Genomic DNA, 112,733 nt, shown 5'->3' on the forward strand with positions numbered 1-112,733 from the left:
GCATGGTACAAAACCAAGCAAGGCTTTTCTTCGTTTGCTTCCGCCAACAACCTCATTTCCATGTTCATCTTCTTCTACAACTTTGTCCGTCCCCATTCCGCCTTGAACGGCCTTACTCCAGCTCAGTGTGCCGGTCTTAAACTGTCCAAAAAGCGCAAACGGGAGCTTTTGCTCGTTGCGTAGAGATATTGGCTGATTTTTGGGTCCTAACTTTTCATGTTTACTTTACAGTGCCCCTAAAATTACAGTTTAAATATATCATTTTTGCCCAATAAGATCAACATAAGATCGTGAAATATGGCGTTTTTGCCATTCGTATCGGCGGGAGGAATGTGGTAAGGTTACAGGGAACGATACAGGAGGTGAGGCGGCATGCACGCACCTGTCCGGGGGCGCTTTGCCCCCAGCCCCAGCGGAAGAATGCACCTGGGCAATCTGTTTTCCGCCCTGTTGGCGTGGCTTTCGGTGCGCGCGAAGGGGGGCGTCATGGTCCTGCGGATGGAGGATCTGGATCCGGACCGCTGTCGGGAGGAATACGCGCTCCAGCTGGCGGACGATCTGCGCTGGCTGGGTCTGGACTGGGACGAGGGCTATGGAGCGGGCGGTCCCCATGGCCCGTACCGGCAGAGGGAACGCACCGAGCGGTATGCCGGGGCCTTTCAGGCGCTGGAAGCGCAGGGGCTGGTCTATCCCTGCTTCTGCACCCGGGCCGAGCGTCTCGCGGCCAGCGCGCCCCACCGCTCGGACGGCTCGGCGGTCTATCCGGGGACCTGCCGGACGCTGACGCAGGCGGAACGGGAGCAGCGCGCCCGTACCCGCAGCCCGGCCTGGCGGCTGATGGTCCCCGACCGGACGGCGGGCTTTACCGACGGCCTCCAGGGGAGCTATGCGGAAAACCTGGGCCGGGACTGTGGGGATTTCATCCTCCGCCGGTCCGACGGGGTGTATGCCTACCAGCTGGCGGTGGCGGTGGATGACGGCGGCATGGAGATCAGCGAGGTGGTGCGGGGCCGGGATCTGCTGGACTCCACGCCGCGGCAGCAGTACCTGCTGGAACTGCTGGGCCTTCCCAGTCCGGAGTATTACCATGTCCCGCTGCTGCTGGCGCCCGACGGGCGGCGGCTGTCCAAACGGGAGCGGGATCTGGACATGGGGGTGCTGCGGCGGCGCTATACCCCGGAGGAGCTGACGGGCCTGCTGGCCCATCTGGCGGGCCTGCTGGAACGAAGCACGCCGGTGCGGGCGGGGGAGCTGGTCTCCCGTTTCGACTGGGCGCGCGTGCGTTCGGCGGATGTGATTGTGGACGATACGATTCTGAGAGGGTGAGGTCCTATGTATCTTGCAGACCTGCATATTCACTCCAAGTACTCCCGGGCCACCAGCCGCGACCTGGAGCCGGAGCGGCTCTCCGACTGGGCGCGGCGGAAGGGGATCGGTCTGGTGGGCACCGGAGACTTTACCCATCCGGCCTGGAGGGCGGAGCTGAAGGAAACGCTGACCGAGGCGGAGGAAGGGCTTTACCGGCTCAGGGACGGCCCGGCGGATGCGCCCCGCTTTGTGGTCACCGGAGAGATCAGCACCATTTACAAAAAGGACGGCAAGGTGCGCAAGGTCCACTCCCTGATCCTTCTGCCCCACCTGGAGGCGGCGGAAAACCTGTCCCGGCGGCTGGAGGCCATTGGAAACATCCGCTCCGACGGACGGCCCATCCTGGGTCTGGACTGCCGGGACCTGCTGGAGCTCACTTTGGAGACCTGCCCGGACGCGGTCTTCCTCCCGGCCCACATCTGGACGCCTCACTTCTCCCTGTTCGGCGCTTTTTCCGGCTTTGATACCATCGAGGCGTGCTTTGGGGACCTGAGCGGGCATATTCATGCCCTGGAGACCGGCCTCTCCTCCGATCCGCCTATGAACTGGCGGCTTTCCGCCCTGGACGGTTATACCCTGGTTTCCAATTCCGACGCCCACTCTCCCGCGAAACTGGGGCGGGAGGCCAACCTGCTGGAGACCGGACGGTCCTATCCGGAGCTGGCCCATGCCATCCAGACCGGGGAGGGCTTTTATGGCACCATCGAATTCTTCCCGGAAGAGGGCAAATATCATTTCGACGGCCACCGCCCCTGCGCGCAGTGCCTCTCGCCGGCGCAGGCCCAGGCGGCGGGAGGAAGGTGCCCGGTCTGCGGCAAGCGGCTTACCACCGGCGTACTGCATCGGGTAGAACAGCTTTCCGACCGGCCCGAGGGCTTTCGCCCCGCGGCCGCCAGGGCGTTTGAGTCTCTGGCGCCGCTGCCGGAGGTCATCGCCGCCTCGGAGGGCGGCTCCGCGTCGGGCAAACGGACGGCGGCCAAATATGAAGATATGCTGGAACGGCTGGGGCCGGAGTTTACCATCCTCCGGGAGACGCCCATCGAGGACATCCGGCATGCGGCGGGCCCCTGTGTGGCCGAGGGGATCCGCCGCCTTCGGGCCGGCGAGGTGGAGCGTCAGCCGGGTTACGATGGGGTATACGGCATGATCGGACTGCTCACGCCCGCCGAGCGGGAGACGTTCCGGGGCCAGGTGAGCCTCTTTGGGAGTCCGGCGCCCCGGCGCGGACCGGCCGCCCCCGACGGAGGAGCGCCGGCCCCAAAGAAGCGGACAAACGAACGGGAGCTCCCCCAGACGGAGGAAGCGCTCAACCCGGACCAGCGCGCGGCGGTGGAGGCGCAAGCGCCCACCGTGGCGGTGGTGGCGGGACCGGGGGCGGGCAAGACCAAGACCCTGGTGTCCCGCATCGCCTGGCTGGTGGAGCAGGGCGCCCGGCCCGGCACGATCACGGCGGTGACGTTCACCAACAAGGCTGCCGCCGAACTGCGGGAGCGGCTGGAGGCCCGCCTGGGCAAGCGCCGGGCCCGGGCCATGACCATCGGTACGTTCCATTCCATCTGCCTGACGCTGCTCCGGGGAGAATTGGGCGTCCGCCGGCTGGCCGACCCCTATGAGCAGCGGGCGCTGGCCGCGTCCGTGCTGGCCGGGCTGGGGCGGAAGGACAGTCCGGGGAAACTGCTCCAGACGGTCTCCCGGGCAAAAACCAGCGGCCGGCCGACTGAGGAAGCGGCGGTAGAGCGGTATCAGGAACGGTTGACCGGCGCGGGCCTGCTGGACTTTGACGATCTGCTGCTGGAGACCCTCTCCCGCTGGGAAGGGGGGCGGACGGACGCGCGCTTCACCCACCTGCTGGTGGATGAATTTCAGGATATCGATCCGCTGCAATACCGCCTGATCGCCGCCTGGCGGAGGGACGGAGGGAGCTTGTTTGTCATCGGGGACCCGGATCAGTCCATCTACAGCTTTCGGGGGGCGGACGCGGCTTGCTTCGACCGCCTGCGCTCCGACTGTCCCCAGACGCGCACGATCACGCTGACCCGGAATTACCGCTCCACCCCGGAGATCCTGTCCTGCGCCCTGCAGGTAGTGGAGGAAAACGGCGGGGCCGGGCGGCGTCTGACGGCGGCGCGCCCCTCCGGCGCCGCCGTGCGCCTGCTCCACGCGGAGAGCGAGCGGGCGGAGGCCGTTTTTACCGCAAAGGAGATCGCCCGCAGGATGGGCGGCATAGACATGCTGGAGGCCGGCGCGCTGGAAGCCGGGCGGAGCGGGCGCTCCTTCGACGATTTTGCGGTGCTCTGCCGCACCCGCCGCCAGCTGGAGGTACTGGAGGACTGCCTGACTCACGACGGCCTCCCGTGCCGTGTGGTGGGGCGGTCGGATTTTTTGGAGGACCCGGCGGTGCGCGGCGCCCTGGACTGGTTCCGCGCCCATCCCGGCGCGGAAGCCCCGGAACGGCAGGTGGAGCGGTGGATGACAGGCAGGGGACCTTCCCAGGCGCTGGAGCGGCTGCGGAATATGGCGGTCTTTTTTCCCACCATGACGGACTTTCTGCAGAACCTGACGCTTGGACAGGAGGGGGACCTGCTGCGCCGGGCCGGGGCGGGCTATGCCGCCGGAGCGGTGACCCTGTCCACGCTTCACGGCGCCAAGGGGCTGGAGTGGCCGGTGGTCTTTTTATGCGGCGTGAGCCGGGGTCTCATCCCGCTGGAACGGGAGGGGGCGCAGACCGATGCGGCGGAGGAGCGGCGGCTTCTGTACGTGGGCATGACCCGTGCGCGGGACGAATTGGTGATGCTCCATGCCGGTGAACCGTCGCCGTTTTTAAAGGCCGTTCCGGAGGGAGGACTGGAGCGGGGGGAGGCCCTGCCGCCCCGGCCGAGATCCCAGGGCGTACAGATGCGTCTGTTTTAAAGGGCCGCGTTGGAGTGCGGGAGGATCCATAGCCTGGAACGCCCGGCCCCAGAGCAACCGCACGCACAAAACGGCGGCGCAGGATCCTGCGCCGCCGTTTTGCTGTGTGCTATCGAACGATCCTTTGGTCATAGACGTCGTTATAATGCTTTGTCTGCGCCGCAGCCGCGCCGATCACCCGCAGCACGGGGAGGCTTGCCAGGCCCTGCACGATATGGTACTGGGTGGGCATGTCCCTCCACTCCGGCGTATGCCATTCCAGACCGCCGGAGCACAGTGTGCGCTCCGGCGGAGGAAGGGCGGGAAGGCCGGGAGGGGGAGAAAAGACCTTCGGCGTCAGAGTCACATAGGCTGCGTCAGCCTGTGAAAAGCCGTCTCCGGTGCGGGGGATGTACTTATAGTGGAGCAGTCCCTCGTTTTCCGGGTCGGAGAGCAGCGCTTCCAGCAAAGGCGCATCCTCCGGAGGGCGATTCCGGTCAAAGCGCAGCTCCAGGAAACGAAAGCCCCAGGAGGACAGCGCGGCGGAGGCGACGCCCTGAAAGGCATGCAGATCCTCGATCTCGGCGTAAAGCTTGGAATACCCCAGCTGCTCCCGTCCGCACAGGATGGGGTCGGCATGGCTCTCCCAAATGGCCAGCTGATACTGTCCCCGTACGGTCTCCCGGGTCCCGGTATAAGTCACGGGCACGTTGCAGGTGACCACATTATATCCGCGCCCGGCCAGCCAGGGCAGATTGCGGTGCATTTTATGGGTGAAGAAGAGGTACGGGCGGCGCAGGGAAAAGCCTTCAGGCAAAAAACGCTCCACCGCGGCGCCCTCGGTCTGGCAGACCAGGGTGTGCAGCGCGCTCTCCTGGGGACCGTAAGAACAAAAGCGTTTCCCCTCCGGGTCCTGACGGGGCGTGCAGCAGGGACCGAAATGTACGGGCATCTGGTACATGCGCCCTTCTTCGAACCGGAACATCAAACAGACCTCCTTTCCACCGCTACAGCTCCATCTCCAGCAGCGCGGAACTGAGGGACTTCCCGTGCTTGTCCATGGCCAGGCTGCGCAGCACGCCGCCGCCCAGGGCCTGCTCCATGACGAAGTTCAGGGCGCAGATGCCGTCCGCCTCGTATCGGGTGACCTTGCCCAGGCAGATCTCGGAAAAGTATTCCTTGACCCGCTGCGCGGTGACCTGCTCCTTGAGCATGGGATAGTCCGCCTCGTTCCAGGGGATCAGGGAGATGTTGGAGATGTCTCCCTTGTCGCCGGTGCGGGAGTGGCAGATTTCTTTCAGTTTCATGTCAGAGCACCTCGCATTCGACCTGGGCGCGGACTGCATCCCGTGGGATAAAGAAGGAAAAGACCGAGATGATCTCGGAGATACGCATGGTGGCGCCGCCGCCGCCGGTGGGACCGTTGGTATAGATGGAGTCGCCCTCGTTGGAGACCATGACGGCGTTCTCCCGGTCATCGGTGCGCACCGCCACATGCAGGCGGATCTCGGCAGCGGGGCTGGGACTGAGGCAGGCGGCCAGCTTATCCCGGTACAGGGAGTTGTAGCCGATGTAATCCACCCGCGTCTCGGTGTAGGCCACGCCCAGGCGGTCCAGCCGCTTGAGGAACATATCGCCGGCCAGCCTGGCCCGCTCCAGAGCGTTGCAGCCGCCGTAGCTGATCTCGCAGTCGGTGATGAAGGAGTCCCGGTAACAGACGTTGACCTTCAGCTGCCCGGGCAGTCCGTGGCTGGTGGCGCCCCAGGCGGACACGCGGTCTTTGCCCTCCTGGGTGAAGCGCACATGGGAGAAATCCGCGATGGCGTCCGGAGTCAGATAGGCGGCCGGATTATGGATTTCGTAGAGCATCTGCTCTTTGCAGGTATCCACGCTGACCAGGCCGCCGGTGCCCGCCACCTTGGTCAGCGTAAAGCGCCCGGTCTCGTCGAACTCCACCAGCGGGAAGCCCAGGTTGTCCAGGTCGGGGACCTCTTTATAGCCCGGGTCGGCGTAGTAGCCGCCGGTGACCTGCCCGCCGCACTCCAGCAGATGTCCGGCCAGGACGCACTGGCCGATCGGACCGGCGTCGTCGATGGTCCAGCCGTACTCATAGCGCAGGGGGGCCAGGGTCAGGGTGGGGTCGGCCACCCGGCCGGTGATGACCACGTCCGCGCCGTCCTTCAAGGCCTGGATGATCCCCTCGGCTCCCATGTAGGCGTTGGCGGAGACCAGCCTCTCCGTCCACTGGCCCACCGTGCCGTCAAACTCCAGAATGGGCGCGTCGGAATACTGCTCCAGCTGGCTGAATACGTCGTCGCCGGTAACGGCGGCGAACTTCAGGCCGGTGATGCCCTGGGCGCGGGCGATCTCCATCGCCTTGGCCACCGCGGCCCGGGGATTTACGGCGCCCATATTGGTGATGATCTTGACGCCGTGCTGCTTTGCCGGCTTGAGTACTTGGGAGAGCCGGTATTCCAGCAGGCGGCTGTAGCCCTTGGAAGGGTCGTGCAGCATTTCCTGCCGGGCCAGGCCGATGGTGCGCTCGGCCAGACACTCGAAGATGATGTAGTCCAGTTCCCCGTGCTCGATCAGGGTGAGCGCGGGATCGACCCGGTCGCCGGCGAAGCCTGCGCCGCTGCCGATACGAATTTTTTTCATGGTATCAGAGTCCTTTCCTCCGGGGTAGCGTTTTATAGGATCAGGCCGAAGACAGTCAGCAGAATGAGCAGGACGATGGACAGGGGCCAGACGAATTTGATGGTATAGCGTTGGTGCTCGCCCAGATCCAGATCGCACATGCCGGTCATCAGCAGGGTGGCGGGGGTCAGCGGAGTGATGGCCCAGCCCAGAGTCAGCTGCCCCACCAGCGCGGCATAGCAGATCCCCGCGCCGGACAGGCCCATGGCGGTGGCGCTCTGGGTGAGCACGGGCAGGATGCCGTAATAGAACGTATCCGCGTCAAAGACCAGGGACAAGGGCGTGGCGAAGACGCCCACCAGGATAGGGACAAACTTGGTCATGGAGGCGGGGATCAGGCTGACCAGGGTATTGGCCATGGCGGCGGCCATGCCGGACTCGGTGAGCACGCCCATCAGCACGCCGGCGCCGTACAGGGCGCTGACCACGAAGACCACGTTGGCGCCGTGGAGGCGGATGATCTTCTGCTGGTCGGCCAGCTTGCGGTAATTGAGCAGCCAGGCCAGGGCGGTGCCGGTCAGGAAGGCGGCGCCGGGCGTGAGGATGCCGGAGATCATCAGACCGACGACCAGTACGATGAGGATCAGGTTGATCACGGTCAGCTTGGGCCGCAGCAGGGAGCGCTCTTCCTCACTCAGCTCTTCCGCATGATGCTCGGTGGAGACGCCGGCGTAATCAAAGCCCTCCGCCTTGAGCCGTTTGGTCTCGGACAGGCCCAGCAGCACCACGGGGATCAGGCCGACGGCGATGGTGATGAGGATCGGCACCAGCATGGGCTGAAAGAACTCGGTCAGATCGGCCTCCATAACGGTGGCCGCCCGGAGCGTGGGGCCGCCCCAGGGAGAGATGTTCATCAGGCCCGCGGCCATGGCCAGGATGGCGGCCAGATTGCGCAGGCGCATATGCATTTTTTGATAGATGGGGATCATTGCGCCGCAGACCAGCAGTACGGTGGTGGTGGCGGAACCGTCGAGATGCCCCACGATGGAGAGCACGTAGGTGCCGATGCACACATACAGCGGGTTGCCCCGGCAGCATTTGATGATAAACTTTACGATGGGGTCGAAGGCGCCCGCCGTCATCATGGTGCCGAAGAAGAGGATGGCGAACACGAACATGACGCCGTTGACGGCCACCTTGCTGATCCCGGCGGCCAGATAGGCCGGGATGCTGGTAAATTGCCCGACCAAGATGGCGCCGATCAGGGGAATGACCGACAGGGCCACCATGGTGGAGAGCTTTTTGGTCATGATGGATACGATGATGCCGATGACGACTAGGAATCCGACGATGCTTAACCAGAGTTCCATAACAGTTCCTCCCTAACACGATTTTACACGCTTTCGCACAGGTTGCAAGGCGGGGATTTGCTTGTTTTCACTCCTTTCCGGGGAAGATTCCCGCCATTGTCGTAAAGCAAACGCCGTGCCAAAGGGAAGAAGCGGGAAAAAGCCTTGCGTTCCCGGCCCTTTTGTGTTACCCTGTTTGGGAAGTGAAATGTCTCAATTTTGAAACTATGGATCAAATCTGAGACGAAAGTGTCACTAAAATGAGACTTGGAGGGAGCGCGATGGGACTCCAGACGCTGATCGAGAAATACCCGGAGCAGTTTGCACGCTACGCGGAAAAGGTATTGGACAGCTATTTCGGCAATATTTTCGTCACCTGGCGCAACGAGCGCATCCTTTACGTCAACGCCCGCATGGCGGCCTCGGTGCGCATGACCAAGGAGGAGCTCACCGGCATGACCCTGGAGCAGCTGCGGGAAAAGAAGCTGTGGCTGCGCTCGGTTTCCCGGGAGATGTACGATGGGAAAAAGTCCCCCTTTAACGCCTATAACGTCAGCAAGTACGGGGACGAGCTGTTTACCCATATCGAGCCGATCTGCGATGAAAAGGGCGAAGTCATCATGAGCGCCCAATTTTCCATTCCCAAGCGGATGCTTGCGGAATTCTCCGATTATATTACCCAGGAAAAATCCAGCTTCCGGAACTATAAGGATATCGCCGATTATCTGGAGGCCCGCAAGGAGGCATCCGAGGTCATCATCAGCAACAGCCCCGCGGCCCGGCTGGCCTTTGACGACGCCCGCTACCTCAGCAGCATGGATTCCACCGTGCTGCTCTGTGGAGAGACGGGCACCGGCAAGGATGTGCTGGCCAATTATATTTATCACAACAGCAAGCGCGCCTCGCAGCCCTTTGTCCCGGTCAACTGCTCGGCCATCCCGGCGGAGCTGGTGGAGTCGGAATTTTTCGGCTATGAGCGGGGGGCCTTTACCGGGGCCCGCAGCTCCGGCAAGCCGGGGCTCTTTGAGATGGCAGACCACGGCACCCTCTTTCTGGACGAGGTGGGGGAGCTGCCCCCGGCCATGCAGGCCAAGCTGCTGCGGGTGCTGGAGACCGGAGAGGTGATGCGGGTGGGCGGTACCCGCATCGTCAAGACGGACGTGCGCCTGATCGCGGCCACCAACCGGGATCTGCGGCGTATGGCGGCGGAGGGACGCTTCCGGGAGGATCTGTATTACCGCCTCAACGTCATGCCGCTGTTCCTGCCGCCCCTGCGGGAGCGGCGGGAAGATATCCTGCCGCTGGCCGAGCTGTTTTTGGCCAAAAACAACCGGAAATACGGGCTCAGCCGCGCCCTGACCCAGGAGATGCGCCGGGGCCTGCTTGCCTACGGCTGGCCGGGCAATATCCGGGAGCTGCGCAATGTGATCGAGCGCTATGCGATCTCCGGCCGGATGGATATCCAGAGCCCCGCCGCGGCGGCGCCCGCTGTGCCGGCAGGGGCCGGGCGGGAGCCGGAAATGGCGGAAGAGACGCCGCTCCACGAGGCCTGCGCCCGGTTCGAGCAGGCTTATATCCAAAAGGCGCTGGACGCATGCGGGGGATCGGTGTCCAAAGCCGCCCGGCGTTTGGGCATCCACCGCTCTCTGCTTTATAAAAAGTTGAAGAAATCAGAGCCTGTGGTACAATAGTGCAGAGCGAAGGCCCAGCCTGGATCGGGAAGGCGCTTTGGAGGGCTTGAAGCGCGGCGGCGCTTGGTGCGGAGACGGCGCGCCTGCCGGGGGACGTTGCCCGGGATGCGAGCGGCCGGGCAAAACTGTAAACCGTTGGAACGAACGTTTTGGAGAAGGAAGAGGGGGAGAAGCGATGCTCAAGCTTTTGCTGGGCCGGGCGGGAAGCGGGAAGACCGAAACGCTGCTGCGCACCATGGCGGAGCGGGGGCCGGAGCGGCCGCAGCTGCTGATCGTCCCGGAGCAGCACTCCCATGACATGGAACGCCGCCTGTGCGAGGTGGGAGGCAGCCGGGTCAGCCAATACGCAGAGGTGCTCTCCTTCACCCGGCTGGCCAATCGGGTCTTTTCCGTCTGCGGCGGGCTGGCGGAGCCGGCCCTGGATCCCGGCGGGCGGCTGCTGCTCATGTGCGCCGCGCTCAAGGGGGTGGCCGACCGCCTGAAGGTCTATGGGCGCCCCTCCCGCAGGCCGGAATTCCTTTCGGGACTGATCGCCACGGTGGATGAGCTGAAGACCTGCGCCGTTACTCCCGAGCACTTGTGGACGGCGGGTGAGGAGGCCGGAGGAGCTGAGGGTGACAAGCTTTTAGACTTGTCGTTGATCTACGGAGCCTATGAGGCGCTGACGGCCCGGCAGGGGGCCGACCCACGGGACCGCCTGACCCGTTTGGCCGCGGTGCTGGAGCGGTGCGCCTGGGCCGGAGGGCGGGAGCTTTATGTGGACGGCTTTACCGACTTTACGCCCCAGGAGCGGCAGGTGCTCCGCCCGTTGCTGCGCCAGGCGGGTTGCGTGACCGTGGCTCTTACCTGCGACCATCTGGAGGAGGACGAGGGCGGCGCGGGGGTCTTTTCGCCCGCCCGGCGGACCGCGGGACAGCTGCTCCGCCTGGCAAAAGAGGTGGGGGTCCCCTGGCAGAGCCAGGTGCTGCCGGTTCGGCTGGATGGGAAAGTAAAACCACTTGTCTACCTCGAGGAGCAGCTGTTTGCAAGCCGTCCGGCCCCCTACGCCGGGGCGGCGGAAGAAGCCGTCGTCCGTTTTACCGCGAACACCCCTTATTCCGAGGTGGAGTGGACGGCGGCGGAGATCCTCCGCCTGGTGCGGGAGGAGGGCTACCGTTTTCGGGATCTGTCCGTGTGCGCCCGCAGCATGGAGGGCTTTGACGCGCTGGTGGAGACGGTGTTTGCCCGGTATGGGGTGCCGGTTTTTCTCAGCCGCATGAGCGATATCCTCCAAAAGCCGGTGATGGCCCTGCTGACCGCCGCTCTGGATACGGCGGCGGGCGGCTACCGGTACGACGACGTCTTCCGGTATCTGAAGACCGGCCTGACCGAAGTGGCGCCGGAGGACGTGGACCTGCTGGAGAACTATGTGCTCAAGTGGAACCTGGAGGGGAGCGCCTGGACAGGGCGGCGGGACTGGACGAACCACCCCAAGGGCTACGGCCTGCCCTTTTCCGAGGGGGACCGGGCCCTGCTGGAGCGGCTGAACGCCCTGCGGCGGCAGATTGCGGCCCCTCTGGAGGAGCTGCGGCGGAACCGGAGCAAGACGGGAAGGGCGCAAGCGATTGCCCTTTACCGTTTTTTGGAGACGATCGGCCTGCCCGCGCGGCTGGAGGAGCGCACCGGGGCGCTGCGGGACAGGGGAGAGGCCGCGCTGGCGGAGGAATACGGCCAGCTCTGGGACATCCTGTGCACCGCGCTGGAGCAGTGCGCACAGATCCTGGGGGAGACCCCCATGGAACTGGACGAGTTCGCCCGGCTGTTTTCCCTGGTGCTCTCCCAGTATGACGTGGGGAGCATCCCCGTGTCGCTGGACCGGGTCAATGCCGGAGAAATGCCTCGCTTGGCCCATAAGCACTGTAAAGTACTTTTCCTGTTGGGCGCGGATGACGACGCAATCCCGCAGGCCGCGCCCTCGCCGGGCCTGCTCAACGACGATGACCGCACGCTGCTGGCCTCTTACGGCCTGGAGCTGGCGCCCCGGCTGGCGGAAAAGCTCGACCGGGAGATGACCATCGTCTATGAGACCTGCGCCCTGCCGTCCCAACGCCTCTATGTAAGCTGGTCCGCTGCCGGCGCGGAGGGGGAGGAGCACCGGCCGGCTTTTCTGTTCCATCAGCTGGGAACGCTGTTTCCCCAAGGACGGCAGGTGCGGGAGCAGGCCCTGGACGGCTCCTTCCGCCTTTCCGCCCCCCGCCCGGCCCTGGAGCTGGCCGGGCGCAGTCCGGCCGCACGGCGGGCGCTGGAGGCGCTGCCGGACTGCCGGAGCCTGGTCGCGCGGATGGAGCGCGCCGCCCGTCTGGAGCGGGGAAGCCTGACCCGGCCGGTGGTGGAGCGGCTCTATGGAAAGCGTGTGCCCATGTCGGCCTCCCGGATGGACAAATACAAGTCCTGCCACTTCTCCTACTTCATGCAGTACGGCCTCAAGGCGGAGCCGCGCCGCGCCGCGGGATTCCAGGCGCCGGAGTACGGCACCTTCGTCCACTTTGTGCTGGAGCATGTGCTGCGTCAGGCAAAGGAGCTCGGCGGCGTCAGGCAGCTGGAGCCGGGACAGCTGCGCGCCCTGACCCGGCAGGCCGTGGAGCGCTACGTGGACGAGGAGCTGGGGGGATTGGAGAAGGAGACGCCCCGGTTTCAGTATCTGTTCCGCCGGCTGCTCTCCTCGGTCTGCGCCGTGGTGGAGAACGTGGCGGAGGAGCTCTCCGCCTCGGAATTCCAGCCCATCTCCTTTGAACTGGGCTTCGGGCGGGGCGGCGAGCTGCCGCCGGTAGAACTCACCGTGGACGGCGTGACCGTCAGCATTTCCGGCTTTGTGGACCGGGTGGACGGCTGGGTCCACGACGGGCGGCTCTATCTGAGGGTGGTGGACTACAAGACCGGCCGGAAATCCTTTGACCTGACCGATATCTGGAACGGTATGGGGCTTCAGATGCTGCTTTACCTCTTTACACTGGAGGAGGCGGGGAAGGCGCTTTACGGAGCGGAGATCGTGCCCGCCGGAGTGCTCTATCTGCCCGCCCGGGACGCGGTGGTGGCGGGCAGCCGCTCCATGACCGAGGCGGAGCGGCGCAAAAAGGCGGACGCCGAGCTGCGCCGCCGGGGCCTGGTGCTGGACGAGCCGGAGGTGCTGGCAGCCATGGAGCGGACGGACGGGGAGGGTATGCGCTTTTTGCCCGTGCGTCTCAACCGTGCGGGGGCCGTCACCGGGGAGGCGCTGGTCTCCGCCGAGCGGCTGGGAAAGCTGGCAAAGCATACCGGAAGGATCCTGCGGGAGATCGGCACGGAGCTGGCGGCGGGCAACATCGCCGCCGACCCCTTCTGGCGGGGGCCGGAGCACAACGCCTGCCAGTGGTGCGCGTACGCGGCCGCCTGTCACTTCGAGGAGGGAAAGGGCGGCGACCGGAAGCGCTGGCTGCCCGCGGTTAAGGGCGAGGCGTTTTGGGAAGCGGTTGCGCAAGAGCAAGGATGAGCTGCGCGCCCATACGCAGGCCGTGGAGGAAGGATTCCTCCGGCTCGATGGACGACAGCTTGGCGTTCTCTTCCCAGAAGCCGTCAAAAAACGCCCTTGAAGTCAGGTCCGGGATGGTTTGGAGAGAGGGATCGACAACGGCAAGCTGCTTCTTGTATTCGGGAGACGGATTGGATGGAAGAAACGGCTCTAATTCCAGTAAATCAAACATAAAAACACTCCCTTGATGTGGAATTTAACGCTACAATTGGTAGAGTGAGATGAACGCACCTTGTCAAGAGAGGAAGGATAAAATGGCGTCGTTTGAAGAGCGGCTTTCGGCTGTGCGGGAAGAAAGACAGGCTTTTCAGCAGACCATTGGAGCAATGCTTGGGGTAACGCGCTGGTCTGCCCATAATTATGAGGCGGGAAAAAACCGGCCTGATTCTGATGGATTGATCGCATTGACCGACTACTTTAACGTGTCCCTGGATTATCTGGTGGGACGGTCCGAGGTCCGGGAGATCGCGCGGTAACGGCCGTTGCGGCGCATGGACCGGAAGCAATCGAAAAAGAGGTGATCCCTATGGCCTTTTCCCTGACAAAGGAACAGCAGGCGGTGGTGGACGACCGGGGCGGAGCCCTGCTGGTGTCCGCCGCCGCCGGGTCGGGCAAGACCCGCGTGCTGGTGGAGCGGCTTCTGGCCCGTGTGACGGGAGAGGGACTGGACATCGACCGCTTTCTGATCATCACTTACACCAAAGCCGCCGCCGCCGAGCTGCGCTCGCGCATTGTGGAGGAGCTCTCCGCCCGGCTGGCAGAGGCTCCCGCCGACCGCCGCCTGCGCCGCCAGTCCACGCTGGTCTACAAGGCGAATATCTCCACCGTCCACGCCTTCTGCGCCCAGTTTCTGCGGGAGTGCGGCCATTCCATCGACCTGGACCCGGATTTCAAGCTCTGCGACGAGGGGGAGGCGGGGGTGCTGATGCTGCGCGCCCTCAACGACGTGCTGGAGCAGCGCTACGAGGGCCTGGCCGAGGGCAGCGATTTTGCCCGGCTGGTGGATACCATGTCCGCCGGGCGGGATGACAGCCGCCTCATGCAGATCGTGCTGGACATCCGGGGCCGGGTCCAGGCCCATCCGGACCCGGCGGCCTGGCTGGACGCACAGGAGCGCGCCTTTGCCCTGGAGGGGGTGGAGGAGGCGGGCGAGACCCCCTGGGGGAGACTGCTGCTCGCCGACGCCCGCCGTCAGGCGGACTACTGGGCGGGGCGCGTGGCCCGTGCGCTGGAGCTGTGCGCGCTGGACGGGGGGCTGGACGGCAACTACGGCCCCACGCTCTCCGCCACGCTGGAGGGGCTGCGGGCGTTTGCGGCGGGCGCGCAGCGGGGCTGGGACGCGGCCCGCGCCGCGCTGCCCATCCCGTTCCCCGCGGCGGGGCGAAAAAAGATGGGCGGCTGCCCGGAGACGCTGGTCCGGCAGGTCAAGGACATCCGGAGCAAGTGCAAAAAGCGCATGGAAAAGCTGGCGGACTGGTTCGGGGACGAGAGCGCCGGACTGCTCTGCGATCTGCGGGCGGTCTACCCGGCCGTGCGGGGCCTGTTTGCGCTGGTAAAGGACTTTGAGGCCCGCTATACCGCCGAAAAGGCCCGGCGGGGCGTGCTGGACTTTTCGGACCTGGAGCATCTGGCGGTGCGTCTGCTGGTGGGGGAGGACGGCGGCCCCACCGCCCTGGCCCGGCAGTGGGCCGGACGGTTCGACGAGATCATGGTGGACGAGTATCAGGACACCAACCAGGTCCAGAACGCCATTTTTCAAGCCCTGTCCCGGCAGGGGCGCAATCTGTTTCTGGTCGGGGACGTGAAGCAGTCCATCTACCGCTTCCGTCTGGCCGATCCCACCATCTTTTTGGGCAAATACCGCTCCTTCAAGCCCTATACCGAGGCCGCGGAGGGGGAGGAGCGGCGGATCATTTTGTCCAAAAACTTCCGCTCCCGCCCCCAGGTGCTGGAGGGGGCCAACTACCTCTTCCGGGCCCTCCTGTCGGAGGAGTTCGGCGAGATGGACTATACCGACGAGGACGCCCTGTACCCCGGCGCGGACTATCCGGAGGCGGAGGAGGAGGGCGGCGCTCTCTACGCGCTGGAGCTGGATGCGCTGGACTGCGCGGCGGAGGAAGACGATGAGGAGGAGGGGCCCGGCAAAGCCCCGCGGGATCTGCTGGAGGCCCGCTTTGTGGCCGGGCGGATCTGCCGGCTGCTGGAGGAGGGCTTTCCGGTTTCCGACGGAGCGGGGGGCCTGCGTCCCGTCCGGGCCTCGGACATCGTGGTGCTGCTGCGCTCGCCCGGGACCGTGCTCCACCACTACGCCCGCGCCCTGGGGGAGCGGGACGTCCCCTGGGAGGCGGAGGGCGGCGGGGACTTCTTTTCTGCCACCGAGGTGTCGGTGGCGCTGTCGCTGCTGCAGATCGTGGACAATCCCCGGCAGGATGTGCCGCTCATCTCGGTGCTGCGCTCCCCAGTGTATGCCTTTTCCGCCGACCGGCTGGCCCAGATCCGTTCCGCCGCGCCGGAGGGGGATTTTTACGCCGCGCTGCAGGCCGACGGCGGCGCGGACTGCGCGGCCGTTTTGGCTGAGCTGGCCGAGCTGCGCTTCGGCGCCGCAGATCGAAGCTGCCACCAGCTGCTCTGGCATCTCTACGACCGGACCAATCTGCTGGGCGTCTTCGGCGCGATGGACGAGGGGGAGACCCGGCAGTCCAACCTGCTCGCGCTGGCCGAACTGGCCCGCCGCTTTGAGGGCGCGGGCCACAAGGGCCTGTTCGGCTTTTTGTCCTATCTGACCCGCCTGCGGGAGAACGGGGCCAAGCTGGCGCTGCCCGCCCCCGGCCGGACGGGGGGCGGCGTGCGCCTGATGAGCATCCACAAGTCCAAGGGGCTGGAATTTCCGGTGGTCTTCCTGTGCGGGCTCATGCGCAGGCTCAACCGGGAGGACATGAGCCGCCCCATCCTCTTCCACCCCCGGCTGGGGGTGGGGCCCAAGCGGCTGGATCTGGAGCGGGGCGTGGAGTACCCCACGCTGGCGCGCAGCGCCGTGGCCCGGCAGCTGGAGTATGAAATGATGGCCGAGGAGCTGCGGCTTTTGTATGTGGCCATGACCCGGGCCAAGGAGAAGCTGATCCTCTCCTGCGCCCTGTCCCAGGGCGGGCGGGAGCTGGAGCGGCTGGCCGGCGACGCGGGCTGCCCGGTGGAGCCCCAGGTGCTGCTGGGCTGCCAGAGCGTCGGCCAGTGGGTGCTGCTGGCCGCCCTGGCCCGGCCGGATGGAGCGCCCCTCCGGCGGGCCGCGGAGCGGGAGGTGGAAACGCCGGACGTACCGTTCGGACCGGCGTGGGACGTGCGCGTCGTGGACGCAGGAGAATTCCGCGCCGCCCCGGCGCCAGCGCCCCGGCGGCCGGAACGGAACGCAGAGGAGGAGACGGATGCGGAAGCGCTGGCGGCGCGGCTGCGCTGGCGCTATCCCCACGCGGGGGACGTCTCCATCCCCTCCAAGCTCACCGCCACCCAGCTCAAGGGCCGGGCTCTGGACGAGGAGGCCGCCGAACAGGCACCACACCCCCCCCGCCCGCGGCCCCTGCAGCGCCCCCGGTTCGCCGCCGAGGAATTTGGGCTTACTCCGGCCCAGAAGGGAACGGCCCTGCATCTGGTGATGCAGTACATCGACTTTGCCCGAACCGATACCGCGGCGGCGGTGGAGGCGGAGATCCGCCGCCTGGTGGAGGGGGCCTATCTGACGCCCCAGCAGGGACAGGCCGTCCGGCCGGAGAAGATCACCGCCTTTTTTGCCTCTCCGCTGGGCCGGGCGGTACGGGGGAGCGCCGCCCTGCACCGGGAGTTCAAATTTTCGCTCCTGGCCGACGCCGGGGACTATTACCCGGATGCGGGCGCCGGGGAGCGGGTGCTTCTCCAGGGCGTGGTGGACTGTTATTTTGAAACGGCGCAGGGCATTACGGTGGTGGATTTCAAGACGGACCGCGTGACGGAGCAAACCGCGGCGGCCCGGGCGGAGGAATACCGGGGACAGCTGGCCGCCTACAGCCGGGCCCTTGCCGAGATCACCGGCCGCCCCGTGACGCGGCGGGTTTTGTGGTTCTTCGCCCTGGACCGGGCGGTGGACCTGTGAGACGGCCGAAAAAAGAGAAAAAAGTAGTTGCATTTTTGCCCGGGACATGTTATTATATCAAATGCGTTTGCGGGTACTTTCTACCCACATGCCCATATCCAGGAAGAGAAAGAGGTGAACACACAATGAAGGAAGGCATCCATCCCAACTACGAACAGACCACCATCAAATGCGCCTGCGGTAACGTGATCGAAACCGGGTCTACCAAGAAGGACATTCGAGTTGAAGTCTGCTCTAAGTGTCACCCCTTCTTCACCGGCAAGCAGAAGATGGTGGATACTGGCGGACGCGTCAGCCGCTTCAACAAGAAGTTTGGTCTGGACAAGAAGTAAGTTGGTATTTCAGGGAGCCCGTACCGGTTTCGGTACGGGCTCTTTTGCACAAATCCTGTGTCTGCGGCCCCGGAGCTCCCCCGGGGGGGGGAAGCCTGGCGGCGGGACAACGGGAAAAACGGTCCGTTCTGAGCGTATGCGCCTTCGGACGGATGCTTCTCACGGCAGCTGGAGGGACCCTCTCCTGGGGAATTGAGCCGCGGCCGCCGTGCAGAACGTGATCCCAAAGTCCGAATGGCTTTTTTGACGGGTCTACTGCATATACTGTAGCCGACGAAGCGTAAAAGGGAGGCAGCACGATGTTTGAGAAGATCGACCCCAAGACCCTGAAGGAAAACGTCTTTTCCCTGATCGGGGATCAGTGGATGCTGATCACCGCAGGTACACCGGAACACTGCAACACCATGACCGCCAGCTGGGGCGGCCTGGGGGTGCTGTGGGGCAAGAACGTGGCGACCATCTATATCCGCCCCCAGCGCTACACCTATGAATTTGTGGAGCGCAGCGATTTCTTTACCCTGGCCTTTTTCGGCCGCGAGTACCACAAGGCCCTCGCGCTGTGCGGCGCCAAGAGCGGCCGGGAGGTCGACAAGGCGAAGGCGTGCGGCTTCACCGTGGCGGCGGGCGAGGGGAAGGCCCCTTATTTTGAACAGGCCGAGCTGGTGCTGGTCTGTAAGAAAGCCTACTGGCAGGATCTTGATCCGGCCCATTTTCTGGATGCGGAGATCGACGGGGCCTGCTATCCCGGAAAGGATTACCACCGCATGTATATCGGAGAGATCGTGGAGGTCCTGAAGCGGACCTGACACGGGGAGGTTTTATGACGCAGTATACCGAAGACAAGCGCGACCGGGCGGTGCTGGTGGGCCTGAGCGCCCACAGCCTGCCCCGGGAGGAGTGCGCCACGGAGGCGTCCATGGAGGAGCTGGAAGCCCTGCTGGAGACGGCGGGGGGCGTTTGCGTGGGCATGGCGCTGCAGAACCGGGACGCCCCGGAAGCGCGCACCTTTATCGGAGAAGGCAAGACCGCCGAGGTAAAGGAGCTGGTCCGGAACGCGGGGGCGGACCTGGTCATCTTTGACAATGCCCTTTCCCCCTCCCAGCAGCGGGTATTGTCCGAGGAATTGGGGGTCCAGGTGCTGGACCGTGCGGCCCTCATTCTGGACATCTTTGCCCAGCGGGCCCGCACACGGGAGGGCCGGCTGCAGGTGGAGCTGGCCCAGTACCAATACCTGCTGCCCCGGCTGACGGGCATGTGGGGCCACCTGGTGCGGCAGACCGCCTCCGGCGGAAAGAGCCCCATCGGTACCCGCGGCCCCGGTGAGACCCAGCTGGAGACCGACCGGCGGCACATCCGCCGGAAGATCGCCAAGCTTCAGGAGGAACTGGAGCAGGTGCGGCGGGTGCGCGCCACCCAGCGGCAGCTGCGGGAGAAGAACGAGGTGCCGGTGGTGGCTCTGGTGGGCTATACCAACGCGGGCAAGTCCACCCTTCTGAACGCCCTCACCGGCGCGGAGATCCCGGCCAACGACCGTCTGTTCGACACGCTGGACACCACCACACGCACCCTGGAGATCAGCGATACCTGTACGGTGCTGCTCAGCGACACCGTGGGCTTTATCCGCAAGCTCCCCCACCACCTGGTGGAGGCCTTCAAGGCTACTTTGGAGGAGCTGTCCTACGCGGATCTGCTGCTCCACGTCATCGACGCCTCCAACCCCGAATGGCGGGAGCAGGCCGAGGTGGTGGAGCATCTGGTCGATGAGCTGGGCTCCGCCGGGACGCCCCGGATCGATGTGTTCAACAAGGCGGACTGCTATACCGGCGATATCCTGCCCCACGGGGCGGACATCGTCTCGCTCTCCGCGAAAACGGGGCAGGGGCTGGACAAGCTGCTGGAGATGATCGGAACGCGTCTGGACACCGGGGCACGACGGGTGGTGCTGCAGATCCCCTACGACCAGGGGGGGCTGGTGGATCTGCTCCACCGCCAGGCAAAGGTGGAGCGGGTGGACTACGGAGAGGCCATCGAGGTCACCGCCGTGTGCACCCCGGTGCAGTTGGGCCGTCTGCGGGGCTATATCGTCTCCGGCTGGACGCCGCCCAGGGAGTTTTGGGAAGAATAAAGACGGCCTTTGCCCGGGGAGAGGAAGGTGACGGATATGCTTTATCTGCGCGGCCTGGAGCAGCTGGACGAGGCGGCGGACGAGGCGGACTACACGCGGCGCATTCCGGCAGTGGCGGCGCTGAAACGGCTGGAGTTCCGCTGCCCGGTCACCTTCTTCGTGGGGGAGAACGGGAGCGGGAAATCCACGCTGCTGGAGGCCATCGCCGTGGCTTGGGGCTTTAATCCGGAGGGCGGCTCCCGGAATTTCCGGTTTTCCAGCCGGGACACCCACTCCGGCTTGTACCGCAGGCTGCGCCTGGTGCGGGGGAGCTGCATTGCGCAGGACGGCTATTTTCTCCGCTCCGAGAGCTTGTACAACATGGCCAGCTATGTGGACGAGCTGGCTGGGGGCGACCGGGGCTTTCTGCGGCAGTTCGGCGGGCGTTCCCTGCACGGCCGATCCCATGGGGAGAGCCTGCTCGCCTTGGCCCAGAACCGTTTCCGGAGACAGGGCCTTTATTTGCTGGACGAGCCTGAGGCCGCCTTGTCCCCGGTCCGCCAGCTCACCTTTCTGGCGCTGCTGCACCGTCTGGCGTCGGAGGGCTCCCAGCTGATTGTGGCCACCCATTCCCCCATCCTGATGGCCTGCCCCCGGGCGGAGATCCTGCGCTTTGACGGCGCGGCGGGCATCACGCCGGTGGCCTGGCAGGAGACGGAGCACGTTCAGATCACCCGTGATTTTTTGGCCGCGCCGGAGCGGATGATGCGCGTCCTCTTTGCGGAGGGCGGAGAGGAGGAAGCATGAGCCTGTACCTGGAGACGTCCCGTCTGATCCTGCGTCCCTTTGCCGAGGAAGACGCACAGGATCTGTACGCCTATGCCAGCCATCCGGAGGTGGGGCCGCCCGCCGGCTGGAAGCCCCATGAGAGTCTGGCGGAAAGCCTGGAGGTGATCCGCACCATCTTCCAGCCCTCCAACACCCTGGCGGTGGTGCTGCGGAAGACCGGCCGGGTGATCGGCTCGGCCGGATTCGTGGATAAGCACGAGCCGGGGCTGGGTCTGCCCAGCGAGGAGATCGGCTATTCCCTGTGCCGGGATCACTGGGGGCAGGGCCTGATCCCGGAGGCGGTGGAGGCGATCCTCCTGCACGGCTTTACGGCGCTGGGCTATGCGGCCCTTTGGGCGGCCTACTATGACGGCAACGTAAAATCCCGCCGTGTGATGGAAAAGTGCGGTATGACCTACCGCTTTTCCCGGCGGGAGGAGGTAGTGCAGCTGGGGGAAGTACGGCAGGCGCACTATTATGCCATTACCCGGGAGGAGTGGATGCAGTGACGGAATATTTTGTGCCGACGGGCCCTGCCGAGACCGAACTGGTGGAAAAGCGCTCCCGTTTTCTGGGGCAGGTCTTCCCCGTAGAGAGCGAGAAGGAGGCCCGCGCCCGGATCGAGGCAGTCAGAAAGCGGCACTATGACGCCCGGCACAACTGCTGGTGCTACCGGCTTCGCGCGGGGGGCGCGGAGCGCTGCTCCGACGACGGGGAACCCCAAGGTACCGCGGGACAGCCCATGCTGGGCGTGTTCCAGCGGGAGGGCGTGGAAAACGTCTGCTGTGTGGTCACCCGCTACTTCGGCGGCGTGCTGCTTGGGGCCGGCGGGCTCGTGCGGGCCTATACCCAAAGCGCCAAGGACGCGTTGGATGCCGCCGGGATCTCCGTGGTGCGCCGCTGGGTGGAGCTGTCCCTGCCCTGCGCCTACGGGCTTTTTGAGCGGATGAAGCTGGAGGTGGAGCGCCAGGGCGGCGCGCTGGGCGGCGTGGAGTACGCCGAAGACGTGACCATCCGGGCGCTGCTGCCCGAGCAGCGGGTGGAAGACTTTATCGCGGCGGTGACCGAACGGACCGCCGGGGAGGTCCTGCCCCGGGCCTGCGGGGAGGCCTATCGTGCGGTTCCGATCAAATAATATGAATAAATTATGAACTTTCGGAAAAAAGAAGGGTTTTTCCGAAAAAAAGCGTATACAGTTATAGCGGAAGCAGGGGAGGAGGGCATTTCCCTTGACACTGAGAGAACAGACCGAAGCGGCGGAGCGGGCGCAGCTGTCTCCCTTCGCCTGTCTTGCATCGGCCTCGCGGGGGCGGGAGCGTCCCCTGGAGCCGTGTCCCACCCGCACCTGCTTCCAGCGCGACATCGACCGCATCGTCCACTCCAAGGCATTCCGGCGGCTGAAGCACAAAACGCAGGTATTCCTGGAGCCGGAGGGGGACCACTACCGCACCCGTATGACCCACACCATCGAGGTCTCCCGTATCGCCCGTACCATCGCACGGGGGCTGCGCCTCAATGAAGACCTGACGGAGGCCGCCGCCTATGGCCATGATCTGGGCCATACCCCCTTTGGCCACGCCGGGGAGCGGGTCCTCCACGAGATCATGCCCGGCGGGTTTGCCCACAACGAGCAGTCCCTGCGGGTGGTGGACCGGCTGGAGAAGGACGGAGAGGGCCTCAACCTGACGTGGGAGGTGCGCCGGGGCATCCTCTGCCATACGGGAAGCGACCGGGCCGAGACGCTGGAGGGCCAGCTTCTGCGCCTGGCGGATAAGATTGCCTACATCAACCACGATATCGACGACGCCATTCGGGGCAAGATCATCTATCCTATGGATATTCCCCTGAGCGTCTCTCAGATGCTGGGATTCACCCACTCCGAGCGCATCAACACCCTGGTGACGGACATCATCGCAAGCAGCGCCGGGCGCAATGAAATCGTCCAGTCCGCCGCCTGCCGGGACGCCATGCACGAGCTGCGGGAGTTCATGTTTGAGTACGTTTACCGCAATCCGGTGGCCAAGGGCGAGGAGGGCAAGGCGCAGGACATGCTGCGCCGCCTCTTTGAATACTATAGAGCAGACCCGGACAAGCTGCCCCCGGAATTCCAGGAGATCCGTATGGAGGAGAGCCCGGAGCGCGCCGTCTGCGACTACATTTCCGGTATGACGGACAAATTTGCGGTGGAGCAGTTCGGCGAAGCCTTCATCCCAAAGGCGTGGAGCGTGAAATAGACGCGGACGCGCGCAAGCGCGCCAAGCGTTTTGCCGCAGGTAAAACCTTGCCGCAGGGCGAATTCAGTTCGCCCGAGGAAGTTGAAACGGGGTCCCCGCGCGGCTGTGCCGCGTGGGGCAGGAAATGACGGGGCGCGGGTATGAAACCGGCAGATCACGGCAAAAATAGTCGGAAGGAGGGCGGCCATGGCCATTCCGGAGCAATTTATCGACGAACTGGTGGCCCGGAGCGAGATCTCCGATGTGGTGTCCTCCTACGTATCCCTGAAAAAGAAGGGCGCCAATCTGTGGGGCCTGTGTCCCTTTCACAGTGAAAAGACGCCCTCCTTTTCCGTGTCTCAGGAGAAGCAGATCTACCACTGCTTTGGCTGCGGAAAGGGGGGCGGGGTGATCTCCTTTCTTATGGAGATCGAGAACCTGCCGTTTGTGGATGCGGTACGCCTGCTGGCCCAGCGGGCGGGGATGGAGGTCCCGGACGCTTCGGCCGACGACGAAAGCCGGAAAAAGCGCGCCCGTGCCCTGGCGGCCAACCGGGATGCGGCCCGGTTCTACCACGAATACCTCAAAAGCCCCGGCGGGGCGCGGGTGCGGGACTATATCGCCCAGCGGCAGATTACCCCCCGCACAGCCACCCGCTTCGGTTTGGGGGCCGCCCCGGACCAGTGGGACGGCTTGATCCGCGCCTTGTCGGAACAGGGGTATACCAAGCTGGAGCTGATCGAAGCAGGCCTTGCCGTGGCGGGTAAAAACGGCGGCGTCTACGATAAGTTCCGCTCCCGGCTCATGCTCCCCGTGATCGACGTGCGGGGGGAAGTGACCGGCTTTACCAGCCGCATCCTGCCGGGAGAAGAGGGGGCGAAGTACCTCAACACCCCTGAGACGGCCGTGTTCAAAAAGGGGCGGCTCATCTACGCCCTGAATTTTGCCAAGAGCACCAAGCGGCCCAACCTGGTGCTGGTCGAGGGCAATATCGACGTGATCACCCTGCATCAGGCGGGCTTTGACAACGTAGTGGCCACGATGGGCACCGCGCTTACCGAGGAGCATGCCCGGATCCTCGCCCGGTATACCCGGGAACTGGTGCTCTGCTACGACAACGACCCGGCGGGGAAAAAATCCACCGACCGGGTACTGGGCATCCTGAGAAACGCCGACCTGAACGTACGGGTGCTGCAGCTGCCCAATGCGTACGACGCCGCGGGGAACCCGCTCAAACAGGACCCGGATGACTTTGTAAAAAAATTCGGCCCCGCCGCTTTTGAAAAGTGCCTGAGCGGCAGCGCGGGGCAGAACGACTACAAGCTGGATACCCTGCAGCAGCGGCACGATCTGTCCGACGAGGAGGGGCGGCTGGCTTTTCTGCGGGAAGCGGTGGAGACGGTAGCCTCCCTGCGCAGCCCCATCGAACGGGAGATCTACGGCAACAAGGCCGCCGCCGCCGCGGGCGTCTCCGCCGAGGCCATGGCCCAGGAGGTCAAGCGGGAGCTGGCCCGCCGCATGAAGCAGGCCAAAAAGAAACAGGAGCGCCGTGACCTGACCCCAGCCGTCCAGCTCCAGCCGAAGGAGCGGGAGCTGCGCTACGCCAACCTGCGCTCTGCCCGTGCGGAGGAGGGGGTGCTCCGGCTGCTGCTGCTGGAGAGCGCACTGTTTCAAGAGACGGCCGGGCTCAAGCCGGAGCAGTTTTCCGCTCCGGCGCTGGCAAAAATCTACGGCCTGCTGCTGCGCCGCCACCGCGAGGGGCGCTCCACGCAGCTGGCGGCTCTGGCCGGGGAGCTTTCCCCGGAGGAAATGAATCATTTGGTAAGCGTGATGGATCAGCCGGAGTCTCTGGCCCACAGCCAACAGGCCCTGCGCGATTACATAGAGATCATAGAGACCGAGGCCCTCAAGCGGTCGGGGACGGATCAGGTGGACCCCCTGCTGGCGGCGCGGGAGAAATTCAGAGAGAAAAAAGGCTATGGAGGATGACCGCATGAGTGAAAAGAACACCGCCGGCAAAAAGGTACACACATTGACCCTGGAAGCGCAGAAGAAGCCCAGCGTCAGCAATGAACAGAAGATGGAGCAGGGCAAGATCGAGATCATGAAGGTGGTCGAGGGCGTTCAGGGTGCGGAAAAGCTGGCCGAGCTCATCGAGCGGGGCAAAAAGAAGGGCAACCTCTCGTCCAGCGAGCTGATGGACGTGCTGGAGAACCTGGACCTGAGTTCCGAGCAGATGGATAAGATTTACGACACGCTGGAGAATCTGGGGATCGACACGGTGGGGGAGGATTACCTGCCCGAGCTGGCCGACGATCTCGTGCCCCCTGCCGAGGAGCTGGAGGAGATCCCCGAGGAGGAGATCGTGGATCCCAACACCCTGGTGGATTCGTTTGGGATCGACGACCCGGTGCGCATGTACCTGAAGGAGATCGGCAAGGTAAATCTGCTCACCCCGGAGGAGGAGATCGAGCTGGCCCAGGATATGGGCGCCGGCGACGCCGCCAAGGAGCAGATGGAGGAGATGGAACGCGCGCGCAGGGAGGGCGAGGAGATCGAACTCAGCGCCGAGGACGAGGCCGAGCTCAAGCGGCTGGTGAAGCGCGGCGAGGCCGCCAAGCAGCGCCTGGCCGAGGCCAACCTGCGTCTGGTGGTCTCCATCGCAAAGCGGTATGTGGGCCGGGGCATGCTTTTCCTGGATCTGATCCAGGAGGGCAACCTGGGGCTGATCAAGGCGGTGGAGAAGTTCGATTACACCAAGGGCTATAAGTTCTCCACCTATGCCACCTGGTGGATCCGCCAGGCTATTACCCGGGCCATTGCAGACCAGGCCCGCACGATCCGGATCCCCGTCCATATGGTGGAGACCATCAACAAGGTCATTCGAGTCTCCCGGCAGCTGCTCCAGGAGCTGGGCCACGACCCCACGCCCGAGGAGATCGCAGAGGAGATGTCCATGCCGGTGGATAAGGTGCGGGAGATCCTGAAGATCGCCCAGGAGCCGGTCAGCTTGGAGACTCCCATCGGTGAGGAGGAGGATTCCCATCTGGGGGATTTCATCCCCGACGAGGACGCCTCCGAGCCCTCGGAGGCCGCCAGCTTCACCCTGCTCAAGGAGCAGCTGGTGGATGTGCTGAGTACGCTTACGCCCCGTGAGGAGAAGGTGCTCAAGCTCCGCTTTGGAATTGAGGACGGCCGCACCCGCACGCTGGAGGAAGTGGGCAAGGAATTTAACGTGACCCGTGAACGGATCCGCCAGATCGAGGCCAAGGCTCTGAGAAAACTGCGCCATCCCAGCCGGAGCAAGAAGCTGAAGGACTTTCTGAACTAAGGGGCGGAAGCGTTGCACAGCCAAGGGGCAGCGGCGTGCCTCCCGGCTGGAGCAAGAAGCGAAAGCCTGTTTGAACTGCGGAAACACCCCCCAGGCAGGAGGCGAGCGGCTCCTGCCTGGGGGGTGTTTGTATGCGGCCGATGAAAGTGGCCTCCGCAGGGCATACTGCTCGGGTAGGAGGGACTGCCATGAACAACATTCAAAAGGCGGCCATTGTAGGCTGCGGCTTTGTGGGCTCCAGCATCGCCTTTACGCTGCTGCAAAGCGGTATTTTTTCCGAACTGATCCTCCTGGACGTCAACCGGGACCGGGCGGAGGGGGAGGCGATGGACCTCTCGCACGGACTGCCCTTTGCCCATCCCATGCAGATCCGGGCAGGGAGCTACGGCGATCTTGCCGACTGCGCGCTGATCATCATTACCGCCGGCGCGGGCCAGAAACCGGGGGAAACACGCCTGGAGTTGGTCCACAAAAACGTGGAGATCTACCGCGAGATCATCCCACGGATTGCCCGCCGGAACCGGGAGGCCATCCTTCTGGTGGTATCCAATCCGGTGGACGTGCTGACCTATGCGGCCTGGCGGCTGTCGGGCTACCCGGCGGAGCGGGTGCTGGGTTCCGGTACCGTCCTGGATACGGCGCGGCTGAAATATCTGCTGGGAGAACACCTTCAGTTGGACAGCCGCAGCGTCCACGCCGTCATCATCGGCGAGCATGGGGACAGCGAGCTGGCGGTGTGGAGCGGCGCCAATATCTCCGGCGTACCGTTGGAGCATTTTTGTGAGCTGCGCGGCCACTACGATCACGCAGCCGCCGACGCATGGCTGCGCCGGGAGGTACGGGAAAGCGCCTATGAGATCATCCGGAGGAAGGGAGCCACCTATTACGGCGTGGCCATGGCGGTGGGCCGCATCGCCCTGGCCATCGTCCGGGACGAGCATTCAGTGCTGCCGGTGTCCAATCTGCTTCGGGGTCAGTATGGCATCCGTGAGCTGTGCATGAGCGTCCCGGCCATCGTGGGCCGCACCGGGGTGGAGACCACCCTGGAGATCCCGCTTTCCGGCGAGGAGCAGACGGCGCTGAATCTTTCCGCTGCCACGCTGCGCGCGGTGGTAGACGCGCTGGAACTTCCGCACTGAACGGCGGTAGGCCCCGGACCGTCAGGTCCGGGGCCTACCGCCGTTCAGACGGGTTTATTCTCCGTCGTTGTCCGAACGCTCCTGAGGACCGCCATGGATCTCCGTGATCTCGGCGCTGCGGGCATCCGCCTCTGCGCATTCGGCGGCCTGGCGGTCCAGCTCGTCCAGCTGGTCCAGGCGGCGGCGCAGCGCTTCACGCTCCTGGGCGCTCATGGCGGACAGCCGTCCGTCCATGCGCTCGTCCCGGCGGCGCTGGGCGTCCTCCTGGCATTTGCGCTGCAGCTCCTCGCTGTACTTGCCCATCTGTTCCACGGCCGCCTCGCCGCGCTCCACCAGGACCTTGCCCGCCTTGCCGGCCTGTTCGGCCACCAGGGAAACGGCCCCCACACCGGCATACACCACGTTCATCAGGGTCTTGCTCAGATCGTCCAACATAGGAATGCTCCTTTACCTCTTTATTTTTGGATTCTGACTTTATTATACGCAATGCAGCGCCCATTGTCTTTCAATTTCTATGAACGGCGGATTAAAAAATGATAAAAGACGGTCTGGAGCCGGAAACAGCGGCGTGAGGCGCCGCCGCTTTCTGTTTCTTTGGGCTTGTGGAGCGGGCGGACGCGTAGTATAATAAAATCCATACTGGCAAGAGAGGCGTCAAAGAATGGACGATATGCAAATGCGTACTTGGGCAGAGGTCGATCTGTCCGATTTGGAACATAACTACCGTGCGCTTCGGGGACTGCTGCCGCGGGATTGCCGCTTTTTGGGCGTGGTGAAGGCCAACGCCTATGGCCACGGAGCCGTTCCGGTGGCAATGCGGCTGGAGGCGCTGGGCGCGGAGTACCTGGCGGTAGCGTGCCTGGAGGAGGCGGGGGAGCTGCGCAGTGCCGGGATCCAAACCCCGATCCTGATCCTGGGCGCAACCCCGGCTGCCGATGCGCCCCGGCTGCTGGAATTGGAGGTCACACAGGCCGTGGGGGACCTGGAGACGGCGCAGGCCCTCTCCCGGGCGGCCCAGGCGGCGGGAAAGCGCCTGAAGGTTCACCTGAAGGCGGACACCGGCATGTCCCGGCTGGGCTTCCTCTGCGACGAGACGCATTTGTCCCGCGCAGCGGAGGAGATGGCCCGGGCGGCGGTGCTGCCGGGGCTGGAGGCGGAGGGGATCTTTACCCACTTTGCCGATGCCGACGGGGACGAGGCCTATACCATGCGCCAATTTACCCGTTTTCTGGACCTGCTGGGCGTGCTGGAGCGGCGTGGCGTGCGCTTCGCGCTCCGCCACTGTGCCAACAGCGCTGCCGTGCTGCGCTATCCCTGCACCCACCTGGACATGGTGCGTCCCGGCGTGGCCCTGTACGGCCACTATCCCGATCCCTCCTGCGTGGGGCTGGACGGACCCGGTCTGCGCCCGGTGATGACCTTGAAGAGCCGGGTGACCGCGGTGCGCACCCTGCCTGCGGGTACCTGCGTCAGCTATGGCTGTACCGCCACCCTGGAATCGGAGCGTACCCTCGCGGTGGTCCCCATCGGTTATGCCGACGGCTTCCCGCGGCTGCTGTCCAACCGGTCCGCTGTGCTGCTGCACGGCGCGCGCTGTCCCATCGTCGGCCGGGTCTGCATGGATATGTGCATGGTGGATGTGACCGGCCGAAATGTGCAGCCCGGGGACGTGGCCGAGGTGTTCGGCGCTGCGCTGCCCGTGGAAGAGCACGCGGCGGCGGCGGACACCATCCAGTATGAGCTGCTCTGTGCCGTCTCTCCCCGCGTACCCCGGCTTTACCTGGGCTGAACGCACGTCCGCAGGCTGCGCCGCATAGAATGGGCCGGGGAGGAACCGTCCGGAATGGCGGCGGGGTGCGGGAAGGGGCGTTTTTTTCCCGCACTGTGTATAAATCCCGCCGCCCTGTGGGAGAATCATAGTGACCGCGTTACATAGGCCCCGCGCCTGGTGACGCTGGTGACTTTCTTCCGGCGGAGTGTGAGCATACGTGGACAACAGCGTAAAACGCGGAGACATTTTTTATGCCGACCTGAGCCCTGTAGTGGGCAGCGAGCAGGGAGGGGTACGGCCGGTGCTGATCGTGCAGAACGATACCGGAAACCGGCATAGCCCCACCGTGATTGCCGCCGCTATTACGTCCCAGACCGGCAAGGCCCGTCTGCCCACCCATATCGAGCTCTCAGCAAAGACCTACGGATTGCCCAAGGATTCTGTGGTGCTGCTGGAACAGATCCGCACCCTGGACAAAAAGCGGCTGCGGGAGCACATGGGACGGCTGGACGAAACGCAGATGCAGCGGGTGGACAACGCCATCGCGGTCAGCTTCGGCCTGCATACGGATACCATGATTTGAAGGAAAAAAGGCGGGGACGCCTGTGGGGCGGCCCCGCCTCCCAAACGGAGGTCGTACATATGAACCAATCCAAATGGCCCGTCCGACTGGCGTCCGGCGCGCTGGTATGCCTGACCCTGGCGGGCGTAGCGCTGGCCGCCGGACAGCAGGGGACCCAGGCGGACCCGCTGGTGAGCCTGAGCTATCTGAACCAACAGGCCACCCCCTCCATCCTGGCCCAGGTGGACGCCAAGATCGCCCAGCGGGAGGCCGAGCTGCAGAGCCGGCTGGCCGCCGTAGTGGACGGCTACGTAAAAGAGGTGGAGGACAAGTTGCGCACCGGCGGCAGTTCCACCGCTCCGGCCGCTGCCGGTGCAGCGTATCAGGTGGTTACCCTCAGCGCCGGACAGACCATCACCGGCGGTGCGGCCTGTGAGTTCCTGCTCCGTTCGGGCACGGCGGTCTGCGTGTCCAGTTCCGCACCGGGATTGGTGGATATGACCGGCGCTGCCACGCTGGCAAACGGCGGGGCGCTGGCGGCGAACCACCTGTACCTGGCCACGGTGGAGGGCAGGGGCGTGAAGGCGTCGACTGCCGTGACGCTTATGGTGCGCGGGAGCTACACCATAAGCGGATAAGAGGCGGTATGCCCCGGTGGGACGGCGGGGTGTCCTGGGACGCTTTTTCCGTTCCCCAAAAAGCATCCGGGTTGCCCTTTGACCGCGGAAGGGCGCCGGTGGGACCCTTCAATCAGAAGAAAACAGGAGCGCCGCACAACGTGCGGCGCTCCTGTTTTCGAGATCAGAACAGATATGCGCTGACTGTGACCACCAGGCCGGAGAAGACGATGGAGACGGTGGAGCAGAGCTTGATGAGGATGTTCAGAGAGGGGCCGGAAGTATCCTTGAAGGGATCGCCGACCGTGTCGCCGATGACGGCGGCCTTGTGGCAGTCGGAACCCTTGCCGCCATGATGGCCGGCCTCGATATACTTTTTGGCGTTGTCCCAGGCGCCGCCGGCGTTGGACATGAACACGGCCACCACGAAACCGGTAACGGTAACGCCGCCCAGCAGGCCCACAACGGCCTCAGGCCCGAGGATCAGGCCGGTGACCACGGGCACTACAATGGCCAGCAGGGAGGGGACGACCATCTCATGGAGCGCACCCTTGGTACAAAGGTCTACGCAGGAGGCGTAGTCGGGATCGGCCTTGCCCTCCATGATGCCGGTGATCTCACGGAACTGGCGGCGGACCTCCACCACGATGGACTGGGCGGCGCGCTGCACGCCGCTCATGGTCAGGGCGGCGAAGATGAAGGTGAGCATAGCGCCCACAAACAGGCCCACCAGCACGGCGGGGTTCGTGATGGACAGATCCAGCTCATAGGCGACCTTGGTCTTGACCACGTCCACATAAGAAACCAGGAGCGCCAGGGCGGTCAGAGCGGCAGAACCGATGGCGAAGCCCTTGCCGGTGGCGGCAGTGGTGTTGCCCAGGGAGTCCAGCGCGTCGGTGCGGTTGCGGACTTCTTCGCCCAGGCCGCTCATCTCAGCGATACCGCCGGCGTTGTCGGCCACAGGACCGTAAGCGTCGGTGGCCAGGGTAATGCCCAGCGTGGAGAGCATGCCGACGGCGGCGATGCCGATGCCGTACAGACCCTTGGAAAAGAGCTCGGTGTAATTTGCGGCGCCGGTGGACAGGGAGCCGCCCGCGGCCAGGAAGGAGACGACGATGGCCACGCCGATGATCACGATGGGGGCGGCGGTGGAGAGCATGCCCAGAGAGATGCCGCCGATGATCGTGGTGGCGGCGCCGGTCTCAGTGGAGTCGGCCAGGCCCTGGGTGGGCTTATAGGTGTCGGAAGTATAGTATTCCGTGAAATAGCCGATGGCGCAGCCGGCTACCAGACCGGCCAGGATGGCGATGTAGGGACCCCAGGAACCCATGATAAAGTAAGTCACCGGGGCGGCTATGATCGCGGCCAGCACCGCGGCGGTATAGGTTCCCTTGCGCAGGGTAGCCAGCAGGGACTTCTGGGTGGCATCCTCCTTGGTGCGGATCAGGAAGGTACCCAGCACGGAGCAGACCACGCCCACCACGGCGATGACCAGAGGCAGCAGCATGGCGTTCCAGGTCATACCGGAAGCAGAATAGGCCGTGGCGCCCAGCGCGAAGGTGGCCAGGATAGAACCCACATAGGACTCGTACAGGTCGGCGCCCATGCCGGCCACGTCGCCCACGTTGTCGCCCACGTTGTCGGCGATGGTGGCGGGGTTGCGGGGGTCGTCCTCGGGAATGCCGGCCTCGACCTTGCCCACCAGGTCGGCTCCCACGTCGGCGGCCTTGGTGAAGATGCCGCCGCCCACGCGGCCGAACAGGGCCATAAAGGATGCGCCCATGCCGAACATGACCATGGTCTGGGCGATCTTCTCAGCGGGGAAACCGGCGATGTACTTGAGGATGTGGAACCAGATGGACACGTCCAGCAGGCCCAGGCCCACCACAGTAAAGCCCATGACCGCGCCGGAAGAGAACGCCACGTTGAGGCCGCGGTTGAGGCTCTCGTGGGCGGCGTTGGCGGTGCGGGCGTTGGCGCTGGTGGCGATCTTCATGCCGATGAAGCCCGCCAGGGCGGAATAAATGCCGCCGGTAACGAAAGCAAAGGGGATGAACCAGTTGTCGAGCAGCCCGACCCAGGCCAGAATCAGCAGGATCACGAAGACGACGATAAAGATCTTTGCAACGGTGGTATACTGGCGCTTAAGATAAGCGTTGGCACCTTTACGAATAGATGCAGCTAATTTCTGCATCAGCTCAGTGCCTTCGGAGAACTTTAGCACCTTCTTGGCTTGCACTACGGCGAAGATTAAGGCGATTATACCCCCCACTAAGCCGAGCCAAAAGAGATTTTCCAGCAACGTTCCCAACTCCTTTGTTATTTGGGAAGCCTGATAACTCAGGGCTTCCCGGTTTCACAGACAAGTTAATATTAGCGCAAACTGCCCCCATTTGGCAAGTGCATCTTGAAAATGGAAAGCGCCAAATCCAAGGATTTGGCGCTTTCTACAAACTTGCAAAATGGGTCAAGAACGTTTCCATGCATTTCCGCTAAAGAGAACCAGGATAGGAAGAACCTCCAGGCGGCCGACGATCATACACAGGGAGAGGACGATCTTGGACAGGGGAGAAAAGGCGGCGTAATTCCCCATCGGTCCTACCAATTCCAACCCGGGGCCGATATTTCCGATGCAGGCGACCACGGCGGTGAAGGTGGTCCCAAAGGTGAAATTGTCCACGGCGACGACCAGCGTGGCGCCCAGCGTGATGAACATATAGGCGGCAAAGAAAACATAGACCGAGCGCAGGGCGTCCTCGTCCATGACCCGCCCGTCCAGCCGGACAACGTTCACCGAACGGGGATGGACGATCTGCCGGATCTCACGGAGGATCGACTTCAACAGCAGCAGCACCCGGGAGCATTTGATGCCGCCGCCGGTGGAACCGGCGCAGGCCCCGATGAACATAAGCAGCACCAGCAGCACCCGGGAGAATTCCGGCCACAGATTGAAATCGGTGCTGGCAAAGCCGGTGGTGGAGATGATGGTGCCCACCTGGAAGGCGGCGTGACGGACCGCTTCGCCGGGCGTGGGATACATATGCCGGATGTTGACGGAAATCAACACGATACTGGCAAAGACCACGATCAGGAAAAACCGCAGCTCGTCGCTTTTCAGAACCTGACGCACCTTGCCGCAGAGCACGAGAAAGTAGAGGGCGAAGTTGACCGAGAACAGTAGCATAAACAGGGTGATGATCACTTCGACTGTGGGGCTCTGATAGGCCGCGATGGACAGGTTCCGCACGGAAAAGCCGCCGGTACCGGCCGTAGCGAAGGAATTCACGAGGCTGTCGTAGAGCGGCATGCCCGCCAGACGCAGACAGAGGACCTGGATGAGGGTCATGACGCAATAGATACCGTAGAGGATCTTGGAGGATTGGCTGGTCTTGGGCACCAGCTTGCTCACCACGGGGCCGGGACTCTCCGCCTTCATCAGGTGCAGCGTGCGGGCGCCCAGACTGGGGAGCAGGGCGATGGCCAGGATGAGCACGCCCATACCGCCCAGCCAGTGCATGAAGGAACGCCAGAACAGGATGCCCTTTGGCAGGGGCTCCACGGCGGAGAGAATCGAGGCGCCGGTGGTAGTGAAGCCGGAGACCGACTCAAAGAAACAGTCGATGTAGGAGCGGAACAGGCCAAGCTCCGGATAGAGCCGTCCCCAGAAAAAAAACGGCAGCGCGCCCAGGGCCCCCACCAAAAGCCAGATCAGGGCAACGGCGAAGAAGCCCTCCCGGGGAAAGAAGTGGTCGTCGCTGCGCAGATGGGCCAGGATCAGCCCTACGGCCGCGATGAGCGGGATGGTGATCAGAAAGGGAAGCGGATTTTCGCGATAAAGCAGGCATACCAGCAGCGGCAGCAGCATGGCGGCGGCCTCCACCAGCAGGGTCTTGCCGGTCAGTTTAAAGACCAGTCGGAAGTTCATTGCACGGCCCCCATATCCAGCAGCGAGTCGTCATAAATGTCATTGATGTCCAAAATCCCGTGATTGCGGGAGACAATGATGACCGTATCGCCCTGACTGAGGATAGAGGAACCGTCGGGAATGATGATGCGGTTCTGGTGGACCAGAACGGCGATCAGGATTCCCTTTTTCAGCCGCAGATCCTTGAGCGGGATGCCCAGATTGCGGGTGGTATCGTTGGCCAGAAACTCCATAGCCTCCGCGTGGCCCCCGGCGATGCGGTACAGGGCGTTCATGACGCTGCCCTTGGAGTTCTGCATGCCGCGCACCACCTGGAGGATCTGGTTTGCAGTAATGAATTTGGGGGAAATCACGCTGTCCAGCCCAACCGCCCGGGCGATGCCGGCATAGTTCTGGCGGTTGGACTTTGCGACTACCTTTTTCAGACCCTGCTGCATGGCGTAGAGGGAGATGATCAGGTTGTCCTCGTCCCGGTCGGTCAGCGCCACAAAGGCGTCGGCGGCAGAGATGTTCTCCTGCTCCAGCAGTTCCTGATCGGTACCGTCGCCGCAGATGACCATGGTGCGGGGAAGCACCTCGGACAGATGACGGCAGCGGTCCATGCTCCGCTCCACGATCTTTACCCGCATGCCCAGGTGTTCCAAGATGGCGGTGAGATAGTGGGCGATCCGCCCGCCGCCCACAAGGAACACATCCTTGAGCCGGGGCGTGTAGCGGCCCAGCAGCTTGAAAAAGTCGGTCAGACCGCTGGGCTGGCCGATGAGATAAAGCCGGTCCTCCGCCTGGGGGACAAAGGAACCGTCCGGGATGGTGACCTCTCCGCACCGCTCCACCGCGCACATGAGCATGGGCAGTTCCTGGAGCTTATGGCTCTGCGCGGACAGGGGGTGACCCACGATGAAATCCCCCTCCTGGACCCGAAAACCGATCAGCTCCACACGGCCGCGATAGAAGGTTTCGATATTGGCGGCGGAGGGAAAGCGAAGCAGGCGGGAGATCTCGACAGCCGTAGCATTTTCCGGGTTGATGACCATGTCGATGCCCAGTTCCTGCTTGAGGGTGGCCAGCTCGGCGGCGTATTCCACGTTGCGCACCCGGGCGATGACGTACTTGGCGCCCAGCCGTTTGGCGGTCAGGCAGCAGACCATGTTCACCTCGTCCATACTGGTGGCGGCAATGACCACGTCCGCCGTATCCGCGCCGGATTCCCGCAGGGCGGAGATGGAAGCGCCGTTCCCCTTGACGCACATCACATCCAGAGACTCCGAGGCACGCCGGAGGGCGTCGTCGTTGGTATCGATGACGGTGACGTCATGCTCCTCCTGGGAGAGGTGCTCCGCCAAAGTGAAGCCTACCTTACCGTCTCCCACGATGATGATCTTCAAACTAAATTCATCCTTTCAGGGAAAACCCCACACACATTCCAGCTTATCATACCCCATCCAATGCCAGGATGCAAGAAGCAAGTCCTATTTTGTACGAAACGCCCTGCAGGGTTCGAAAGAGAGGGAGAAAGCCGCCGCTTCCACAGACGAAAGCCCCGCTGCGGCCGCAGCGGGGCTTTCGTCTGTGGAAGCGGGACAGCCGCCTGACTTGGCAAAGGGGCGCCGGACCATGGCGGTACGTTGTAAAGCGGAGGGAAGAAGGCGCGTTTCCGCCGCCTGCAAACGCTTCAGATGGTCCATTCACTGTGGATCAGGCCCACCAGATACCAGTCGTTTTCCGCCGCCTCGAACACCAGCTTCAAGGAGCACCAGTCGAATCCCTCCATTTTGGGATTCAGGCCGGGAAAGTAATACTCCACAAAGCGTCCATCCGGATAGCCCTCGGCCACATTTTCCAGCGCGTTGCCGCAGGCCTGCACATTGTCGATGCCGATCACAGGGGCCTGCGTATAATCGGTATTGAACACATAGCGCTCGAAATAGTCCGCCGCCGTCAGCTTGATGGGATCGCCCCGGCCGTCCTCCACGCCCCAGACATAGACGTTGTCGTCGGAGGCAAGGCCGGCGATCTGGCTGGCGGTCATCGTGTGGTCGCGGTCAGGGTCCACCGTGGAGTAAGGGGTAAAGGTGACGCCTTTTCCCGGGCTGATCAGAGTGGCCAGGGCGGTGTAATCCTTTTGCTTCAAGGCTTCCAGCACAACGCCCGCCCGTTCGACCAGACGGGTGTTGTCCGTCTCGTCCAGCGGTAGGGACGTAGGGGCGGGCAGGCCGGTGGCCAGCGCGAGATTCATTGTGGCAGGAAGCGGAGAATCGGCAGCGGAAGCCGTGGCGCGCACGAGACCGCCAGTGCCGGACAGAACGCCGCTGCCGCAGAAGATGCCCAGCGCAAAACCGGCCAGCAGGGCGACTACGGTGCAGATCACGGTCTTCTTCAAGCGGAACACTCCCTTCGACCGCGTCATTCAGACAATTTATTTTATGTGCTGCAGGCAAAAAAAGCAACAACAAAAGGTTACAAAATGCGGGCGCGCTTTGTACACCTTGCAAACACAGCGGGTCGGAGGTATAATAAGAGCCAAAAAGGGGGGGTGTGCGCCATGCATGAGCATGCGCTGCAATTCCATATTCAATGCGGCAGGGGAGACATAGGACGCTACTGCATCCTGCCGGGCGATCCGGGCCGCTGTGAGAAGATCGCCGCCTATTTCGACCACCCGGTCAAGGTAGCCTCCAACCGGGAATTCACCACGTATACGGGGACGCTTCTGGGGGAAAGGGTGAGCGTCTGTTCCACCGGGATCGGCGGACCCTCTGCGGTCATCGCCATGGAGGAGCTGCACGCGCTGGGGGCGGATACCTTTGTGCGGGTAGGCACCTGCGGTGGGATCGCTCTGAAGGTGAAAAGCGACGATGTGGTGATCGCCACCGGCGCGGTCCGGCATGAGGGGACCTCCCGGGAGTATGCGCCAATGGAATTTCCCGCCGTGGCCGATTACACGGTGCAGTCCGCCCTGGTGGCCGCGGCCCGGGCGCTGGGCAAGCCATGGCATGCAGGGGTGGTCCAGTGCAAGGACTCTTTTTACGGGCAGCACGACCCGGAGCGCATGCCCGTGTCCTATGAACTCCAGGCCAAGTGGCAAGCGTGGAAGCGGCTGGGCGTGCTGGCCTCGGAGATGGAGTCGGCCGCGCTGTTCTGCTGTGCCGCCGCCCTTGGGGCGCGCTGCGGCTCCTGCTTCCACGTGATCTGGAACCAGGAACGGGAGGCGGCCGGACTGGATCAAACGGAGAGCCACGACCTGTCCGCCGCAATCCAGGTGGGGGTAGAGGGGCTCAAGCATCTGATCCGGACCGACCGGGAAGCGGCCCGATGATCCCAAACAGCCAGGAAGGCAAGGGACACAAAGGAGGAGCAGGACGCTCAGGCCGGGATAGCCGGAATAGGCCAGGAACGGGCCGATTGAAACCGTGAACAGAACGGCCATCCCGAGGCAGAGCCATAAAAGACCGCGAAACCCATATGCCCCGCTGCGGAACCCCACCCAAAACATAAGCACGCCCCCCCTTTATTTCCGGTATATCACAGATCCGGCGGATGTCAACCGGAGGTGATCCTATGGCGGAAGAAGTCGGCATCAGCGGAACACCTCACACAGAAATCGGGCGTGGGAAGGCGGTGCTTTCCCACGCCCGATTTCTGCAAAAAATGGGAAGACACGCAACTGCTGCCTTCCTGCCGGAAGCATGACGGGCCAGCGGCCCGCTGGCCTCCGGTCCCGCTTGCGGAGCAGAGAGGTTATCTGCGCGTCTTCCAGGCGCTGATCCGTTCGATTTCCAGGTCGGTACAGCGCTGTACGCCGTGTCGGTCAACCGCATTTCAGCCAGCGGGGGAGCCTGGATGGGGCCATCACAGCCATCAGACAGAAAAAAACGCCCAGAGCCAGCAAAATGTCTCCGATGCTGGCAAATCCCTGAAAAGGTGGGATGGGGCAGTAAAGAATATCGCCCAAAAACAGCAACCGGGTATGGGCGTCGGCGGCGGCATACATCGGGATTGCGCCGGAGAGCAGCGCGGCGCTCCCCTCATCGCTCATCAGCGCCGCCGCCCAGGCGGCCACCGGCATCCGCCATCCGTTGGCCGCAATGACCGTCAGATTGCACAAGCTGCCCGCGCCCAGGAACAGGGCAGTCTTTTTCAGATGCCGGTTGCACACCAAAAAGACCAGCAGCAGCCCGTAAGAGAGCAGCAGCGTCCAGGGCCGCAGGAAAAAACGCTGCAGCAGCAGTGCGGCCACAGGCAGCGGCAGCAGGCGCAGACCGGCGCCCTCGAAACGGGAGAGCCGGCCGCCGGTGCACCAGCCTGCAGCCAGGGCGCACAATACGGCTAAGATCAACACGGGACCTGTTCCTCATCAAGCCGGGCCGAGTGCTCCAGAAGCCCGTCCTCCGCCAGCTCGGCCAGCGTCACCGCCACCTGGGGATGGAACTGTTTGCCGGCCTCTTCCCGCAGGATGGCGGCCGCCTGGAGCGGGGTGCGGCCTCTGCGGTAGGGCCGGTCGCTGGTGATGGCGTCATAGGCGTCCGCCGCCCCCAGGATATAGGTTTCGATGGGCAGTTCCTCTCCACAGGTGCCGTCGGGATAGCCCCGCCCGTCGTAGAATTCATGGTGATGCAGGACCAGGGGGATGATTGCCTCGTAACCGTCCAGATTTTCCAAGATGCGTACTCCCTTGGCCGGATGGGTCTGGATGACCGCGCGCTCCTCCGGCGTTAAGGCGCCGGGCTTCTGCAGGATGGAATCGGGGATGCCGATCTTTCCGATATCGTGGAAAACGGCGGCGGTGGAGAGCTTTTGCACCCGCTTGGAGGATAGGCCCATCTGTTCGGCCAGCTGAACGGCATACCGGCGCACGCGGGTGGAATGACCCTCGGTATAGGGGTCCTTTGCTTCCAAAGCGGCGGCCAGGGTCTGGATCACGTGGATCTGATGCTTCTGGCTGTCCAGATACAGCTTGAAGGAATAACGCGCCAGCAGCAGAGGCAGCATAAACAGGATCGCCAGCCAGGGGCCGGCATCCAATTTCAGCAGAAAGGCCAGAAAATAGCCGATGGGCGCGGACAGCACGATACTGGGCGCCAGACTGGAAAACATCTGGAAGACGGTGGGGTAGAGCTTGACGTGCTGGCTCAGCATAAAGTAGAGCAGGATGACCACCACATTGGCGATCATGGCCACCACGATGAACAAGACGGCGGGAAGAAGCACATAGGGCAGCGCGATGTCGCCCGGCCGGCCGCCCACCGCGTAATAGGCCAGGCCGCCCACCGCATAGGAGATGCTGTGGTTGCCCAGATTGAACAGCGTCTTGGAAGGCGCGGTATTGAAGATATGCTCCCGGCTCTTGCCGTCGGGGGAGGGGATGACCACAAAGGGAGAGGTGACCAGTTTGATCAGCACCGCGGCCTCCGGCCCTAAGATGAGGATCGTGGCCAGGATGCTGATAAAAGAGAGATCCACGGTGCAGTCCTCACGGAGATAAAGGGGCAGGCAGCAGCTGCCCCAGGCAAACAGGAGCAGCACCAGAAAGACGCCCGTATAGCTGAGGTTCCAGGGGCCGGACAGGACCAGCAGGAAGCGGTAGGCGCAGAATACGCCCGTACAGAGCCCGAGGACGCTGATAAGAGCCATATAGCACTTGGTAGCAGGACGCATCTGACGTTTCCTCCATAGCGGATCGAACTGGTGGAGCAGAACACGGACAGCCGGCAAAGTGGGCTGTCCGTGTTCGGTTGGCCTTAGCGGATATTGAAAAACGCGCCGCCGGCCAGGAGCAGGGAAACGAGGGACGTAAGCGCAGCAACAAACTTCGCCTTATTCATCGAATATAGCCTCCTTGACAGTACTCTGTCATTCGCTAGAGACAGGCCATATCCGCTTCGCTCGCAATCAAACTGTAACTGCCGGGATCAGGAAACTTGTCCGCTCTCCGGAGAAGGGGGGAGCGTGGAAAAACGGCGGTTCACACCGTCCAGGGTGGCCAGAGCCACCGAAAAGTTGGGGTCCTCCCCCTCGTAGCAGGCGCCCAGCAGGGCTTCGGTCTTGCCGCTGCGTTTTAAATGAAGGCCCACCAGAACCGCCTGCCGGTCTCCCATGGGGGTGCGGCGGACATCGTCCAGCACGAACCGGCACTCCGGAGAGAGCAGCAGGTTCAGGGCTTCCACCGTGGCCTGGGCGATGGCCCGCATCCGTCCGGCGGCGGACAGGTCGCAGGCGGAACGGCCGACGTAGGGGCTGCCGTCCAGAGACAAATGGACCACGGCCGCAGAGCCGTCCCGTCCGGCGGAGAGCTCCAGCCGTTCGCACACCAGGCGGCGCTGGCCCTCCCGGCGCAGGCAGGAACCGGGAATCTGCGCCACGCTGATGATCCGGTGATCCAGCTCTACCTGGAATTTGGCCAGCATGGCCGACTGAATGTCCCGGACGATCTGCTTTGGACCGCGGGACTGATCGGAGAGGATGTGGACCTCGCGCACCGCGCCGTTTTCCAGGGCAAACTCGGCGCCGAGCACGCCCGGAAGCCGCTCGATCAAAGCCTTCCAGACGTCGGTCTGCAATACATGATCCAAAAGAGCTCCCTCCTCGCCGAAGTGAAAGAATGGTGACGGCTTCTATTATACAGAAAACGACGGATTTGTGCAATAGGTTACATAATAGTTTTCTGAAATAATTTTCAAGAGAAAAAAGTGAATATATGACTTTTTATGAAGGGCGCATGCAGCCCGTCCGGGTGCATAGAATAAAGAGAGATACCGGAGGGAGGCGGCGGTATGGAGGAGCGGTATGCTCTGGCGGAGGGAAAGGGCAGGCTGACGGTCCGCGCGGCGGAGGGACGGGTGGCCTGTGAGGCAATGCTGCCGGACGACGGCAGGGGGCTGTATAAAGCGTATCTGTCCGGCCCGCAGGGCCGTTTTCCGCTGGGGGCGCTGCTGCCCGAGGGGGGAACGCTTGTCCTGCGCCGCACGCTCTCTGTGGGCGAATTGGAGCGCCGGGGCGTCTGGCCGCCCACGGGGGGCGGAGTAGAACTGGCGTACCCGGCGCAGCGGCATCCGGCAGCCCCGCCGGCGCCGCCGGGCTGGGTACGGGAGGCGCAGCCGGGGCGTCTGATGGGGGAGATCCTGCTGGCGCGCTGTGCCGGCGCGGCGGAAGGCGCCCTGCTGCGCCGGGAGGAGGACGGATTTTCCCTGGCGCTCCCTTTCCGCACGGACCGGCGCTTTCCGCTGACGCCGCTGTTCTGCTTTGCGAAAGTGGAAAACCTGGGGGAGGAGCATTACGCGATTTTTTGCTTCAATCGCTGCGGGTGCCCCAGGCCGCCGCATAAAGGGGAGACGCAGGGATAAACTATGGGGGCAGTCTGAAACAAAGGAGTGAAAGCGTTATGGCAAACCTGACCAACAAGGAACTGGCGGGCCTGTCCGACCAGCTGGATTTTGAAAAGGTGCTCTGCTGCAAGTACCAGGCCGCCGCCCAGGAGTGTACCGAGGCCGATCTGAAGAATTGCTTCCAGCAGTACGCCAGCCAGCATAAGCAGAATTTTGAAACACTGCTGAACTTTTTGAAGTAATAAAGAGGAGGGACGACCATGAACGACCAGGAGCGGATCACAGACCTGATTTTTGCGGAGAAGAAGATGTCCTCCAACTACGATACCTTTGCCTCCGAGTGCGTCAATGTGCAGCTGCGGGACGAGTACCTGAACATTCTCAATCAGGGCCATAAGACCCAGACCGAGCTGTTCAAGACCGCCCAGCAGAAGGGCTGGTATCAGGTGGAACAGGCGCCCGAGAGCAAAGTGAGCACCGCCTACGCCAAGTTCAACAACCAGAAGCCCCAGTGATCGGCCGGGCCGGACTTTTACCGAAGTCCGGCCCTTTTTACATTGCGGAAGCATCCGCTTTATGCTACAATAATGCCTGTTGAATCGGCCGCAATGCAGCGGAATGGCGCGGCGATGGCGCGCCCCCGGTCACCGGTAAAATGGATTCAAAAGAGGAGTTTACAGCGTATGAGTAAAGCGAACAAGGCAAAGGGCGGTAATCGGACGGTCGTGATCGCCGCGATCGGTCTGGCGATCGTGGTGGCGGCGCTGCTGCTGGTCTGGCGGACCATGGGACCGCAGAGCGCGGCGGGCGGAAAGACCGTCACCGTTCAGGTGGTCCACGAGGACGGAAGCAGCAGGGATTTTACCCTGAATACTGACGAGGAGTTTCTGGGCGCCGCCCTGATCGCGGACGGCGTGGTGGAGGATAACCAGAGCGCTTACGGCCTGTATATCCTTACGGCCGACGGCGAGACCGCCGACGAGAGCAAGCAGGAGTGGTGGAAGCTCACCAAGGAGGGGGAGATGGTGAATACCGGCGCCGACGTCACCCCCATTGCGGACGGGGAGCATTATGAACTGACCCTCACCGTGGGTTATGACGGCTTCTGATCGCCCTTCCCGACGCCCGATGCGGGCCAGGGAGATCGTGCTTCTTGGCCTGCTGGGGGCGGTGCTTTTCGTTTCCAAGATGGCGCTGGCCGGGCTGCCCAATATCGAGCCGGTCTCTCTGCTTATTATGGTGTACATGGCGGTCCTGGGCTGGCGGGGACTGTTTCCGGTCTATATCTATGTGTTTCTGGAATATTTGATCTGGGGCGTCAACCTGTGGTCCATTTGCTATCTATATGTGTGGCTGGTGCTGGCGCTGCTGGCCCGTCTGCTGCGTCGGATGGAGTCTGCCTTGGGCTGGGCGGTGCTGTCCGGCGCGTTCGGCCTGTGCTTCGGCGCGCTGTGTGCGCTGACCTATCTGGTGGCCGTGGGCTGGTCTTACGCTCTGAGCTGGTGGATCAGCGGCATCCCCTTCGACCTGGCGCACTGCGCCGGGAATTTTGGGATGGCCTTGGTGCTCTTTCGGCCCTGCCGCAAGGTGCTCGCCCGCCTGGCGGGGAATCTGGCAAGGCCTTGAACGGGTCTGCTTGAACGCCCCCGGCCCTGACGGCCGGGGGCGTTTTGCGTGCGGCGCGGAGAAATTTGCATCCTTTTGGGGAATCGGGTATACTGGAAGCTGATTTGAAACGAGCGGGGGAGAAGCCATGCTGCTTTCTGCGGAGCAAGTGACGAAACTGTATGGGGACCGGATCCTGCTGGACCGGGTATCGTTTTCGCTGGACCGGGGCGATAAAGTGGGAGTCATCGGGGTCAACGGCGCAGGAAAATCCACGCTTCTGCGCCTGTTGGCGGGAGCAGAAGAGCCGGACGGCGGAGCAATCGTCCGGGAATCAAACGTACGCCTGGAGTATCTGATGCAGGACCCGGCCTTCGAGGCGTCCCGCACGGTGCTGGAGCAGGTGCTGCTGGGCCTTTCCGAGAATGCCCGCGCGCTGGCGGAGTATGAGGCGAAGAGCATCCTCAGCCGCCTGGGCGTACGGGCGTTTGAACAGAAGATGGGGCGGCTCTCCGGCGGGGAGCGCCGCCGGGCGGCGCTTGCGGCGGTGCTGTGCCGCCCCTGTGACGTGTTGATTTTGGACGAGCCCACCAACCACCTGGACAGCGACATGGTCGCCTGGCTGGAGGAGTGCCTGCGTGCCAGAAAGGGCGCTCTGGTGATGGTGACCCACGACCGCTATTTCCTGGAGCGGGTCGTCCGGAGCATGGTGGAGGTGGAGGACGGCAGGCTGTTCCGGTATGAAGGCAATTACGACGACTATCTGGAGCGCCGCGCGCAGCGGCAGGAAAGCGAGCGCGCCAGCGAGCGCAAACGGCAGGCGCTGCTGCGCCGGGAATACCAGTGGGTGATGCAGGGCCCCACCGCGCGGGGCACCAAAAGCCGGGAGCGGTTGGAGCGGTACGAGGCCCTGAAGGCCCAGACCGGGCCGGAGGAAAAAGCCTCCATGGAACTTTCCGCATGTGCCTCGCGTCTGGGAAAGAAGACCATCGAATTGCGCGGGATCACGAAGGCCTTCGGCACGCGCACCGTCCTGCGGGACTTCAGCTGCCGGTTTCTGCGGGACGACCGGGTGGGGATCGTGGGGGTCAACGGCAGCGGAAAGTCCACGCTGCTGAACCTGATCGCCGGGGCGCTGCGTCCGGACCGGGGGGAGATCGAGATCGGGGAGACCGTGCGCATCGGCTACTTCCGCCAGGAGGTGCCTGATATGGATGGGGATACCCGAGTCATCGACTACGTCAAGGAGATCGGCAACCGGATCGCCACCCCGGACGGCATGGTCACGGCGTCCCAGCTGCTGGAGCAGTTCCTGTTCCCGGAGCCGGTACAGTGGAGCCCCATCGGCAAACTCTCCGGCGGGGAAAAGCGGCGATTGTTTCTGCTTTCCATCCTGGCCGCCGCCCCCAATGTGCTGCTGTTGGACGAGCCCACCAATGACCTGGATATCCCAACGCTCACGGTTTTGGAGGATTATCTGGAGCGCTTTCCCGGCATCGTGATCGCGGTCTCGCATGACCGGTGGTTTCTGGACCGGGTGGTCCGGCGGGTGTTTGCCGTGGAGGAGGATGGTACGCTACGGGCCTACCCGGGCGGCTATACCGATTATCTGGAGGCCCGGCGGGCCGCAGAGCGGGCCAGGGCCCCCAAGCCCCGGCAGGAAAAGCGCCCGGAGAAAACGGCGGGCGCCCCAAAGCGGAAGTTTTCCTACAAAGAACAGCGGGAATTTGAAACCATCGACGGCGAGATCGCAGCGCTGGAAGCGCAGATCGCCCAGGTACAGGCGGAGCAGGCGGCCAATGCCAGCGATTATGTGACCCTCCAGACGCTTCAGCAGCGGCAGGAGGCGCTGGAAACCGTTCTGGAGGAAAAAATGGAGCGCTGGGTCTATCTCAACGACCTGGCCGAGCAGATCGCCAATCAAGAGAAATAGAGGAGAAATGATTATGGTGGGACTATGGCGGCCCTTGGCGGCCCTTGTGCTGGCGGGACTTTTGGGGTGGACGGCGGCCGCCCCGGCGCGGACGGCGGGAGCGGACGCTGCGGCAGAGGAATTCCGGGCGGTGTGGGTGGCTACGGTGTACAACCTGGATTACCCGGCCAAGGCCACCACGGACCCTGCGGCGCTGAAGCGGCAGGCCGACGAAATCCTGCGGGGCTGCGCGGATATGGGGATGAATGCGGTCATCCTCCAGGTGCGTCCCTCCTGCGACGCCCTGTACCCCTCGCGGCTGTTCCCCTGGAGCCGTTATCTGACCGGACGGCAGGGGACCGCGCCGGCGGAGGGGTTCGATCCCCTGGCCTATTGGGTGGAGCAGGCCCACGCGCTGGGACTGGAGCTTCACGCCTGGATCAACCCCTTTCGGGTGACCAAGGCCGGGGCGGAGGAGCTGGCCGCCCTGTCGGCAGACCACCCGGCCGTCCTCCATCCGGAATGGGTGGCGGAACATGACGGCAACTACTACCTGGACCCCGGCCTGCCGGAGGTGCGGGAACTGGTGGTCCAGGGGGCGGAGGAGCTGGCCCGCAATTACGATGTGGACGGGATCCATCTGGACGACTATTTCTACCCCGGTTCCGACTTTGACGATGCCGCCGCCTTTGACCGCTACGGCGGAAGCTTTTCCAATGTGGGGGACTGGCGGCGTGAGAACGTAAACCAGTTGGTAAAGGCGCTGGGGGAGCGGCTGCATGCCATCCGGCCTGAGCTGGCCTACGGCATCAGCCCTTCCGGCGTGTGGGCGGACAGCCGGAGCATCCCCGGGGGCTCCCGTACCACCGGGGGATATGAGAGCTATTACGCCGCCTACGCCGACAGCCGGAAGTGGGTGAAGGAGGGCTGGATCGACTACATCTGTCCCCAGATCTACTGGTACATTGGACACAAGACGATGGATTATGCGGCGATTGCCCGCTGGTGGGCGGATACGGTAGAGGGGACAGGAGTTTCCCTTTACATAGGCATGGCGGACTATCAGGCGGGAAAAAGCGATCCGGCCGATCCGTGGTACGGTACGGCGGCCATCCAGGCGCAGCTGGCGCTGAACGACACGCTGCCCCAAGTGGCGGGGGAGGTCCACTTCCGCTACCGGCTCATCGCGTCCAACGATGCCTTGAGCGCCCTTTACCGGGAGACCTACCAGAGGGTGCAATCCCCTGTGACGGAACCCACACCGGCGCCGACCGCAGCCGTGCCCACCCCTGTGCCCACGCCTGAGCCGTCTGGCTCGCTCCGTCTGGACACATCCGGCAAGGGGGCCTACATCCAGGGCAGCGGCGGCCTGTTTCGACCGGATGACGCCCTGACTCGAGCTGAGGCGGTGGCCCTGTTGGCCCGCCTCAGCAAAGATGAGCAAGGGAACTTGCTTTACAATGAAGCGGAGACCGCGAGCGGATTTCCCGACGTGGACGCCGATGCGTGGTATGCCCCTTATGTGGCCTTTGCCCGCGCTTGGGGCGTAGCCGGCGGCTACCCGGACGGCACCTTCCGTCCGGAGTCGCCGGTGAGCCGGGCGGAACTGGTGAAGCTGCTCTGCGCCTATTTTGATCGGCCGGGCGCGGCAGGGGAAACCTCCTTTCCCGATGTGCCGGCCGGTCATTGGGCGGCGGACGCCATCGCTTATGCGGCCGCGCAGGGCTGGATCTCCGGTTATCCAGACGGCTCCTTCCAGCCGGAGCAGACCGTGACGCGTGCGGAGACGGTCAAGATATTGAACCGGGCGCTGGGGCGTCCGGCGGCCGAGCAGGCGGAACCGGAGACCCTTTTTTCGGATGTCCCCCAGACCCACTGGGCCCGCGCGGAGATCCTGGCGGCGGCCCAGTAAAAAGGAGCCGCTGCAGGAGGGAACGTTTGCAGCGTTCCCCTCACGACCGCGCAGCCGCAAAACAGGAAAGTCCCCAGCGCGGATGACCGGGTGTCCGTGATTTGGATCATACCAGCTGGAGCGATCTGTTTGAGGTGTGGAGAGCGTTGCGGCCGAAGCGTATCCAGACCATATCCCTGTGACGATCCGTATCCCGCTCAAAATTTTAAGGTATTACCGCATCATTCAACGCGTGCGGACCGGCGCGAAAATTTGTGCCGCAAAAAGGCGCAAAACCGCAGGAATGCTTTTTGTATTACAAGGTTTTGCAACGCATTTGTGGGGCAAATTGGCCGCCAAGACGTGTGTGGGGAATTGTGCGGTGATGCCTTAAACAAATGCCGAGGCGGAACACCCCTGAAAAAGGAGTTGCTCCGCCTCGGCATTTTTATGGGCGTCGGTTTTGCAGCGCGCCTTTTGGCGTCTTGCGTCCGCAGGGCGTTCTGCAGCTCCCGAGCGCGCGGCGTACGGACGGGGCCCAAGCTCCGGGAGGGATGGACGGAAAAACGGGCGCGCACGCCCTGCGCGGCCTCCTATTCTTCCCGGCAGGCGTAAAGGGCTTTGGAGATCTGTTCCGAAGCCTCCCGCAGGGCGGGGAGATATTTGAGAAGGGTTTTAGGATCCTCGACGCCGATAAAGCCGCTGAAGGACAGGGCGGCGATAATGGTGCCCTGATTGTCGCGCACCGGCACCGCGATACATGAGCCGTTGGCCGAAGATTCCCTGTCGTCAAAGGCATATCCCTGCCGGGCGACCAGGCGCAGCTCGTTCCAAAAATGTTCCGGATCTGCGATCGTGTTGGGCGTAAACGTTTGGAACGGCGTGGATTCCAAAAGCATGTCCACGATGGGAATGGGCAGTTCGGAAAGCAGGACCTTCCCGCCCGCACAGGCATAGAACGGCATGGCGGAGTTGAGCGGGACCACATAGTCCACAAGATTTTTTGTGCGGGACTGCTGGAGGATAAAGCATTCTGCGCCGTCCCGCACCGTCAGATTCATGGCCTGCATCCATTCTTCCGTATAGCGGTTCATGATAAACGCGGAAACGTCCTTCAGCGCCAGATACAGATTGTTTTTTTCTGTGACAAAGCTGATTTTCTCTCCGGGAATATAGCGACCGTCGGTAAACTGGAATGCCCATCCCGATTTTTCGAGGGTCTTCAGGATGCGAAAGGCCGTGGAGGGATTCAGTTCGCAGAGTTTTGCAATTTCGTTCACGCCGAGACGCTCGCGCCGGGCACGCAGCAGATCCAGAACAGCCAGGGCTCGCTCCACCATTTTGATGGTTTCAACATTCTTACTCTGATTTTCCAAAATGATGACCCCCACATATTTTTCTACGCTTCCAGGTGCAGCAAAGGTCCTGCACGGTACTGCAATCAAAATCGGAATAATAATTTCGAGAATGGAACGGAGTGACTTCTTTCTATGATTTACTATACTGTATCCGGCGCTTTTTTGTCAATATTGAAAGGAGAGAAATCATAAAATTGGTAGGATATCCAACAGGAAGGAGGGATTTGAGCTAAAAGTATGGCGGAAATGTTACAGACAGAGGTTTGGTTGTGTATTATGCCGGTTTTCAATTGTACTGTTTGGATAAATATAACAAAAACGACTGGGCGGCTGGATTCTGCCTTGCATTTTGATTTTCGTTGTGCAATAATTAAATCGGAATAGATATTCCGATAAAATATTTTGCGATCAAAAGGAGATGCAGTTATGGCGAGAGAAAAGCTCAGCGGGATCTATATTCCGGTCGTAACCCCCTTTCACAGGGATGAATCCATCAACTTCAGCGCCATTAAGGAGATCACCAGGTTTTTGGCGGACAACGGAGTCACCGGTATCATTCCCTCCGGCAGCACCGGGGAAATGATCGCATTGACCAAGGAAGAGCAGATCGCGGTCAACAAGGCGTATATCGAAGCCGGCCATGACAATGGGATCAAGGTGGTCGCATCCACCGGCGCCTATCGCACCTGCGACGTGGTGGAGTTATCCAAAGCGGCCGAGTCTGACGGAGCGGACGGCATTATGGCGGTCACGCCCTGGTACATGGGACCCAACGAGAAGGAGCTTCTGGTCCACTACAAAACGATCCACGATGCGATCAGCATCCCCGTGATGCTGTATCACAACCCCTACTATTCCACTGTGCTGATGAGCGACAAGTTCATGGCAAAGCTGTATCTGGAAGGCTGCATCGACGCGGTCAAGGAGCGCCAGGCCGACGTGTTCCGCCAGCAGGACCTGCGCCACCTCACGGACGACAACTTCGCGATCTTCTACGGCTACGACGTCTGTCCCGTGGAGACCCTGTGCTGCTGGACCGACGGCTGGGTGTGCGGCACCGGCAATCTGTTCCCCAAGGAGAACGCCGAGGTCTACAAGCTGGCGAAGGGGAAGAAGGTGGAGCAGGCCATGAAGGCGCACACCGAGCTGGTACGCCCCTACCTGCATCTGTTTTCCGAGCCGGATTCCAACGGCGACGTGCTCTGGCTCCAGATCATCAAGGAGGGCCTGAAGCTGCGGGGCATCGACGCGGGCTACTGCCGCAGGCCGGTGCTCTCCGAGCTGCCGGAGGAGACGCTCAAGCGCCTGAAGGACACCCTGAAGCATTACGGCTACCTGGACTGACGTACCATGACGCACGGCCTTGTTTCTAAGCGGCTCCGCTCAATAGCGGGAAATAAGGCCCGGCCTTAGGAAGGAGACATGGCGACATGAACCAAAAAACGTTTGACGTGATCGTGGCCGGCGGCGGCACCGCAGGCGCGATCGCGGGGCTGGCCGCCGCCAGGAACGGCGCCAGGACCCTGATCGTGGAAAAGAACCGGTGCTTGGGCGGGCAGTTTACAGCGGGTATGATGGGCGCGTGGGTCGGCTTCAGCGATAAACTGCACCGCTGTGTCGGCGGCATCGCCTGGGAGCTGCGCAACGTCCTCAACGAGCTGGGCGCCGTTGTTGACGAGGACCCGGAAACGGATGTATGCTACCTGTATGATACGGAGGTCGCAAAGGTGGTCTTGGCCGACCTGGCGGCCCGGGAGCCCAATCTGACCACGTATCTCAACACGCAGATCGTGGACGTCCTGCAGGTGGGCGATACCCTGAGCGGACTGGTCATCCTGTCTGAAATGGAATTGATGGAGGTCCGTGCCGAGATGATCGTGGACTGCACGGGTGACGCAGCCGTGGCCGCGAAGGCCGGGGTCCCCTGTGAGATCCGTCCCAAGAAAGAGATTCAGCCCATGAGCCTGGTGGGGAAAATGTCCGGCGTGGATCTGGCGCGGGTCAAGGCGTATTATAAAGAGCATCCGCCCGTAAAAGATCACATGGTGGCCCCCTCGTGGCGGGAGTTCAAAACGTTCCCCGGCTTTATGCACTATGGCTTCATGGACATGCTGGAGGGCGTGGAGCTTCCGCCTCATTTGGAATATCTGCGCAGCTGGTTCGGCACCTTCATGTCCTCTCCCAACGAAGGCGAGATTACCATCAACTGCTCCGGTGCGATCGCCTCCCACAGCATCGAGGGCTTTGAGGAAAAAACCAGGCAGGAGAACTTTTCGCAAAAATGTCTGTACGATGTGGCCGAAGCGCTGAAACGGTATGTGCCGGGATTTGAAAACGCTTATCTCAGCGCCATATCCGGCTTCCTGGGCGTGCGGGAGAGCCGCAGGGTCCTCGGCGACTACAAGGTGACGATGGATGACTTCATGGCCGCACGGGACTTTGAGGACAGCATAGGACGTGGCGCCATGCCCGCCGGCTATCACACGGCGGACGGCGTGACCATGATCGTGTACAATCTGGAGCCCGGCAAGTCCATGACCATCCCTTATCGGTGCATGGTGGCCAAGGGCAAAGAGAATCTGCTGGTCGCGGGCCGCTGCGCCTCCTATGAGATCGAGGTGGCCAACTGCATTCGCTGTATGCCTCAGTGCATGGCCATGGGCGAGGCGGCCGGCACGGCCGCGGCGCTTGCTGTGAAACACAGCGTGACCGCCCGGAGAATCGACGTTGGGGAGCTTCAGAAAATTTTAAAGGACAACGGCGGCATCCTTTGATCCCGCAGTGTTTGTACCCTCTGGACAAAATTTGCATGAGACAGGAAAGGAGAACTACAATGACGAAGAAGCTCACATCCCTGCTGCTGGCCGTTGTTCTCGTGGCACTCACGCTGACCGCCTGCGGACCGGAGAGCGCCGACCCTCCTGTATCCGAAAAACCAGAAGACCTGTCTTCGGCGCAGACGCCGGACGCCTCCGCCGACAGCGCTTCCTATGAGGGACAAAACCTTGTGATCTGGACAAACCTGACCGCCGATGCGCAGTATGAGGTGCTCAACAAGCAGTTCAACGAGCTGGGGGCGGAGCTGGGCGTCACGGTCACGGTGGAGAAGGTCTCCTTCAATGAGATGTACGGAAAGCTTGCCACCGCGGTCTCTTCCGGCGATGTGCCCGACATCATGCACACCAACTTCGGCGGCACGGCGTACCTGTACGAAACCGAAAGCATCATGCCCATGGACGACGTCATCAACGACATTGGGGCCGGCGATTTTTCCGACGCGTATCTCAGGGTGCTCACCGGAAAGGACGGAAAGATCTACGGACTGCCCGACTGGGCCATGCATACCTCCGTATGGTACCGCAAGGACCTGTTTGCGGAGAAGAACCTGAAGGTACCCACCACTTGGGCGGAATTTTTAACCACCGCGGAGGCCCTCAACAGCGACGGGATGAAGGGCTTCAACGTGCCGTTGGACAGCGTGCAGGTCGCGGCACAGACCTTCTATGAGATGATGTGCTCCGCGGGGGTCTACTTTATCGATCCCGAGACCGGCGAGTACTGCTTCGATGAAGAGAAGGAAAAGGCCGTTGAGGTCATCGATTATCTGGTGGAGCTGTACCGGAAGGCATCTCCCGCCGGTTCCCTGGCATGGTCCTGGGGCGATTACCGCAACGCCCTGTCCGTAACGGGCACGGTGGCGATGTCGCTGGATATGGGCGCGGTTATCGGCAACGCCCAGAGCAACGCGCCGGAGATGGTGGAAAAGCTCGGCTGCTTTGATTTCCCCGGTGTGGATGGGAATAAGGCCGCATCCTTCGGCTCCGGTTACTGCTTTGTGGCGGTACCCCAGACCGACGATGCCCGCAGCGCCCTGGTCCACGATTTCCTGACGGCGCTCTATACCCCGGAACGCGCGGCGGAGCGCGCGCTGTCCCGTCCGATGTTTGCCTTCCCGTCCTACAAGCCCGCCTTTGAGCGATACAGGGCCAGCGACAAGGTCGCGCTCTTTCAGGATGAGGTCAACTACATCCTGGACGCCTATGAAAACGGCGCCTGGTACTGGTACGGGATGGAGGCCGGTCTGAACGGCCTGTCCGCCTACATCGAATCCACGGGGATCTTCGGCGAGGCGCTTCAGGGCGCGTGCGACGGTACTTACACCGCAGAGCAGGCATACGACCTGATCAACGAAGATCTGATGAGTTATGAAAGCTAGACCGGTGCTCCGATGCAGCGGATGGAGAAAGAGCGTGGTGACCCCGCGCTCTTTCTCCCGCCGGCCGTTTTCCACGGAAGGCATCCAAGGCTTGCGCGTCGGGACGCGGATCGGATGCCGGCGCCCGCTGTATGGGGAGGGGAAGGAACGATGAGACGTGGACCGGCATTGAAAAGGAGCAGGCTTCTGGGAAGCTATGACAGAAGGCACAAACTGATCGGTCTGGCGTTTTCCCTCCCCGCCATTCTGTTTTTGATCCTGTTTGTGGTCTATCCGGTTTGCTACAACGTCTGGCTGAGCTTTACCAATACGTCGCTGATCAAAAAGACCAGCGAGTTTATCTGGCTGGACAATTATGTAAGGCTGTTTGACAATCAATTGTTCTGGAAGTACTTCTGGAATACCTGCAAATGGACCTTCTGGTCGGTGCTGGGGCAGCTTGCCCTGGGGCTGGGAATCGCGCTGCTGATCGCGCGGCCCATGAAGGGCGGTACTGCGCTCAGAAGCTTTTTGCTGATCCCCTACGTCGTGCCCGCCATCACGCTGGCCCTTGTTTCCAGGTGGATGCTCAACAACGAGTACGGCATCATCAGCCATTGGCTTCAGCAGGCGGGGTGGCTGCAGGAGGGACAGTCCCTGCTGGCCATGCAGGGCTCCGCCATGTGGGTGGTGGTCATCCTCAACATCTGGCGCTCCTACCCCTTTCCCATGCTGATCTACTGGGCGGCCCTCAAGGGGATCGATAAAGGAATCTATGAGGCGGCCAGCGTGGACGGAGCCACAAAGTGGCAATGTTTCTGCTATATTACACTGCCGGAGCTGAAAAATACGACCATCGTTCTGGTGGTGCTGCGTACCATCTGGACCGCAACCTATTACGACCTGATCTATATGGTCACCGGCGGCGGGCCCACCGGATCCACCACCACGCTGCCGATCCTGATCTATCAGGCGTCCTTTGGAAAGTATCAGGTGGGATACGGCGCGGCGATCTCCATGGTGCTGGGAGTGCTGATGTTCGTCTGCATCATCTTTTATGTGACAAAATCCGGTGTTGCGGAAGACTGAAAGGAGAAGGGCTGCATGACAACGAACGTTCGGAAAAACAAGATCATCACAGGCGTTTTTGTCGCCGTTCTCATTGTCCTTCTCCTCGTCATGGTCGCGCTGCCGCTGCTGTGGATGGTCGTCAGTTCCTTCAAGCCTGGAGAGGAGCTTTTTACCATCCCTCCGGAGATACTGCCCCAAAAGTGGTCGCTGGAATGGTATATCCAGGCCTTCCAAAACAAGGCGGTGATCCATTACTGCGTCAACAGCCTGTATATCGCCTGCGTGGTCATGGTGATCGACATGATCGTGGGCTCCTTGACGGCATACAGTTTGACGCGCTTTCGATTCAGCGGCAGAAAGGCGATCCTGGTCAGCGTACTGGCCGCCTACTGTGTGCCGCCCATCATGCTGATGCTGCCCCTTTACAAGATCATGAACGGCTTGGGGCTGTCGGGCAGCCATTTCGGCGTGATCATCGGACATCTGACCGTCACGCTTCCGTTTTCCGTGTGGCTGCTGGTGTCGTTTTTCAAAAAGCTGCCCAGGGAGATCGACGAGGCGGCGGTCATGGACGGCGCCAACGAGTGGCAGGTTTTTGCCAAGATCGATCTGCCCCTGTGCATCTCCGGCGTGCTCAGCACGGGGATCATGGCATTTATTATGTCATGGAACGAGTTTTTGCTCTCCAGCGTGCTGACCAATAAGGAGGAAATGAAAACGCTGACGGTGGGCCTGTCCAACTATATCAGTTCCACCCACATTGACTGGGGCATCATCATGGCGCTGGGGACGATCACCACCGTTCCGGTCGTGATCCTGTTTGCGCTGGTGCAGAAGTATTTTGTGGAAGGAATGACCGCCGGCGCCGTCAAGGGATGAGCGGGTCCGCTCCAGGCGCAATGAAAAAGCCGCCCGCCGGGCGGCTCCGCCAGCGGGGAACGCACATTGTGCGTTCCCCGCTACTTTTTGAAACGGCATCTTTTCTGCCGGTGCGTGCCGATGCCCAGCAGCCGGCGGAGCTCATCCGTGTCCTGGGGCGTACAGCCGCGGACCGGGGCCCCGGCCAGTATCCGAAGGAGGGCCAGGGGATTGGCGGCGAACAAAACGGCGCAGGCGGACAGGCGGCGCAGCAATGGTTTCATAGCAGCATCCCTCCGCCTCCAGTATAGGGGCGCAGGGATGCGGATCCGGTCGAAAAAGGGCGGAGGATCAGTTGAAGTAATCCTCCAGATCTGGCAATTCGGTCATGTGATCAATGGTGACGGTGCCGTCGTAGTAGGAAAGGCTCAGATAGAGCGTGCCGTCCGTGCCCCACCAGCCGTTCAGTTCCAGCATATCTGCCTCAGTAAACCCCAATTCATAGAAATCCTGAAAGGCGAAGCCGTCCTTCTTGAGCGCCTCTATGTAGGAGCGCATTTCTTCCCGGGTTGTTCCAGTGACCTGCGTACGGTAAGTCTCCACGGAGACGGCCGCGCCGCCTGGATAGGCGCGCAGGCCGCCGGGCCATCCGCCGGCCTTGGCCGAGGCGTCCTGATTCATCTGGTCCACCGCCTCCGGAAGACCGGCCAGGTCTCCCGTGCCGCTGCTGGAACCGTCTTCCGCTTCCGTTCCGGCGTGTCCGGAGAACACGCCCACGAGGCCGGAGAGGAGGCCCGGAGTACCAGTACCACCCTGGTCTTCTGCAGCGCCTCCGCCCGCGGGCGATCCGCTCAGAAGCGCGCCTAATCCAAGGGACTGGGCTGCGCCCGCCGTGCCGCCGATGCCTTCGGCGCTCATTCTGCCGATGACGCCCCGAAAGGCGAAGCCGAGTACCAGGCTGAGCGCCAGGCCGATGACCGCCAGAATCAGACTGGCCCGGGCCAGATTTCGCTTCTGAAGCTTGCGGCAGCCGCCGCAGGCCCACACGATCATCAGGATCAGCCCCACCAGGGGGATGCACATCAGCAGCAGGATGCCGATGAATCCGCCGGTGGAAATGAGCTCATATCGGCTTCCGGGGGCGGGGCCGCCGCCGCTCCAGCCTTCTACGCTGTAAGCGGGCGGGGCCGCGGTATGGGTCTGCTGCCGGGGCGGCGTGTACTGCGGCGGCGGTGGGGAGGACGGCTCCGCCGGCGGGGAAACAGAAGGCGCCTGGTTTGAAGGCCCGGATTGCCGAAGCGGCTCTGCGCGCTCCGGCGCGGAGGATGCGGTATCCAGTAAAACCGGGCGGCCGCAGCCGGTACAGAAGCGGACGCCGTCCTTCAGCGCGGCGCCGCATTGGGGACAGTTGGGCATGGAACATCGCTCCTTTCCTGGACCGGAAGGTCAGTTCACTCGGGTATAGGCCGTGCCGTCGAAGATCAGGGTATCGCCCTGGAACGAATAGGCCACGCTGGTCGTTTCCTTGCCGCCCAGCCCGCCCAATAGCTTCTGTGTCAGTTCCAGCTCCGTATCGCTCTTGACCTTATATTCGATGGTGTACAGGACCTGCATGGCCGCAAAGGCCTCCTCGAGCTCTTCGTCATTGCCCTCGGCGCCGGCGGCGAAGAAGAAGGTGCCGTCCTGATCGAACCGGATCCCCCACCCGTAGGCGCTCCCTGCGTCGTCGGTGATCTCCCAGGTGCCGACCAGGGCTTTTTGATTGCCGCCTCCACAGCCGGCCGCGGACAGGGCCAGCAATACCGCCAGCGTCAGAGCGAACATACGCCGTTTCATTCGTCGTTCTCCTTTCTGTTTGGGGACGTAAAACGAAATTAACCCAGCTTCTCCACCATGCGCACCGCAATCAGCAGCGCCTGTTCCCGGGTGGCCTGGGCATAGCCTGCCGCCTGCTGGGCGGAGGTGACGGAGCGTGGCATGAATTTGCCGCCGCTGCCTTGGATGATACCGTTTGCGGCCATAAAGTATACGGAGTCCTTCGCCCAGCCGGAGATGTCGGCGTCGTCGGCAAAGGGCACGGGTTTGGCGTAGGCCAGACTGAAGTCGCCGTCGGCCTGGAGCGTCCACCCGGCCAGGGAAACCTTTTTGAATACTCTCGTCAGCATGGTTGCGGCCTGTTCACGGTTCAGCAGGGCGTTCGGCGCAAAGGTGGTGTCTGACGTGCCGTTGACCGCGCCGATGCGGTAGGCCTTCAAAACATCCGCGTCCTTTGTATCGCGGAAGGGGTTGTTGGCCGCGGGAATGGCCGCGCTGTTTGTCAATGCCTCATACGTCTTGACCGCCACGGCGGCAAACTCGGCGCGGGTAATGGGCGCCGTCAGATCCGTACCCTCCAGACACTCGGGGATCAGACCCAGTTCATCGGCCTGCCGGAGGTCGGCGGAGGCCCAAGAGGAGCCGCTGGCGGGCTTGGCGTTTTCATGGTCGGAATTGACCCAGTAGACGCCCACTACGCCGGTCTTCTTGTCCTTGGCGTAAAAAGCCACGCCGTCCTGGGCGTCGGAATGAAAGGTGACGACCCCGTTGGCGTCTATGGTGGCGGCGTCGTTGTAGGAGCTGGACCAGACGTAGTCGTCGGGACGCCTGGATACGCCGTTGTCGGCGGTGAGCGTCAGCACGTCCCCGGTCCCGGCAGTCTCTTTTCCGTTCTTCTCAGAGACATAGACCGTGCTGTATTGGTCGGTGGTTGTTACCAGACTGGCCGCGTCGTAGTAGGCGTCCACGTCACTCCCGACATACCAGACGGCCCACAGCACCACCCGGGCGGTCACGGCCCCGGCGGGAACAGAGGCGATGATGGTCTGCTGGTTCCAGTCCGGGTTGCGCTGCTCCTGGATATGGCCCTTGAGCGGCTTGCCGGAGGGATCCAGGAACTGAAGCTCCACCCGGCCCATGTCGTGGGGCGGCTGGTCGTAGTTGCAGACCATGACGCTGAAAACGACCGAATCGCCGGTCTTGGAGCCGGAGAGAGAGACGTCCTGATAGATGCAGGTGTTCTCCTGACTGGCCTGGAGGGGCCAGGCGAAATAACTGCCGTCCTGGGGGTCGTAGCCGCTTTCGCTTTCTGCAGTGCCCCATTTGCCGTCGGGTGAGGTCCAGCCGGCGAGGCCGTCTTCAAAGCTGGGGTTGGCAAGCAGATTGGCGCTGGTGGAGGCGGCCGCCGCAGGCAGCGGAGACAGCAGCAGAAAAAGCGTAAACAAAAGGGCGCCGAGCCGTTTTTTCATACAGGGACTTCCTTTCTGAAGCGAGTTAACGGAGCAATACGATGCCCCCCAATACGGGCAGGGGCTTTTGGAAGCCCTGGAGCGCATGGACGATCCCGGTGATGGCCAGCACCAGAAAAAAAAGGCCGAGGATGCCGTAGAGGTAACCGACCGCACGCCATAGCAGGCCGTAGGGAAGGACCCGCCAGAGAATATTAGAAAGGATGCTCACGAGGACCTCCGCCAGGAACAGCGTCAGGCCCTGCCCTGTGTGAAAGCGGACAAAGGGGTCGTCTTTTGCGGTGAACAGCGGGATGAGACACAGGATGCTCAGGTAGGACAGTACCCCCATCAGGGTGTTTTGGCCGGCGGCCGGAGCGGAGGCGGGCGCGGGGGGCGCGACGGGGCTGGAGTTGGCAGGCGCACCGCATTTGGGACAGAATCTTGCATGTTCTTCCATCTGCGTGCCGCAGATACCGCAGAATGCCATATGGGACTCCTCCTTATTACATGTGTTTGTAGTGACGCGGGGGTGCCGGGGAAGGATAAGAGCCGGAAGGGGAGGGGGGCCTCTGCTTCCGGCTCTTATCTTAGCGGGCGTCGGTTCGTTTGTAATCATCCCAGGGATGATGCGGGCCGGGAAACAGGGGTGATTTTTGGGGTGATTTTGCCCGGCGGGGATCCCCGGCGAGGAGTGAAAGGCGGGCGCCTCACGACGGAGGCGGGAAGCGTCCCGGGAGGGCGCCTGTGCGGCGTGCCGGGACATAGAACAGCGCCCGCCGGTCCCGGCGGGCGCTGGCAGTCAAGCCGCAGAAAACATGGTATGCCAGAACTGCCGGTCCAGCGAAAGCAGGTAGGAGACGGCGCGTATAAGCTCGGCAGGGGGCATATGGATATAATTGAAAAAACGCACCATCTCAGCTACGATGGCCCTATTGGATGAGATGCCCTTTAAAATCCGTTTGTTGCATTCCGGAGTACCCCAGGATATTCCGTAAAAGAGATGGCATTGACCGGACTCGGAGGGAAGAATGTGGGGGAAGATTCTATATCTCGCTCTCATTGTACTTGCTACCTCTTTCCATTCTTATTGGCGGGGCTTGTGCGATCAAAACCCGATCCACTCGTTGGACGCCCGTTCGCCTTCGTCCGCTTGCCTCAATGCGGATTTTGCTCGCTGGCAGGCTGTGCAGCGCTTTTCAAAAGCCGAACGGCAGCCGGTAAGGCAGACAGACGGCAAAGGCGGGCAGCCGGCAGCGCGGGAGGACAACAAAGCCGGCGGGTATTTGGCCCCGGGAAGCCGTGCTGCCCTTTGTCCGATCCAGGTACACAGGTATTATATAGAAAGTGCTTCGGCAAAGAAATGCAATTTGCTTACAAAATGAGAGGACGGCAACTGTATAAGGTTTACAAACATTGTAAAAAGTTTGTAAAAAATTCCTTTGAGAAGCGGGTTGGCGTTTTGCTTGCAGGCCGAACTGAAACACTAAAAAAATTTTCTATTTTCTCTTGACAAATGGACAGGTTTTGTTATAATAAATCCTGCGCCTGCGATGGCGGGCACAGATAGCGGGATTGTGTAAGGGTAGCACAGCAGACTCTGACTCTGTATGTGAGGGTTCGAATCCTTCTCCCGCTGCCAAGCAAAAAGCCCTGGAACTGCACGGTTCCAGGGCTTTTTGCCGTCCTTTAGAAAATTGTGCTTTCGGTGGGGCCGGGATAGGAATGTGCTCATGACCAGGCCCTGGGAAGGGCGGCTTCGCCTGCCGGCGCTTAACCGATGAACATCTGCGTCCAGTAGTGGCCTGAGGAAACATACCCCACGCCGATCTGGGTGAAGGCGGCATTCAAAATGTTGGCGCGGTGTCCGCTGGAGTTCATCCAGGCGTCTACCACCGCCTGCGGCGTACGCTGGCCATACGCGATGTTTTCCCCCGCCGTGCGGTAGGACAGGCCAAACGCGCGGATCATCTGAAAGGGTGTGCCGTAAGTAGGACTCGTATGCGAAAAATAGCGGTTGTCCACCATGTCCTGCGACTTATACCGGGCAATGCGGGAGAGCTCCCAGTTGGCGGTAAGGGCAGATAAGCCGTTCTGCCGGCGGATTTCGTTGACCAGACGGATCACTTCCGACTCATAGGCGGCGACAGAGCTGTCAAGCGTTGGGATGGTCAGGCTCTGACCGGGATAAATGAGGTCCGGGTTCGAGACCTGCGGATTTGCATCGATGATCTCACGGGTACCGACCTGATATTGAACGGCCAGCTTCCACATGGTATCGCCGCGCACCACGGTATGGGACAGGGCGGACGCGCTGGTAGCCAGGGCGGAAACCGCAAGTGCGGCGGCGGCGGCGCGGAAGATTTGTTTTTTCATATAGAGACACCTCCTGCTAAAAGGGTAACAGTGGGAGGCGTGGAAATCAATGCAAAAATGTTGGAAAACGAATCCCGGGCGGGCGTTTTGCAGACTTGCAGCGGCGGATATACGGATGACAGGATACGGCCGCTGACGGTCTGCCGAAAAAGACCTTTGGGCAGTTTCCGCAAGCTGAGCGGCGGGGCGGGAGGGGGGGGCCCCCCCCCCCCCCCCCCGCTCCCGCCGCGCCGCTGCGCCGGCTTAGAACTGGTTCTGGTTGTTGCTCTTGTTCTGCGCGTTCTGGTTATTCTTGTTCTGCGCGTTCTGGTTATTCTTGTTCTGCGCGTTCTGGTTGTTCTTGTTCTGACTGTTCTTGCTTCGATTGTCCTGAGCATTCTGGTTGCTGTTGCGGGTATTGTTCTGATTGTTCTGATTGTTCTGATTCTGCACGGTGCTCACCTCGCTTTCGCTGAAAGAAGTTTACCCAGGGACAGGAAATCATATGCAAGAAAATGGGTAAAAGGGATACCAAATCGGTGGGATTCGTGTTATAATCAATTCATTAAATGGTATCAGGAGGTACGCCGACCATGAAATGCCCTTATTGTGCCCATTTGGAGAGCAAGGTCGTGGATTCCCGCCCCTCGGATGAGGGCGCCAGCATCCGCCGCCGCCGGGAGTGCCTGGCGTGCCACAAGCGCTTTACCACCTATGAAACCATGGAGAGCCTGCCGCTGGTGGTCATTAAGAAGGACGGCAGCCGCCAGACGTTTGATAAGTCCAAGCTGCTCAACGGAATGATCCGGGCCTGTGAGAAGCGGCCCGTGGCCTTTGCCACGCTGGAGGCCATCGCCAACGAGATCGAGCAGACCCTCCAGAACGAGATGAGCCGCGAAATCCCCTCCGATCGGATCGGCGCGCTGGTCATGGACAAGCTGAAAGGGGTGGACGAGGTCGCCTATGTACGATTTGCCTCGGTCTACCGGCAATTCAAGGATATCAGCACCTTCATGGCTGAACTGTCCAAGCTGCTGGAAGAAAAGTGAACAACAAACAGCAAGAGGCTGCCGCAACCAGGTTGCGGCAGCCTCTTATCCTGTTGTCCCGCCGGAGCGGCCGTCACTTCGCGTTGGGGGTTTTCCAGGCCGCGTGGTCGGTATGCAGCAGGTGGTGGGACTTCTCGCCCAAAGGCGCTTTCAAATAAGTGCGGTAGAGCGCTTGGATATCCGGGTTCTCATGGGAATAGCGGATCTTCGATTTGGCGTCCATCTTCCACAGCAGCGCGCCGCGGGAGGCGGCAAGCTCCTCGTTGCAGTGGATGGGCTGTCCGCCGCCGCCGGCGCAGCCGCCGGGACAGGCCATGACCTCTACGAAGTCGTAATCCACACTGCCCGCGTCCACTGCGTCCATCAGGGCGCGGACATTTGCCAGACCGCTGACTACGGCAACCCGGACCTCTCCCGCGCCCGGGATGGTAAAGGTGGCTTCACGCCAGGGCTTTCCGCCCCGGACGGCGGAGAAAGCGTCGGCGTCTGGATTGGTTCCGGTGACCAGGAAGTAAGCGCTGCGCAGGGCGGCGTCCATTACGCCGCCAGTGGCGCCGAAAATCACCGCCGCGCCGGTGCCGCTGCCCAGAGGGCTATCGAACTTCTCCTCGCCCAGGTCGGCGGGCACGATGCAGTCGCTGCGGAACAGACGGTCCATCTCACGGGTGGTGAGCACCACGTCCACATCCGGGTCGCCGCAGGCGTCGTTCATGGTGGGCAGCTCGCTCTCCGCCTTCTTGGCGGAGCAGGGCATGATGGAGACCACGAACACCTTGTGGGGGTCCAGCCCCTTCTGAGCGGCAAAATAGCTCTTGGCGACCGCGCCGAACATCTGCTGGGGAGACTTGGCGGTGGAGAGGCAGTCGGTGTACTCCGGGTACTGGGATTTCAGAAAACGCACCCAGCCGGGGCAGCAGGAGGTGAACATGGGCCAACGGTACTTTCCGCGATGGGTAAAACGCTCCAGAAACTCGCTGCCCTCCTCCATGATGGTCAGATCGGCGGCAAAGTTGGTATCAAATACATAATCGAAGCCGACCCGTTTCAAAGCCGCCACCATACGGCCAACGGAACCGGTCTTGGGGTCCAGACCGAAGCTCTCGGCCCAGGCCACCCGCACGGCGGGAGCCACTTGGACTACGGTGGTCACGTCGGGGTCAGCCAGGGCCCGGAGGACCTTGTTGGTATCGTCCCGCACGGTGAGGGCCCCGGTGGGGCAGTGGGTCACACACTGGCCGCAGAAGGTGCAGTCGGTATATTTCAGACTGCGGTTGTAGGAGACGTCCACCGTGGTCCGTCCGCCGGTGCCCGCCACATCCCAGATCTTCATGCCCTGGATCTTGTCGCATACCTGCACGCAGCGCATGCATTTGATACACTTGCTGGCCTCACGGACCACCGGCACGTCCAGGTCCACCCGGGAGCGTTCCGGCTGCACCTGATAGGGCTGGTAATGGATGTTCAGATCGTGGGAGAGCTTCTGCAGCTCACAGTTGCCGCTGCGCACGCAGACGGTACAGTTGGAATCGTGCTGGGAGAGGATCAGGCGAAGGTTGGTCTTGCGGGCCTGCCGCACCCGGGGGCTGTTGGTGCGGATGACCATGCCGTCCACCACCTGGGTGTTGCAGGCGGGCACCAGGCGCTCGGTGTCCTCGACCTCCACCATGCACATGCGGCAGGCGGCGATCTCGTTGAGTTCCTTCAGATAGCACAGGTGGGGGATCGGGATGCCGGCGTCCTCGGCGGCCTGCAGGATGGTGTTTCCTTCCGGCACGCGCAGTTTGCGGTCGTCAATTTTGATGGTTACCATTTTTCCACACGGCCTCCCTTAAAAATCCCATATCCAAAGTGGTCGCAGCGCAGGCACCGGGAGGATTCCTTCAAGGCCTCCTCGCAGGTCATGCCGCACTCGATGCACTGGAAGTCTTTTTTGCGTTCGCTGGCCTCCCGCTCGCTGGAGGTGATCCGTCCCCGGGAGCGCAGGTCGGTATAGCCGGGCACCGGCACCTGCACCTCCGAAACGATCTCGTGGTGGAAGCCGAGATATTCGTCGATGTTGGCGGCGGCCGCCTTGCCTGCGGCGATGGCCTTGATGACGGTAGCGGGGCCGGTGACGCAGTCGCCGCCGGCGAACACGCCCTCCAGTTCCGGCAGGCTGGTGCTGGAGTCGGCCAGCACGGTGCCGCCCCGCTGGATCCGGATGCCGCTCTGCTCCAGACCGTGGGTCTCAATTCCCTGCCCGATGGCCACGATGATGGTATCCGCCGGGATGCGCTTTTCCTCCACAGCGGCGGCGCCGGGCCTGGGGCGGCCCTGCTTGTCGGCCTCGCCGATCACCTGTGGCTGGGTCCAAAGGGCGGTCACCTTTCCGTCCTTGTCCGCCTCGATACGCAGGGGAGCCTGGAGCGTGAGCAGCTCGGCGCCTTCGGCCACGGCGCCTTCCACCTCCTCCGGCAGAGCAGTCATATCCTCTTGGCGGCGGCGGTAGACGCAGGTCACCTTTTTCGCGCCCAGGCGAATGGAACTGCGGGTCACGTCCATGGCCACGTTGCCGCCGCCGATCACCACCACGTTTTGGCCGGTGAAATCGGGCATTTCGTTGTCGCCGATCCGGCGCAGCATCTCCACCGCGGAGACCACGCCCTTGCTGTTTTCACCCTCGATACCCGTCTTTTTGTCGGTGTGGGCGCCGATGGACAGATAGATGCAGTCATACTGCTTCTTCAGCTCGTCGAAGGAACAGTCGGTGCCGACGTTCACGCCGGTATGTACCTCGATCCCCAGAGAGAGGATGGAGGCAATCTCCTGATCCAGCAACTCACGCGGGAAACGGTAGCTGGGGATGCCGTAGCGCATCATGCCGCCCAGCTGGCTCTGGCGCTCATATACCGTCACCTTGTGGCCCATCAGCGCCAGATAGTAGGCGGCGGACAGCCCGCCGGGGCCGCCGCCCACGATGGCCACCGCTTTGCCGGTAGCGGGCGCGCAGGCGGGCTGGGGCACGTCGCCTGCCTGATCTACGGCGTAGCGCTTCAGGCCGCGGATATTGATGGCGTTGTCCACCATGTTCCGGCGGCAGTGGGCCTCGCAGGGATGCTCGCAGATGTAGGCACAGGCGGTGGGGAAGGGATTGTCCTTGCGGATGAGGCGGACGGCGTCGTCACACCGGCCCTCCTTGACCAGGGCCACATAGCCGGGAATGTCTACCCCGGCGGGGCACATGGCCACGCAGGGAACCGGGTTTTTCAGACTGCCCAGACAGCGGTGGTGGGTGATGTGCTCCTCATAATCGTCCCGAAAGCCCAGCAGTCCCATCAGCACCAGCTGGGCCGCGTCGATCCCGATGGCACAGTCCGCCGTGTCCACGATGACCCGGGCGGTCTGTTCGATCCGGTCGAGGATACGCAGTTCCGGTTCGCCGTCCAGCACCTCGCGGATCATGCCGGAGAGCTGGGCCAGACCGATCCGGCAGGGCACGCATTTGCCGCAGGTCTGCGCCTGACACAGGTTCAAAAAATTCAGGGCCATGTCGACCGGACACAGACCCGGAGGGCTGGCAGCGATCCGCCGTTCCATATTGCGGTACAGCTGTTCCACCACAGCCTCAGACTGACTGGGAGTTTTGACATACAGTCTGCTCATTTGCTCCGCTCCTTCTACTTATAGTTCTAAATGGGAAACTCATCAGTTTTCAAGTCGCGCATCTGAGAGAAACTATAGTCCAATGAAGTGGATCTGTCAAGGACAATTCTGAATTTTTTCGCATGAAATCATCATTTTTTTGATTATTAGGATAATCTTGCAAAATAAATATTGACAAAAATGTGACAATGTCGGATTTTCCGCTTACTGGGAGGTATGTTACTTTCCTGCAAGAAAGTGCCGTTTTTCTGTCAAGCGGATTGGCCGCACGGCAAAACCTTTGTGCACTTTGCCCGGCCCATGAAAAGGCCCAAAAAGCGGGCGAAGACGTCTGCGTCTTCGCCCGCCGGGAATCAGAATACATTTTTCAGGGTGAGCTGTTCGGACTCGTAGATCAGCTGGATCTGAGCGGCCAGGCGTGCGTTGGCGGCGGAATATTCGCCGCCCTCCTGACATTCGATGAATTCCAAAACTTCCTGGAAGCCGACGTGGATCAGATCGGTGTCTGAGTGGCGGAGGGTGACGTGCAGATAACCGTCCCGGGACGACCAGTGCTCAAAGGCGGAGCGGGTCAGCAGGTCCGCCCGCTCCCAATCGCCGGCCTCCGCCAGGGCTTCCGCCTGTTCCAGCAGGCCGGTGAGTTCCCGCGTGAAGCCCCGGAGATACCAGCTGTTGAGCAGAGTGGCGCAGAACAGGGCGGCAAGGATGGCGGCGGCGATCCACAGGCGCTTCATCCGACCGCCTCCTTTGCCACGAAGTAGACGCGGTTTTGCTCGTCCACCGTCAGCAGGAACACGTCGCTCGGCTGCTTGAGCTTATGCTGAGCCAGCTGCTTGTCGAGCCAGTTGCGGTCCAGGCCCCGCGTATGAAGATTGCGCTCGATCACCCGCCCGTCGTTGATGACGACCACCGGCAGTCCCACATCCTCCGGCGTTACGTTCATCTGCTCGGCCGTCACGGGAAGCTGGTTGGCGTAGGGAAGCACGGAGAGGCGTCCATTGGTCTCCAAAATCGCATATTTTACGGTGGACAGATCCGTGATTCCCTTCATCCGGAGCTCCTCCATCAGCTCGTCCACCGTGAAGCGGTTTTTCTGCATCTCGCGCTGATGGAGCGTTCCGTTCTCCACAATGATAGAGGGCCGCCCGCAGACAATGGCCCGGAATTTGACGTTTTTCATGGTGAGCACGGACAGCGCCATGGTGATGCACAGCAGCGTAAGGATAGGGATGATGCCGGTGAGCAGGGGAATACCGAAATCCTGCATGGGCACGGCGGCCAGGTCGGCAATGATGAGCGCGAGCACCAATTCGGACGGCTCCAGCTCGCCTACCTGACGCTTGCCCATCAGGCGGATCCCGGCGATGATGAGCAGATAGAGGATAACGGTACGTAAAAAGGCGATGACCATCGAAACGACCTCCAGGCTTAAAATATTCTGCAGGGCACGTGTTAGTTTGGCCGTTTTTCCGGCGGCTATGCCTGCCGGCGGAAGAAGAAAAATTTAAGAATGTGACCGAACTATAACCGAAACGGACTATATATTAGGTAGAATCACAAAGCTGAATCCGGGAGCGGGGCAAAGCGTATCCGGGCTTGCCGTGGGCCCAAAGGGCGAACCGGGGTACCCCGGTTTTGTGTTTGCCAACGGCAGACACAAAACCGCTTCAAAAGGAAAGCCTGCCGCGCAGGAGGATAAGTGCCTCTGCACTGAAAAGTGCACGGAAAAGACCCCAAATGCGGAGTGCCCCGTGTGTGCGTCCGATGTGAGCGGGTGCCAGGGGACGGAAACGCCCGCGTCCTGCACCTGCGAGACCCGCTGTACCGAGGAGGCGCCCAATGGAGCGTGCCCTGTATGCCAGGCGGATCCCGCTCGGTGTAAGGGGGACGCCTTGACGGAGCCCAGCGCGGAGGATCAGGCTGCTGCGAAGGCGGTCTCCGACCGGATCGCCGCGCTGACCGGCGAGAGCACGGAGGAAGATGTCCAGGCTGCCCGCGCGGCCTATGACGCGCTGACCGGCGCGCAGAAAGCGCTTGTGACCCATTTGGATACCCTTACGGCTCTGGAACAGCGTTTTGCCGCTGCGGCTGCGGTGGCCGCGGTGGAAGAGCTGCTGGCCGCTCTGCCCGGGGCGGACGCGGTGACTTTGGACGATCGCCCGGCCATCCAGGCGGCCCGTGCCGCATACAGCGTAATGACGGCGGAGCAGCAGTCTCAAGTTTCCGAAGCGCTATTGGAAAAGCTGGCGGATGCAGAGCGCGTGCTGAACGCCCTTTTGGCGGTCCGCGGAGCGTATACGATTACCGCCGATATGGGCCAGGCGGAAATCGACGCTGCGGTGGCACAGGCCGAGGGCGTAATTACGGTACAGCCCGGAAACTACGGAGTGGAAAATACCTACAAATCCATCCGGCTGACAAGGGATGCGGCAATTTCCCTCAGCGGGGTTTATGAGCACTTTCACTTAATCATTGACAATGGGGCTGATGTGACGGTCCAATCGGACGGAGCTGTGCTGCAGGGGCAGGTTCTGGATGGGATCGGTTCTGAGAACGGTTTTTATTACGGGGACTACTACACCGGTATCCTGATCAAGCACGGAAGCCTGAATGTCAATACCAGCCTGACGCTGAGCGACTACAATATGGCCATCAAGCTTGGAATCGGCGGCAGCTCCAATCCCGCCGAACTGAACGTTGGCGGCGGAGCATTGCTTACGATCCGAAATTGTCACCAGACGGACCATCCATCCAGCGGCAGCGCCGACTACTGGGGTGGCGGCATGGAAGAGGGGGACGGTGTGACCGGAGGGCAGGGCCATGGCGCGACCGGTTCCGGTATCTTTGTTGCCGGAACCGGGGAGGCTGCCGTCAACGTGTCCGGCGGCGCTGTCCTGGGCAGCACCGGGAACTGGGGGGCGCTCTATGCCACTACAGGCTATCTGACACTCCATGTGGATGCGGCAGCCGCTCACTTTGATGAGAGCACCGGCTGGGATGGGATTTATTCCTGTGATAATACGTCGGTATCCAGGCTGCGGATCGAGCTGACCCATGGGGCGGCGCTGTCCTGCAATGGGAACCGGCGCAATGGGATCACAGGGCAGGGCGATATGTCGCGATGGAGGATCGACGCCTCCGGCAACAGCACGTTTAACTGTGATGGAAATAGGGCCATCGGTATCAACAATATGGGACTGGTACTGTCTGCTTCCGGCGGTTCGGTCAGCGGAAACGGCTCCCACGGAGCGACCAATGTGGCGCTTGACGCTGAGAACGCTCAGCTTACTTGCAGCGGCAACCGGTATCTTGGCCTGAACATCACAAAGACCAATGTTGGGGCCGCACAGACAAACATTACACAAAACAGCGCTGTTGCGGCCAATGGAAACGGCGGAGCGGGCATCCGCTTTCAGGTAACGTCCGGGACGCAGATCCATGACTCCACCATTGAGGCGACTGGAAGCGGGGTCGGAACGTCACTTTACGGATATGCGGTCAAGCCGGGAGACTCCGGTTACTGGGCGGACGTTGCGGCCAAGGCGACGGTAAACGTGACCGGAAGTATCGTTACGGTCGGGACCTGGTCTCTGTACAACAGCAGCGGCAGCAAATTGCCCTCCGTTTGGAATTTGGCGGCAGGCGCGAATATCGTACGTGTGTCCTCCAATCCGGCCTTTGAAACGGGACGGGACATTTTTGACGATCCTGCGGATACGGTGGCTGGACGGACCATAGTGACCAGCGGCTCGCTGAATGGAAGCCGACGGAATATGTCCGGGACGTATGAGTTCGCAACGCTCAATCCTCAGGAGAACCTGGACGATACCCTGCTGAAACCCGCCACCGCCGTTTATGCGGCGCCCGTCAACGACTATGGTACGGCACTGACCCTGTTCAAGGTCACCAATCCTTATCAGAGCATCAACGTCTACGATCCGAATGGAAAGGCGGCGTATGACTATACTACCGCCTATGACGACGGAAGCGATTTCGTCTGGGCTGCTGTGGTTGTAGTCCATTACGACGCGACGGAGGGAACCATTCAGGCAAACGGTACGGCACAGTCTGGCGCGCCGGAGCAGTTTCAAAACATGGATGATGGCACGCAGATCGGCTGTGCCGCCACCGATGCGGCAGCGGGCTATGAGGTGAGCGACTACACCATTAACGGTGCAGACCTGCATACCACGGGCAGGACGCTGCCCACAGCGGCTATATGTTTGGCGGCTGGTATTATGTGACGGAAGAGAATGTGCAGGCGGCAGAAGCGGCGGCCGCCGCCGGAGCGTGGGAGACGCTTTATAAACTCTTTGCAGGGAAGTTTAGTGGGAACAGCGCTGTCGCGGAGGAGGATTCTCAAATCACTGTTTATGCCAAGTGGAACGAACCGGCCCCGACTCCTTCCGGGGACCCCTGGGAGCCGACCCCCACGCCGAGGCCCACGCCTGCCGCGACGCCGACTCCCGCGCCTTCCGCCGCACCGTCGCCGGCGCCTTCCGTCCCCCCGACGCCCGCGCCCGAAACGGAGATCCCTGACGATCCCGCGCCGCTGGAGCCCGCGCCGGATGCGCCGGCAGATATCCCGGAAGCGCCGGTGCCTCAAGGGGATCTGCCCCAGACCGGCAGCGTGCGGCAATCGGATGCCCGGGGACTGGGCGCTGTGGCCCTGAGCATGTCTGCGGCCCTGTTTGCGGGCGGAATCCTGCTGCGCAGGAAAGAGAAAAACGGCGGCTGAACGGGCCCTGATCCATGACCTGTGGGGCGCATTGCCTGTGAAAACGGGCGATGCGCCCCCCGCTTTTGTCCAAAACAACGTTTTTCATTTTTTGCGCAAAAAGGGGGAAAAACAGGATTGTCAGCCGGGGGAATTTGAGATAAAATTGAACAGATTAAAATGTGGGAACGAAAGGCGGGATACCGTAGATGAAGGCGACTTTGATCCTGGCCAGCGGCGCAGTCTTCACGGGAAGGAGCATCGGCTCCACGGCCGACCGGGTCTGTGAGATGGTGTTCAATACCTCTATGACGGGCTATCAGGAGATTTTGACCGATCCGTCCTATGCCGGGCAGGGCATTGTGATGAGCTATCCGCTCATCGGTAATTACGGCGTCAACCACGAGGACAATGAATCCTCCCGTCCCTGGGCGGAGGCGTTCATCGTCCGGCACCTGGCCCGCAGGGGCAGCAACTTCCGCTGTGAGGGAGAGCTTGACGCTTATCTGAAACAATATGATATCACCGGGATCGAAGGCGTGGACACCCGCGCCCTGACCCGCATACTCCGCAGTCAGGGGACCATGAACGGCATGATCACCTGTGCGGAGCATTTTCATGTAGAGGACTGTTTACAGCGTATCCGTGCCTATCGGGTGGAGGGGACCGTAGAGGCCGTCACCCGGAAGGAGAGCCAGGTGTACCCCGCGCTGGGGGAACAGCGGCTGCGGGTTGCCCTGATGGACTACGGCGTGAAGGAGAATATGATCCGCTGCCTTCAGCAGCGGGGCTGTCAGGTGACGGTATATCCCGCCCACACCCCCGCCGCCGCGGTGCTCTCCGGCGGCTTCGACGGAGTCATGCTCTCCAACGGTCCCGGCGACCCGGCGGATAACGCGCAGATCATTACCGAGGTGCGCAAGCTCTATGATTCCAACCTGCCGCTCTTCGCGGTGTGCCTGGGACACCAGCTTTTGGCCCTGGCCACCGGAGCCGCCACCCGGAAGATGCGCTTCGGCCACCGGGGCGCCAACCACCCGGTCAAGGATCTGGCCGCCGGACGGGCCTTCATCACCAGCCAAAACCACGGCTACGTGGTCACGGCCGAGAGCGTGGACCCGTCTGTGGCGCAGGTGTCCCATGTAAACGTGAACGAGGGCAGCGTGGAGGGCCTGCGCTACAACCGCCCCCGCTGCTTTACCGTTCAGTTTCATCCGGAGGCGTCTCCGGGACCCCGGGATACGGAGTACCTGTTCGACCGCTTTGTGGACATGATGGAGGAGGCGAAGGGAAATGCCTAAGAATCCGAAGATCAAAAAGGTGCTGGTGCTGGGCTCCGGCCCCATCGTCATCGGACAGGCCGCGGAGTTCGACTATGCCGGCACCCAGGCCTGCCGGGCCCTGAAGGAAGAGGGCGTGGAGGTGGTGCTGGTCAACTCCAACCCCGCCACCATCATGACCGACAAGGACATTGCCGACCATGTGTATATCGAGCCGCTGAACCTGGCCTCCGTAGAACAGGTCATCCAGAAGGAGCGGCCCGACTCCATCCTGCCCACCCTGGGCGGGCAGACCGGATTGAATTTGGCCATGAACCTGCATGAGCAGGGGATCCTGCAGCAGTACGGCGTACGGCTGCTGGGCACCTCGCCCGAATCCATCCGCAAGGCGGAGGACCGGCAGGGCTTCAAGGACGCCATGGAAGCCATCGGCCAGCCCTGCGTGGTGAGCGACGTGGTGGAGAGCGTGGAGGATGCGGTGGCCTTTGCCGCTTCCATCGGCTACCCGGTCATTGTCCGCCCGGCCTACACCCTGGGCGGCACCGGAGGCGGCATCGCCTATGACGAGCCCGGCCTGCGGGAGATCGCCGACCGGGGCATCCACCTCTCCCGGGTGGGGCAGGTGCTGATCGAGCGGTGCATCTCCGGCTGGAAGGAGATCGAGTTCGAGGTCATGCGGGATTCCGCCGGAAATGTGATCCAGATCTGCTCCATGGAGAACATCGACCCCGTGGGCGTGCACACCGGCGACTCCATCGTGGTGGCCCCCACGCAGACGCTGGCCAACCGGGAATATCAGATGCTGCGCACCGCATCCCTGGACATCATCTCCGCGCTGGAGATCGAAGGCGGGTGCAACGTGCAACTGGCCCTGAACCCGGATTCCTACGAGTATGCGGTCATCGAGGTCAATCCCCGCGTGTCCCGCTCCTCCGCCCTGGCCTCCAAGGCCACCGGCTATCCCATCGCAAAAGTGGCCGCCAAGATCGCCCTGGGCTATACGCTGGACGAGATTCCCAACGCCGTGACCGGAAAGACGACCGCCTGCTTCGAACCCACGCTGGACTACTGCGTGCTGAAGATCCCGCGCCTGCCCTTCGACAAGTTCACCACCGCCAGCCGCACCCTGGGTACCCAGATGAAGGCCACCGGCGAGGTCATGGCCATTGGCAACTCCTTTGAAGGGGCGCTGATGAAGGCCATCCGCAGCCTGGAGCTGCCGGTGAAATCCCTGCGTATGCCGGGCCTGGACGAGCTGTACACGGAAGATATCGAGGAGCGGCTGGCGAACATCGACGACCAGCGCCTCTTTGTGGTGGCCGAGGCGCTGCGCCGGGGCTTCTCGCCGGAGAAGATCAACAAGATCACCAAGTACGACCTGTGGTTTTTGGATCGTTTCCAGAACATCGTGGACATGGAGGACAAGCTGGATCACGGCCATTTGGACGCGGATACCCTGCGCGCGGCCAAGGAGATGGGCTTCTCCGACGCCTGGATCGCCGCCCTGTCCGGCCGGGAGCGCCGGGAGATCAAGGCCCTGCGGGAGCGCTGCGGCATCCGTCCCGCCTTTAAAATGGTGGATACCTGCGCCGCCGAGTTTGAGGCGCAGACCCCCTATTACTACTCCACTTACGACGAAGAAAACGAGGCCGGCCAGCCCCTGCGTCTGCCTGAGGCGGGGGAGTATGCCCCCGGGGTTCCGGAAGCGCCCTATCTCGCCGCCGCCGCACCGGAGGCCCACCGGCTTCCGGCGGAGGAGGCCGGCGGGGCGGGAGAGGACCCCGGCGCTGCGGTCCCGGACAAGCGCAAGGTGCTGGTCCTGGGTTCCGGCCCCATCCGCATCGGACAGGGCATCGAATTTGACTACTGTTCGGTCCACTCGGTCTGGGCCCTCAAGCGTTTGGGGTGCGAGACCATTATCATCAACAACAACCCCGAGACCGTCTCAACCGACTTCGACGTGGCGGACAAGCTCTATTTCGAGCCGCTGACCGCCGAGGACGTGGAGGCCGTGGTGGAACTGGAAAAGCCCTGGGGCGCAGTGGTGCAGTTCGGCGGCCAGACCGCCATCAAGCTGGCCCAGGCGCTCACCGACATGGGCGTGCCCATCCTGGGCACCCCGGCCGACGGCGTCGATGCCGCCGAGGACCGGGAACGCTTTGACGCGATCCTGCAGGCGTGCGGCATTCCCCGGGCGGCGGGCAAAACGGTCTTCACTACTGAGGAGGCGCTGGCCGCCGCCCACGAGGTGGGGTATCCGGTGCTGGTGCGCCCTTCCTATGTGCTGGGCGGCCAGGGGATGGAGATCGCCTATAACGACCGCAATATCACCGAATTCATGCGCATCATCAACCTCCAGGCCCAGGAGCACCCGATCCTGGTGGACAAGTATCTGATGGGCAGGGAGGTGGAGGTGGACGGCGTCTTCGACGGGGAGGATGTGCTTGTCCCCGGGATCATGGAGCATATCGAGCGGGCCGGCGTTCACTCCGGCGACTCGATTTCCGTTTACCCGCCGATCCACATTGAGGAAAAGCACAAGCAGACCATTCTGCGCTATACCCGGGATCTGGCGAAGGCCCTGGGGGTCATCGGCCTGGTGAACATCCAGTTCATCCTCTACAACGACGAGGTGTATGTCATCGAGGTCAATCCCCGCTCCTCCCGCACCATCCCCTATATCTCCAAAGTCACCGGTGTGCCCGTCATCGACCTGGCCACCAAGGTCATGCTGGGCGCCAGGCTCCGCGACCTGGGCTACGGCACCGGGCTCTACCCGGAGGCCGCCTATTACGCCGTCAAGATGCCGGTTTTCTCGTTTGAAAAGCTCACCGACGTGGATACCGGCCTGGGCCCTGAGATGAAGTCCACCGGCGAGTGCCTGGGACTGGCCGAGACCTTCCCGCAGGCCCTGCTGAAGGCCTTCAAGGGCGCCAATATGAAGGCCCCCAAAAAGGGCGGCCGGATCATCATCACCGTCAAGGACGAGGATAAGGGGGAGATCGTGGGCATCGCCCGGGGCTTTGCGGATATGGAGATCGAGATCCTGGCCACCAGCGGTACCTGCGACGCGCTCAACGCCGCGGGCGTGCCCGCCCGTAAGGTGGCCCGGGTCTCCGAGGCCCACCCCAATATTCTGGATATGATCGCATCCGGAACGGTGGACCTGGTCATCAATACCCCCACCCGGGGGCGCAAGCACGATACCGACGGTTTCAAGATCCGCCGCTCCGCGGTGGAGCATTCCGTGGCCTGTGTCACGGCCATCGACACCGCACGGGCCATGCTCACCGTCCGTACCCAGGGACGCAGCGCTGATCTGCGCCCCATCGATATCACTGAGATTTAGGAGCAAAAAAGATGAAACACCAGTTGATCATCGTTCTGGATTTCGGCGGTCAATACAATCAATTGATCGCCCGCCGGGTGCGTGAGTGCGGGGTGTACTGTGAGGTCAAGCCCTATACCACGCCGCTGGACGCGCTCAAGGCACAAAACCCCATCGGATTTATCTTTACCGGCGGCCCCAACAGTGTCTACGACGAAAAAGCGCCCCATGTGGATCCGGCTATTTTTGCGCTGGGCGTGCCCGTGCTGGGTATCTGCTACGGCTGCCAGCTCATGGCCCAAACCCTGGGCGGGCAGGTCACCGCCGCCCAGGCCGATTCCGCCCGGGAGTACGGAAAAACCGTGACCTACTACGATCCGGACTGCCGTCTCTTCCGGGACCTGCCCAACTGCGGCGTCTCCTGGATGAGCCACGGGGACTATATGGCAAAGGTGCCCGAGGGCTTTGCTCTGGTGGCCCATACCGATGCCTGCCCCAACGTGGCCATCGCCGACGAGAGGCGGGGGTTCTATGGGGTTCAGTACCACCCGGAGGTGAACCATACCGAGCACGGCCTGGATATGATCCGCAATTTCCTCTATGAGGTCTGCGGAGCCACGGGTGACTGGAGCATGGGGGATTACCTCAAGACCTCGGTGGCCGCCATTCGGGAAAAGGTCGGTTCGGGAAAGGTACTGTTGGCGCTGTCCGGCGGCGTGGATTCCTCCGTATGCGCGGCCCTGTTGGCGGAGGCCATCGGCCGGCAGCTCACCTGCGTGTTTGTGGATCATGGCCTCATGCGCAAAAACGAGGGGGACGAGGTGGAGGCCGCCTTTGCCAAATGGGACCTGAATTTCGTCCGGGTGGACGCGGAGACCCGCTTTCTGATCAAGCTGGCAGGCGTGTCCGAGCCGGAACACAAGCGCAAGATCATCGGCGAGGAGTTCATCCGTGTCTTTGAGGAAGAGGCAAAAAAAATCGGCGCCGTGGACTACCTGGCCCAGGGCACCATCTATCCCGACGTGATCGAGTCGGGGGCGGGGGACGCCGCCGTGATCAAATCCCACCATAACGTGGGCGGTCTGCCGGACTATGTGGATTTCAAGGAGATCATCGAGCCGCTGCGCCTGCTGTTCAAGGACGAGGTGCGCCAGCTGGGCCGGGAGCTGGGGCTGCCGGAATATCTGGTCATGCGGCAGCCGTTCCCGGGCCCCGGCCTTGCCATCCGGGTCATCGGCGACCTGACCAAAGAGAAACTGGACACCCTCCGGGACGCGGACGCCATCTTCCGGGAGGAGATCGCCGCCGCGGGTGAGGAGAAGAACGTCAATCAGTACTTCGCCGTGCTGACCAATACCCGCAGCGTGGGCGTCATGGGCGACGGGCGGACCTACGACTATACCCTGGCCCTGCGGGGCGTCACGACCTCGGACTTCATGACCGCGGATTGGGCGCGGATTCCCTATGATGTGCTGGATAAGGTCTCTACCCGCATCGTAAACGAGGTAAAGGGCATCAACCGCATCGTCTACGACATCACCTCCAAGCCCCCCGCCACCATCGAGTGGGAATAAATATTTAGTGTTTTCCGAATCCTGAAAAGCGTTGGTAATACAGCGTTTTTCAGGATTTTTCTTTTTTAGTGGCTACAAATTGGCTACATTTGCAGCGATTTTTGTAGCCAGAGGCTCACGGCATAATGCCGTCAAGCTGTCTGGCTACCTCCACCTGCTTGTTGGGGTACAGGTGACTGTACGTGTCCATCGTTGTCTGTACCTTTTCATGTCCGAGCCGCTCCGCGATCAGCAGCGGAGAGAAGCCCATCTCCACCAGCAGGCTGGCGTGGCTGTGTCGAATGTCATGCACCCGTATCCGCTTCACGCCCGAAGCCTTGCAGCCATACTCCATTTCGTGGTATAGAAAGCTCTTGGTGTAGGGAAAGAGCCTGTCGTCCTTTTGCAGCCCGTAGCAATGGGACATATACTCCTGCAAACAGTTGCAAAGGCCGTCGGGAATAGGGATAGTACGGATGCTTTTCGGTGTTTTCGGAGTGGTGATAATATCCTCTTTGCCGAGGCGCTGATAGCTCTTGTTCACCGTCAGGGTCTTCTTCTCGAAGTCGATGTCCGACGGTGTGAGTGCCAGCAGCTCTCCCTCCCGAATCCCCGTGTAGTACATGGTCATGAATACCGTGTAGCTGGCGGGACGGTCTTTCATGCTCTCGATAAATGTCTGGAACTCGTCCTTTGTCCAGAACAGCATTTCATCGGCTTTCTTCTTGCCCATGCTCCCCGCCTTGTGGCAGGGATTCTCTTTCAGCCCATAGTATTTGACTGCGTAGTTGAAAATCGCCGTGAGCTGGTTGTTGATGCACTTGAGATAGGTCTGGGCGTAAGGCTTGCCGTTTTCATCCCGGTAGCTGGTCAGGGAGTTCTGCCATTGGCGCACGTGAGTGGGCTTGATCTCGTTCAGCGGGATTTTCTTGAAGAAAGGCGTTACCTTCAGGTCGATCAGCCATTTCTTGCTGGCAACGGTTGAGGGCTTGAGGCGGTGCTCCATATCCTTGACATACAGAGAGATGAAGTCACCGAAGGTCATGCCGAGGCTGCCCGTAGATTGGCTGATGAAGTCACGTTCCCATTGCAGGGCTTCCTTTTTGGTGGCGAAGCCCCGCTTCTTTTTGTGGATTGTCTTTCCTGTCCAGTCCGTTACCCGGATCTGCGACATCCAGCGACCGGTATCGCCGTCTTTTGTTACTGACATTTTTACCTCCTTCCCTCAAGAATCAGGCTTTGATAGGGTTATTTACTCATTACTCTCGTTGTTACCATATTCCTTTTCCAAAAGCTCCGTCCGTCTTGCAATCAGTTCGTCACGGTCAAGTTCTTCTGGTTCTGTGCATTTGACTGCGTTCGCAGCATAGTATGCAAGCGTCTGCTCCTTCCAGCGCTTATATGCTGCCTGCGTGGAGTTATAGGCGCGAAGCTCACTGCGCTCGTCCTCCCACTGTTCAAGAAACAGACACATATCCGCGTTGAACTCCGCCGTGCTCTTTCCATCAAAGGAAATCGAGCACTCCCATTGTTTGCTGCGGGGCGGCTTCTGCACATTGATCTTGAAGTCGATGCCCTCTACCGTTTCCAGCTTAAAGAGGAAGTCCATCACGTCGGCAAGCGTCCTGATCTGTGTCGTGCTGGATTCATACCCAAGAATATAGGTTGAGGTCGTGTCCAGCAGGTCTGCGATCTGATTGACAACGGCAATCGACACTTCAATCTCTCCGGTTTCGTACTTCTGTACGGTGCGGAGAGATTTTTTCAGCATTTGTGCCAGCTCGGTCTGGTTCAGCCCTTTGCGTTTTCGGAGCTGCTTGATTCTCTGCCCAATGGCGGGATAATCGAAATTGTCCATGTCTGATTCACCTCGTCCATATCATATCACAGAATAAAGCGAATTGCAAGTACATATTTTTATTTTCTAAAGGCTTGACAGATGCATCTTGTGTGCGTATAATAAAATATGTACTCAGGGTGCGTGTTTCGGAGAGGATGGAGAAAGGAGGGCGAACAAAAGATACGCAGGCCGAGGCAGATCACATTAAAACAGGAGGTACTATGAGAGCACAGTTTATCACAGCGTCAGAGGTGGCAGAGATCATGGGAATCAGCCGCAGCAAGGCGTATCAGATCGTCCGGGAAATGAACAGGGAACTGAAATCCCAAGGCTATCTGACCGTAGCCGGAAAATGCCCCGCCCAGTATTTCAAGCAGAAGTTCTACGGCTTCCAGATTCCCGGAGGTGAGCGCAATGACGGAAAATGAGAAAACGACCGCCCTCATCCCATCTGTTGGAGCAGATGGAGGGCAGCCGCCTCACAATTCAACTAACCAGAGCATACCACATGAAACCTGCGAAAGCAATCCCCCAGAGGAAAATATTGAGGAAATGCGCGAGAAAATCCGGCGCATGAACGACCCGCATTATCTTCATACGGTTTCCATGACAGAGCTGTATCAGACCGCCTACAAGAGCAGACCGCCCGTCATAGATGGTCTGCTCTACTCCGGGGCATATATCCTCGCAGGAGCGCCCAAAATCGGAAAATCATTTCTGGTAGCGCAGCTTGCCTACCATGTCAGCACAGGGCAAAGGCTGTGGGGCTACGAAGTCCATCAGGGTACGGTTCTGTACCTTGCACTGGAGGATGATTTCCAGAGAATCCAGAGCCGGATGTTTATGATGTACGGCGTGGCGGATACCGCCAGCCTGCATTTTGCAACGGCAGCAAACAAAATCGGAAACGGTCTTGACGAGCAGCTTGAGAATTTCATAAAGGAACACCCCGATACGAAGCTGGTTATCATTGACACCATGCAGAAGATCAGAGAAGCTGGCGGCGAGGCTTACAGCTACGCCAGCGACTATGAGATCATCGGCAAACTCAAGCGTTTTGCAGACAGGCACAGCATTTGCATCGTTACCGTCCATCACACAAGAAAACAGCCAGCCGGAGACAGCTTTGAAACGATCTCCGGCACGACGGGACTTCTCGGTTGTGCAGACGGAGCACTCCTGATGCAGAAGAAGAAACGGACAGCATTGGAGGCCATGGTCGATGCCGTGGGGCGAGATCAACAGGATCAGATTCTATATCTGAAAAAAGATGCCGACACGCAGATATGGAGCCTTGAACGGACAGAGAACGAGCCGTATCAGGAGCCGCCCGACCCGGTATTGGATACGGTTTCCCAGCTTGTTTCCTCCGAAAGCAGAGAATGGACAGGCAGTCCGACCGAGCTTGCGGAGACGGTCAACACAGGCATGGCAGCAAACGCTCTCACCAAATACCTGAACGTTAAATCCGGCAGGCTGCTGGACGAGTACCATGTGAAGTACGAGAACAGAGCAAAACACTCCGGGCGGCAGGTGAAACTCACCTATATGGTAATCGACAATGTTGAGTACGAAGTAATCGAATGAGGACAGCGCGACGGCTGCGACGGTCGCGACGGTGGAAATGATGCCATCAAAGCAACCGTCGCAATCGTTGCGACCGTCGCGGATAGGAAAGAATAGGAAAATGAAAAGCGTACAAATCCCCTATGATCTGTTCATCGACCTCGCCATGTACCATCTGCGGGGCGAGGATGATTTTGAAGAAGAAATCCGGCAGGGCTTGGAGCAAAAGCTCGACGCCATGCTGAACCGGCAGCTCTATTCCCGGTACAAAACCGCTCCCAACGAAGAAGAACGGGAGCAGGCGCGGCAGGAGTATCTTGACCGGCGTGGAGTGCCGCGAAGCTATCGCTGGACTACTCCTCCATGGGAGCTGTGACAGGAGCGTGCCACGCTCCTGTTGCTGGAGGACAAGGCAAAGCATTGGCTGACACAGCCCCTCGCATCCCCGTCCCCATCGAAAAACCCGCAGATTTTGAGATGGATGGCGGAGAGGATTTTCAAAATTCTCTCTGCCTGTGGGCGGCAACGTTGAAGCAAATTCGATTGCTGAAAGGCTGGCGGTCACGCCGTGGATTTTGCAAAGTGGGTACTACTTGCAAGCCACGGCAGAGGCTTCCGCAGAAGCCGCATTCCCCGTTCCCCCTCGGAGAGCCCACGATACTTTGCAGCCGCAGGATGAAAGTATCATAGTGGGTTATTACACTTCCGCAGAAGTGCTCCCTCGGAAGCTACCCCATCCTGTGCAATCTGAAATCAGGAGGTAAATGCCCATGGCAAGAGGCGACGGTATCCATCGTACCAACGCAAGAAATATGAGGCTGACCGCTGCCAGAATCGGCAACGCGCAGCAACACAACGAACGGGAAAAGGGATCCTATGTCAATCAGGATATTGTCCCGGAAAGAACGCGGCTCAATATTCATTTCAAGAAACCGACCGCTGGATATGCGGAGATGTTTGAGCAGATGAAAGAGGATGGGATCATCTCCACCCGCGGACTGAAAGAGGACGCCTTTCTCTACGGCGAGCTGGTCTTTGACGTAAACACCGCCTATTTTCATAATCACGGCGGCTATGACTTCGCAAAACAATTCTACACCGACGCATACAAATCCGCAATAGAAATCGTAGGCGGAGAGCAGTACATTCTCTCTGCGGTCATGCACGCCGACGAGCGCAACCGCGCCATGTCCGATGCACTGGGGCAGGACGTGTACCACTACCACCTTCATGTGGTCTACCTCCCCGTCGTGGAAAAACAAATTCTGTGGTCGAAGCGCTGCAAGGATAAATCGCTGGTGGGGACGGTCAAGGAAACGATACAGCAGGTCAGTATGAGTAAAAAGTGGGATTCCAAGCCCGCGCTGGACGAGCATGGGAAACCGCTGCTGAACGCAAACGGAAAAACTGTGCTCCGAAAATCCTATTCTGTTCTGCAAGATGATTTCTTCGCCGCCATGCGAAAGGCAGGGTATGACGATGTGGAGCGCGGCGAACGCGGCAGCTCGGAGGAACACCTGACCGTAACGCAGTTCAAAGTGCAGCAGGAGCAGGCGCGGCTGGCAGAATTCACAGAGCAGAACCGTCAACAGGAAAAACAGGCAGCAACGCTTGGGAGCAAAATTGGAAAAATCCAGAATCAGCGGGTCGATGTGCGGTCTATCGAAAAAATCGTGGCAACGTCCATTCCCTTCTCACCCAAAGTTGCCGTGGAGCGTGAGGACTTTGACCGACTTTCCACTCTGGCAAAGAAGTACGTTACAGCAGAGAAAAAGGAATCCAAACTGCAAAAGGCGTTGGATGCGGCAAACAAACTGATTGCAAAACTCAAGGCTGAGATTGACGGTTTGAAGCAGGAGATTTCCGATTATAAGTCTATTCGCGGCAAGCTCCGTGCAGCAGAATTGGAGCGTGAAAATACGGAGCTGCGCGTGAAAGTCCGCAGCTATGAGGATGTGATTCAGCGCAATAATCTGTGGCGATTCTTCCATCCGCACAGAGAAAAAGCGGTCACGAGGGACGAAGCTCGCTGATTCCTGTGTAGAGCCGGAAAAAACGCATTTTATCGAATGGGAGCGCGTCAGACAGGACAGTCATCGTCCGGCGCGCTCCTGTTTGAAAATCGCCGTTTTCCCCAAGCCAAGAGCCGGAGAAAACAGCCGAAAAATGCCACTCCTGTGCGACAGAGGGCAGAAAGGAGAGTTTATGAGAACAGGGCTTACGAAGCAGGAAAAGACCACTGATATTTGGTTTGACGAGAAAGACCCCCTTATCCATATCCGCACCCACAACACCGACCTCAAGAACAGGTTGACCGCCTATGCCGCAGCACACCCCGGCGAGTGCCGGCAGACCGACGCAGATCCGGAAACGGGCTGCATGGAGTTTGAAATCCGCAAGGGGCGCTTCTCCTTTCGGCTGACCGCCCCATATAGCGAGGAACGCCGCAAGGCGGCAAGCGCGGCGGCGAAAAAGTGCGGCGTTCATAGAAAAGTTGCACATTTGTATGGAGACAGGAATTGAAAAGTTCGTGCCTTGCATGGTATAATCATATTGGATAGGTTTATCCGCGCAAAGCAAAAGATGATGATATGCCCGAAAGGAGGAAGCCTTTTATGAAACGACTGCCAATTATTGTGCTGACGTTTGCGCTCTGCCTGCTGATAGCGGGCTGCGGCGCAAAGCCAAACGAGCCAGCCGACGGGGACTCTGCAAAAGCGGGGATCGTCGAGCGGATGGCAACGGTAAAAGCAGAGGAAATCAAATATATCTCATCATTCTTTTCTCGTGAGCATGTAAGCGCCGAAGACATGGCCTCCGTCCTCAATGCCGCAGCGGAACACCATAGCGAGCAGCCCGGTCAAGGCTTGGACCATTATACGATGGAGATATACCTCTCCGGGGGGCCTGACGCATATAACTCGTCTGACGAACACTTCGTTTTCTTTGCCGGATTGGATGAAAACCATATAAACGGCATTTATTTCAACGGAAAAGGAGACAGCCATCGCATGAGCTTTGAGGACGAAACGCTCTACTGGCTGATCCGCAACGGTTACCGCACCGAAGTACAGGTAGACAAAGACGCTTATGAATACCATCAGGCCATTCTTGACCAGCGGGCGCAGCGATTGGCCGCGCAGTGCGCCTCTCCCTCCCGAACGGATATCCTCACCGGCTATGAGGTTGTGCAGTTTTATCAAAAAGAAGTCCTTACGGATGAAAGCGGCAGCTACACGGTCTATTGCTGGGAACCCGCGTTTCTGACGGCTTCTCCCGATGATATTCCGTGGGCGGGCGGAATGTATCTCGATGCGGACGGCAGGCTCTGCGCCTATGAGCAGTACACCTATTTTGTGACAAAAGGTGAATCCGGAGACTTCCCGCCCTACCGTTTCCTGCCGTGGGATTTGTATAACGGAGAAACCGAAGAGGCGGGAAAAGAGCACGCTTTGCAGCGTATCCGGCAGGCGTTTGAACCGGCGGTTCAGGCGCATTGGGCGGAGGATGTGTTGGTCGGCCTTTCCGATTACCACGAGGTTTCCGTCAGTACGGCAGAGCCGCTGGCCAGGGTGCTGCTTTCCTGCGAGTATGCCGTAAAGGACTTCAAGGTGCTGGGAATCGAGGCTTCTATGAGCAGCAGCCTATCGTTTTTCACAGAAGAGCTGTACGCTCTGGACGAGCTGTCACCGGATCGTCCGCTGCTGCTGAATATGACATTCTATGGTCTGCTGCCGTATTACGGGGTATCCTACGTCGATGACAGCGGCGAAACCATAAGCTATTCCATCAATATGAGCGGCAAAGACGGCTCTGTGATTTTAACCGAGTTTTTACCGTGCACACAGTGCGGTACAGTCTCGAACGGTCGATAATCAAAAACACCAAAGCGCAATCGACGAAAATCGGTTGCGCTTTTTCATTGCCTTCCCCATACAGCGCAGAACGCCGCAGGGCGGCAAGCGAGGCAGCGAAAAAGTGCGGCGTTCATGGAAAAGACGCCGGACGGTAAGATAATTGCGCTTGACAAGTTTACTTGGCAACGATATAATAATGACAAGAAAACTTGGAAAGGGGCGATTCTGTTCAATGAATAAAGAGAATATTTTGGAAAGCAGCCGCAGAGAGAACAAAAACAGGGATTTGGCGGAGATGGAAGTAACCGCGCAGGCAGGAAATATTGCCGGTCGTGTCGGTGCTGCGGTCTGCGTTGTTCTCACGCTTATCTTTCGTATCTTTACAAAAACATACTTTCTGAGTCCGTGGGTTGTTTATTTTAGCATCCTTACCACCCACACTCTTGTAAAGTATGCAAGGCTAAAGAGAAAAACCGACTTGATCCTCGCTATTCTCTATTTGGCGATGTGCCTCACGTTTTTTGCCTTTTTTATCCTGCGGCTTGTGGAGGTCAAGGAATGAATGACGAGCTGAAATTGAAAAACAACCTCAAGGAAGCACGCGCAGAGAAAAAGCTATCCCAAACACAACTGGCGGAAATGATTGGTGTATCGAGAAACACAATCAGTTCCATTGAAACGGGGCAATTCAATCCGACCGCAAAGCTGGCATTGATCCTTTGCATTGCTCTGGACAAGAAATTTGAAGAACTGTTTTACTTTTAAGGAGGAAGCGAATGGATAATATCGCTCTGTTGATTTTAGGTGTGTTCATCTCTTTCCTTGGGATCGTGAACATAATGGGAAATATTAGCACAATACATTCCTACAACCGAAGAAGGGTCAAGGAAGAAGATGTACCGAAGTATGGGAGAGCCGTCGGTACAGGTACACTTATCATCGGTGCATCTTTGATAGCGGCATTTGTCACAGCTTTCTGGAGTGAAAAGGCAATGTCTTTCATTGTTATTCCGGCGCTCGTCATCGGCTTGGGATTTATCTTGTATGCACAGTTCAAGTACAATAAGGGAATCTTTTAAGAGTAATCTTGCAAAGTAATTCAACAAACTTGAATCTGACGGGCAGGCACAGTCTGTGCTTGCCCGCCTTGTTTGCCAAACAGCGAAACGGGCGGCGGCAGTCAATGGCGCGAAGCGTTCATCTTGACCATTGACAGACGCAACCCGTTGCGCTATATTCTTCCCGTCAGCTATCGAGGGGGGTCGTAATCTGTCACGGCGTTCAGGTAGGCTTCGGGATCGCCATTCAAAACCAGATCGGCATACGCAAGTGGATCATTGTAAATCAGATAATCCAGCTCTGACCGCTGGAAGCGGTTATCGGCAACTTCGTTTTCAACGGCGGTGCAGTCAATGGAAAGCTGGCTTCCATCATCAAAAACCAATTCTACGCAGGCTGTGTCTATGTTGAATTGACAGGATATAAGTTTGCTCATGGTCATACCTCCAAGATGTTTTTTGAGGTGAATCAGACGGTCAATTCCGGGTGATTATTGGCGGGAATCATATCGAAACCTGCCGCAAATCATTCAAAATAAGTCGTTGCGAACGGTTAGTACGTATAAAATAGCTGGCTACAAAACGGCTACAAAATTCGTAAGGAACCTATGTACAGCCCGAAATACGTGGATTATTTGGACGAAAAGCGTATCGAGAGTGCATTTTATAACCCTAAATCAAAGCTCAAGACTTGAGTGGGAGTAAGCGTAGCCGGAGAATGCCGGATGGAGCCGAAGAATAGTTTGCAGATGGATAAGGCGTCTGAACAGGGGAGGGGATATTCATGTATTATACGGCGCGCTATTGGTCTCCAGTGGGGCCGCTTCTGCTGGCGGGCAGGGAAGACGGCCTGATAGGGCTGTGGCTGGAGGGACAAAAGTATTTTGGAGCCGGTTTGCCGGAGCAGCGGGAGCAGCGGGAGGATCTTCCCATCCTGCGCAGTGCAAAGGAATGGCTGGATCGGTATTTTGCAGGAGACCGGCCTGCAATTGCAGAACTCGCCCTTGCGCCGGCCGGCAGTCCCTTTCGTCAGGGCGTTTGGCGCATCCTGTGCGAGATCCCCTATGGCCAGGTGACCACCTACGCGGCCATCGCAAAGCAGATGGCGGAGCGCATGCAGCGCAAGACCATGTCCGCGCAGGCAGTCGGCGGTGCGGTGGGACATAACCCGATTTCCATCATCATCCCTTGTCACCGGGTGGTCGGAACGAATGGGAGCTTGACCGGTTATGCCGGCGGCGTCGACAAAAAACGCAGGCTGCTGGAATGGGAGGGCGCCGACCTTTCCAGACTGTCGGCTCCCGCCGGAGAAGCCGCGCGATAGCGGCCCCCGGCGGGACTGCGCCTGGAGTCATCGCGGCGCCTTGTCCAGTGATTTTGGCCCGAAGCTGTGGGGCAAGAGCTCGGACAAGGAGCAGGAGACGAACGTATGATCGCCCCGGGCGACCAGCAGCCGGAGCGCGGGTGCAAATTCGCTGAGCATCTGACGGCAGGCTCCGCAGGGCCAGCAGTAATCAGCGGCGGCGCCTACCACGGCAAGACGGATAAAATCATCCCGGTGCCCTTCGCTGACCGCTTTTACCAGTGCGGTACGCTCGGCGCAGATGGTAGAGCCGTAGGCGGCGTTCTCCACATTGCATCCGGTATAAACGTCCCCGCCGGCACACTCCAGCGCGGCCCCCACTGGAAAGCCCGAGTAGGGCACATAGGCATGCTTCAGCATTGTAAAGGCAAGCTCCACCAATTCCTGGTCTGTCATCGAAAAACCTCCTTGCTCCTAAAACGGCCTCGCATGGGATATCCATGCGAGGCCATTTTAGCATGTTTTTCTCAGGACTTCAACTTATCACAGTTGCGTACGGCGGGCAGAGCCAGACCCAGCACGCCGCAGAAAAGGGTGACGACGCCAGACAGCAGAAACCAAACGGTGATGCCGGTGCGGTCGGCCAGCAGAGCGGTGGCGACCAGTCCAACGGGGGATGCCAGCGTCATGATGGCCCCGGACAGGCCGAGCACCCGCCCCAGAAATTCCGGCGCGACCTTTTCTTGGATCAGAGCCATAAAGACCGAATTGAAGAAGGGGCAGGTCAGCCCCATGAACAGGGAGAGGACGGCAAAGGTCCAGAAGGCGGTGGGAGGCAGCAGGCCGGTGGCCACCAGAACGACGCCCAGGGCGAAGATGGAGCTGAGCATAGTCGCCATCTTATCCCGAAAACCGCCCCAGAGCCCCAGGATCACGGAGCCTGCCAGCATTCCAATGGAGAAAGCGGTCTCCACGACCGCGGCGGAGGCGGTATCTCCGCCGAAGTACTGCATGCTCATAAGGGGGAACAGGGCGGACACCGGCATGAAGGCTACGGAAAAAAGCGCGCAAATCAGGCAGAGCTCCCACAGCCAGCGGTGCGAACGCAGTACTGCAAACCCCTCTTTCGTGTCCCGCCAGATACGCAGGCGCTGCTCCGGCTGTCCCACACGCAGTACAGGCAGGCGTGCGAAAAGCAGTCCGCCGATGGCAAAAAGTGCTCCCAGCGTATCCGTCAGAATGATCCAATGGAGCGGCAGAGCGGCATACAGCGCGGCGGCCAGAGCAGGGGAGAGCAGCATAGAGACCGTCTGGATGCCATGGCTCCAACCGGCGCAGCGGGTCAATGCGTCCGGCGGTGCGATCAGAGGCGTTACCGCCTGAATGCAGGGCGCGTGAAACGCGCCGCCTACGCTGCGCAGGGCCAGCACCAGAATAATGGGGCCGGGGGTCAGGGGCACGGCGGCGGCCGCCAGCGCCAGTGCCAGGGACAGCAGGCCGATGGCGCCGTCTGCAGCGGCCATAAGGAAGCGCCGGTCAAACCGGTCGGCAAAGGCCCCGGTAAACAGGGATAGAATGCCCTGGGGCAGCAGAGCGGCGATGGTGGCCGCCGACAAGACGGCGGAGGAGCCGGTCTGATCGGTAAGGTACCAGATCAGGGCGTATTGAGAGACCATGCTGGTGAGGATCGAGAGGGCCTGCCCGACCCAGAGGGTGACAAATTTTTGCTTCCAGTGTGGTATCATACACTCACATTCCTTTCCCAGCCGCGGTAAAGGAATAAAATTTTACCACACCAGCGCCCGGCTGTCAAGCGAAAGCAGTGGGAGGCTATTCATAATTTTGTATGGAACACGAATGGAAAGGACACTTGACATTATGTAATTTATATGATATGGTTCAGACATGGAAAGGAAGCTTTCCGTTCAAGAAGGGAGGTTGGGAAAATGAAAAATAGACTGGAAGAATTAAGGAAGAACCGAGGCATTAAACAAGAGGAATTAGCCTCAGTACTTGAAGTATCCCGTCAAACGATAGGTTCTCTTGAAAACGGGCGCTATAATCCCTCCATTCTTCTGGCTTTCAAAATCGCAAATTTTTTTGGAATGAGTATTGAAGAAATCTTTATTTATGAGGAGGATGCAAAATGAAAAATACAAAACATTGGCTCATCACTGGAAGTGGCATTGCTTTATTGGCAGTTGGTTTTTTCCTTATGAAAAATATAGACAATTCCAACAACTTCCTGATGAACCTGCCTTATGTATTCGTAGGAATTGGTTCTGGCGTTTTTGGGTCTGGCATGGGTAGTATTGTTACAAGTAGAACCTTAAAAAAACACCCAGAAACACAGAGGGTGCTGGAAATTGAGAAAAAAGATGAACGAAATATTGCAATTTCTAATCGTGCGAAGGCAAAAGCTTATGATGCTATGACATTCGTATTTGGTGCGCTGATGGTCTCCTTCGCACTGATGGGGATTGAACTGGTTGCTGTATTGCTTTTGGTGTTTTCGTACTTGTTTGTCCACGGCTATGGAATTTATTATCGTTGCAAATACGATAGAGAAATGTAAAAAAATACAGAGGTAGGTTTTATGCCTGTCTTTGTATTTTTTGAATGGAAACAGCGGAAATAGTATTGTTCAAACGATTTTTGGGATATTAAAATTTTCCTTAAACCCACCGTGTTTTACGGATAGCCCAGTGGGCGTCCCTTTTACGCTATTTGTGCATGCTTAAAATCTCCGGCAATTTGACTATACATTGAAAAATATTTGCTTGCATGCTAAAATGCCCATAAGCATAGCAGTGTAATAAATTCCGATTTATCGTTTCATCCCATATTCGTCGAAATTCTGTTTTAACGCCCTTTCTGTAAAAACAAGAGGAAGACACATCACAGCACATTGCAATAGTACGATAATGCCTCCGGTCCATCCGATCGTATCAATCTCCTTGTGGAATACAAGTGCCATTACGATAACGGAAGGTATGGTTGTCACTATCCCTGTCAAAAGCCAAATACGTCCTGCATGTTGATGGGCAAACATCCAAGTGTCCATATTTTTCATAGACATCGATGTTCTGTACCCATAAAAGGCATTTATGTTTTTTGGCGGCTTCTTTATAAAAATCGTCCCGAACGCGATCATTGTCAGAGGAATTAGTAACGTCATTACCAGCATGAATATCCAAAATCCCATCGTTCCGACCCTTTACAAATCAGGATTTGTAAGGAGCAGTCTCATTTTTTGAGGCTGCCCCTGGTTCTTTTGACGAATGGTACCCGAAAAGCAAAAATAAGGTAAAGGGATCACTGGGCCCGGCCGAAAGCCGGGCCCAGTGCTTCATGTCTCAGGCCAACGTACGCCCAGATTGGGACGTACCTCCAGGTCAATGATCTCGCGGCAGTCGTAGAAGGGCATATAGCGCTCCACATCCTTGCCGGTGTTGCCGCCCCGCAGCGTGGTTCCGTCCGGATGCATCCGGTCGCAGATGACGGCGGAGATATCCTTTTTGACATAGGAGAAGGAATTGACGCCCACGCTGGCGAAGACCCGGAAGCCCTGATTCTGGAGGTACTGGAACACAGGACCGGTGGTGTGCCAATCGTCTCCGTCGGGCCGGGCGCCGTGGGGATAAAAGAGGATATTGGTGGGTCCCACCAGAGTGCCCACCTCCTCCTGCCAGCGGACGGTGTCCCGCTGGATCTTTTCCAGGGACCAGGAGGACAGGTTGATGTGTCCCCAGGTATGGGAGCCGAAGGTCCAGCCGGTCTCCTTCAGGCGCTGCAGGATGGGCTTGACCGCTTCGATCTCCGCGGCACGGTTTGCGTCGAAGGCGGGCCGGGCCGGGTCGTCCGCGGCGATGTCGATATCGTTCTGCGTGCGGTAGCCCAGGATTCCCTGATATCCCGTCAGAGAAAAGATGGCCTTGGCGCCGTTCAGTGAGAAATCCGGATGCGCCAGCACGAATTGATCCAGAAGGGTCGTGGCGTCCAGGTCCTGCGTCAGGAAGGTCTGCTTGGTATAGGGATCGGTGCACTCCGCCCAAATCTGACCGTCGTCCCCCAGCACCAGCTTGGAGGTAAAGCCCTGCTCCAGCATATATTCGTAGTAGTTCACATCATCGAAGGAGATGACAAGGGGCTTTTTCCCCTCGGGGAGCATAAGCGTATTGCGCTGCATCCGGGCCACGCCGTCCTCGCCGGTGACCTCGCTCCAGACGTCCTCCATTGCGACCAGAATGAAACCCTTGTCGTAGACGCTTTGAATGATCTTGTTGAACTCATCCACCGTGACCATCCAGTCGTCCAGGCCCTCTTTTTCGGATTGGGTGGCGCTGCAATCGTGGAATGCCCACTGGGGATACGCGATGATCGGATGGAAGAACAGATGCTCCACCGGCTGCTCCGGCCCCCAGGCCTGCGTGAGCTGATCCTCGCTCCAGTAGGTACGTACTGCATCGTAAGGATCGGCGGGCTTGGGCGTTGCGGTAGGGGCGGGGGTGGCTACCGCCACCGGGCTTTGACTGTCGGCGGGCTTGCGTTCGCCATCTCCGCCGCAGGCGGTCAAAGGAAGTGCCAGTGCCAGCGCCAGACCCAGCGCGGCGAGGTGCTTGAGTGTCGTTTTCATTGGTATCGGTTCCTCCCGCGAGTTGTTTTTCTTGATTCGGATATACTCTATGGTACGACAGGAAAAGGCAGAAGGCCTCTCAAAAGGGTAACAAAAAAATTAAGATTTTCTTTCAAGCGGCTGCGGTACTCGATGGACCAGCAGAATACAGGCCCCGCCTGTGACTGTGCCGGTGATCAGGGAGCACAGCAGCAGCGGCGGCAGGTAGACCAAAGGCGCACGGGTACCCAGCACCGCCATGGCGGCCAGGATCTGCCCGGTGTTATGAGCGGCGGCGCCGGCGACGGACACGCCGAACAGGGACAGGCCCCGCATATGCAGCAGCAGGAACATCGTCCCCAGCGCCAGCAGTCCGCCGGTCAGGGAGAACGCTAAGGACATGAGATTGCCGCCCAGCAAGGCCCCCAGCAGGCATCGGGAGACCAGGATCAGCAGGGCCTCGCGCCCGCTCAGGCGGCACAGGGCGTATACCGTCACCAGGTTGGCCAGGCCCAGCCGCAGGCCGGGCAGCGGGAACAGGATGGTCAGGGGAACCAGCCCCTCCGCCACGGAGAGAGCCAGTGCCAGAGCGGTGAGCACCGCGCAGCGGGTCAGCCGCCGGATGGAGCCGGACAAGCAGCAGCACCTCCTTTTTGAATCGGTTGGAGCGCCGGGGCGGTCATCCCGTCACCGCGTCGAAATCAGTCTGGGCCTCTGCGCCGGACAGGGAAATGACCAGCCGGTTGGGCAGACAGATGATCTGATCCCCCGCCCGGTCGGCCCAGCCGGTATGGACGCAGTCCTGGCTGGGGCAGCCGCTTTCCAGCACGCGGATGCGCCCGGGCTCAGCCTGAATGACCATGGGATAAGCCCCGCCGTCCACCGCCAGCTCCACAGGGGAGGTCAGGGCATTCAAGTCGTACTCGGCCACCAGTACACCATCTAAGACGATCCGGGCCGTCAAAAGGTTTCCGGAAGCCGGCCGAAGACCGAAAAAAAGCGCAGCGGCACACAGGATCACCAGCAGCGCCAGCACGCCGTCCCCAATCGTGGGGCGGCGGCGTTCAGCGGCGGGCCGTTTCACAGGTGTATCCATGCTCCTCCCCCCGAAATGCAAAGGTGAGTCCCTCCGTGACGGTGACGACGCCGTCGCTTCCGCATAGGATCAGCTCGAAATCGTCCCGGCTGCGCCAGTAATCCAAGGCGGCCTGCCTGCCTGCCACGAAGAGGGCGGTGGACAGCGCGTCGGCCAGCAGCGGGTCGGAGGAGACCACGGTGACGGACAAAAGCCCGCTGTCGGCGGGATAGCCGGTCTCTGGATCAAGGATGTGGTGATAGGTTATGCCGTTTGCCTCAAAATACCGCTCATACCCGCCGGAGGTGGAAAGCGTTTTGTCCCGCAGAGAGACCACGCCCAACTGACGCTCGGTGTCCTGCGGATCTTTTACCGCCACCCTCCAGTCCGCTCCGTCCGGCTTGGAACCCAAAACGGTGATATTGCCCCCCAGATCCAGCAGGGCGGAGGTGCCTCCGGCCGCCCGGATGGCATCGGCGGCGCGCTGGGCGGCAAAGCCTTTGGCCACGGCGCCGAGGTCTACCGCCATTCCGGGCTCCTCCAGCCGGGCGGAGGCATCGTCCTCCGCTACCGTCAAGGCGCGCCAGTCCACCAGGGCCAGCGTGTCCGCCAGCGTGTCCGGATCGGGCACATGCCGCTCTTCCCGGGTGAAGCCCCAGGCGTCCATGACGGGGGCGATGGTAATGTCAAAGCATCCGGGCAGGTCTTGGGAGACGGACTGGGCAAAGCGCAGCAGCGCTCCCAGCTCCGGCTCCACGGCTAAGGCGCTCCCGTCTCCGGCATGGGTGTTGAGCAGGGCGATCACGCTGTCCTCCCGGGTGCGGGAGAGCATCTGCTCCAGCCGGTCGATCTCGGCCCGGGCGGCCTGGACGGCGGCTTCGCCGTTCTCGTCCAGCACATTGACCGTCATGATGGTATCCATGGCAAAAAACTGTTCCGAGGCGCCCACATCCCCAACGGTGGGAGCGCCGCAGGCGGACAGGGACAGGGACAGGGCGAGGAAAAGCGGAAAAAGGCGTTTCATGGCATACTCCTGTTTTACCCTCGGGAACAAGGGAAATTCATTCAGCCTATTCTAACATAGTTTCTCCCGGCAGGAAAGAGAAAAACAAACAGGGGCCCGCCGGAACCGGCGGGCCCTGGGGGCAGTGTCGTCTAAGTAGCCGCCCCGGTTGGGGCGGCAGATCGGTCAGCTGCAGCGAGTGCAGCCGCAGTCGGTCTCATCGTCGCTGTCCCACAGGAACGCGGGATAAGAGACATAAACAGGCCATCCGGCGGTAGACGCGCCGCTGTCCTCTGAGAGGCGGGACAGCTCGGAGAAGGCGGACAGGGCGGTTACGCCGTTGTTCCTGCACTCACGCTCACAGCAGCGGCAGTCGCAGTCGGATCTGCATCCGCAGCGGCAGCCGCGGAAGGAGGAGACGCTGTTACAACCGTTCCAACAACACATGCAAAGCAACCCCCATTCGATTTGCGGGAACCGGACAGTCCCCACACCGACAGTATATGCCGGGAAGGCGCGCGGGGTACAAAAGCGCCCCCCGCCCATCAAGGGCGGGGGGCGCTTCAAGGCTGACCCAATCAGGCAACGCGGACGTTGACAGCGCGCATCTTGCTGCTGTTCTTGGGATCGGGCTCCACATCGTAAACGACCTTCTGGCCCTCCTGGAGGGTCTTGAAGCCGTCGCACTGGATGGCGGAGAAGTGAACGAACACGTCGTCGCCGCCCTCGTCATTGGAAATGAAGCCGAAGCCCTTGGTCTCGTTGAACCACTTGACAGTACCCTGATACATATTGGTACCTCCTGAAAAAAGATTGGAGCCAAATGTCAAAACAAAAAACCCACATCCCTGTAATACCGTCGAACGAGCCGACGATGACTACAAACATGTGAGTTCAGGCCGTGCATTTTGACTACTTTCTCACTATAGCATCTCGGCTGCTTTCTGTCAAGGGTCAATTCGGAAAAGAGTTGAGTATAGGATGATATTGTGCTATAATATACCACTAGTGCGTATCATTCTATTATCTCTCTGTTTCGAGGTGTGTTATGAAGATCGTCGTGTTGGCGGGGGGACTTTCCCCGGAACGAAACGTATCTCTTTCCACGGGGACGATGGTGACCGAGGCCCTGCGGGGACAGGGGCACCGGGCCGCCCTGGTGGATCTGTATTTTGGACTGGAGGACGATGCGGGCGCGCTGGAGGAGCTGTTCGACGCCGATGTGTCTGCGGCGGCCAAGCGCATCAGCCGTCAGGCGCCCGACCTGGAGCAGGTGAAGGCCGCGCGCCGTGACAAGAGTCCCAGCCTGTTCGGACCCAACGTGCTGGAGCTGTGCCGGCTGGCGGACGTGGTCTTTCTCGCCCTTCACGGCGCCTGCGGGGAGGACGGCCGCGTGCAGGCCGCGTTCGATCTGCTGGGCATCCCCTATACGGGGGCCGGGTATCTGGGCAGCGCCATCGCCATGGATAAGGACCTGACCAAGCGCCTGGTCGCCGACGTGGTGAATACCCCCGGCTGGAAGGTGGTGGACGTCCGGGCGGAGGACATCGACGGCCTGGTGGCCTCGGCCCGGCTGCCCCTGGTGGTCAAGCCGGTGGCCAGCGGTTCTTCCATCGGCGTCTCCATTGTCCATACGCCGGAGGAGCTGCGCCGCGCGCTCACCGACGCGCTGGCCCTGGGTGGGCGTACCGTGCTGGAGGAATATGTAAAGGGGCGGGAGCTTCAGGTGGGCATTCTGGAGGATGAAGCGCTGCCCGCCATTGAGATCATCCCGAAGCAGGGCTTTTACGACTATGAGAACAAGTATCAGCCCGGTGCGGCGGAGGAGGTCTGCCCGGCGGACATCTCCCCGGAGACAGAGGCAAAACTGCGTTCGGCGGCGGTACGGGTGTATGAGACACTGGGGCTTTCCGTGTACTCCCGGGCCGATTTTATCCTGGACGGCGCGGGCGAGATCTGGTTTTTGGAGATCAATACCCTGCCCGGCATGACCCCCACCAGCCTGCTGCCTCAGGAGGCGGCCGCGGTTGGGATCGGCTACAGCGCGCTGTGTGAGCGCATCGTGCACGCCTCGCTGAAGGCCCGCCGCGCCGGAAGGTGACGGCCGCGGGCGGCGCCGGCGGGTACGGAACGAAAATTGGGACGTGAGGAGAATTTCATGGAGCCGATGACCATACGGGAGATCCTGCAGGCCGTGGACGGCCGTATGCTGGGAGAGTTCGGGGATTTGAACCGGGAGGTATCCCGCGTGGAGACCGACAGCCGTACCATCCACGCGGGGAGCCTGTTTGTGCCCCTGATGGGGGAGCGCTTTGACGGCCACGCGTATATCAATGCCGCTCTGGAGGGCGGCGCGGCAGGCTGTTTCACCCAGCGGGAGCGGGAGAGTTACCTGCCCGGAAAGTTTTATATCAAGGTGGAATCCACACAGAAGGCCCTGCGGGATCTGGCAAAGTATTATAAAAAGAAGTTCTCCATCCCGGTGGTGGCCCTGACCGGCTCGGTGGGGAAGACCACGACCAAGGATATGGTAGCCGCCGTGTTGGGAGAGAAGTACAAGGTCCTCAAGACCGAGGGCAACCTCAACAATGAAATCGGCGTGCCCATGACACTGCTGCGGCTGAACCGGGAGCATCAGATCGCCGTGCTGGAGCTGGGCATGAACCACGCCGGGGAGATCGATTATCTTTCCGCCATCGTGGAACCGGATGTGGTGCTGATGACCAACATCGGAGACTCCCACATCGAGCATTTCGGCTCGCGGGAAAAGATCCTGGAGGCGAAAAGCGAGATCTTCCGCCATGCCCGCTCCGACGCCTTCGTGGTGCTCAACGGGGACGATCCGCTGCTGCGCACCCTGCCGGAGCAGCTGCCTTATCCCTGCATGCTGGTGGGCGCCGGGGAGGCGCTGGACTACCGTGCCCTTCATCTGGAGAGCGATGGCCGCAGTCATTTGAAGTGTGAAGTCAAAACCCCTCACAGCGATTTTAATGTGGAGATCCCTGCGCTGGGAGAGCACATGATCTACCCGACCCTGATGGCCGCCGCCGTAGGGGAGCACTTTGGGCTGAGCGCCCGGGAGATCGCCTCCGGCGTGCTCCACTTTGCGCCCACGAAAATGCGCATGAATATTCTTCATCGTGCCGACGGGATTACCATCCTCAACGATGCCTACAATGCCAATCCCCAGTCCATGCGGGCGGCGGTGGAGGTTCTCTCCGGCACCAACGCAGACTATAAGGTGGCTGTGCTGGGCGATATGTTTGAACTGGGCCCTCTGGCTCCCGCCCTCCACGCGGGTGTGGGGGAGTATTTGGGCAAGGCGGGCATCGACTGCCTGGTGGCGGTGGGGGAACTGGCAAAGCATATCTACGACGCGGCCCAGGCCGCGCCGGTTCCCGAGTGCTACTACTGCAGGACAAAGGAAGCGGCCAAGCCCGTTCTGGACGGCATGGTACGGCCCAATGCCACGATCCTGGTCAAAGCATCCCGGGGGATGGCCATGGAGGAGCTGGTGGAATACCTGCTGGGTATCACCGGACCGGTATGAAACGCGGCGGGAACAAGCCGGCGTCCTGCGCGGAAATCCCGCAGGACGCCGGCTCGTCCCCGCCGCCGCGCGTCAGCCGAAGCGCTTGGCCAGATTTTCCCGGAAGGGCGGATAGACGATCCCCCGCTCCGTGATAACGCCGGTCAGCAGCGTATGGGGCGTCACGTCGAAGGCGGGATTATAGACCTCCACGCCCGCAGGCGCGGTCTGTACGCCGCCGAGGGCGCGTACTTCGTCCTTATCCCGCTGCTCGATGGGGATCTGGCTGCCGTCGCTCAGGGACAGATCGATGGTGGAAGAAGGCAGGGCGGTATAGAAGGGGACGCCGTGATAGCGGGCGTTCACCGCCACGGAATAGGTCCCGATCTTGTTGGCGAAATCCCCGTTGGCCGCCATGCGGTCGCATCCCACGACCACCAGGTCGATCGCCCCCCTGGCCATAAGAGCGGCCGCCATGTTGTCGGCGATCAGGGTGGCGGGGATATGGTCGGCGACCAGTTCATAGGCCGTCAGGCGGGCCCCCTGGAGCAGCGGGCGGGTCTCGTCGGCGTAAACCATCGCCACTTTACCCTGCTCATGGGCGGCGCGAATGACCCCGAGAGCGGTGCCGTACCCGCCGGTTGCCAGAGCTCCGGCGTTGCAGTGGGTGAGGATGCGCGCGTGCTCCGGTACCACGGCGGCCCCGTAAGCGCCCATGGCCCTGCACATCGCCACATCCTCGGCGTGGATGGCCTTGGCCTCCGCGATGAGGGCATCCGAACTTCCGCCGCAGGCGGAAGCCTTGCGCTCCATACGCTCCAGGGCCCAGAAGAGATTGACCGCGGTGGGGCGGCTGGCGGCCAGACCGGCTTTGGCCTGGCACAGATCCCCGCCGGCCAGCGCGGCCAGGGCGTAGGCGTAGGCGGCGGAAATGCCGATGGCGGGCGCGCCTCGCACTACCATGGTGCGGATGGCCTCGGCCACCGCGCGCCAGTCATGGTAAGCCAGCCACACCTCTGTGACGGGCAGCTTGGTCTGATCCAGTAAGTAAAGGGTATTTCCTTCCCAGCGAATGGCATCCATAGGAAAGCCTCCAATCCTTTGTGTTTCCCCTTATCAAGATGAGGGTATCATACCACAAACGTGTATCGGGAGTAAACAAGATGATCGATATTTCCGTCTCGAACCTGGTCAAGGAGTTCGAGGTAGGCAAACGAATTTTAGACGGGCTCTCTTTCCAGGTGGATCAGGGAGAGCGGGTGGGCCTTCTGGGCCGGAACGGCGCGGGCAAGACCACGGTGTTCCGGCTGTTGACCGGCCAGCTGGAGCCGGACGAAGGCGAGGTAATGGTGGCGCCCGGCAAGGGCGTGGGCCTCATCTCCCAGATTCCGGTCTATCCGGCGGGGTATACGGTGGAGGATGTGCTGCTTACCGCGTTTGACAAGCTCCATGCGATGGAGCGGGAGATGTCGGAATTGACCGCACGGATGGAGCATGATCCCGACCCCGCGCTGCTCCGGCGTTACGGCGTCCTGTCCGCCGCCTTTGAGGCGGGGGGAGGCTATGATACGGCCACCGGACTCAATAAGGTGTGCAGCGGCCTGGAGATTTCCCGGGAAATGCGGGAGCAGCTCTTTTCCTCCCTGTCCGGGGGAGAAAAGACCCGGGTGAATCTGGCCCGGCTGATTCTGGAGGATACCGATATCCTGCTGCTGGACGAGCCCACCAATCACCTGGACCTGCACGCCACCGAATGGCTGGAGGATTATCTGGACCGCTATAAGGGTACGGTCCTGGCGATCTCACACGACCGCTGGTTTCTGGACCGGGTGGTCCGACGGGTCATTGAGATCCAGAACGGCAAGGCGGAGTTCTACGAGGGGAACTACAGCTTTTACGTAGAAGAGAAGGAGCGCCGCTATCAGGAGAGGCTGAAGCAGTACGAGAAGGAGCAGGCCAAGATCGAACAGCTCCAGGAAGCGGCGGACAAGCTCCACCTGTGGGCCTTCATGGGGGCGGACAAGCTCCACAAGCGGGCCTTTTCCATGGAAAAGCGCATCGAGCGCCTGCGTACCACCGACAGACCCGCCAAGGAACGCCGCCTGGACATCAAATTTGGGGAGCGGGAGTTCCGGGGAGATGAGGTGCTCACCATTCAGGACCTCAAAAAATCCTTTGACGGGCGCACTCTGTTCGAGCATGTGGATCTGGAGGTAGTGGGGGGCGAGCGCATCGCCCTGCTGGGGGACAACGGGACCGGAAAATCCACGCTTGTCAAGATCATCCTGGGGGAGGAGGAGCCGGACAGCGGCAGGCTGCGCATGGGGCCCACGGTCAGGATCGGCTATCTGCCTCAGATCATCCAGTTTTCCCACCCGGAGCGCAACCTGGTGGACACCATGATCTATGATCAGGACTGCAGCACCCAGACCGCCCGCAACCGGCTGGCTGCGTTCAACTTCCGGGGGGAGGACGTATTCAAGCCGGTCTCCGCCCTTTCCGGCGGGGAGCAGAGCCGCCTGCGCCTTTGCATGCTCATGGATGAGCAGATCAACCTGCTCATTCTGGACGAGCCCACCAACCACCTGGACGTGGCCAGCCGGGAGTGGATCGAGGCGGCGGTGGAGGCGTATGAGGGCAACCTGCTCTTCGTGTCCCATGACCGCTACTTTATCAATCGCTTCGCCACCCGTATCTGGATGCTGGAGAACGGCCGGATCACTGATTTTGACGGTACCTATCAGCAGTTCCAGGCCGCCCGGGAGCGTGCCGGGACCAATCGGGACGGCAAAGCCGCCCCATCCCCGCTTCCGAAAGAGGAGCCGAAGCCCCAGAAGAAGCGCTCCGGCGGCACCAAGGAGCTGGAAAAACAGGTGGCGGCGGCGGAACGGGCAGTGGCCAAGGCGGAGGAACGGCAGTACGAACTGGTGCAGAAGGCCGAGGAGGTGGCCTCCAACTACCTGGAGCTGCAGAAGGTCTATGACGAACAGAAGGCCCTGGAGGAGGAGATCGCCGCCCTCTATACCAACTGGGAGCGTTTGGCCGCCGAGCTGGAGGAGGCCCAGGCATGAGGAGGAAACAGGATTGCCGTCCCTATGCGGGACGCCGCAGGCCGGTTTGGCGGAGGGCCGCGGCGTTGCTGCTGCTGGCGGCGTTGGTTGCCTTCGGCGTGCTGGAGGCCGTTGTGCTCAGCGGCGGCCGGACTCAGATCCAGGGGCAGCCGGAGATCATGGTCATCTTCGGCTGCCAGGTAAAGCCGGACGGCCCCTCCGCTCTGCTGCGGGACCGGCTGGATACCGCCCTGGATTACCTGGAAGGTCATCCGGATCTCACTGTGGTGGTCACCGGCGGGCAGGGGGACGACGAACATGTGTCCGAGGCCCAATGTATGTACGATTATCTGACCGGGCACGGGGTGGACGGGGAGCGGATCGTTCTGGAGGACCGCTCCAGCAATACCTGGCAGAACATCCGGTATACGCTGGAGCTGTACCAGTCCGGCGCGCTGGAGCCGTCCGGGAAATTCCTTCTGGTGTCCAGCGATTTCCACCTGAGACGGATCAAGCTGCTGTGGGAGAGGGCCTGGCCGGGGACGTACACCCTCTCCACCCTGGCGGCGCCCTGCTCCCACCTTCCCTCCCGGGTGCAGATGTTCTTCCGGGAGCCCCTGGCTCTGGCCAAGTCTTTTTTCTTTGATAGGTGATATAGTTTGGATATGATGGAAAAACTGCGTCAGCTGGACCTGCACTTTGCCGACGTGGAAGCCCGCCTGGGGGCGGGAGAGACCTATGCCGACCCCGCTCTGGTCGCCCGGCTCAACAAGGAGCAGCGGGAGCTGGAGCCGGTTGTCCGGGCCTACCGGGACTACTGCCGCAGGCAGAACGATCTGGCCGACGCCGCGGCCCTCATGAGCGATGCGGATATGAAGGAACTGGCCCAGGAGGAGTACGCCGCGGCCAAGGCGGACCTGGAACGGCTGGAGGAGGAGATCCGGATCCTTCTGCTGCCGCGGGACCCTGACGATGATAAAAACGTCATTGTGGAGATCCGGGCCGGTGTGGGCGGGGAGGAAGCGGCCCTGTTCGCGCACTCCCTGTTCCGCATGTATTCCATGTATGCCGATGCCCGCCGCTGGAAGGTGGAGGTGGACTCGCTCAACGAGACGGAGCTTGGAGGGGTAAAGGAAATTTGCTTTACGATAGAGGGGGACGGGGCCTATTCCCGCCTGAAGTTCGAAAGCGGCGTCCACCGGGTCCAGCGTGTGCCTGAGACCGAGTCCGGCGGGCGCATCCATACCTCTACCGCCACGGTGGCGGTGCTGCCCGAGGTGGACGAGGTGGACTTCGAGCTCAACCCGGCGGATATCGAAATGCAGGTCTTCCGCTCCTCCGGCGCGGGGGGACAGCATGTGAACAAGACCTCTTCCGCCGTGCGCCTGATCCACAGGCCCACCGGCACGGTGGTGGAATGCCAGCAGGAGCGCAGCCAGTTCCAGAACCGGGACAAGGCCATGCAGCTGCTGCGCTCCCGCCTGTATGAGGAGAAAGTACGCGAACAGGAGGATGCGGTGACCAATCAGCGCCGCAGCCAGGTGGGTACCGGGATGCGCAACGAGCGCATCCGTACCTACAACTTTCCGCAGGGGCGCCTCACCGACCACCGCATCGGCCTGACTCTCTACAAACTGGAGAGCGTCATGAACGGCGATCTGGACGAGATCATTGACGGCCTGACCACGGCCGAACAGGCGGAAAAGCTAAAAAACAGCCAGGCGGAAAAACGCTGATTCCATTGCCGCGGCGGGAGCCCGTCGGCCCGTGCCCGGCAACGCAAATAAGGAGAACGCAAAATGGAACTGATCATTCATTTCAAAGGCCTGCCGGACGGCATGGACCTGGACGGCCTGAAACGCGGACTGGACGAAGTCCTGGAGGACGACGGCTGGCTCACCGGCTCCGGGCAGTCTGCGGAGGGCGGCTATGTGGAGCTGGAACTGGAGGACGAGCGCCGGAATCCCAAATACGGCATTCTGGCGGTAAAGCATTACCTGCGCCAAAATCAGTTCCCGGCCGGGACCGCCATCGAATTGGCAGGCGTATCGGTGGGGATCTATGAATAGAAAAGGGAGCGGAAAACGATGAAGAAAGCCATTGGAATTTTACAGGCGGTCTCCGGTGCGGCGACCCTGGCGGCGGGTGTGCTCACTCTGGTGCAGGCCTGCCTGGGCCGCCGCGGGCGCCGCTGAGACTGGGATCGTGAGGCGAATGAGCGTGAAAACAGAGAAATTCCGGCCCGACCAGGTGGCGGAGGGCGCGGCGGTCCTGCGCCGGGGCGGCCTGCTGGGCATTCCCACCGAGACGGTGTACGGCCTGGGGGCCAACGGCCTGGACCCGGAGGCGGTCGCGCGTATTTTTGCGGCAAAAGGCCGCCCTCAGGATAATCCGCTGATCCTCCACGTCCCCTCGGCGGATTGGCTGGAGCGTTACTGCGCGGACGTCCCGGGCGTGGCCTATACCCTGGCGGGACGCTTCTGGCCCGGCCCGCTGACCATGATCCTGAAGCGCAAGCCCGCCGTCCCGGACCGGGTGACCGCCGGGCTGGATACGGTAGGAATGCGCTGCCCGGACCATATGGTCACAAGGGCCATCATCGCGGCCGCCGGAGTGCCGGTGGCCGCCCCCTCGGGCAACACCTCCGGCCGCCCCAGCCCTACCAGCGCGGCCGATATGCTGGAGGATATGGACGGAAAAATCGACGGAATCGTGGACGGCGGCCCATGCTCTGTGGGGGTGGAATCCACCATTGTGGATCTGACCGTTACGCCCCCGCGGCTGCTGCGGCCGGGCGGTGTCACCCTGGAGGAGCTGGAAGCCGTGTTGGGCGAGGTGGCAGTGGACCCGGCGGTCCGGCGGCAGATGGGAGAGGACGAGCATCCCCGCGCCCCGGGCATGAAGTACCGGCACTACGCCCCCAAGGCCCCGGTAACGGTGGTGAAGGGAGCGCCGGCCGACGCGGCGCGCTATATTCGCCGCCATTTGAGCGAAGGCGAGGGGGTCATCTGCTTTACGGAATTTGTCCCCCTGTACGCAGGGCATCCGGTGGAGCCCATCGGCCCCGCCGACGACCCGGCGGAGCAGGCCAGGCGCGTGTTTGACGCGCTGCGCTATTTTGACGAGACCGACGTGGAGCACATTTGGGCCATGTGCCCCGATGAGGCGGGCATCGGTCTTGCCGTGGCGAACCGCCTGAACAAGGCGGCAGGCTTCCATATCGTAGAGGCGTAGCAGCCGCGCTGCAGACGGCTGCGGCGCGGCTGCCGGAGAAGACGGAGTCCGCCCGGCCGCCCGGCGCCGGGCGGAGCTGCTTGTGCGCGTACAGACGGGGGGCGGACCTCGTGCGGGAGGCCGTCCGATGAAGGAGGTGCGGCAAGATCATGAAGCGCATCGGGATCACCGGCCCCACAGGGGCGGGGAAGACCACGGCGCTGGATGCGCTGAAGGAATTGGGGGCCTGCGTCATCGATGCAGATGCGGTCTATCACGATTTGCTCCAGAGCAGCGCGCCCCTGCGCAGCGCATTGACCGACCGCTTTGGCGGAGAGATTCTGGACAAAGCGGGCAAACTAGACCGAAAGCGGATGGGAAACGTGGTCTTTCAGGACCCCGCAGCCCTGGCGGAGCTGAACGGCATCACGCACCGGTTCATTCTGGCGGAGATCGAGCGCTTGTGCGCCCAGGCGGAAGCGCAGGGACGGCCCGCAGCGGCCATCGACGCCATCGCCCTGGTGGAAAGCGGCGCAGCCCGGCGCTGTGAAGCAGTGGTGGGGGTGCTGGCGCCGCCGGAGGTGCGCATACGGCGCATCATGGCGCGGGAAGGCATACCGGAGGATTACGCGCGCCGGCGGGTGGAGGCCCAGCAGAAAGAGGACTTTTTTCGGACCCACTGCGGCTATATCCTGGAAAACGACGGGAGCAAGACACGGGAGCAGTTTCGGGCCGAGGCGCTGGCCCTGTTCCGGAAAATACTGGACGGCGCAGGTTGAAATGTTCATATTTCCATGATAAAGTGGATGGAAAGAGCAAGTAAGGAGGCAATACGATATGGAAGAAAAGCAAAAAACGCCCGGTGAGCTGCGGCGGGACGCGCTGCTCTACCGGCCCAAGAATGGCTATGACCGTCTGAGTGCCGGAGAAGAGACGGATATGAACGTCTACTGTGAGGACTATAAAAAGTTTCTGGACGCGGGCAAGACGGAGCGGGAATGCGTCGATGAGGCGGTACGCCTGGCCGAGGCAAAGGGGTTTCGGCCGTTTATCCGCGGGATGGCGCTCCAGCCCGGCGACAGGGTCTACCGGGTGAACCGGGGCAAGGCCCTCATGCTGGCCGTACTGGGCAGCCGTCCGATGAGCGAGGGCGTGAACATCGGTGCGGCCCACATCGATTCGCCCCGTCTGGATCTGAAGCAGAATCCCCTGTACGAGGACAGCGAGCTGGCGTTTCTCAAGACCCATTATTATGGCGGGATCCGGAAATATCAGTGGGTGACCATCCCGCTGGAGCTCCATGGCGTCATTGCCCGGAAGGACGGCTCCAAGCTCACGGTGGCCATTGGCGCGGCCCCCGGCGATCCGATGTTCACGGTGGACGATCTGCTGCCCCACCTGGGGGCCGAGCAGTCCAAAAAGCCCTTGGGCGAAGCCATCCCCGGCGAAAGCCTGAATCTGCTGGTGGGCAGCCGGCCATTCAAGGATGACGAGGGCTCGGAGCGGGTAAAGCTGGCCATCCTGGACCTTCTGAATCAGAAATACAACATCGTGGAAGAGGACTTCATTTCCGCAGAGCTTGTCGCAGTGCCTGCGTTCAAGGCTGTGGACGTGGGATTTGACCGCTCCCTGATCGGCGCCTACGGACACGACGACCGGGTGTGCGCCTTTGCGGCGCTGGCCGCGCTGCTGGACCTGGGTACGCCGGAGCGCACCGCCGTGTGCATGCTGGCGGACAAGGAGGAAATCGGCTCCGAGGGCGTTTCCGGCATGCAGTCCGCCGCCTTCGATACCTTCGTGAGCGACCTGTGCGACGTGCAGCGGGTCCCCCTGAAGGTCTGCTATGAAAAGTCCTTCTGCCTCTCCGCCGACGTGACGGCGGCCTTCGACCCCAACTTTGCCGATGTATACGAAAAGCGCAACAGCGCCCGCATCAATTACGGCATGGGCCTTTGCAAGTATACCGGCGCCCGCGGCAAGTCGGGGGCATCCGACGCTTCCGCCGAGGTCGTGGCCTATGCCCGGAAGGTGCTGGACGAGGCCGGCGTGGCCTGGCAGATGGCCGAGCTGGGCAAGGTGGACGCCGGCGGCGGCGGTACGGTGGCCTGCTATATGGCCCAGCGGGATATCGACACCCTGGATGCGGGAGTGCCCGTGCTCTCCATGCACGCGCCCTTTGAGACCGTTTCCAAGCTGGATTGCTATATGACCTATAAGGGCATGAAGGCGGTCTACGAGGCAAAGTAACGAAAAAACGGGAGCCCCGGAGAAAATTTCTCCGGGGCTTTGTCATATTTTGTTATACTTGGCTGAGCTGTTTCGTCAAATGGTCAGAGAACGAAAGGGGGGAGAACATGCAGGACGGAGAACTGGATCTGGAGCGCATGGTGGAGCACTGCGGGGACCGGCTGCTGCGTACCTGCGCCCTGTACCTGGGAGATGTGCATTCCGCAGAGGACGCGGTACAGGACACTTTTCTGCGGGCGCTGCAGGCAAAAGAGCGTTTTCGGGGGGACTGCTTACCAGAGACATGGCTGACTCGGATTGCTGTGAACGTATGCAAGGATTATCTGCGCAGCCCGTGGCGCCGCCGCCGCGCCCCCGTGGAGGCACTGGAGGACTGTGCGGTGCCGGGTCCGGAGCCGGAGGACGATACCCTGGCCCGCGCGGTGATGAGCTTGCCGGTCAAGTACCGGGGAGTGGTGACCCTCTACTATTACCAGGAGTGGAGCGTCAAAGAGATTGCCGGAGCACTGGGCTGCTCGGAATATGCGGTACGTATGCGTATGTCCAGGGCCAGAGGAATGCTCCGTGTGAAACTGGAAGGAGGGGACGGGCATAATGAAGCACATGCGTCAGGCTGACCGCCTGGATCGGGAGCTGGCGTGGCTTACCCTGAGTCGGGCCCGGCGGGACGCGATTCTGGCGGAACTGAAAGGAGAAAAGGATATGAAGAAGCGGCAGTGGACTTTGCGCACGACCCTGATAGCCGCCGCCCTGTGCGCTGCGCTGGCAGTGACCGCTCTGGCAGCATCACCGACCCTGCGGGACGCGCTGGAGGGCCTGCTGGGCGGGTTTGGAGGCTATGCCCAGACGGTGAACGGGGTCACTGTTACGGATCAGGGAATTCAGATCACTGTGGTCAAGGCTATCGCGGACGAGAACAATGGGAAATACTATCTGGAAGTAAAAGACCTGACGGGGGACCGGCTGACGGCGGACACCCATATGAACTTCGTGGCATATTCCGCCGCCTATGACCCGGAGAAGCGAACCCTGCTGGCGGAGGGTGCCTTGGGCAGTGAGGCGAGAGGTCCGCGCAATGAGGACGGCACGGCCACCATTACCATCAACGAGGTATGGGGCGGGGAGAACTTTGAGGGCGTCCCGCTGCCTGTGGAGCTGCTGGAGCCGGACAACGTGCTGAAGGCGTTCCGGCTCCCGGAGGAGCACTCCCGCGGTACCGATGACGACAGAGTCGCGCTGGTCCCTGAACAGACTCCCATGGAGCTGGAGGGAGCAGTTGGTTTTACTCTGTCTTCCATGGGATTTGATGAGAAGGGGCGGCTCCACATCCAGATCAAGGTGATGGACGGCTACGAGGTCCCGGAGTGGGAGTTCTATCCCGGCATTGAGATATGGTCGGTGGGCCCGTCCGATGGGGTCAGGAACGCCGTCGACTACCATTTTACATACAAGGGCAACCGGTACGTGGATTACCGTATGAACTTTTATACGGATATGATCGCTGAGGAATATCTGCCGAAGGAGATCTATCAAGGCAAAGAGCTCAACCTGGAGGGATGGATCGGTACGAAAGAGCGGATCGAAGGGGACTGGGAGCTGACCTTCCCCTTGAACATCCTGCCCGAGCGCACGGTGACCGTGGGGCAAACCATCAGTGGAAAGCCAGTGGAGACGCTCACACTCACCGCCATGAGCGCTGCCCTGGATCTTCGCCTCCCGGAGAACGAGAAACGGGGCGATCTGTCCGTTTTTCCGCTGAGCGTCTATCTGGCCGATGGAAGCCATATGACGATAGAGCGCGGAAGGAGCAATGTCTATGATGAGGAAGGCTACTATCAGGACTGCTGGACGTATCCCGATCCGGTGGAGCCGGAGCAGGTGACCGCCATCTCGGTGGGATACTGGTATATCCCGCTGGAAGGCGGAAGGGCCTTGCCGGGCCGGTGGCTGACGGAGCTGCCGTAATGAGGTGCAGCGGGCCTGCTTATAGGAGCGATAAGGGCGTGAAGGCGGTCTACGAGGCAAAGTAAAGAAAAAACGGGAGCCCCGGAGAAAATTTCTCCGGGGCTCCCGGCCGCAGACGGGGCCCCGCAGAATCCACACCCGCAGGCGCGGGGCGCCGGCCCATCCAGAGGTCAAGCCGCCCGGCAATCCATTTTCCCAGCGTACTGCCCAGGACCAGGCGGACGGCCAGCGCCGCCGCCCGGCAGAGCATGGGGACCATCCATACGCAGTGCGCAGCCAAGCCCATACCGAACAAGAGCGCGTTCCAGGGTGGCGATGGTTTTCAGACATTCCAAGTCCGCGTCGGAAAAATCCAACCAGGCACGCCTGTTTTTCTGCCGCGCCGGAGGGGCCGGCCGCTTTTCATGGACCTAGGGCATCACCGCACAATCCCCCACGCACGTCTTGGCGGCCAATTTGCGCCAATCCGCACGCGTTGAATGATGCGGTAATGCCCTAGAAGCGCACGGCGCGCTCGCTCAGTCCGGTGGCGCGCATAGCGCTTTCATTTTTATCCTTGCGCCTCCATTTCCCGGCATCAGGATACCCTCTGACGCAGGGGGAGCGTTAACCCCTTTCCGCAAAAGACGGATGATTTTCCCCTGTTCCGGGCAAACTGAGCCAAATGAAACGGGGAGGCATACCGATGGATGAGACGAAACCGACGGCCGAGACCGGCAGTGAGGACAACAGCGACTCCTCGCAGCGTCAGCAGCAGCTGGTGGATATGGGGTCGGCTACGATCAAGACCGAGCGGGGGACGATCCATACCCTGACCATCGTGGGGCAGGTGGAAGGGCATCAGCTGCTGCCGCCCACGGCCAAGACGACCAAGTACGAGCATGTGATGCCCCTGCTGGCCGCCCTTGAGGAGAGCGACGAGGTAGACGGCCTGCTGGTGCTGCTGAATACCGTGGGGGGCGATATCGAGGCGGGGCTGGGCATCGCGGAGCTGATCTCCAGCATGTCCAAGCCCACGGTTTCCCTGGTGCTGGGAGGCGGGCACTCCATCGGGGTGCCGCTGGCGGTATCCGCCAAACGCTCCTTTATCGCGCCGTCGGCGGCGATGACCATCCACCCGGTGCGTCTGAACGGGCTGGTCATCGGCGTCCCCCAGACGTTCAATTATTTCGAACGGATCCAGGAGCGGATCATCCAGTTTGTCACCAAAAACAGCGCTGTCAGGCGAGATACCTTTACGAAAATGATGCTCCAGACCGGAGAGCTGGCCGCTGACATCGGCAGTGTCATTTATGGAGAACAGGCGGTGGCCATTGGACTGATCGACCGGATCGGCGGGCTGTCCGACGCGCTGGAGTGCCTGCATCAGATGATGGACGAGGCGCGGCAGCGGAAAAACGCGCTTCGGGAGAGCCAGAGCTAGCGCCGGAGAATCCGCCCTTGCACTCCGGGAAAAATGCGGTTATAATAACAGGCGAAAGCAAGCCGTGCAAATGCCTGAAAATGGCCCGGTGGGTCGTTTTCGGGCATTTGGCATGTCTGGCACGGAAAGGAGCGCGGTGGAATGAAACGGATCTTGTCCCTGCTGCTGACGTTGACGCTGTTGCTGGCGGGATGCACTCCGGCAGCGGAAACGCCGGTACCGACACCGATGGAGACGCCGGCGGAAGAGCGGGTGGTCCGCTACGGGCTGTCCAACGCATGGGATTCTCTGATGCCCTACAACAGCCCGTCGGGAAGCAACTATTCCCGCATTATCTATGACAAGCTCTATGACCGCCTGGCCTACGTCCATGCGGACGGCACCCTGGATGCCCGTGCGGCCGTGTCCTGGGAGAGCGCCGATGGAGGCTATGCCGCGCTGTTTTGCTTGAATGAGGCCGCCGCGTTCCATGACGGCACCCCCGTTACGGCGGAGCACTGGGTGCAGACCATCACCCTGATGACGGACCCGGACTGTCCCGCTCCGGGGCGTTCGGTCTTCGCAGTGCTGGCCGGGACTGACGATACCGGCGCAGCGACCGGGGAGCGCCTGGGCGTAGAAGCGGTGGAGCCCTACACCCTCAAGCTTACCTTCAAGGCGCCCACCACGCCGGAGGACTTCCTGCTGGACCGGAACCGGGAATTTTATGTGCTGCCCACCCACTTGCTGGGGGAGAGCGCGCCGGAAGACGTGCTGTCTCTGGAGCTGTGGAACGCCCCTGTGGGCTCCGGGCCCTGCAAGTTTGTCTCCGAGACGGCCGGCAGCCAGCTGGTGCTCGCGTCCAATCCGGATTATCCGCTGGGCGCGCCCGGCTTTGACCGCCTGGTCATTACCGTGATGGACAAATCCAATCTGCTGACCTCACTCATTGCCGGGGACCTGGATTATTACGCCTTCGGAGGCAGCGTGTCTGTGGAGGACGCCGAACTGGCCCGCCAGGCGGGCCTGACGGTGCTGGAAGGGGAAGTGCCCAACACCTTCTTCGAGCTGATGCTCAATAACGAGACCATCGCCAGCGCGCAGGTGCGCCGGGCCATGGATTTGGCGCTGGATAAGCAGAGCCTTTGTCTCCAGTCCACCCAGGGCATGGGGGAGCCTACCGCCACCGACCTGACGCCCGGAACCGGCTATACCGCCCCGGTGACCTGGAGCCGGGATGTGGAGCAGGCCCGTGCTCTGCTGGAAGAGGGGGGCTACGCCGGACAGACCTACAAGCTCGCCTGTACCGCCAACCGCTCCGGTCTGGCGGCGCTGATGCAGCAGCAGCTGGACGAGGTGGGGATCACGGTGCTCATCGAGACGGTGGATTCCGCGACCATGTTTTCCGGGATGGTAGATGGAAGCTATGATATGGCCATCGCAAGCCATACGCCAGGCGCGCTGCCCCTGTGGTTCACGGAGAGCCGCCTGAGCGAAGGCAACAATATCTTCCACGTGGCGGATCTGGCGCCCTATGCCAGCTATTTTTCCGAAATTAAGGGGGCGGCCGACGCCGCTGTCCGGCAGGCCCTGGTGGAGCGGTTCCAGGAATTTCTGGCCGGCGAGCGCCCCTTCATCCCACTGTGGTTCGGCAGGGCGCTCCACGTCCAGTCCCCCACGGTGGAGGGCATCGATTACCCGTCGTCCAGCTTTTCCAACGAGAACGTCTGGGATTGGGTCAAACCGTAAAAAAGAGGACCTCCGTAGGGCCGCCGTCCCATGCGGCCCGTGCCTCGCCCCGAGGCCGGAAGTGCAGGAGGAAGAAACACATGGGCCGTTATCTGCGCGGCCGTCTTGTGACGGCCATACCCGTTTTCTTCGGGATCACATTGATCGTATTTTTATTGCTGCACCTGGCCCCCGGCTCCATCGTGGATCTGGCGGGCGAGGGGAGTGCCCGCGCGGCCGGCCAGGCCGCGCGGGTGGAGGCTTATCTGGGCCTGGACCGCTCCCTGCCGGCGCAGTATGCCGCTTGGCTGCTGGATCTGCTGCGGGGAGATCTGGGGACTTCCTACGCCAGCGGAAAACCGGTCTCCGCCCTGATCGCCCAACGCGTTGTTCCGTCCCTGCTGCTGACCGGGACCGGGGTGCTGCTGGCGGTTGGCATCGCCCTGCCGCTGGGAGTCCTGGCGGCCTGGAAGCCCCGCTCCGGTTGGGATAAGGCCGCGTCTGCCCTAAGTCTGGTCAGCTTCGGCGTACCGGGCTTTTTTCTGTGTCTGGCGGGGATCTTTCTGTTTTCCGTGGTGCTGGGCTGGCTGCCCAGCCATGGAATGTATGCCTCGGGCTCCTTTTCCGGCCTGGGCGACCTGATGCGGCATCTGGTCCTGCCCGCCGGGGTAGTTTGCGTCAGCGGATTGGGGGGGCTCATCAAACAGACCCGTTCGGCCTGTCTGGAGGCGCTGGGCGAGGATTATATCACGACAGCCCGGGCCAAGGGCCTGAATGACCGGGCCGTTATGGTCCGCCATGCGTTCCGGGGCGCGCTGATCCCGGTGCTCACCACTGTGCTGACCCATATCCCGCATATCATCGGCGGCTCTGTGGTGGTGGAGCGGGTGTTCGGCTGGCCGGGCATGGGAAGTCTGCTGTTTTCCGGCATTCTCAGCCGGGACTATCCGGTCGTCATGGGGGTGACGGTGGTCATTGCCCTGGCGGTGCTGCTGACCAATCTGCTGTTGGACGTGATTTACGGCCTGGTCGACCCCAGAGTGCGGTATGCCGCGGGGTGCAGCCATGGATAGGCGGCGGGCGGTTTATGGGGCCTGGGTCCGGCTGCGGCGGGACCGGAGGGCCATGGTCTGTCTTGCCATTCTCCTGGCCGAGACGCTGCTGGTGGTGCTGCTGCCGCCCCTGATGGGTCTGGAGCCCAATTACTGCGATTTGGAGGCGGGCTTTTGGGCTGCGCCCTCGGGGACGCATTGGCTGGGGACCGACGATGTGGGCCGGGACCTGTTCGCCCGGCTGGTCTGCGGCGGGCGGATCTCCCTGCTGGTGGGCTTTGCCGCGGCGGGGCTGAGCGTGGCGGTGGGCGTGCCGCTGGGCCTGATCGCGGGTTACCGCAGGGGAACGTGGGAGTTCTGGATCATGCGTCTGGCAGATCTGTTTCAAACCTTTCCCAGCATTGTTCTGGTCCTGTGCCTGGTGGCCCTGGTGGGCCCCTCGGTGGTCAATCTGATCCTGGTCATCGGATTGTTGGGCTGGACGGGCATTGCCCGGCTGGTTTACGGAAATACCCTGGCGGTGCGGGAACAGGAGTATATCGTCGCCGTACAGGCGCTGGGCGGAAGCACGGCCACGATTTTGCGGCGCAACGTGCTGCCCAACGCGGTCTCCCCGGTGTGGGCAGCGCTGCCCCTGCGGGTGGGCCGGGCCATCCTGTCCGAATCCAGCCTGAGCTTCCTGGGGGTCGGGATCCGCACGCCCCAGGCCTCCTGGGGCAACCTGATCCAGTATGCCTCCGGCTTGTCGGTGCTCACCGGACGGCCGTGGGTATGGCTGCCGCCGGGGCTGTGCATCGTGCTGACGGTGCTCTGCCTTCAGTTTGTGGGGGATGGTCTGCGGGACGCCATGGATCCCCGGCACAGATTTATTTCGCATTGAAATTGTAACGCTTTCTTTACACAACTGGATGGAAAAGTATGTTAAACTAAACAAGAAAGAGAAGAACGACGCATGCGGCCCCGGCCCGAATATGGACTGGCGGCCGCATTTTCAAAAGAAGGGAGGTGCACAGATATGGGAATTTGGGGGGAGCGGGGCGAAGTGGAACGCGAGGCGGGGAAAACCTGAGAACGAAAGCGAGGTGCATCTATGCGAAAAAAACTAAAGGAAAAGATTTCAGAGGCACTTTCATCGGTCCTGCCGATCACGGTGATCGTGCTTTTACTGAGTTTTACCCTGGCGCCTATGCCGATCGGAACGCTGCTGCTCTTTCTGTTGGGGGCGGCGATGCTCATCGTGGGGATGGGATTTTTCTCCCTGGGTGCCGACATGGCCATGATGCCCATCGGGGAACAGATGGGCCGCAAGCTGGGCGGGAGGTGGAAGCTGATCGCCGTGGCGGTCATCTGTTTTCTCATCGGCGCCATGGTCACGATTGCCGAGCCCGACCTGCAGGTGCTGGCCCGGCAGGTTCCGGCCGTCCCTGACGCGGTGATCATACTGGCGGTGGCGGCCGGCGTAGGTGTGTTTCTGGTGGTATCCATGCTGCGCACCCGGTTCAATCTGCCCCTGGGACCCACCCTGATCGCGCTCTACACCGGGGTGTTCCTGCTCTCCATCTTTGTGCCCAATGCGTTTTTGGCGGTGGCCTTCGATTCCGGCGGCGTTACCACGGGGCCCATCACGGTGCCCTTCCTTATGGCGCTGGGGACCGGCATGGCCAGCATCAAGGGGCGGGATGAGGACAATTTCGGTATGGTGGCGCTGTGCAGCGTGGGCCCCATCCTGGCGGTCATGCTCCTGGGCCTGTGCTATCAGTCTACCGAGGTCTCTTACACCCCCTTTGCCATCCCCAGCGTATTTGACTCGCAGGACGTGGGCGCCCAGTTTTTACAGGGCCTGCCCGACTACATGAAAGAGGTGGCGCTGGGGCTGCTGCCCATCATCCTCTTCTTCGCGGTGTTTCAGCTCGCCTCCATCAGGCTCAAGCGCCGTGCCGTCATCAAGATTATCGTGGGCATCGGATATACCTACGTCGGACTGGTCCTGTTCCTGACCGGCGCAAACATCGGCTTTATGCCTGCGGGCTATTATCTGGGCACGACGCTGGCTGCGCTGCCCCAGTACTGGATGCTGGTGCCCATCGGCATGGTGGTGGGCTACTTTATCGTAGCTGCCGAGCCGGCAGTGCATGTGCTCAACCGGCAGGTGGAAGATGTGACCAGCGGCGCCATTCCGCAGAAAGCCATCGGCTTGGCGCTGTCCATCGGCGTGGCGGTCTCCATCGGTCTGGCGATGCTGCGGGTATGTCTGGGCATTCCGATCTACTATCTCCTGGTACCCGGCTATGCCGTCGCGCTGCTCCTGACCCGCTGCGTGCCCCGGATCTTCACCGCCATCGCCTTCGACTCCGGCGGCGTGGCCTCCGGTCCCATGACGGCCACCTTCCTGCTGCCCCTGACCATGG

Annotated in this window: 108 protein-coding genes and 1 tRNA gene (1 of these 109 running past the window's edge); 71 read left to right on the forward strand and 38 right to left on the reverse strand. The window is 61.3% G+C overall.

Annotated elements, in window-relative coordinates:
• The 3 genes from H8S57_RS06155 to H8S57_RS06165 all read left to right on the forward strand — a co-directional run.
• Positions 1–183: integrase core domain-containing protein (locus tag H8S57_RS06155; protein ID WP_186907209.1), on the forward strand; the 183-nt coding region annotated here is incomplete at its 5' end.
• Positions 184–372: 189 nt separating this feature from the next.
• Positions 373–1,326: a tRNA glutamyl-Q(34) synthetase GluQRS gene (gluQRS, locus tag H8S57_RS06160; RefSeq protein ID WP_186907210.1), complete on the forward strand. Its 954-nt coding sequence runs from the start codon at positions 373–375 to the stop codon at positions 1,324–1,326.
• Positions 1,327–1,332: 6 nt separating this feature from the next.
• The gene (locus H8S57_RS06165) at positions 1,333–4,278 is read left to right on the forward strand and encodes a UvrD-helicase domain-containing protein (protein WP_186907211.1); all 2,946 of its coding nucleotides are present in this window, start codon (positions 1,333–1,335) and stop codon (positions 4,276–4,278) included.
• 109 nt (positions 4,279–4,387) lie between these two features.
• Here H8S57_RS06165 and H8S57_RS06170 read toward each other — a convergent pair whose 3' ends face one another.
• From H8S57_RS06170 to H8S57_RS06185, 4 genes are read right to left on the reverse strand one after another with little or no spacing between them, the layout of a single operon-like run.
• Positions 4,388–5,242, reverse strand: a complete 855-nt coding sequence (locus H8S57_RS06170) for an acetoacetate decarboxylase family protein (RefSeq protein WP_186907212.1) — start codon at positions 5,240–5,242, stop codon at positions 4,388–4,390.
• Between the two features lie 22 nt (positions 5,243–5,264).
• On the reverse strand, positions 5,265–5,564 hold the full coding sequence (locus H8S57_RS06175) for an AtuA-related protein (RefSeq protein WP_186907213.1): 300 nt from the start codon (positions 5,562–5,564) through the stop codon (positions 5,265–5,267).
• Between the two features lies 1 nt (position 5,565).
• Complete coding sequence (locus H8S57_RS06180; protein ID WP_186907214.1) at positions 5,566–6,915, reverse strand: acyclic terpene utilization AtuA family protein; 1,350 nt, start codon at positions 6,913–6,915, stop codon at positions 5,566–5,568.
• A gap of 32 nt (positions 6,916–6,947) precedes the next feature.
• Positions 6,948–8,264, reverse strand: coding sequence for a CitMHS family transporter (locus H8S57_RS06185; RefSeq protein WP_186907215.1), 1,317 nt, complete (start codon positions 8,262–8,264; stop codon positions 6,948–6,950).
• Between the two features lie 260 nt (positions 8,265–8,524).
• Between H8S57_RS06185 and H8S57_RS06190 the strand changes: the two genes are divergently transcribed.
• Together H8S57_RS06190 and H8S57_RS06195 are read left to right on the forward strand one after the other, a co-directional pair.
• Positions 8,525–9,934 carry a sigma-54 interaction domain-containing protein gene (locus H8S57_RS06190; protein WP_186907216.1) on the forward strand — a complete coding sequence of 470 codons (1,410 nt, stop codon included), beginning with the start codon at positions 8,525–8,527 and terminating at the stop codon, positions 9,932–9,934.
• 175 nt (positions 9,935–10,109) lie between these two features.
• Complete coding sequence (locus H8S57_RS06195) at positions 10,110–13,442, forward strand: PD-(D/E)XK nuclease family protein (RefSeq protein WP_186907217.1); 3,333 nt, start codon at positions 10,110–10,112, stop codon at positions 13,440–13,442.
• Here the strand turns inward: H8S57_RS06195 and H8S57_RS06200 are convergent.
• Positions 13,396–13,653 carry a hypothetical protein gene (locus tag H8S57_RS06200; RefSeq protein WP_186907218.1) on the reverse strand — a complete coding sequence of 86 codons (258 nt, stop codon included), beginning with the start codon at positions 13,651–13,653 and terminating at the stop codon, positions 13,396–13,398. The genes H8S57_RS06195 and H8S57_RS06200 overlap by 47 nt on opposite strands.
• 82 nt (positions 13,654–13,735) lie before the next feature.
• Between H8S57_RS06200 and H8S57_RS06205 the strand changes: the two genes are divergently transcribed.
• From H8S57_RS06205 to H8S57_RS06260, 12 genes are all read left to right on the forward strand, one after another.
• Positions 13,736–13,957, forward strand: coding sequence for a helix-turn-helix domain-containing protein (locus tag H8S57_RS06205; RefSeq protein WP_186907219.1), 222 nt, complete (start codon positions 13,736–13,738; stop codon positions 13,955–13,957).
• Between the two features lie 50 nt (positions 13,958–14,007).
• Entirely contained in the window at positions 14,008–17,601 is a 3,594-nt protein-coding gene (gene addA, locus H8S57_RS06210) for a helicase-exonuclease AddAB subunit AddA (protein ID WP_186907220.1), read from the forward strand.
• Between the two features lie 125 nt (positions 17,602–17,726).
• A complete protein-coding gene (rpmE, locus tag H8S57_RS06215) occupies positions 17,727–17,933 on the forward strand; it encodes a 50S ribosomal protein L31 (protein WP_007489589.1) in 207 nt (68 codons plus the stop codon).
• Between the two features lie 299 nt (positions 17,934–18,232).
• Entirely contained in the window at positions 18,233–18,739 is a 507-nt protein-coding gene (locus H8S57_RS06220) for a flavin reductase family protein (protein WP_186907221.1), read from the forward strand.
• Positions 18,740–18,753: 14 nt separating this feature from the next.
• Entirely contained in the window at positions 18,754–20,058 is a 1,305-nt protein-coding gene (hflX, locus tag H8S57_RS06225; protein ID WP_186907222.1) for a GTPase HflX, read from the forward strand.
• A gap of 36 nt (positions 20,059–20,094) precedes the next feature.
• The gene (locus H8S57_RS06230) at positions 20,095–20,844 is read left to right on the forward strand and encodes an AAA family ATPase (protein ID WP_186907223.1); all 750 of its coding nucleotides are present in this window, start codon (positions 20,095–20,097) and stop codon (positions 20,842–20,844) included.
• Positions 20,841–21,374: a GNAT family N-acetyltransferase gene (locus tag H8S57_RS06235; RefSeq protein WP_186907224.1), complete on the forward strand. Its 534-nt coding sequence runs from the start codon at positions 20,841–20,843 to the stop codon at positions 21,372–21,374. Before H8S57_RS06230 ends, H8S57_RS06235 begins: the two co-directional genes overlap by 4 nt.
• Entirely contained in the window at positions 21,371–22,000 is a 630-nt protein-coding gene (locus H8S57_RS06240) for a YigZ family protein (RefSeq protein ID WP_186907225.1), read from the forward strand. The genes H8S57_RS06235 and H8S57_RS06240 overlap by 4 nt, the downstream gene beginning before the upstream one ends.
• Positions 22,001–22,094: 94 nt before the next feature.
• A complete protein-coding gene (locus H8S57_RS06245) occupies positions 22,095–23,099 on the forward strand; it encodes a deoxyguanosinetriphosphate triphosphohydrolase (protein ID WP_186907226.1) in 1,005 nt (334 codons plus the stop codon).
• Between the two features lie 186 nt (positions 23,100–23,285).
• On the forward strand, positions 23,286–25,067 hold the full coding sequence (gene dnaG / locus H8S57_RS06250) for a DNA primase (RefSeq protein ID WP_186907227.1): 1,782 nt from the start codon (positions 23,286–23,288) through the stop codon (positions 25,065–25,067).
• A gap of 4 nt (positions 25,068–25,071) precedes the next feature.
• Positions 25,072–26,409, forward strand: a complete 1,338-nt coding sequence (gene rpoD / locus H8S57_RS06255; protein ID WP_369807601.1) for an RNA polymerase sigma factor RpoD — start codon at positions 25,072–25,074, stop codon at positions 26,407–26,409.
• Between the two features lie 188 nt (positions 26,410–26,597).
• Positions 26,598–27,548, forward strand: a complete 951-nt coding sequence (locus H8S57_RS06260) for an L-lactate dehydrogenase (protein WP_186907228.1) — start codon at positions 26,598–26,600, stop codon at positions 27,546–27,548.
• 54 nt (positions 27,549–27,602) lie between these two features.
• On the opposite strand, the gene H8S57_RS06265 is transcribed toward H8S57_RS06260, so the two are convergent.
• Positions 27,603–27,983, reverse strand: a complete 381-nt coding sequence (locus tag H8S57_RS06265; protein ID WP_186907229.1) for a hypothetical protein — start codon at positions 27,981–27,983, stop codon at positions 27,603–27,605.
• 226 nt (positions 27,984–28,209) lie between these two features.
• Between H8S57_RS06265 and alr the strand changes: the two genes are divergently transcribed.
• The 3 genes from alr to H8S57_RS06280 all read left to right on the forward strand — a co-directional run bounded on the left by alr (position 28,210) and on the right by H8S57_RS06280 (position 30,519).
• Entirely contained in the window at positions 28,210–29,337 is a 1,128-nt protein-coding gene (gene alr / locus H8S57_RS06270) for an alanine racemase (protein WP_186907230.1), read from the forward strand.
• A gap of 199 nt (positions 29,338–29,536) precedes the next feature.
• Positions 29,537–29,902, forward strand: a complete 366-nt coding sequence (locus tag H8S57_RS06275) for a type II toxin-antitoxin system PemK/MazF family toxin (protein ID WP_186907231.1) — start codon at positions 29,537–29,539, stop codon at positions 29,900–29,902.
• A gap of 59 nt (positions 29,903–29,961) precedes the next feature.
• Positions 29,962–30,519: a hypothetical protein gene (locus H8S57_RS06280; protein WP_186907232.1), complete on the forward strand. Its 558-nt coding sequence runs from the start codon at positions 29,962–29,964 to the stop codon at positions 30,517–30,519.
• A gap of 163 nt (positions 30,520–30,682) precedes the next feature.
• Here H8S57_RS06280 and H8S57_RS06285 read toward each other — a convergent pair whose 3' ends face one another.
• The 4 genes from H8S57_RS06285 to H8S57_RS06300 all read right to left on the reverse strand — a co-directional run bounded on the left by H8S57_RS06285 (position 30,683) and on the right by H8S57_RS06300 (position 36,803).
• Positions 30,683–32,797, reverse strand: coding sequence for a sodium-translocating pyrophosphatase (locus H8S57_RS06285; protein ID WP_186907333.1), 2,115 nt, complete (start codon positions 32,795–32,797; stop codon positions 30,683–30,685).
• A 168-nt stretch (positions 32,798–32,965) separates the two neighbouring features.
• Positions 32,966–34,423 (reverse strand): TrkH family potassium uptake protein, encoded by a 1,458-nt coding sequence (locus H8S57_RS06290; protein WP_186907233.1) that lies wholly within the window; start codon positions 34,421–34,423, stop codon positions 32,966–32,968.
• Positions 34,420–35,808, reverse strand: a complete 1,389-nt coding sequence (gene trkA / locus H8S57_RS06295; RefSeq protein ID WP_186907234.1) for a Trk system potassium transporter TrkA — start codon at positions 35,806–35,808, stop codon at positions 34,420–34,422. The genes H8S57_RS06290 and trkA overlap by 4 nt, the downstream gene beginning before the upstream one ends.
• Before the next feature lie 287 nt (positions 35,809–36,095).
• Entirely contained in the window at positions 36,096–36,803 is a 708-nt protein-coding gene (locus tag H8S57_RS06300) for a hypothetical protein (RefSeq protein WP_186907235.1), read from the reverse strand.
• A gap of 162 nt (positions 36,804–36,965) precedes the next feature.
• On the opposite strand from H8S57_RS06300, the gene udp reads away from it, so the two are divergent.
• Entirely contained in the window at positions 36,966–37,739 is a 774-nt protein-coding gene (udp, locus tag H8S57_RS06305) for a uridine phosphorylase (RefSeq protein ID WP_186907236.1), read from the forward strand.
• 242 nt (positions 37,740–37,981) lie between these two features.
• Positions 37,982–38,113, forward strand: coding sequence for a hypothetical protein (locus H8S57_RS17675; RefSeq protein ID WP_256176383.1), 132 nt, complete (start codon positions 37,982–37,984; stop codon positions 38,111–38,113).
• 118 nt (positions 38,114–38,231) lie between these two features.
• Here the strand turns inward: H8S57_RS17675 and H8S57_RS06310 are convergent, their stop codons facing one another.
• The 3 genes from H8S57_RS06310 to H8S57_RS06320 form a co-directional block, all read right to left on the reverse strand.
• Complete coding sequence (locus H8S57_RS06310; RefSeq protein WP_186907237.1) at positions 38,232–38,762, reverse strand: DUF5317 family protein; 531 nt, start codon at positions 38,760–38,762, stop codon at positions 38,232–38,234.
• On the reverse strand, positions 38,756–40,054 hold the full coding sequence (locus tag H8S57_RS06315; protein ID WP_186907238.1) for an HD-GYP domain-containing protein: 1,299 nt from the start codon (positions 40,052–40,054) through the stop codon (positions 38,756–38,758). The genes H8S57_RS06310 and H8S57_RS06315 overlap by 7 nt, the downstream gene beginning before the upstream one ends.
• A 278-nt stretch (positions 40,055–40,332) precedes the next feature.
• Complete coding sequence (locus H8S57_RS06320) at positions 40,333–40,992, reverse strand: hypothetical protein (protein WP_186907239.1); 660 nt, start codon at positions 40,990–40,992, stop codon at positions 40,333–40,335.
• Positions 40,993–41,193: 201 nt separating this feature from the next.
• On the opposite strand from H8S57_RS06320, the gene H8S57_RS06325 reads away from it, so the two are divergent.
• The 8 genes from H8S57_RS06325 to H8S57_RS06360 all read left to right on the forward strand — a co-directional run bounded on the left by H8S57_RS06325 (position 41,194) and on the right by H8S57_RS06360 (position 47,547).
• A complete protein-coding gene (locus tag H8S57_RS06325) occupies positions 41,194–41,763 on the forward strand; it encodes a hypothetical protein (protein ID WP_186907240.1) in 570 nt (189 codons plus the stop codon).
• Between the two features lie 38 nt (positions 41,764–41,801).
• Complete coding sequence (locus H8S57_RS06330; RefSeq protein ID WP_186907241.1) at positions 41,802–41,987, forward strand: spore coat protein; 186 nt, start codon at positions 41,802–41,804, stop codon at positions 41,985–41,987.
• Positions 41,988–42,005: 18 nt separating this feature from the next.
• A complete protein-coding gene (locus H8S57_RS06335; RefSeq protein WP_186907242.1) occupies positions 42,006–42,260 on the forward strand; it encodes a spore coat protein in 255 nt (84 codons plus the stop codon).
• A gap of 168 nt (positions 42,261–42,428) precedes the next feature.
• Positions 42,429–42,854 carry a DUF4430 domain-containing protein gene (locus H8S57_RS06340; RefSeq protein WP_186907243.1) on the forward strand — a complete coding sequence of 142 codons (426 nt, stop codon included), beginning with the start codon at positions 42,429–42,431 and terminating at the stop codon, positions 42,852–42,854.
• A complete protein-coding gene (locus H8S57_RS06345; protein ID WP_186907244.1) occupies positions 42,841–43,371 on the forward strand; it encodes a hypothetical protein in 531 nt (176 codons plus the stop codon). The genes H8S57_RS06340 and H8S57_RS06345 overlap by 14 nt, the downstream gene beginning before the upstream one ends.
• Positions 43,372–43,498: 127 nt before the next feature.
• The gene (locus H8S57_RS06350; protein WP_186907245.1) at positions 43,499–45,283 is read left to right on the forward strand and encodes an ABC-F family ATP-binding cassette domain-containing protein; all 1,785 of its coding nucleotides are present in this window, start codon (positions 43,499–43,501) and stop codon (positions 45,281–45,283) included.
• Between the two features lie 13 nt (positions 45,284–45,296).
• Positions 45,297–47,174 (forward strand): family 10 glycosylhydrolase, encoded by a 1,878-nt coding sequence (locus H8S57_RS06355; RefSeq protein ID WP_243204730.1) that lies wholly within the window; start codon positions 45,297–45,299, stop codon positions 47,172–47,174.
• 178 nt (positions 47,175–47,352) lie between these two features.
• The gene (locus H8S57_RS06360; RefSeq protein ID WP_207723720.1) at positions 47,353–47,547 is read left to right on the forward strand and encodes a hypothetical protein; all 195 of its coding nucleotides are present in this window, start codon (positions 47,353–47,355) and stop codon (positions 47,545–47,547) included.
• Positions 47,548–47,746: 199 nt separating this feature from the next.
• Here H8S57_RS06360 and H8S57_RS06365 read toward each other — a convergent pair whose 3' ends face one another.
• Positions 47,747–48,493 (reverse strand): IclR family transcriptional regulator, encoded by a 747-nt coding sequence (locus H8S57_RS06365; RefSeq protein ID WP_186907248.1) that lies wholly within the window; start codon positions 48,491–48,493, stop codon positions 47,747–47,749.
• A gap of 444 nt (positions 48,494–48,937) precedes the next feature.
• On the opposite strand from H8S57_RS06365, the gene H8S57_RS06370 reads away from it, so the two are divergent.
• From H8S57_RS06370 to H8S57_RS06390, 5 genes are all read left to right on the forward strand, one after another.
• Positions 48,938–49,855, forward strand: coding sequence for a dihydrodipicolinate synthase family protein (locus H8S57_RS06370; RefSeq protein ID WP_186907249.1), 918 nt, complete (start codon positions 48,938–48,940; stop codon positions 49,853–49,855).
• Between the two features lie 86 nt (positions 49,856–49,941).
• On the forward strand, positions 49,942–51,285 hold the full coding sequence (locus H8S57_RS06375) for an FAD-dependent oxidoreductase (RefSeq protein ID WP_186907250.1): 1,344 nt from the start codon (positions 49,942–49,944) through the stop codon (positions 51,283–51,285).
• Between the two features lie 59 nt (positions 51,286–51,344).
• On the forward strand, positions 51,345–52,727 hold the full coding sequence (locus H8S57_RS06380) for an ABC transporter substrate-binding protein (protein WP_186907251.1): 1,383 nt from the start codon (positions 51,345–51,347) through the stop codon (positions 52,725–52,727).
• A 150-nt stretch (positions 52,728–52,877) separates the two neighbouring features.
• Entirely contained in the window at positions 52,878–53,795 is a 918-nt protein-coding gene (locus tag H8S57_RS06385; protein WP_186907252.1) for a carbohydrate ABC transporter permease, read from the forward strand.
• Between the two features lie 15 nt (positions 53,796–53,810).
• Positions 53,811–54,656, forward strand: coding sequence for a carbohydrate ABC transporter permease (locus tag H8S57_RS06390; RefSeq protein ID WP_186907253.1), 846 nt, complete (start codon positions 53,811–53,813; stop codon positions 54,654–54,656).
• An 80-nt stretch (positions 54,657–54,736) separates the two neighbouring features.
• Here H8S57_RS06390 and H8S57_RS06395 read toward each other — a convergent pair whose 3' ends face one another.
• The 5 genes from H8S57_RS06395 to H8S57_RS06415 form a co-directional block, all read right to left on the reverse strand.
• Positions 54,737–54,919, reverse strand: a complete 183-nt coding sequence (locus tag H8S57_RS06395; RefSeq protein ID WP_186907254.1) for a hypothetical protein — start codon at positions 54,917–54,919, stop codon at positions 54,737–54,739.
• A 67-nt stretch (positions 54,920–54,986) separates the two neighbouring features.
• On the reverse strand, positions 54,987–56,051 hold the full coding sequence (locus H8S57_RS06400; protein WP_186907255.1) for a zinc-ribbon domain-containing protein: 1,065 nt from the start codon (positions 56,049–56,051) through the stop codon (positions 54,987–54,989).
• A gap of 30 nt (positions 56,052–56,081) precedes the next feature.
• On the reverse strand, positions 56,082–56,471 hold the full coding sequence (locus H8S57_RS06405; protein ID WP_186907256.1) for a hypothetical protein: 390 nt from the start codon (positions 56,469–56,471) through the stop codon (positions 56,082–56,084).
• Between the two features lie 38 nt (positions 56,472–56,509).
• Positions 56,510–57,919 (reverse strand): S-layer homology domain-containing protein, encoded by a 1,410-nt coding sequence (locus tag H8S57_RS06410; RefSeq protein ID WP_186907257.1) that lies wholly within the window; start codon positions 57,917–57,919, stop codon positions 56,510–56,512.
• Between the two features lie 25 nt (positions 57,920–57,944).
• Positions 57,945–58,388: a magnetosome magnetite crystal formation protein family gene (locus H8S57_RS06415; RefSeq protein ID WP_186907258.1), complete on the reverse strand. Its 444-nt coding sequence runs from the start codon at positions 58,386–58,388 to the stop codon at positions 57,945–57,947.
• Positions 58,389–59,466: 1,078 nt separating this feature from the next.
• On the opposite strand from H8S57_RS06415, the gene H8S57_RS06420 reads away from it, so the two are divergent.
• Positions 59,467–59,540: transfer RNA gene (locus H8S57_RS06420), tRNA-Gln, on the forward strand.
• A 131-nt stretch (positions 59,541–59,671) separates the two neighbouring features.
• On the opposite strand, the gene safA is transcribed toward H8S57_RS06420, so the two are convergent.
• Together safA and H8S57_RS06430 are read right to left on the reverse strand one after the other, a co-directional pair.
• On the reverse strand, positions 59,672–60,274 hold the full coding sequence (gene safA, locus H8S57_RS06425) for a SafA/ExsA family spore coat assembly protein (RefSeq protein ID WP_186907259.1): 603 nt from the start codon (positions 60,272–60,274) through the stop codon (positions 59,672–59,674).
• Positions 60,275–60,517: 243 nt separating this feature from the next.
• Positions 60,518–60,706, reverse strand: a complete 189-nt coding sequence (locus H8S57_RS06430; RefSeq protein ID WP_207723721.1) for a hypothetical protein — start codon at positions 60,704–60,706, stop codon at positions 60,518–60,520.
• Between the two features lie 140 nt (positions 60,707–60,846).
• On the opposite strand from H8S57_RS06430, the gene nrdR reads away from it, so the two are divergent.
• Positions 60,847–61,302, forward strand: coding sequence for a transcriptional regulator NrdR (gene nrdR, locus H8S57_RS06435; RefSeq protein WP_186907261.1), 456 nt, complete (start codon positions 60,847–60,849; stop codon positions 61,300–61,302).
• 73 nt (positions 61,303–61,375) lie between these two features.
• On the opposite strand, the gene H8S57_RS06440 is transcribed toward nrdR, so the two are convergent.
• The 4 genes from H8S57_RS06440 to H8S57_RS06455 all read right to left on the reverse strand — a co-directional run bounded on the left by H8S57_RS06440 (position 61,376) and on the right by H8S57_RS06455 (position 66,355).
• Positions 61,376–63,112 (reverse strand): NADH-dependent [FeFe] hydrogenase, group A6, encoded by a 1,737-nt coding sequence (locus H8S57_RS06440; RefSeq protein ID WP_186907262.1) that lies wholly within the window; start codon positions 63,110–63,112, stop codon positions 61,376–61,378.
• Positions 63,106–64,944: an NAD(P)-binding protein gene (locus H8S57_RS06445; RefSeq protein ID WP_186907263.1), complete on the reverse strand. Its 1,839-nt coding sequence runs from the start codon at positions 64,942–64,944 to the stop codon at positions 63,106–63,108. Before H8S57_RS06445 ends, H8S57_RS06440 begins: the two co-directional genes overlap by 7 nt.
• Before the next feature lie 353 nt (positions 64,945–65,297).
• Positions 65,298–65,678 carry a DUF4363 family protein gene (locus H8S57_RS06450; RefSeq protein WP_186907264.1) on the reverse strand — a complete coding sequence of 127 codons (381 nt, stop codon included), beginning with the start codon at positions 65,676–65,678 and terminating at the stop codon, positions 65,298–65,300.
• A complete protein-coding gene (locus H8S57_RS06455) occupies positions 65,675–66,355 on the reverse strand; it encodes a DUF421 domain-containing protein (RefSeq protein ID WP_186907265.1) in 681 nt (226 codons plus the stop codon). The genes H8S57_RS06450 and H8S57_RS06455 overlap by 4 nt, the downstream gene beginning before the upstream one ends.
• Positions 66,356–66,836: 481 nt before the next feature.
• On the opposite strand from H8S57_RS06455, the gene H8S57_RS06460 reads away from it, so the two are divergent.
• The 6 genes from H8S57_RS06460 to guaA all read left to right on the forward strand — a co-directional run bounded on the left by H8S57_RS06460 (position 66,837) and on the right by guaA (position 75,843).
• The gene (locus tag H8S57_RS06460; protein ID WP_186907266.1) at positions 66,837–69,188 is read left to right on the forward strand and encodes a hypothetical protein; all 2,352 of its coding nucleotides are present in this window, start codon (positions 66,837–66,839) and stop codon (positions 69,186–69,188) included.
• A gap of 136 nt (positions 69,189–69,324) precedes the next feature.
• Entirely contained in the window at positions 69,325–69,483 is a 159-nt protein-coding gene (locus H8S57_RS06465; protein ID WP_186907267.1) for a hypothetical protein, read from the forward strand.
• Positions 69,484–69,541: 58 nt separating this feature from the next.
• Positions 69,542–69,682, forward strand: a complete 141-nt coding sequence (locus tag H8S57_RS06470) for an LPXTG cell wall anchor domain-containing protein (RefSeq protein WP_186907268.1) — start codon at positions 69,542–69,544, stop codon at positions 69,680–69,682.
• Positions 69,683–69,870: 188 nt separating this feature from the next.
• A complete protein-coding gene (locus tag H8S57_RS06475) occupies positions 69,871–70,962 on the forward strand; it encodes a carbamoyl phosphate synthase small subunit (RefSeq protein WP_186907269.1) in 1,092 nt (363 codons plus the stop codon).
• Positions 70,955–74,290, forward strand: coding sequence for a carbamoyl-phosphate synthase large subunit (gene carB / locus H8S57_RS06480; protein ID WP_186907270.1), 3,336 nt, complete (start codon positions 70,955–70,957; stop codon positions 74,288–74,290). Before H8S57_RS06475 ends, carB begins: the two co-directional genes overlap by 8 nt.
• Positions 74,291–74,301: 11 nt before the next feature.
• Entirely contained in the window at positions 74,302–75,843 is a 1,542-nt protein-coding gene (guaA, locus tag H8S57_RS06485) for a glutamine-hydrolyzing GMP synthase (protein WP_186907271.1), read from the forward strand.
• Between the two features lie 115 nt (positions 75,844–75,958).
• Here guaA and H8S57_RS06490 read toward each other — a convergent pair whose 3' ends face one another.
• Positions 75,959–77,032 carry a site-specific integrase gene (locus H8S57_RS06490; RefSeq protein WP_178839900.1) on the reverse strand — a complete coding sequence of 358 codons (1,074 nt, stop codon included), beginning with the start codon at positions 77,030–77,032 and terminating at the stop codon, positions 75,959–75,961.
• Positions 77,033–77,074: 42 nt separating this feature from the next.
• On the reverse strand, positions 77,075–77,680 hold the full coding sequence (locus H8S57_RS06495; protein ID WP_186907272.1) for a helix-turn-helix domain-containing protein: 606 nt from the start codon (positions 77,678–77,680) through the stop codon (positions 77,075–77,077).
• A 203-nt stretch (positions 77,681–77,883) separates the two neighbouring features.
• On the opposite strand from H8S57_RS06495, the gene H8S57_RS06500 reads away from it, so the two are divergent.
• The 9 genes from H8S57_RS06500 to H8S57_RS06540 all read left to right on the forward strand — a co-directional run bounded on the left by H8S57_RS06500 (position 77,884) and on the right by H8S57_RS06540 (position 84,164).
• On the forward strand, positions 77,884–78,090 hold the full coding sequence (locus tag H8S57_RS06500) for a hypothetical protein (RefSeq protein WP_009260790.1): 207 nt from the start codon (positions 77,884–77,886) through the stop codon (positions 78,088–78,090).
• Positions 78,077–79,249 carry an AAA family ATPase gene (locus H8S57_RS06505; RefSeq protein WP_186907273.1) on the forward strand — a complete coding sequence of 391 codons (1,173 nt, stop codon included), beginning with the start codon at positions 78,077–78,079 and terminating at the stop codon, positions 79,247–79,249. The genes H8S57_RS06500 and H8S57_RS06505 overlap by 14 nt, the downstream gene beginning before the upstream one ends.
• 100 nt (positions 79,250–79,349) lie before the next feature.
• Positions 79,350–79,604, forward strand: coding sequence for a complexin-2 (locus H8S57_RS06510; protein WP_186907274.1), 255 nt, complete (start codon positions 79,350–79,352; stop codon positions 79,602–79,604).
• 394 nt (positions 79,605–79,998) lie between these two features.
• Complete coding sequence (locus H8S57_RS06515; RefSeq protein WP_186907275.1) at positions 79,999–81,261, forward strand: plasmid recombination protein; 1,263 nt, start codon at positions 79,999–80,001, stop codon at positions 81,259–81,261.
• 172 nt (positions 81,262–81,433) lie between these two features.
• Complete coding sequence (locus H8S57_RS06520) at positions 81,434–81,751, forward strand: hypothetical protein (protein ID WP_186907334.1); 318 nt, start codon at positions 81,434–81,436, stop codon at positions 81,749–81,751.
• A 92-nt stretch (positions 81,752–81,843) separates the two neighbouring features.
• A complete protein-coding gene (locus H8S57_RS06525; RefSeq protein WP_186907276.1) occupies positions 81,844–83,103 on the forward strand; it encodes a hypothetical protein in 1,260 nt (419 codons plus the stop codon).
• A gap of 214 nt (positions 83,104–83,317) precedes the next feature.
• Positions 83,318–83,647 carry a DUF6442 family protein gene (locus H8S57_RS06530; protein ID WP_186907277.1) on the forward strand — a complete coding sequence of 110 codons (330 nt, stop codon included), beginning with the start codon at positions 83,318–83,320 and terminating at the stop codon, positions 83,645–83,647.
• Complete coding sequence (locus H8S57_RS06535) at positions 83,644–83,850, forward strand: helix-turn-helix transcriptional regulator (protein WP_118601842.1); 207 nt, start codon at positions 83,644–83,646, stop codon at positions 83,848–83,850. The genes H8S57_RS06530 and H8S57_RS06535 overlap by 4 nt, the downstream gene beginning before the upstream one ends.
• Before the next feature lie 11 nt (positions 83,851–83,861).
• Positions 83,862–84,164 carry a DUF3784 domain-containing protein gene (locus H8S57_RS06540; RefSeq protein WP_186907278.1) on the forward strand — a complete coding sequence of 101 codons (303 nt, stop codon included), beginning with the start codon at positions 83,862–83,864 and terminating at the stop codon, positions 84,162–84,164.
• A gap of 170 nt (positions 84,165–84,334) precedes the next feature.
• On the opposite strand, the gene H8S57_RS06545 is transcribed toward H8S57_RS06540, so the two are convergent.
• Positions 84,335–84,580, reverse strand: a complete 246-nt coding sequence (locus tag H8S57_RS06545; RefSeq protein WP_186907279.1) for a DUF6061 family protein — start codon at positions 84,578–84,580, stop codon at positions 84,335–84,337.
• Between the two features lie 347 nt (positions 84,581–84,927).
• Here H8S57_RS06545 and H8S57_RS06550 point away from each other — a divergent pair, with 347 nt between their 5' ends.
• The gene (locus tag H8S57_RS06550; RefSeq protein WP_186907280.1) at positions 84,928–85,467 is read left to right on the forward strand and encodes a methylated-DNA--[protein]-cysteine S-methyltransferase; all 540 of its coding nucleotides are present in this window, start codon (positions 84,928–84,930) and stop codon (positions 85,465–85,467) included.
• Between the two features lie 27 nt (positions 85,468–85,494).
• Here H8S57_RS06550 and H8S57_RS06555 read toward each other — a convergent pair whose 3' ends face one another.
• Together H8S57_RS06555 and H8S57_RS06560 are read right to left on the reverse strand one after the other, a co-directional pair.
• Complete coding sequence (locus H8S57_RS06555) at positions 85,495–85,902, reverse strand: cytidine deaminase (RefSeq protein WP_186907281.1); 408 nt, start codon at positions 85,900–85,902, stop codon at positions 85,495–85,497.
• Between the two features lie 71 nt (positions 85,903–85,973).
• On the reverse strand, positions 85,974–87,191 hold the full coding sequence (locus H8S57_RS06560; protein WP_186907282.1) for an MFS transporter: 1,218 nt from the start codon (positions 87,189–87,191) through the stop codon (positions 85,974–85,976).
• Positions 87,192–87,392: 201 nt separating this feature from the next.
• Between H8S57_RS06560 and H8S57_RS06565 the strand changes: the two genes are divergently transcribed.
• Positions 87,393–87,596 carry a helix-turn-helix transcriptional regulator gene (locus tag H8S57_RS06565; RefSeq protein ID WP_186907283.1) on the forward strand — a complete coding sequence of 68 codons (204 nt, stop codon included), beginning with the start codon at positions 87,393–87,395 and terminating at the stop codon, positions 87,594–87,596.
• Positions 87,593–88,021 (forward strand): DUF6442 family protein, encoded by a 429-nt coding sequence (locus tag H8S57_RS06570; RefSeq protein ID WP_186907284.1) that lies wholly within the window; start codon positions 87,593–87,595, stop codon positions 88,019–88,021. Before H8S57_RS06565 ends, H8S57_RS06570 begins: the two co-directional genes overlap by 4 nt.
• 252 nt (positions 88,022–88,273) lie before the next feature.
• Here H8S57_RS06570 and H8S57_RS06575 read toward each other — a convergent pair whose 3' ends face one another.
• The 7 genes from H8S57_RS06575 to H8S57_RS06605 all read right to left on the reverse strand — a co-directional run bounded on the left by H8S57_RS06575 (position 88,274) and on the right by H8S57_RS06605 (position 92,930).
• Complete coding sequence (locus tag H8S57_RS06575) at positions 88,274–88,651, reverse strand: SdpI family protein (RefSeq protein WP_186907285.1); 378 nt, start codon at positions 88,649–88,651, stop codon at positions 88,274–88,276.
• Between the two features lie 144 nt (positions 88,652–88,795).
• The gene (locus H8S57_RS06580; protein WP_186907286.1) at positions 88,796–90,082 is read right to left on the reverse strand and encodes a polysaccharide deacetylase family protein; all 1,287 of its coding nucleotides are present in this window, start codon (positions 90,080–90,082) and stop codon (positions 88,796–88,798) included.
• 99 nt (positions 90,083–90,181) lie between these two features.
• Positions 90,182–90,697: a Gx transporter family protein gene (locus H8S57_RS06585; RefSeq protein ID WP_186907287.1), complete on the reverse strand. Its 516-nt coding sequence runs from the start codon at positions 90,695–90,697 to the stop codon at positions 90,182–90,184.
• A gap of 43 nt (positions 90,698–90,740) precedes the next feature.
• Complete coding sequence (locus H8S57_RS06590) at positions 90,741–91,157, reverse strand: NusG domain II-containing protein (RefSeq protein ID WP_207723722.1); 417 nt, start codon at positions 91,155–91,157, stop codon at positions 90,741–90,743.
• Positions 91,126–92,160 carry an FAD:protein FMN transferase gene (locus H8S57_RS06595; protein ID WP_186907288.1) on the reverse strand — a complete coding sequence of 345 codons (1,035 nt, stop codon included), beginning with the start codon at positions 92,158–92,160 and terminating at the stop codon, positions 91,126–91,128. Before H8S57_RS06595 ends, H8S57_RS06590 begins: the two co-directional genes overlap by 32 nt.
• Before the next feature lie 165 nt (positions 92,161–92,325).
• Positions 92,326–92,586, reverse strand: a complete 261-nt coding sequence (locus H8S57_RS06600) for a hypothetical protein (RefSeq protein ID WP_186907289.1) — start codon at positions 92,584–92,586, stop codon at positions 92,326–92,328.
• A 131-nt stretch (positions 92,587–92,717) separates the two neighbouring features.
• Positions 92,718–92,930 carry a cold-shock protein gene (locus H8S57_RS06605; RefSeq protein ID WP_186907290.1) on the reverse strand — a complete coding sequence of 71 codons (213 nt, stop codon included), beginning with the start codon at positions 92,928–92,930 and terminating at the stop codon, positions 92,718–92,720.
• A 257-nt stretch (positions 92,931–93,187) separates the two neighbouring features.
• Between H8S57_RS06605 and H8S57_RS06610 the strand changes: the two genes are divergently transcribed.
• Both H8S57_RS06610 and H8S57_RS06615 read left to right on the forward strand, forming a co-directional pair.
• Positions 93,188–94,240: a D-alanine--D-alanine ligase family protein gene (locus tag H8S57_RS06610; protein WP_186907291.1), complete on the forward strand. Its 1,053-nt coding sequence runs from the start codon at positions 93,188–93,190 to the stop codon at positions 94,238–94,240.
• A gap of 57 nt (positions 94,241–94,297) precedes the next feature.
• Complete coding sequence (locus H8S57_RS06615) at positions 94,298–95,689, forward strand: UDP-N-acetylmuramoyl-tripeptide--D-alanyl-D-alanine ligase (protein WP_186907292.1); 1,392 nt, start codon at positions 94,298–94,300, stop codon at positions 95,687–95,689.
• 72 nt (positions 95,690–95,761) lie between these two features.
• Here the strand turns inward: H8S57_RS06615 and mtnA are convergent, their stop codons facing one another.
• Positions 95,762–96,751, reverse strand: coding sequence for an S-methyl-5-thioribose-1-phosphate isomerase (gene mtnA, locus H8S57_RS06620; protein WP_186907293.1), 990 nt, complete (start codon positions 96,749–96,751; stop codon positions 95,762–95,764).
• An 80-nt stretch (positions 96,752–96,831) separates the two neighbouring features.
• Between mtnA and H8S57_RS06625 the strand changes: the two genes are divergently transcribed.
• The 14 genes from H8S57_RS06625 to H8S57_RS06690 form a co-directional block, all read left to right on the forward strand.
• Positions 96,832–98,739, forward strand: coding sequence for an ABC-F family ATP-binding cassette domain-containing protein (locus H8S57_RS06625; protein WP_186907294.1), 1,908 nt, complete (start codon positions 96,832–96,834; stop codon positions 98,737–98,739).
• Positions 98,736–99,371 carry a YdcF family protein gene (locus tag H8S57_RS06630; protein ID WP_186907295.1) on the forward strand — a complete coding sequence of 212 codons (636 nt, stop codon included), beginning with the start codon at positions 98,736–98,738 and terminating at the stop codon, positions 99,369–99,371. Before H8S57_RS06625 ends, H8S57_RS06630 begins: the two co-directional genes overlap by 4 nt.
• A 12-nt stretch (positions 99,372–99,383) precedes the next feature.
• On the forward strand, positions 99,384–100,454 hold the full coding sequence (prfA, locus tag H8S57_RS06635; protein ID WP_186907296.1) for a peptide chain release factor 1: 1,071 nt from the start codon (positions 99,384–99,386) through the stop codon (positions 100,452–100,454).
• A gap of 63 nt (positions 100,455–100,517) precedes the next feature.
• A complete protein-coding gene (locus H8S57_RS06640; RefSeq protein WP_186907297.1) occupies positions 100,518–100,787 on the forward strand; it encodes a hypothetical protein in 270 nt (89 codons plus the stop codon).
• 145 nt (positions 100,788–100,932) lie between these two features.
• The gene (locus H8S57_RS06645) at positions 100,933–101,952 is read left to right on the forward strand and encodes an L-threonylcarbamoyladenylate synthase (protein WP_186907298.1); all 1,020 of its coding nucleotides are present in this window, start codon (positions 100,933–100,935) and stop codon (positions 101,950–101,952) included.
• Between the two features lie 149 nt (positions 101,953–102,101).
• Entirely contained in the window at positions 102,102–102,710 is a 609-nt protein-coding gene (coaE, locus tag H8S57_RS06650) for a dephospho-CoA kinase (protein ID WP_186907299.1), read from the forward strand.
• A gap of 58 nt (positions 102,711–102,768) precedes the next feature.
• A complete protein-coding gene (locus tag H8S57_RS06655; protein WP_186907300.1) occupies positions 102,769–104,178 on the forward strand; it encodes an aminopeptidase in 1,410 nt (469 codons plus the stop codon).
• Between the two features lie 107 nt (positions 104,179–104,285).
• Positions 104,286–104,795, forward strand: coding sequence for an RNA polymerase sigma factor (locus tag H8S57_RS06660; protein WP_186907301.1), 510 nt, complete (start codon positions 104,286–104,288; stop codon positions 104,793–104,795).
• Positions 104,773–106,143 (forward strand): DUF4179 domain-containing protein, encoded by a 1,371-nt coding sequence (locus tag H8S57_RS06665; RefSeq protein ID WP_186907302.1) that lies wholly within the window; start codon positions 104,773–104,775, stop codon positions 106,141–106,143. Before H8S57_RS06660 ends, H8S57_RS06665 begins: the two co-directional genes overlap by 23 nt.
• Before the next feature lie 685 nt (positions 106,144–106,828).
• The gene (locus tag H8S57_RS06670; RefSeq protein ID WP_186907303.1) at positions 106,829–107,566 is read left to right on the forward strand and encodes a ClpP family protease; all 738 of its coding nucleotides are present in this window, start codon (positions 106,829–106,831) and stop codon (positions 107,564–107,566) included.
• Between the two features lie 141 nt (positions 107,567–107,707).
• Positions 107,708–109,294, forward strand: coding sequence for an ABC transporter substrate-binding protein (locus tag H8S57_RS06675; RefSeq protein ID WP_186907304.1), 1,587 nt, complete (start codon positions 107,708–107,710; stop codon positions 109,292–109,294).
• Between the two features lie 80 nt (positions 109,295–109,374).
• The gene (locus H8S57_RS06680; protein ID WP_186907305.1) at positions 109,375–110,346 is read left to right on the forward strand and encodes an ABC transporter permease; all 972 of its coding nucleotides are present in this window, start codon (positions 109,375–109,377) and stop codon (positions 110,344–110,346) included.
• Entirely contained in the window at positions 110,339–111,205 is an 867-nt protein-coding gene (locus H8S57_RS06685; protein WP_186907306.1) for an ABC transporter permease, read from the forward strand. Before H8S57_RS06680 ends, H8S57_RS06685 begins: the two co-directional genes overlap by 8 nt.
• 210 nt (positions 111,206–111,415) lie before the next feature.
• Positions 111,416–112,733, forward strand: partial view of a DUF1538 domain-containing protein gene (locus tag H8S57_RS06690; RefSeq protein ID WP_186907307.1) — the 5' portion only. The gene runs 209 nt beyond the window's last position; only the first 1,318 of its 1,527 coding nucleotides appear in the window; it begins with the start codon at positions 111,416–111,418; its stop codon lies beyond the right edge, outside the window.

This window comes from Lawsonibacter hominis, from assembly GCF_014287895.1.
GTDB classification, from domain to species: Bacteria; Bacillota; Clostridia; order Oscillospirales; family Oscillospiraceae; genus Lawsonibacter_A; species Lawsonibacter_A hominis.

Excerpts from the sequence above, each read along its gene's own strand:
- H8S57_RS06475 (WP_186907269.1), top strand. The coding sequence starts at position 69,871 with ATGAAGGCGACTTTGATCCTGGCCAGCGGCGCAGTCTTCACGGGAAGG.
- H8S57_RS06545 (WP_186907279.1), bottom strand. The coding sequence starts at position 84,580 with ATGAGCAAACTTATATCCTGTCAATTCAACATAGACACAGCCTGCGTA.
- alr (WP_186907230.1), top strand. The coding sequence starts at position 28,210 with ATGGACGATATGCAAATGCGTACTTGGGCAGAGGTCGATCTGTCCGAT.
- dnaG (WP_186907227.1), top strand. The coding sequence starts at position 23,286 with ATGGCCATTCCGGAGCAATTTATCGACGAACTGGTGGCCCGGAGCGAG.
- H8S57_RS06575 (WP_186907285.1), bottom strand. The coding sequence starts at position 88,651 with ATGGGATTTTGGATATTCATGCTGGTAATGACGTTACTAATTCCTCTG.
- rpoD (WP_369807601.1), top strand. The coding sequence starts at position 25,072 with ATGAGTGAAAAGAACACCGCCGGCAAAAAGGTACACACATTGACCCTG.
- addA (WP_186907220.1), top strand. The coding sequence starts at position 14,008 with ATGGCCTTTTCCCTGACAAAGGAACAGCAGGCGGTGGTGGACGACCGG.
- H8S57_RS06675 (WP_186907304.1), top strand. The coding sequence starts at position 107,708 with ATGAAACGGATCTTGTCCCTGCTGCTGACGTTGACGCTGTTGCTGGCG.
- safA (WP_186907259.1), bottom strand. The coding sequence starts at position 60,274 with ATGAAAAAACAAATCTTCCGCGCCGCCGCCGCCGCACTTGCGGTTTCC.
- H8S57_RS06665 (WP_186907302.1), top strand. The coding sequence starts at position 104,773 with ATGAAGCACATGCGTCAGGCTGACCGCCTGGATCGGGAGCTGGCGTGG.
- H8S57_RS06440 (WP_186907262.1), bottom strand. The coding sequence starts at position 63,112 with ATGGTAACCATCAAAATTGACGACCGCAAACTGCGCGTGCCGGAAGGA.
- H8S57_RS06655 (WP_186907300.1), top strand. The coding sequence starts at position 102,769 with ATGGAAGAAAAGCAAAAAACGCCCGGTGAGCTGCGGCGGGACGCGCTG.
- H8S57_RS06405 (WP_186907256.1), bottom strand. The coding sequence starts at position 56,471 with ATGAAACGGCGTATGTTCGCTCTGACGCTGGCGGTATTGCTGGCCCTG.
- H8S57_RS06615 (WP_186907292.1), top strand. The coding sequence starts at position 94,298 with ATGGAGCCGATGACCATACGGGAGATCCTGCAGGCCGTGGACGGCCGT.
- H8S57_RS06610 (WP_186907291.1), top strand. The coding sequence starts at position 93,188 with ATGAAGATCGTCGTGTTGGCGGGGGGACTTTCCCCGGAACGAAACGTA.
- H8S57_RS06175 (WP_186907213.1), bottom strand. The coding sequence starts at position 5,564 with ATGAAACTGAAAGAAATCTGCCACTCCCGCACCGGCGACAAGGGAGAC.
- H8S57_RS06590 (WP_207723722.1), bottom strand. The coding sequence starts at position 91,157 with ATGGATACACCTGTGAAACGGCCCGCCGCTGAACGCCGCCGCCCCACG.
- H8S57_RS06195 (WP_186907217.1), top strand. The coding sequence starts at position 10,110 with ATGCTCAAGCTTTTGCTGGGCCGGGCGGGAAGCGGGAAGACCGAAACG.
- H8S57_RS06280 (WP_186907232.1), top strand. The coding sequence starts at position 29,962 with ATGAACCAATCCAAATGGCCCGTCCGACTGGCGTCCGGCGCGCTGGTA.
- H8S57_RS06180 (WP_186907214.1), bottom strand. The coding sequence starts at position 6,915 with ATGAAAAAAATTCGTATCGGCAGCGGCGCAGGCTTCGCCGGCGACCGG.
- H8S57_RS06660 (WP_186907301.1), top strand. The coding sequence starts at position 104,286 with ATGCAGGACGGAGAACTGGATCTGGAGCGCATGGTGGAGCACTGCGGG.
- H8S57_RS06230 (WP_186907223.1), top strand. The coding sequence starts at position 20,095 with ATGCTTTATCTGCGCGGCCTGGAGCAGCTGGACGAGGCGGCGGACGAG.
- gluQRS (WP_186907210.1), top strand. The coding sequence starts at position 373 with ATGCACGCACCTGTCCGGGGGCGCTTTGCCCCCAGCCCCAGCGGAAGA.
- H8S57_RS06325 (WP_186907240.1), top strand. The coding sequence starts at position 41,194 with ATGGAGGAGCGGTATGCTCTGGCGGAGGGAAAGGGCAGGCTGACGGTC.
- H8S57_RS06565 (WP_186907283.1), top strand. The coding sequence starts at position 87,393 with ATGAAAAATAGACTGGAAGAATTAAGGAAGAACCGAGGCATTAAACAA.
- H8S57_RS06455 (WP_186907265.1), bottom strand. The coding sequence starts at position 66,355 with ATGGTCATCGCCTTTTTACGTACCGTTATCCTCTATCTGCTCATCATC.
- H8S57_RS06340 (WP_186907243.1), top strand. The coding sequence starts at position 42,429 with ATGAGTAAAGCGAACAAGGCAAAGGGCGGTAATCGGACGGTCGTGATC.
- H8S57_RS06355 (WP_243204730.1), top strand. The coding sequence starts at position 45,297 with ATGGTGGGACTATGGCGGCCCTTGGCGGCCCTTGTGCTGGCGGGACTT.
- rpmE (WP_007489589.1), top strand. The coding sequence starts at position 17,727 with ATGAAGGAAGGCATCCATCCCAACTACGAACAGACCACCATCAAATGC.
- H8S57_RS06550 (WP_186907280.1), top strand. The coding sequence starts at position 84,928 with ATGTATTATACGGCGCGCTATTGGTCTCCAGTGGGGCCGCTTCTGCTG.
- H8S57_RS06235 (WP_186907224.1), top strand. The coding sequence starts at position 20,841 with ATGAGCCTGTACCTGGAGACGTCCCGTCTGATCCTGCGTCCCTTTGCC.
- H8S57_RS06385 (WP_186907252.1), top strand. The coding sequence starts at position 52,878 with ATGAGACGTGGACCGGCATTGAAAAGGAGCAGGCTTCTGGGAAGCTAT.
- H8S57_RS06670 (WP_186907303.1), top strand. The coding sequence starts at position 106,829 with ATGGATGAGACGAAACCGACGGCCGAGACCGGCAGTGAGGACAACAGC.
- H8S57_RS06380 (WP_186907251.1), top strand. The coding sequence starts at position 51,345 with ATGACGAAGAAGCTCACATCCCTGCTGCTGGCCGTTGTTCTCGTGGCA.
- H8S57_RS06520 (WP_186907334.1), top strand. The coding sequence starts at position 81,434 with ATGAGAACAGGGCTTACGAAGCAGGAAAAGACCACTGATATTTGGTTT.
- H8S57_RS06345 (WP_186907244.1), top strand. The coding sequence starts at position 42,841 with ATGACGGCTTCTGATCGCCCTTCCCGACGCCCGATGCGGGCCAGGGAG.
- H8S57_RS06640 (WP_186907297.1), top strand. The coding sequence starts at position 100,518 with ATGGAACTGATCATTCATTTCAAAGGCCTGCCGGACGGCATGGACCTG.
- H8S57_RS06315 (WP_186907238.1), bottom strand. The coding sequence starts at position 40,054 with ATGGCTCTTATCAGCGTCCTCGGGCTCTGTACGGGCGTATTCTGCGCC.
- H8S57_RS06185 (WP_186907215.1), bottom strand. The coding sequence starts at position 8,264 with ATGGAACTCTGGTTAAGCATCGTCGGATTCCTAGTCGTCATCGGCATC.
- H8S57_RS06410 (WP_186907257.1), bottom strand. The coding sequence starts at position 57,919 with ATGAAAAAACGGCTCGGCGCCCTTTTGTTTACGCTTTTTCTGCTGCTG.
- hflX (WP_186907222.1), top strand. The coding sequence starts at position 18,754 with ATGACGCAGTATACCGAAGACAAGCGCGACCGGGCGGTGCTGGTGGGC.
- H8S57_RS06200 (WP_186907218.1), bottom strand. The coding sequence starts at position 13,653 with ATGTTTGATTTACTGGAATTAGAGCCGTTTCTTCCATCCAATCCGTCT.
- H8S57_RS06535 (WP_118601842.1), top strand. The coding sequence starts at position 83,644 with ATGAATGACGAGCTGAAATTGAAAAACAACCTCAAGGAAGCACGCGCA.
- H8S57_RS06395 (WP_186907254.1), bottom strand. The coding sequence starts at position 54,919 with ATGAAACCATTGCTGCGCCGCCTGTCCGCCTGCGCCGTTTTGTTCGCC.
- H8S57_RS06350 (WP_186907245.1), top strand. The coding sequence starts at position 43,499 with ATGCTGCTTTCTGCGGAGCAAGTGACGAAACTGTATGGGGACCGGATC.
- H8S57_RS06415 (WP_186907258.1), bottom strand. The coding sequence starts at position 58,388 with ATGGCATTCTGCGGTATCTGCGGCACGCAGATGGAAGAACATGCAAGA.
- H8S57_RS06265 (WP_186907229.1), bottom strand. The coding sequence starts at position 27,983 with ATGTTGGACGATCTGAGCAAGACCCTGATGAACGTGGTGTATGCCGGT.
- H8S57_RS06390 (WP_186907253.1), top strand. The coding sequence starts at position 53,811 with ATGACAACGAACGTTCGGAAAAACAAGATCATCACAGGCGTTTTTGTC.
- H8S57_RS06595 (WP_186907288.1), bottom strand. The coding sequence starts at position 92,160 with ATGAAACGCCTTTTTCCGCTTTTCCTCGCCCTGTCCCTGTCCCTGTCC.
- H8S57_RS06375 (WP_186907250.1), top strand. The coding sequence starts at position 49,942 with ATGAACCAAAAAACGTTTGACGTGATCGTGGCCGGCGGCGGCACCGCA.
- H8S57_RS06570 (WP_186907284.1), top strand. The coding sequence starts at position 87,593 with ATGAAAAATACAAAACATTGGCTCATCACTGGAAGTGGCATTGCTTTA.
- H8S57_RS06685 (WP_186907306.1), top strand. The coding sequence starts at position 110,339 with ATGGATAGGCGGCGGGCGGTTTATGGGGCCTGGGTCCGGCTGCGGCGG.
- H8S57_RS06495 (WP_186907272.1), bottom strand. The coding sequence starts at position 77,680 with ATGGACAATTTCGATTATCCCGCCATTGGGCAGAGAATCAAGCAGCTC.
- H8S57_RS06290 (WP_186907233.1), bottom strand. The coding sequence starts at position 34,423 with ATGAACTTCCGACTGGTCTTTAAACTGACCGGCAAGACCCTGCTGGTG.
- H8S57_RS06525 (WP_186907276.1), top strand. The coding sequence starts at position 81,844 with ATGAAACGACTGCCAATTATTGTGCTGACGTTTGCGCTCTGCCTGCTG.
- H8S57_RS06445 (WP_186907263.1), bottom strand. The coding sequence starts at position 64,944 with ATGAGCAGACTGTATGTCAAAACTCCCAGTCAGTCTGAGGCTGTGGTG.
- H8S57_RS06680 (WP_186907305.1), top strand. The coding sequence starts at position 109,375 with ATGGGCCGTTATCTGCGCGGCCGTCTTGTGACGGCCATACCCGTTTTC.
- H8S57_RS06540 (WP_186907278.1), top strand. The coding sequence starts at position 83,862 with ATGGATAATATCGCTCTGTTGATTTTAGGTGTGTTCATCTCTTTCCTT.
- H8S57_RS06510 (WP_186907274.1), top strand. The coding sequence starts at position 79,350 with ATGAAAAGCGTACAAATCCCCTATGATCTGTTCATCGACCTCGCCATG.
- H8S57_RS06530 (WP_186907277.1), top strand. The coding sequence starts at position 83,318 with ATGAATAAAGAGAATATTTTGGAAAGCAGCCGCAGAGAGAACAAAAAC.
- udp (WP_186907236.1), top strand. The coding sequence starts at position 36,966 with ATGCATGAGCATGCGCTGCAATTCCATATTCAATGCGGCAGGGGAGAC.
- H8S57_RS06500 (WP_009260790.1), top strand. The coding sequence starts at position 77,884 with ATGAGAGCACAGTTTATCACAGCGTCAGAGGTGGCAGAGATCATGGGA.
- H8S57_RS06370 (WP_186907249.1), top strand. The coding sequence starts at position 48,938 with ATGGCGAGAGAAAAGCTCAGCGGGATCTATATTCCGGTCGTAACCCCC.
- H8S57_RS06260 (WP_186907228.1), top strand. The coding sequence starts at position 26,598 with ATGAACAACATTCAAAAGGCGGCCATTGTAGGCTGCGGCTTTGTGGGC.
- H8S57_RS06645 (WP_186907298.1), top strand. The coding sequence starts at position 100,933 with ATGAGCGTGAAAACAGAGAAATTCCGGCCCGACCAGGTGGCGGAGGGC.
- H8S57_RS06220 (WP_186907221.1), top strand. The coding sequence starts at position 18,233 with ATGTTTGAGAAGATCGACCCCAAGACCCTGAAGGAAAACGTCTTTTCC.
- H8S57_RS06450 (WP_186907264.1), bottom strand. The coding sequence starts at position 65,678 with ATGAAGCGCCTGTGGATCGCCGCCGCCATCCTTGCCGCCCTGTTCTGC.
- carB (WP_186907270.1), top strand. The coding sequence starts at position 70,955 with ATGCCTAAGAATCCGAAGATCAAAAAGGTGCTGGTGCTGGGCTCCGGC.
- nrdR (WP_186907261.1), top strand. The coding sequence starts at position 60,847 with ATGAAATGCCCTTATTGTGCCCATTTGGAGAGCAAGGTCGTGGATTCC.
- prfA (WP_186907296.1), top strand. The coding sequence starts at position 99,384 with ATGATGGAAAAACTGCGTCAGCTGGACCTGCACTTTGCCGACGTGGAA.
- H8S57_RS06490 (WP_178839900.1), bottom strand. The coding sequence starts at position 77,032 with ATGTCAGTAACAAAAGACGGCGATACCGGTCGCTGGATGTCGCAGATC.
- H8S57_RS06600 (WP_186907289.1), bottom strand. The coding sequence starts at position 92,586 with ATGTGTTGTTGGAACGGTTGTAACAGCGTCTCCTCCTTCCGCGGCTGC.
- H8S57_RS17675 (WP_256176383.1), top strand. The coding sequence starts at position 37,982 with ATGGCGGAAGAAGTCGGCATCAGCGGAACACCTCACACAGAAATCGGG.
- H8S57_RS06165 (WP_186907211.1), top strand. The coding sequence starts at position 1,333 with ATGTATCTTGCAGACCTGCATATTCACTCCAAGTACTCCCGGGCCACC.
- H8S57_RS06515 (WP_186907275.1), top strand. The coding sequence starts at position 79,999 with ATGGCAAGAGGCGACGGTATCCATCGTACCAACGCAAGAAATATGAGG.
- coaE (WP_186907299.1), top strand. The coding sequence starts at position 102,102 with ATGAAGCGCATCGGGATCACCGGCCCCACAGGGGCGGGGAAGACCACG.
- H8S57_RS06190 (WP_186907216.1), top strand. The coding sequence starts at position 8,525 with ATGGGACTCCAGACGCTGATCGAGAAATACCCGGAGCAGTTTGCACGC.
- H8S57_RS06625 (WP_186907294.1), top strand. The coding sequence starts at position 96,832 with ATGATCGATATTTCCGTCTCGAACCTGGTCAAGGAGTTCGAGGTAGGC.
- H8S57_RS06365 (WP_186907248.1), bottom strand. The coding sequence starts at position 48,493 with ATGGTGGAGCGAGCCCTGGCTGTTCTGGATCTGCTGCGTGCCCGGCGC.
- H8S57_RS06630 (WP_186907295.1), top strand. The coding sequence starts at position 98,736 with ATGAGGAGGAAACAGGATTGCCGTCCCTATGCGGGACGCCGCAGGCCG.
- H8S57_RS06560 (WP_186907282.1), bottom strand. The coding sequence starts at position 87,191 with ATGATACCACACTGGAAGCAAAAATTTGTCACCCTCTGGGTCGGGCAG.
- H8S57_RS06170 (WP_186907212.1), bottom strand. The coding sequence starts at position 5,242 with ATGTTCCGGTTCGAAGAAGGGCGCATGTACCAGATGCCCGTACATTTC.
- H8S57_RS06580 (WP_186907286.1), bottom strand. The coding sequence starts at position 90,082 with ATGAAAACGACACTCAAGCACCTCGCCGCGCTGGGTCTGGCGCTGGCA.
- mtnA (WP_186907293.1), bottom strand. The coding sequence starts at position 96,751 with ATGGATGCCATTCGCTGGGAAGGAAATACCCTTTACTTACTGGATCAG.
- H8S57_RS06205 (WP_186907219.1), top strand. The coding sequence starts at position 13,736 with ATGGCGTCGTTTGAAGAGCGGCTTTCGGCTGTGCGGGAAGAAAGACAG.
- H8S57_RS06505 (WP_186907273.1), top strand. The coding sequence starts at position 78,077 with ATGACGGAAAATGAGAAAACGACCGCCCTCATCCCATCTGTTGGAGCA.
- H8S57_RS06555 (WP_186907281.1), bottom strand. The coding sequence starts at position 85,902 with ATGACAGACCAGGAATTGGTGGAGCTTGCCTTTACAATGCTGAAGCAT.
- guaA (WP_186907271.1), top strand. The coding sequence starts at position 74,302 with ATGAAACACCAGTTGATCATCGTTCTGGATTTCGGCGGTCAATACAAT.
- H8S57_RS06335 (WP_186907242.1), top strand. The coding sequence starts at position 42,006 with ATGAACGACCAGGAGCGGATCACAGACCTGATTTTTGCGGAGAAGAAG.
- H8S57_RS06330 (WP_186907241.1), top strand. The coding sequence starts at position 41,802 with ATGGCAAACCTGACCAACAAGGAACTGGCGGGCCTGTCCGACCAGCTG.
- H8S57_RS06400 (WP_186907255.1), bottom strand. The coding sequence starts at position 56,051 with ATGCCCAACTGTCCCCAATGCGGCGCCGCGCTGAAGGACGGCGTCCGC.
- H8S57_RS06605 (WP_186907290.1), bottom strand. The coding sequence starts at position 92,930 with ATGTATCAGGGTACTGTCAAGTGGTTCAACGAGACCAAGGGCTTCGGC.